102 protein-coding genes, 2 tRNA genes and 3 pseudogenes (1 of these 107 running past the window's edge) are annotated in these 112,757 nt (G+C 69.6%); 48 read left to right on the top strand and 59 right to left on the bottom strand.

Annotated features, from left to right (window positions below; genetic code table 11):
• The first annotated feature begins 184 nt into the window (after positions 1 to 184).
• The 4 genes and pseudogenes from J2851_RS26625 to J2851_RS26640 all read left to right on the top strand — a co-directional run.
• Positions 185 to 604 carry a hypothetical protein gene (locus J2851_RS26625; RefSeq protein ID WP_209770109.1) on the top strand — a complete coding sequence of 140 codons (420 nt, stop codon included), beginning with the start codon at positions 185 to 187 and terminating at the stop codon, positions 602 to 604.
• Between the two features lie 294 nt (positions 605 to 898).
• Positions 899 to 1,902, top strand: a pseudogene (locus tag J2851_RS26630) (IS481 family transposase).
• A 78-nt stretch (positions 1,903 to 1,980) separates the two neighbouring features.
• A pseudogene (locus tag J2851_RS26635) lies at positions 1,981 to 3,176 on the top strand (IS701 family transposase); the annotation flags it as partial.
• 73 nt (positions 3,177 to 3,249) lie between these two features.
• Positions 3,250 to 3,426 (top strand): annotated as a pseudogene (locus J2851_RS26640) (ATP-binding protein); the annotation flags it as partial.
• Positions 3,427 to 4,806: 1,380 nt separating this feature from the next.
• Here J2851_RS26640 and J2851_RS26645 read toward each other — a convergent pair.
• From J2851_RS26645 to J2851_RS26655, 3 genes are all read right to left on the bottom strand, one after another.
• The gene (locus J2851_RS26645; RefSeq protein ID WP_209770111.1) at positions 4,807 to 5,856 is read right to left on the bottom strand and encodes a site-specific integrase; all 1,050 of its coding nucleotides are present in this window, start codon (positions 5,854 to 5,856) and stop codon (positions 4,807 to 4,809) included.
• Between the two features lie 90 nt (positions 5,857 to 5,946).
• Positions 5,947 to 6,020: transfer RNA gene (locus tag J2851_RS26650), tRNA-Gly, on the bottom strand.
• A 36-nt stretch (positions 6,021 to 6,056) separates the two neighbouring features.
• On the bottom strand, positions 6,057 to 6,692 hold the full coding sequence (locus tag J2851_RS26655; protein ID WP_209770113.1) for a GNAT family N-acetyltransferase: 636 nt from the start codon (positions 6,690 to 6,692) through the stop codon (positions 6,057 to 6,059).
• Positions 6,693 to 7,083: 391 nt separating this feature from the next.
• Between J2851_RS26655 and apaG the strand changes: the two genes are divergently transcribed.
• Positions 7,084 to 7,476 carry a Co2+/Mg2+ efflux protein ApaG gene (gene apaG / locus J2851_RS26660; RefSeq protein WP_209770115.1) on the top strand — a complete coding sequence of 131 codons (393 nt, stop codon included), beginning with the start codon at positions 7,084 to 7,086 and terminating at the stop codon, positions 7,474 to 7,476.
• Between the two features lie 285 nt (positions 7,477 to 7,761).
• Positions 7,762 to 8,448: a GTP cyclohydrolase I FolE gene (folE, locus tag J2851_RS26665; protein WP_209770116.1), complete on the top strand. Its 687-nt coding sequence runs from the start codon at positions 7,762 to 7,764 to the stop codon at positions 8,446 to 8,448.
• 32 nt (positions 8,449 to 8,480) lie between these two features.
• Here the strand turns inward: folE and J2851_RS26670 are convergent, their stop codons facing one another.
• Positions 8,481 to 9,065, bottom strand: a complete 585-nt coding sequence (locus tag J2851_RS26670) for a helix-turn-helix domain-containing protein (RefSeq protein WP_209770118.1) — start codon at positions 9,063 to 9,065, stop codon at positions 8,481 to 8,483.
• A gap of 217 nt (positions 9,066 to 9,282) precedes the next feature.
• On the opposite strand from J2851_RS26670, the gene ybaK reads away from it, so the two are divergent.
• Positions 9,283 to 9,765: a Cys-tRNA(Pro) deacylase gene (gene ybaK, locus J2851_RS26675; protein WP_209770120.1), complete on the top strand. Its 483-nt coding sequence runs from the start codon at positions 9,283 to 9,285 to the stop codon at positions 9,763 to 9,765.
• A 161-nt stretch (positions 9,766 to 9,926) separates the two neighbouring features.
• Here the strand turns inward: ybaK and J2851_RS26680 are convergent, their stop codons facing one another.
• Positions 9,927 to 11,279, bottom strand: a complete 1,353-nt coding sequence (locus tag J2851_RS26680) for a (Fe-S)-binding protein (protein ID WP_209770122.1) — start codon at positions 11,277 to 11,279, stop codon at positions 9,927 to 9,929.
• Between the two features lie 207 nt (positions 11,280 to 11,486).
• On the opposite strand from J2851_RS26680, the gene J2851_RS26685 reads away from it, so the two are divergent.
• The 4 genes from J2851_RS26685 (at position 11,487) to J2851_RS26700 (ending at position 15,636) form a co-directional block, all read left to right on the top strand.
• On the top strand, positions 11,487 to 12,413 hold the full coding sequence (locus J2851_RS26685) for an ABC transporter ATP-binding protein (protein WP_209770124.1): 927 nt from the start codon (positions 11,487 to 11,489) through the stop codon (positions 12,411 to 12,413).
• Complete coding sequence (locus J2851_RS26690; protein ID WP_211114447.1) at positions 12,413 to 13,186, top strand: ABC transporter permease; 774 nt, start codon at positions 12,413 to 12,415, stop codon at positions 13,184 to 13,186. The genes J2851_RS26685 and J2851_RS26690 overlap by 1 nt, the downstream gene beginning before the upstream one ends.
• A gap of 235 nt (positions 13,187 to 13,421) precedes the next feature.
• Positions 13,422 to 14,639, top strand: coding sequence for an MFS transporter (locus J2851_RS26695; protein ID WP_209770126.1), 1,218 nt, complete (start codon positions 13,422 to 13,424; stop codon positions 14,637 to 14,639).
• Between the two features lie 4 nt (positions 14,640 to 14,643).
• Positions 14,644 to 15,636 carry a GlxA family transcriptional regulator gene (locus J2851_RS26700; protein ID WP_246500951.1) on the top strand — a complete coding sequence of 331 codons (993 nt, stop codon included), beginning with the start codon at positions 14,644 to 14,646 and terminating at the stop codon, positions 15,634 to 15,636.
• Between the two features lie 82 nt (positions 15,637 to 15,718).
• Here the strand turns inward: J2851_RS26700 and J2851_RS26705 are convergent, their stop codons facing one another.
• Positions 15,719 to 16,342: an RNA polymerase sigma factor sigma-70 region 4 domain-containing protein gene (locus J2851_RS26705; protein WP_209770127.1), complete on the bottom strand. Its 624-nt coding sequence runs from the start codon at positions 16,340 to 16,342 to the stop codon at positions 15,719 to 15,721.
• Positions 16,343 to 16,736: 394 nt separating this feature from the next.
• Here J2851_RS26705 and J2851_RS26710 point away from each other — a divergent pair, with 394 nt between their 5' ends.
• The 3 genes from J2851_RS26710 (at position 16,737) to J2851_RS26720 (ending at position 19,926) form a co-directional block, all read left to right on the top strand.
• Positions 16,737 to 18,389 carry an alpha-D-glucose phosphate-specific phosphoglucomutase gene (locus J2851_RS26710; protein ID WP_209770129.1) on the top strand — a complete coding sequence of 551 codons (1,653 nt, stop codon included), beginning with the start codon at positions 16,737 to 16,739 and terminating at the stop codon, positions 18,387 to 18,389.
• A gap of 209 nt (positions 18,390 to 18,598) precedes the next feature.
• Positions 18,599 to 18,982, top strand: coding sequence for a hypothetical protein (locus tag J2851_RS26715; protein WP_209770131.1), 384 nt, complete (start codon positions 18,599 to 18,601; stop codon positions 18,980 to 18,982).
• A gap of 8 nt (positions 18,983 to 18,990) precedes the next feature.
• The gene (locus tag J2851_RS26720) at positions 18,991 to 19,926 is read left to right on the top strand and encodes a DMT family transporter (RefSeq protein WP_209770133.1); all 936 of its coding nucleotides are present in this window, start codon (positions 18,991 to 18,993) and stop codon (positions 19,924 to 19,926) included.
• Positions 19,927 to 20,021: 95 nt separating this feature from the next.
• On the opposite strand, the gene J2851_RS26725 is transcribed toward J2851_RS26720, so the two are convergent.
• From J2851_RS26725 to J2851_RS26735, 3 genes are all read right to left on the bottom strand, one after another.
• A complete protein-coding gene (locus J2851_RS26725) occupies positions 20,022 to 21,305 on the bottom strand; it encodes a TRAP transporter large permease (protein WP_209770135.1) in 1,284 nt (427 codons plus the stop codon).
• On the bottom strand, positions 21,305 to 21,814 hold the full coding sequence (locus J2851_RS26730; RefSeq protein ID WP_209770137.1) for a TRAP transporter small permease: 510 nt from the start codon (positions 21,812 to 21,814) through the stop codon (positions 21,305 to 21,307). The genes J2851_RS26725 and J2851_RS26730 overlap by 1 nt, the downstream gene beginning before the upstream one ends.
• 158 nt (positions 21,815 to 21,972) lie before the next feature.
• The gene (locus J2851_RS26735) at positions 21,973 to 23,007 is read right to left on the bottom strand and encodes a DctP family TRAP transporter solute-binding subunit (RefSeq protein ID WP_209770139.1); all 1,035 of its coding nucleotides are present in this window, start codon (positions 23,005 to 23,007) and stop codon (positions 21,973 to 21,975) included.
• Between the two features lie 133 nt (positions 23,008 to 23,140).
• Between J2851_RS26735 and J2851_RS26740 the strand changes: the two genes are divergently transcribed.
• Entirely contained in the window at positions 23,141 to 23,770 is a 630-nt protein-coding gene (locus J2851_RS26740; RefSeq protein ID WP_246500952.1) for an OmpA family protein, read from the top strand.
• 57 nt (positions 23,771 to 23,827) lie between these two features.
• Here the strand turns inward: J2851_RS26740 and J2851_RS26745 are convergent, their stop codons facing one another.
• The 13 genes from J2851_RS26745 to ihfB form a co-directional block, all read right to left on the bottom strand.
• Positions 23,828 to 24,676 carry a pirin family protein gene (locus tag J2851_RS26745; RefSeq protein WP_209770141.1) on the bottom strand — a complete coding sequence of 283 codons (849 nt, stop codon included), beginning with the start codon at positions 24,674 to 24,676 and terminating at the stop codon, positions 23,828 to 23,830.
• Positions 24,677 to 24,783: 107 nt separating this feature from the next.
• Positions 24,784 to 26,481 (bottom strand): ABC transporter permease, encoded by a 1,698-nt coding sequence (locus J2851_RS26750; protein ID WP_246500953.1) that lies wholly within the window; start codon positions 26,479 to 26,481, stop codon positions 24,784 to 24,786.
• Between the two features lie 124 nt (positions 26,482 to 26,605).
• Entirely contained in the window at positions 26,606 to 27,259 is a 654-nt protein-coding gene (gene upp, locus J2851_RS26755) for a uracil phosphoribosyltransferase (RefSeq protein WP_209770142.1), read from the bottom strand.
• A 118-nt stretch (positions 27,260 to 27,377) separates the two neighbouring features.
• Positions 27,378 to 28,289 (bottom strand): diguanylate cyclase, encoded by a 912-nt coding sequence (locus tag J2851_RS26760; RefSeq protein WP_209770143.1) that lies wholly within the window; start codon positions 28,287 to 28,289, stop codon positions 27,378 to 27,380.
• A 172-nt stretch (positions 28,290 to 28,461) separates the two neighbouring features.
• Complete coding sequence (locus tag J2851_RS26765) at positions 28,462 to 29,106, bottom strand: phosphoribosylanthranilate isomerase (RefSeq protein WP_209770144.1); 645 nt, start codon at positions 29,104 to 29,106, stop codon at positions 28,462 to 28,464.
• Positions 29,103 to 29,837 (bottom strand): orotidine-5'-phosphate decarboxylase, encoded by a 735-nt coding sequence (pyrF, locus tag J2851_RS26770; RefSeq protein WP_209770145.1) that lies wholly within the window; start codon positions 29,835 to 29,837, stop codon positions 29,103 to 29,105. Before pyrF ends, J2851_RS26765 begins: the two co-directional genes overlap by 4 nt.
• 307 nt (positions 29,838 to 30,144) lie before the next feature.
• Positions 30,145 to 31,257: a YsnF/AvaK domain-containing protein gene (locus J2851_RS26775; protein ID WP_209770146.1), complete on the bottom strand. Its 1,113-nt coding sequence runs from the start codon at positions 31,255 to 31,257 to the stop codon at positions 30,145 to 30,147.
• Positions 31,258 to 31,261: 4 nt separating this feature from the next.
• Entirely contained in the window at positions 31,262 to 31,711 is a 450-nt protein-coding gene (locus J2851_RS26780) for a DUF2382 domain-containing protein (RefSeq protein WP_209770147.1), read from the bottom strand.
• Positions 31,712 to 31,728: 17 nt separating this feature from the next.
• Positions 31,729 to 31,872 carry a hypothetical protein gene (locus tag J2851_RS26785; RefSeq protein WP_209770149.1) on the bottom strand — a complete coding sequence of 48 codons (144 nt, stop codon included), beginning with the start codon at positions 31,870 to 31,872 and terminating at the stop codon, positions 31,729 to 31,731.
• A 79-nt stretch (positions 31,873 to 31,951) separates the two neighbouring features.
• Complete coding sequence (locus tag J2851_RS26790; protein ID WP_209770151.1) at positions 31,952 to 33,067, bottom strand: NAD(P)/FAD-dependent oxidoreductase; 1,116 nt, start codon at positions 33,065 to 33,067, stop codon at positions 31,952 to 31,954.
• A gap of 12 nt (positions 33,068 to 33,079) precedes the next feature.
• Positions 33,080 to 34,036, bottom strand: a complete 957-nt coding sequence (gene lhpI / locus J2851_RS26795; protein WP_209770152.1) for a bifunctional Delta(1)-pyrroline-2-carboxylate/Delta(1)-piperideine-2-carboxylate reductase — start codon at positions 34,034 to 34,036, stop codon at positions 33,080 to 33,082.
• Between the two features lie 67 nt (positions 34,037 to 34,103).
• Positions 34,104 to 34,484, bottom strand: coding sequence for a lipopolysaccharide assembly protein LapA domain-containing protein (locus J2851_RS26800; protein WP_209770153.1), 381 nt, complete (start codon positions 34,482 to 34,484; stop codon positions 34,104 to 34,106).
• 68 nt (positions 34,485 to 34,552) lie between these two features.
• Entirely contained in the window at positions 34,553 to 34,837 is a 285-nt protein-coding gene (gene ihfB, locus J2851_RS26805; protein ID WP_014239239.1) for an integration host factor subunit beta, read from the bottom strand.
• A gap of 261 nt (positions 34,838 to 35,098) precedes the next feature.
• On the opposite strand from ihfB, the gene J2851_RS26810 reads away from it, so the two are divergent.
• The gene (locus J2851_RS26810; protein WP_246500954.1) at positions 35,099 to 35,941 is read left to right on the top strand and encodes a DUF2189 domain-containing protein; all 843 of its coding nucleotides are present in this window, start codon (positions 35,099 to 35,101) and stop codon (positions 35,939 to 35,941) included.
• Between the two features lie 126 nt (positions 35,942 to 36,067).
• Here J2851_RS26810 and rpsA read toward each other — a convergent pair whose 3' ends face one another.
• From rpsA to aroA, 3 genes are all read right to left on the bottom strand, one after another.
• Entirely contained in the window at positions 36,068 to 37,777 is a 1,710-nt protein-coding gene (gene rpsA, locus J2851_RS26815) for a 30S ribosomal protein S1 (protein ID WP_209770154.1), read from the bottom strand.
• A gap of 154 nt (positions 37,778 to 37,931) precedes the next feature.
• Complete coding sequence (cmk, locus tag J2851_RS26820; RefSeq protein ID WP_209770300.1) at positions 37,932 to 38,588, bottom strand: (d)CMP kinase; 657 nt, start codon at positions 38,586 to 38,588, stop codon at positions 37,932 to 37,934.
• An 11-nt stretch (positions 38,589 to 38,599) separates the two neighbouring features.
• A complete protein-coding gene (gene aroA / locus J2851_RS26825) occupies positions 38,600 to 39,937 on the bottom strand; it encodes a 3-phosphoshikimate 1-carboxyvinyltransferase (RefSeq protein ID WP_209770155.1) in 1,338 nt (445 codons plus the stop codon).
• 242 nt (positions 39,938 to 40,179) lie between these two features.
• Between aroA and J2851_RS26830 the strand changes: the two genes are divergently transcribed.
• The 4 genes from J2851_RS26830 (at position 40,180) to J2851_RS26845 (ending at position 42,133) form a co-directional block, all read left to right on the top strand.
• Complete coding sequence (locus tag J2851_RS26830; protein ID WP_209770156.1) at positions 40,180 to 40,575, top strand: TIGR02300 family protein; 396 nt, start codon at positions 40,180 to 40,182, stop codon at positions 40,573 to 40,575.
• Positions 40,576 to 40,733: 158 nt separating this feature from the next.
• Positions 40,734 to 40,809: transfer RNA gene (locus tag J2851_RS26835), tRNA-Ala, on the top strand.
• A gap of 85 nt (positions 40,810 to 40,894) precedes the next feature.
• Positions 40,895 to 41,158 (top strand): hypothetical protein, encoded by a 264-nt coding sequence (locus J2851_RS26840; protein WP_209770157.1) that lies wholly within the window; start codon positions 40,895 to 40,897, stop codon positions 41,156 to 41,158.
• Between the two features lie 84 nt (positions 41,159 to 41,242).
• Positions 41,243 to 42,133, top strand: a complete 891-nt coding sequence (locus tag J2851_RS26845; RefSeq protein WP_209770158.1) for a pirin family protein — start codon at positions 41,243 to 41,245, stop codon at positions 42,131 to 42,133.
• 151 nt (positions 42,134 to 42,284) lie between these two features.
• Here J2851_RS26845 and J2851_RS26850 read toward each other — a convergent pair whose 3' ends face one another.
• The 5 genes from J2851_RS26850 to J2851_RS26870 form a co-directional block, all read right to left on the bottom strand.
• Positions 42,285 to 44,258 (bottom strand): molybdopterin biosynthesis protein, encoded by a 1,974-nt coding sequence (locus J2851_RS26850; RefSeq protein WP_307420519.1) that lies wholly within the window; start codon positions 44,256 to 44,258, stop codon positions 42,285 to 42,287.
• Positions 44,259 to 44,287: 29 nt separating this feature from the next.
• Positions 44,288 to 45,472, bottom strand: a complete 1,185-nt coding sequence (locus J2851_RS26855; RefSeq protein ID WP_209770160.1) for a molybdopterin-binding protein — start codon at positions 45,470 to 45,472, stop codon at positions 44,288 to 44,290.
• Positions 45,473 to 45,505: 33 nt separating this feature from the next.
• On the bottom strand, positions 45,506 to 46,426 hold the full coding sequence (locus J2851_RS26860) for a diguanylate cyclase (protein WP_209770162.1): 921 nt from the start codon (positions 46,424 to 46,426) through the stop codon (positions 45,506 to 45,508).
• 6 nt (positions 46,427 to 46,432) lie between these two features.
• Positions 46,433 to 50,179 carry a response regulator gene (locus J2851_RS26865; RefSeq protein ID WP_307420516.1) on the bottom strand — a complete coding sequence of 1,249 codons (3,747 nt, stop codon included), beginning with the start codon at positions 50,177 to 50,179 and terminating at the stop codon, positions 46,433 to 46,435.
• Between the two features lie 192 nt (positions 50,180 to 50,371).
• Positions 50,372 to 52,936 (bottom strand): hybrid sensor histidine kinase/response regulator, encoded by a 2,565-nt coding sequence (locus J2851_RS26870; RefSeq protein ID WP_209770165.1) that lies wholly within the window; start codon positions 52,934 to 52,936, stop codon positions 50,372 to 50,374.
• A 476-nt stretch (positions 52,937 to 53,412) separates the two neighbouring features.
• Here J2851_RS26870 and J2851_RS26875 point away from each other — a divergent pair, with 476 nt between their 5' ends.
• From J2851_RS26875 to J2851_RS26900, 6 genes are all read left to right on the top strand, one after another.
• The gene (locus tag J2851_RS26875) at positions 53,413 to 54,492 is read left to right on the top strand and encodes a glycosyltransferase family 2 protein (RefSeq protein ID WP_209770167.1); all 1,080 of its coding nucleotides are present in this window, start codon (positions 53,413 to 53,415) and stop codon (positions 54,490 to 54,492) included.
• A complete protein-coding gene (locus J2851_RS26880) occupies positions 54,489 to 54,932 on the top strand; it encodes a GtrA family protein (protein WP_209770169.1) in 444 nt (147 codons plus the stop codon). The genes J2851_RS26875 and J2851_RS26880 overlap by 4 nt, the downstream gene beginning before the upstream one ends.
• A 215-nt stretch (positions 54,933 to 55,147) precedes the next feature.
• Entirely contained in the window at positions 55,148 to 55,627 is a 480-nt protein-coding gene (locus tag J2851_RS26885) for an Hsp20 family protein (protein WP_209770171.1), read from the top strand.
• A 59-nt stretch (positions 55,628 to 55,686) separates the two neighbouring features.
• Positions 55,687 to 55,938 (top strand): DUF1150 family protein, encoded by a 252-nt coding sequence (locus J2851_RS26890; protein WP_209770173.1) that lies wholly within the window; start codon positions 55,687 to 55,689, stop codon positions 55,936 to 55,938.
• A gap of 232 nt (positions 55,939 to 56,170) precedes the next feature.
• Complete coding sequence (locus J2851_RS26895) at positions 56,171 to 57,241, top strand: hypothetical protein (protein WP_209770303.1); 1,071 nt, start codon at positions 56,171 to 56,173, stop codon at positions 57,239 to 57,241.
• Between the two features lie 11 nt (positions 57,242 to 57,252).
• Positions 57,253 to 57,708: a VOC family protein gene (locus J2851_RS26900; RefSeq protein ID WP_209770175.1), complete on the top strand. Its 456-nt coding sequence runs from the start codon at positions 57,253 to 57,255 to the stop codon at positions 57,706 to 57,708.
• On the opposite strand, the gene J2851_RS26905 is transcribed toward J2851_RS26900, so the two are convergent.
• Positions 57,698 to 58,168, bottom strand: coding sequence for a DUF2141 domain-containing protein (locus tag J2851_RS26905; protein ID WP_209770177.1), 471 nt, complete (start codon positions 58,166 to 58,168; stop codon positions 57,698 to 57,700). The genes J2851_RS26900 and J2851_RS26905 overlap by 11 nt on opposite strands.
• A 117-nt stretch (positions 58,169 to 58,285) precedes the next feature.
• Here J2851_RS26905 and J2851_RS26910 point away from each other — a divergent pair, with 117 nt between their 5' ends.
• Both J2851_RS26910 and J2851_RS26915 read left to right on the top strand, forming a co-directional pair.
• Positions 58,286 to 59,194: a LytTR family DNA-binding domain-containing protein gene (locus J2851_RS26910; RefSeq protein ID WP_246500956.1), complete on the top strand. Its 909-nt coding sequence runs from the start codon at positions 58,286 to 58,288 to the stop codon at positions 59,192 to 59,194.
• Positions 59,195 to 59,355: 161 nt separating this feature from the next.
• Positions 59,356 to 60,996, top strand: coding sequence for a diguanylate cyclase domain-containing protein (locus tag J2851_RS26915; protein WP_209770179.1), 1,641 nt, complete (start codon positions 59,356 to 59,358; stop codon positions 60,994 to 60,996).
• Between the two features lie 103 nt (positions 60,997 to 61,099).
• Here the strand turns inward: J2851_RS26915 and J2851_RS26920 are convergent, their stop codons facing one another.
• Positions 61,100 to 63,247, bottom strand: coding sequence for an NACHT domain-containing protein (locus J2851_RS26920; protein ID WP_209770181.1), 2,148 nt, complete (start codon positions 63,245 to 63,247; stop codon positions 61,100 to 61,102).
• A 667-nt stretch (positions 63,248 to 63,914) separates the two neighbouring features.
• Complete coding sequence (gene acnA, locus J2851_RS26925; RefSeq protein ID WP_209770183.1) at positions 63,915 to 66,605, bottom strand: aconitate hydratase AcnA; 2,691 nt, start codon at positions 66,603 to 66,605, stop codon at positions 63,915 to 63,917.
• Between the two features lie 242 nt (positions 66,606 to 66,847).
• Here acnA and J2851_RS26930 point away from each other — a divergent pair, with 242 nt between their 5' ends.
• Complete coding sequence (locus J2851_RS26930) at positions 66,848 to 68,179, top strand: ABC transporter substrate-binding protein (protein WP_209770185.1); 1,332 nt, start codon at positions 66,848 to 66,850, stop codon at positions 68,177 to 68,179.
• Between the two features lie 115 nt (positions 68,180 to 68,294).
• Here the strand turns inward: J2851_RS26930 and J2851_RS26935 are convergent, their stop codons facing one another.
• Positions 68,295 to 69,338, bottom strand: coding sequence for an SAM-dependent methyltransferase (locus J2851_RS26935; protein WP_246500957.1), 1,044 nt, complete (start codon positions 69,336 to 69,338; stop codon positions 68,295 to 68,297).
• A 376-nt stretch (positions 69,339 to 69,714) separates the two neighbouring features.
• On the opposite strand from J2851_RS26935, the gene J2851_RS26940 reads away from it, so the two are divergent.
• Entirely contained in the window at positions 69,715 to 70,296 is a 582-nt protein-coding gene (locus J2851_RS26940) for an NUDIX domain-containing protein (RefSeq protein ID WP_209770305.1), read from the top strand.
• Positions 70,297 to 70,306: 10 nt separating this feature from the next.
• Positions 70,307 to 70,954 (top strand): 3'-5' exonuclease, encoded by a 648-nt coding sequence (locus J2851_RS26945; RefSeq protein ID WP_246500958.1) that lies wholly within the window; start codon positions 70,307 to 70,309, stop codon positions 70,952 to 70,954.
• 200 nt (positions 70,955 to 71,154) lie between these two features.
• On the opposite strand, the gene mtnA is transcribed toward J2851_RS26945, so the two are convergent.
• The gene (gene mtnA / locus J2851_RS26950) at positions 71,155 to 72,258 is read right to left on the bottom strand and encodes an S-methyl-5-thioribose-1-phosphate isomerase (protein WP_209770189.1); all 1,104 of its coding nucleotides are present in this window, start codon (positions 72,256 to 72,258) and stop codon (positions 71,155 to 71,157) included.
• A 182-nt stretch (positions 72,259 to 72,440) separates the two neighbouring features.
• Here mtnA and J2851_RS26955 point away from each other — a divergent pair, with 182 nt between their 5' ends.
• The gene (locus J2851_RS26955; protein ID WP_209770190.1) at positions 72,441 to 74,096 is read left to right on the top strand and encodes a sensor histidine kinase; all 1,656 of its coding nucleotides are present in this window, start codon (positions 72,441 to 72,443) and stop codon (positions 74,094 to 74,096) included.
• A gap of 109 nt (positions 74,097 to 74,205) precedes the next feature.
• Here the strand turns inward: J2851_RS26955 and J2851_RS26960 are convergent, their stop codons facing one another.
• The 5 genes from J2851_RS26960 to J2851_RS26980 form a co-directional block, all read right to left on the bottom strand.
• Complete coding sequence (locus tag J2851_RS26960; protein WP_246500959.1) at positions 74,206 to 74,742, bottom strand: 3'-5' exonuclease family protein; 537 nt, start codon at positions 74,740 to 74,742, stop codon at positions 74,206 to 74,208.
• Positions 74,743 to 74,778: 36 nt separating this feature from the next.
• Positions 74,779 to 76,644, bottom strand: coding sequence for a putative nucleotidyltransferase substrate binding domain-containing protein (locus tag J2851_RS26965; protein WP_209770191.1), 1,866 nt, complete (start codon positions 76,642 to 76,644; stop codon positions 74,779 to 74,781).
• 115 nt (positions 76,645 to 76,759) lie between these two features.
• Positions 76,760 to 78,478, bottom strand: a complete 1,719-nt coding sequence (locus J2851_RS26970) for a cation acetate symporter (protein WP_209770192.1) — start codon at positions 78,476 to 78,478, stop codon at positions 76,760 to 76,762.
• A complete protein-coding gene (locus tag J2851_RS26975; protein ID WP_209770193.1) occupies positions 78,478 to 78,780 on the bottom strand; it encodes a DUF485 domain-containing protein in 303 nt (100 codons plus the stop codon). Before J2851_RS26975 ends, J2851_RS26970 begins: the two co-directional genes overlap by 1 nt.
• A 219-nt stretch (positions 78,781 to 78,999) precedes the next feature.
• Positions 79,000 to 79,527 carry a DUF1178 family protein gene (locus J2851_RS26980; RefSeq protein ID WP_209770194.1) on the bottom strand — a complete coding sequence of 176 codons (528 nt, stop codon included), beginning with the start codon at positions 79,525 to 79,527 and terminating at the stop codon, positions 79,000 to 79,002.
• A 126-nt stretch (positions 79,528 to 79,653) separates the two neighbouring features.
• Here J2851_RS26980 and J2851_RS26985 point away from each other — a divergent pair, with 126 nt between their 5' ends.
• On the top strand, positions 79,654 to 80,262 hold the full coding sequence (locus tag J2851_RS26985) for a class I SAM-dependent methyltransferase (protein WP_209770195.1): 609 nt from the start codon (positions 79,654 to 79,656) through the stop codon (positions 80,260 to 80,262).
• Between the two features lie 14 nt (positions 80,263 to 80,276).
• Here the strand turns inward: J2851_RS26985 and J2851_RS26990 are convergent, their stop codons facing one another.
• Together J2851_RS26990 and J2851_RS26995 are read right to left on the bottom strand one after the other, a co-directional pair.
• Positions 80,277 to 81,008, bottom strand: coding sequence for a hypothetical protein (locus tag J2851_RS26990; protein WP_209770196.1), 732 nt, complete (start codon positions 81,006 to 81,008; stop codon positions 80,277 to 80,279).
• A 6-nt stretch (positions 81,009 to 81,014) separates the two neighbouring features.
• A complete protein-coding gene (locus J2851_RS26995; RefSeq protein ID WP_209770197.1) occupies positions 81,015 to 82,103 on the bottom strand; it encodes a Do family serine endopeptidase in 1,089 nt (362 codons plus the stop codon).
• 189 nt (positions 82,104 to 82,292) lie between these two features.
• On the opposite strand from J2851_RS26995, the gene J2851_RS27000 reads away from it, so the two are divergent.
• The 4 genes from J2851_RS27000 (at position 82,293) to ybiA (ending at position 85,489) form a co-directional block, all read left to right on the top strand.
• Positions 82,293 to 82,496: a hypothetical protein gene (locus J2851_RS27000; RefSeq protein WP_209770198.1), complete on the top strand. Its 204-nt coding sequence runs from the start codon at positions 82,293 to 82,295 to the stop codon at positions 82,494 to 82,496.
• A gap of 239 nt (positions 82,497 to 82,735) precedes the next feature.
• Positions 82,736 to 83,704, top strand: a complete 969-nt coding sequence (locus J2851_RS27005) for a protein phosphatase CheZ (RefSeq protein WP_209770200.1) — start codon at positions 82,736 to 82,738, stop codon at positions 83,702 to 83,704.
• 7 nt (positions 83,705 to 83,711) lie between these two features.
• Positions 83,712 to 84,986, top strand: a complete 1,275-nt coding sequence (locus J2851_RS27010; protein WP_209770202.1) for a pentapeptide repeat-containing protein — start codon at positions 83,712 to 83,714, stop codon at positions 84,984 to 84,986.
• A 14-nt stretch (positions 84,987 to 85,000) separates the two neighbouring features.
• Positions 85,001 to 85,489, top strand: a complete 489-nt coding sequence (ybiA, locus tag J2851_RS27015; RefSeq protein WP_209770204.1) for a riboflavin biosynthesis intermediates N-glycosidase — start codon at positions 85,001 to 85,003, stop codon at positions 85,487 to 85,489.
• 91 nt (positions 85,490 to 85,580) lie between these two features.
• Here ybiA and J2851_RS27020 read toward each other — a convergent pair whose 3' ends face one another.
• The 6 genes from J2851_RS27020 to J2851_RS27045 form a co-directional block, all read right to left on the bottom strand.
• Complete coding sequence (locus J2851_RS27020; RefSeq protein WP_209770206.1) at positions 85,581 to 86,966, bottom strand: heme biosynthesis protein HemY; 1,386 nt, start codon at positions 86,964 to 86,966, stop codon at positions 85,581 to 85,583.
• Positions 86,963 to 88,681: a COG4223 family protein gene (locus tag J2851_RS27025; protein WP_209770208.1), complete on the bottom strand. Its 1,719-nt coding sequence runs from the start codon at positions 88,679 to 88,681 to the stop codon at positions 86,963 to 86,965. Before J2851_RS27025 ends, J2851_RS27020 begins: the two co-directional genes overlap by 4 nt.
• Positions 88,682 to 88,742: 61 nt before the next feature.
• Complete coding sequence (locus J2851_RS27030; protein WP_209770209.1) at positions 88,743 to 89,558, bottom strand: uroporphyrinogen-III synthase; 816 nt, start codon at positions 89,556 to 89,558, stop codon at positions 88,743 to 88,745.
• Positions 89,559 to 89,573: 15 nt separating this feature from the next.
• A complete protein-coding gene (gene hemC, locus J2851_RS27035; protein WP_209770211.1) occupies positions 89,574 to 90,500 on the bottom strand; it encodes a hydroxymethylbilane synthase in 927 nt (308 codons plus the stop codon).
• A gap of 150 nt (positions 90,501 to 90,650) precedes the next feature.
• Entirely contained in the window at positions 90,651 to 90,881 is a 231-nt protein-coding gene (locus J2851_RS27040; RefSeq protein ID WP_209770213.1) for a YMGG-like glycine zipper-containing protein, read from the bottom strand.
• Positions 90,882 to 91,094: 213 nt separating this feature from the next.
• The gene (locus tag J2851_RS27045) at positions 91,095 to 91,334 is read right to left on the bottom strand and encodes a hypothetical protein (RefSeq protein ID WP_209770215.1); all 240 of its coding nucleotides are present in this window, start codon (positions 91,332 to 91,334) and stop codon (positions 91,095 to 91,097) included.
• Between the two features lie 293 nt (positions 91,335 to 91,627).
• On the opposite strand from J2851_RS27045, the gene J2851_RS27050 reads away from it, so the two are divergent.
• Positions 91,628 to 92,011 (top strand): hypothetical protein, encoded by a 384-nt coding sequence (locus J2851_RS27050; RefSeq protein WP_209770217.1) that lies wholly within the window; start codon positions 91,628 to 91,630, stop codon positions 92,009 to 92,011.
• A 48-nt stretch (positions 92,012 to 92,059) separates the two neighbouring features.
• Here the strand turns inward: J2851_RS27050 and J2851_RS27055 are convergent, their stop codons facing one another.
• The 4 genes from J2851_RS27055 to J2851_RS27070 form a co-directional block, all read right to left on the bottom strand.
• Positions 92,060 to 92,860, bottom strand: a complete 801-nt coding sequence (locus J2851_RS27055) for an ABC transporter ATP-binding protein (protein WP_209770219.1) — start codon at positions 92,858 to 92,860, stop codon at positions 92,060 to 92,062.
• Between the two features lie 25 nt (positions 92,861 to 92,885).
• Positions 92,886 to 93,665, bottom strand: a complete 780-nt coding sequence (locus J2851_RS27060; RefSeq protein ID WP_209770220.1) for an ABC transporter permease — start codon at positions 93,663 to 93,665, stop codon at positions 92,886 to 92,888.
• A gap of 70 nt (positions 93,666 to 93,735) precedes the next feature.
• The gene (locus J2851_RS27065) at positions 93,736 to 94,686 is read right to left on the bottom strand and encodes an ABC transporter substrate-binding protein (protein ID WP_246500960.1); all 951 of its coding nucleotides are present in this window, start codon (positions 94,684 to 94,686) and stop codon (positions 93,736 to 93,738) included.
• A 275-nt stretch (positions 94,687 to 94,961) separates the two neighbouring features.
• A complete protein-coding gene (locus J2851_RS27070) occupies positions 94,962 to 97,922 on the bottom strand; it encodes a PAS domain-containing protein (protein WP_209770221.1) in 2,961 nt (986 codons plus the stop codon).
• A 249-nt stretch (positions 97,923 to 98,171) separates the two neighbouring features.
• Between J2851_RS27070 and J2851_RS27075 the strand changes: the two genes are divergently transcribed.
• The 4 genes from J2851_RS27075 (at position 98,172) to J2851_RS27090 (ending at position 103,338) form a co-directional block, all read left to right on the top strand.
• Positions 98,172 to 98,996: an aldo/keto reductase gene (locus J2851_RS27075; RefSeq protein WP_307420503.1), complete on the top strand. Its 825-nt coding sequence runs from the start codon at positions 98,172 to 98,174 to the stop codon at positions 98,994 to 98,996.
• Between the two features lie 90 nt (positions 98,997 to 99,086).
• On the top strand, positions 99,087 to 100,097 hold the full coding sequence (locus J2851_RS27080; RefSeq protein ID WP_209770222.1) for an amidoligase family protein: 1,011 nt from the start codon (positions 99,087 to 99,089) through the stop codon (positions 100,095 to 100,097).
• 6 nt (positions 100,098 to 100,103) lie between these two features.
• Complete coding sequence (locus tag J2851_RS27085) at positions 100,104 to 100,844, top strand: gamma-glutamyl-gamma-aminobutyrate hydrolase family protein (RefSeq protein ID WP_246500961.1); 741 nt, start codon at positions 100,104 to 100,106, stop codon at positions 100,842 to 100,844.
• 193 nt (positions 100,845 to 101,037) lie between these two features.
• Complete coding sequence (locus J2851_RS27090; protein ID WP_209770223.1) at positions 101,038 to 103,338, top strand: ATP-binding protein; 2,301 nt, start codon at positions 101,038 to 101,040, stop codon at positions 103,336 to 103,338.
• A 61-nt stretch (positions 103,339 to 103,399) separates the two neighbouring features.
• Here the strand turns inward: J2851_RS27090 and J2851_RS27095 are convergent, their stop codons facing one another.
• Both J2851_RS27095 and J2851_RS27100 read right to left on the bottom strand, forming a co-directional pair.
• On the bottom strand, positions 103,400 to 103,801 hold the full coding sequence (locus tag J2851_RS27095; RefSeq protein ID WP_209770224.1) for a hypothetical protein: 402 nt from the start codon (positions 103,799 to 103,801) through the stop codon (positions 103,400 to 103,402).
• 292 nt (positions 103,802 to 104,093) lie between these two features.
• Complete coding sequence (locus J2851_RS27100; protein ID WP_209770225.1) at positions 104,094 to 105,392, bottom strand: methyl-accepting chemotaxis protein; 1,299 nt, start codon at positions 105,390 to 105,392, stop codon at positions 104,094 to 104,096.
• A gap of 246 nt (positions 105,393 to 105,638) precedes the next feature.
• Here J2851_RS27100 and J2851_RS27105 point away from each other — a divergent pair, with 246 nt between their 5' ends.
• Entirely contained in the window at positions 105,639 to 107,477 is a 1,839-nt protein-coding gene (locus J2851_RS27105) for an ABC transporter ATP-binding protein (protein WP_209770226.1), read from the top strand.
• 48 nt (positions 107,478 to 107,525) lie between these two features.
• A complete protein-coding gene (locus J2851_RS27110) occupies positions 107,526 to 108,014 on the top strand; it encodes a pyrimidine dimer DNA glycosylase/endonuclease V (protein WP_209770228.1) in 489 nt (162 codons plus the stop codon).
• 122 nt (positions 108,015 to 108,136) lie between these two features.
• Here J2851_RS27110 and J2851_RS27115 read toward each other — a convergent pair whose 3' ends face one another.
• The 3 genes from J2851_RS27115 to J2851_RS27125 form a co-directional block, all read right to left on the bottom strand.
• Entirely contained in the window at positions 108,137 to 108,898 is a 762-nt protein-coding gene (locus J2851_RS27115; RefSeq protein ID WP_209770230.1) for an OmpA family protein, read from the bottom strand.
• Between the two features lie 11 nt (positions 108,899 to 108,909).
• A complete protein-coding gene (locus tag J2851_RS27120; RefSeq protein WP_209770231.1) occupies positions 108,910 to 109,371 on the bottom strand; it encodes a DUF4398 domain-containing protein in 462 nt (153 codons plus the stop codon).
• 122 nt (positions 109,372 to 109,493) lie between these two features.
• Entirely contained in the window at positions 109,494 to 110,114 is a 621-nt protein-coding gene (locus tag J2851_RS27125; RefSeq protein ID WP_209770233.1) for a DedA family protein, read from the bottom strand.
• Here J2851_RS27125 and J2851_RS27130 point away from each other — a divergent pair.
• Both J2851_RS27130 and J2851_RS27135 read left to right on the top strand, forming a co-directional pair.
• Positions 110,113 to 110,328, top strand: a complete 216-nt coding sequence (locus J2851_RS27130) for a DUF1003 domain-containing protein (protein ID WP_246500962.1) — start codon at positions 110,113 to 110,115, stop codon at positions 110,326 to 110,328. The two genes, J2851_RS27125 and J2851_RS27130, sit on opposite strands and share 2 nt — an antisense overlap.
• 65 nt (positions 110,329 to 110,393) lie before the next feature.
• Positions 110,394 to 111,059 carry an NnrU family protein gene (locus J2851_RS27135; protein WP_209770235.1) on the top strand — a complete coding sequence of 222 codons (666 nt, stop codon included), beginning with the start codon at positions 110,394 to 110,396 and terminating at the stop codon, positions 111,057 to 111,059.
• Here J2851_RS27135 and J2851_RS27140 read toward each other — a convergent pair.
• The gene (locus J2851_RS27140; protein ID WP_209770236.1) at positions 111,047 to 111,529 is read right to left on the bottom strand and encodes an ATP-binding protein; all 483 of its coding nucleotides are present in this window, start codon (positions 111,527 to 111,529) and stop codon (positions 111,047 to 111,049) included. The genes J2851_RS27135 and J2851_RS27140 overlap by 13 nt on opposite strands.
• Before the next feature lie 92 nt (positions 111,530 to 111,621).
• Here J2851_RS27140 and J2851_RS27145 point away from each other — a divergent pair, with 92 nt between their 5' ends.
• Together J2851_RS27145 and J2851_RS27150 are read left to right on the top strand one after the other, a co-directional pair.
• Positions 111,622 to 112,056 carry a CBS domain-containing protein gene (locus J2851_RS27145; protein ID WP_209770237.1) on the top strand — a complete coding sequence of 145 codons (435 nt, stop codon included), beginning with the start codon at positions 111,622 to 111,624 and terminating at the stop codon, positions 112,054 to 112,056.
• Between the two features lie 16 nt (positions 112,057 to 112,072).
• A complete protein-coding gene (locus tag J2851_RS27150; RefSeq protein ID WP_209770238.1) occupies positions 112,073 to 112,390 on the top strand; it encodes a DUF2934 domain-containing protein in 318 nt (105 codons plus the stop codon).
• A gap of 146 nt (positions 112,391 to 112,536) precedes the next feature.
• On the opposite strand, the gene J2851_RS27155 is transcribed toward J2851_RS27150, so the two are convergent.
• Positions 112,537 to 112,757 carry the final stretch of a cold-shock protein gene (locus tag J2851_RS27155; protein WP_209770239.1) on the bottom strand. 490 nt of this gene lie beyond the right edge of the window, so the window shows 221 of its 711 coding nt (coding positions 491–711); its start codon lies off the right edge, out of view — the gene reads right to left on this strand; it ends in the stop codon at positions 112,537 to 112,539.

Below are 112,757 nucleotides of genomic sequence, written 5' to 3' on the forward strand. Positions count from 1 at the left end.
CTCCGCTCCAACGATGACGCTGACGGTCTGGGCCATGCCGATAGAATCGCACATCAGCGGACCCTTGTGAATCCTATGTCTGTGTCAGTGCACTAACGCAGGCGGACGGCCCCAGCCGCTCAATGTCGCGGACTTCGTAGATGGTGCTGTCTGCTACGTCGGGCGCGACGATGACGGAGATAGCGTGCTGCGGCTGGTGATGACGGAACCGGCCTGCGATGGGCTAGAGGAGACCTTGCGCACAACGACCGAGGATTCAATCGCTGGCGATGCGCTGAAAGCTTTCCGCTACGTGAGGGATAGTGGAGAGCTACGACGACTGCTCACCGAAGGGTTGGATCTGACGAAGGCGGTCTCAAAGAAGGCTTGGACAAACATCCCAGCCGGCGCAAACACCGATGGCTTGCAGAACATCGCGCAAGTCGCTTGGAACTGCTCGGTGCCGGACGGCCCGTTTGACCGAAACAAATTGCGAGGTACCGGCCTGATGTTGCTTGTCCAGGACGTGCAGGGAGGGGGGCCGGGACTCGGCGATGTCCTCAGGGCTGGGCTCGTTGCCGTCGCCACCAACGCTGAAGGTCCGATCGACGATGTAGCCGAATAACTAATTGTTTAATGGCGGAACGTTGTTGGGACCCGGTCTGTTGGGCCATCCAAGAGCATGGCTGGTGGATCGAAAGCCGTCTGGGCCCTGCACCTCAGTAGGCAGCTTTTGGCGCAGTCCCGTCCGTCGTCGCCATGACGAGCCAAAACCGCCCGCCGCGCGACGGCCGGTCAACCCCACAGCCGCCTTCGGCGGTGGCCCGTCAGGGCCAGGGTTGACGGGCCGGCCGCGGCGGGCATCATCCCTCGTGGCGGCGACGCTGAGCCTGTTCGGCCCCAGCCGGGAGGAGCCGCCATGTACCAGATCCATCCCAACGCCCGCACCACCCCGGCGGTGCGCGCCGCCATCGCCGCCTCCACGGAGCCCTCGAGCGTGCTGGCCAAGCGCTACGGTGTCAGCACCGAAACCATCCGCAAATGGCGCAAGCGTGGTCCCGAGGACGTTCAGGATCACTCGTCGCGGCCCCAGCACCTGCGCTGGCGGGCCACCGAGGAAGAGCGCGCCATCGTCTGTGAGCTGCGCCGGAGCACCGGGTTCCCACTCGATGACCTCACGTTCACGCTGCGCCACTTCCTTCCTCACCTGAACCGCGACGCCATCTACCGGATCCTAAAGGCCGAAGGCCTGGGGCGCCTGCCGACACCCCGACCACCACGCCCAAGAAGGGCACCAAGACGTCCAAGGCATACGACCTCGGCTTCCTGCACATCGACATCAAGCACCTGCCCAAGCTGCACGTGATCGGCGCCGGCGCGCGCAAACGCTACCTCTATGTTGCCATCGACCGCGCCTCGCGGATGGTCCACCTGGCGGTCAAGGACGAGGAGACGGAAGCCGCCGCCACCGCCTTCCTGAACGAGGCGGTCACCGCCTTTCCCTTCACCATCTCCCACGTGCTGACCGACCGCGGCAGTTGCTTCACCGCCGACGGCTTCGAGGCCGCCTGCCGCGCCTTGGGCGTGCAGCACCGCAAGACCAAGCCCTACACGCCGCAGACCAATGGCATGGTCGAACGCTTCAACGGGCGCATCGGGCGCGAGGTGCTGGTCATGTGCATCGGCACGCACGACGCCCTGGAGCGCCTGCTTCACGGCTACCGGCTCGCCTACAACGCCCGCCGACAGCGCGTCCTCAAGGGCCACTCGCCCGACGAGGTCGCCTGCGAGCGCCTGAAGGCGAAACCCGAACTGATCAATTCCGCTTACCGACCTCCCAGTCCGTGCGACCTCACCAAAATCAAGGTGGCCGCTCAGCTCAGGGTATATGCCGCCAAGGACGTATCGCATCCGGACAACTAATACTACAGCCGGTCTCGCCCGGACGTGATGATCGCGGATGCGGTAGGTTGAGCTTGGATCCGGAAGGAGGGTCTGAGTATGACTGGGACTGCGGAAGCGGCGGCATGGTCCGACGCTCTGGAAGGGCTGATCGGTGGCCTGAGGTCCTTCTACAGCGTGGTCGGGCGTCAGCGGGCTTTGCGTTACGTCGAGGTCTGTTGGCGCCGCTGGAACGCAAGAACGGCTGGCAGTTGGCCGAGGCCGCCGGGGACTCCTCGCCGGCGGCGATGCAGGACTTCCTGGCCCGGACCCGCTGGGATGCCGACGCCGTACGCGACGATCTCCAGACCTATGTCATTGAACATCTGAGCGACGACGAGGCCGTGCTGGTTCTGGACGAGACCGGCTTCGTGAAGAGGGGCACGTGTTCGGTCGGCGTGCAGCGCCAGTACTCCGGCACCGCCGGGCGTATCGAGAACTGCCAAGTCGGCGTGTTCCTCGGCTATGCCGGCCGCCACGGCCACGCGCTGATCGAGCGTGCTCTCTACCTGCCGCAGGCGTGGGCCGGTGACGCGGAGCGCCGCCGCCTGGCCTGAGTCCCCGAGGAGGTAGCGTTCGCCACCAAACCGAAGCTGGGAGCGGCGATGCTGGAGCGCGCGCTGGAGGCCGGCGTGCCGTGCGCCTGGGTCGCCGCCGACAGCGTGTACGGCGCCGACAGCGCGTTGCGCCAAGCCCTGGTGCGCCGGCGGATTGGCTACGTGCTGGCGGTCACCAGCGGCCAGCGGCTGCGTCCGGGCACGGTGAGCGATTGGGTGGAGGAGGTGCCGGCCGACGGCTGGCATCGTCTCAGCGCCGGCAATGGTTCAAAGGGGCCGCGGCTGTATGACTGGGCGCATCTGCCGTTTCGCGGCGCCCCGGAGGGCTGGAACAAGGGATTGTTGATCCGGCGCCGCTTGGCGGATGGCGATCTGACCTTCTACTTCACCTTCGCTGCGAGCGGGACGCCGCTGAAGGAGCTGGTGCGGGTGGCCGGTACGCGCTGGACCATCGAGAGCGGCTTCGAGATGGCTAAAGGCGAGGTGGGGCTCGACCACTACGAGGTGCGCTCGTGGACCGGCTGGCACCGGCACATCACCTTGGCCATGCTGGCCTTGGCCTTCCTCACCGTCGTGCGCAAGGCAGCCATTGGGGGGAGAGGAACTGCTCGACTTGGCCGCCGACCTTCTGCCCCTGACCGTGCCCGAGATCCGCACCCTCCTGGTGGCTTTGGTCAGCCGACAACCCGTCCCAGCCACGGATGGTGCGGTGCGGTTACCCGGATCCATTGGACGTGAGCGGAATCGTCCGACGCAGTGTGTTGGCCGATGTAGCAAACTTTACTCCCGGACCTCGGTGCTCATCACCACGAACTTGAGCTTCTCCGAATGGCCGACCGTCTTCGGCGGCGATGCCAAGATGACGACCGCCTTGCTCGACCGGCTGACGCATCACTGCGACATCCTCGAAACCGGCAACGAAAGCTGGCGGTTCAAGAACCGCTCCTGAGCAGCCCATCTCATCACCCGCACGTTGCCCAGGGGAGCCCACAGGCCTCTCCCACGCGCGCCGCTGCGTCAGCGATGAGGGCACTTCGCGACGCGCGCGGGACCCTCCCGTGGACACCCTGGACAACGGGTTCTGCAACGTTAGGTGTGGCTGGGTATTGGACGCCGATGCTGGCTGGTTATTGGAAGCCGATTGACAGGCAAAGCCGATCATCTCGCGCAGCACATCGGCATCCGTTCCCTTCTCAAGCATCGCGCGAAGCGCCATCATCGCGTCGGTCATCATGGTCACCCTTCGTGTGGGTTGAGGTGTGGTGACCAGACTCTATCGAAGAACCACGATGACCGCCCCGCTGTGGACAACCGGCCCGCCTACGCCAGCTTCTGGGGCGCTTCGGCAGGCCGGTTCCCCACAGCTCCTACATCACCCCCTGGGGCACGACCCGTACGGGCTGCGGCATGTGCGAGCGGAACGCCGTGGCCGCCGATGGAGTGAGGCGGTGTTGACGGTCCGTTCGGCCCTGCGTCCGGGAGAGTCTGCCCAGCCGGACGCGGCCGGGCGCCGGGGCGCCCGAGGACAGGCGGATGGGACTGGGAGCGCGGCCCCGCTCGGGACCGCGCCCGCCTCAGCTTAGCACCTCGCCTTTGGCTGTCCGGGGCGCCTCGCCTTCGATTTTCCGGGCGCCTCGCTCGTCCCGCCGACCGTCAGGCCATTCTGCCGGAGGCGACGGGCGACGGCTTCCGCCTTCGATGGCGCCCCGCGACGGCGCTTCCGGGGCGGGGCGCCGTCGGAGCCGAGGGTCTTCAGCTTGGCCATCCACGCGTCGAGATCATGCACGTCATAGCGCACGATGGAACTGCAGGGCCAATGGCTGAAGGGCGGCCCTTTCTCTTTGCCACGCGCATGGGACAGCGTGGAACAGGAGACGCCGAGGTGTTCGGCGGCGGCGCTCGTGGTGAGATACCTTGGGGATGAGGACGGCATCGTGAAACCTCCGCAGGGCAATGCCGCCCGCGGAGGCTACGGCGCGGACAGCAACCCTGCGGACCGTCGGGGCCGTCGCTATTTCCCCCCGCATGCATCCGGCATGGTCCCTCCCCGGGAGCTGCCGGCATGCAGGGACGGAGGGCCTGCGCCCCTCGAGTCTCGACAGCCACGACGCGGCTTGGCCCTGGTGCCTGCGGACAGAATGATCACCGGAACCATCCGGATCACGCCCGTCATTCCGCGTGCTGGCAGCGGCGGACCGTTCACAAACGCGTGCACCGCACGCGTTTGTGAACGGTATCGTCATGACCGTAGCTGGTGGCGAGGATGGCCTAGGCGTGTGGCCATGGTCAATCCGCGCACTTGGGAACGGAGCGGTGCGTTGGTAACGCCTTACCCCAATCGCGCGGCGAGCCGCCTCGTCCTCAGGTGGGTGTAGCGCCGCAGCATCTCCGGACGCAGGTGGCCGGTGATGGCCATGATCTCGTTGTCGCGCAGGTCGGTGGTTTCGAAAAGACGCGAAATGCCCTCGTGGCGCAGGTCATGCCAGCGCAGGTCGGGGAACTCCCGCTCCGTCGCGACGTCCCGGAAGGCGTGCAGGATGCCGCGCGGCGTCACGATGGGGAAGACCTTGCGACCATGGAGGTCCGTACCGTCCTCGGGACGCAGGCTGCGGAAGGCGGCGACGGCGCGGGTCGACAACGGGACGGTCCGAGCGCGGTCGTTCTTCGTTTTCGGCAGATAGACGTGGGGTTCGGGACCGTCGGCATGGACGCGGTCCCAGGTGAGATCGGCGAGTTCGGCCTGCCGCGTGCACGTCGCGATCGCCAGCACGATGGCGGCCTTCAGCCAAGGCCGCGACGATCGCTCGCTGGCGGCGAGGAGTCGCGCTTCCTCGCCGTCGCGGAGACGGCGGTCGCGACCGCGCGGTGCCGGCGGCCGGATCTTGGGGATGACCGGGTTGGCGACCGCCACGCAATGCGCGAGGGACCAGATCTGGTAAACTTGGCTCAGGACATTGAGGCGGTGGATGACGGTTTGCGGCGAGCACACGGCTTTCGGGCCGACGGTCCCACCGTCCTCGGCACTGTCCTCGTCGAGCAGGCCGCGGCGCCACTCGACAAGATCCCAGGGCCTTACAGAGACCAGCGACCAACGGGCGAAGTCCGTTTCCAGCCAGTATTGGATCTTGGACAGTTTGTTTTTGGCGTCGGCGCGGCCGCGGTCGATGCCGTGCTCGCGAAACCACTCGAGGGCGTCGCCAAGGGTGGTGCGGCGCGCCAAGCGCTGGTCCTGGTAGTCGTCACCGACGATCCGGCCCTCCGTCACGAGGGCCCACTCCTGGGCCTCGCGCCGGCTCTCGAATGTGCGCGACTCGGTGATGCCGCCGCGACGGATTTTGACTCGGAACTGGAAGGGGCCGCGCTGCTCGATGGTCGCCATGGGACACCGTCCAGGGACACGCCGCAGGGGCCAGCGTCCCAATTCGTCCCAAAAATTTCAAGCGCGAAGACGGGGAGATGTGGCGGACCTTGGAGCGGGTGAAGGGAATCGAACCCTCGTCGTAAGCTTGGGAAGCTTCTGCTCTACCATTGAGCTACACCCGCGCCGCCACCTGTTTATAGGCGACGCTCACGCCGCTTTCAAGCGGTCCGAGCACGCCACAGGCGGGATTCTGAAATATCACGGCTGGCCGAGAGGGCCATGGCTAGCGGAGCGACGCCGGTAGGGATGACGCTGGGCATGCCGACCTCCGCCTTGCCGACCATGCCGGACGCACCGGCCAGGGCGCCGGGAACCAGTTCGAGGCCGAGGAACCGGTCGAGGTCGACCGGGCCCGGGAGGGCCATGCCGAGCGTCAGGTCCCGTGTGAAGCCGAACCGGGCGTAATAGGGCGCGTCGCCGACCAGGATCACCGCGCGGTGGCCGAGTGCCGCCGCCTTGTTCAGGCTCATCCGGATCAGCTTGCTGCCGAGGCCGCCGCCCTGAAGCCGCTCCGACACCGCAATCGGGCCGAGCAGCAGCGCCGGCACCCCAATTCCGGCGACTGGGCCGGCGACTGGGCCGCCGATGGTCACCGGCCAGTAGCGGATCGTGCCTTCCAGGATCTCGTTGCCGAACTCGTCGTGTTCGATAGCGACGAGGCTCAGCTCCGGAACGGGGTCCACCCCGTCGCGCAGCTTGTAGGCGGTCTTCTTGAAGCGGTCCGGACCGAAGGACCGGTCGAGCAGGGCTTCGATCGCGGCGGCGTGCCGCGGCTCTTCGAGGGAGATGATCATCGGCTGCGATTTCCCGGCGATAAGGCTAAGTCGGAGGCGGATCGCGCCGCCGCGCCGGGAGACCGCCGGTTCAGGTCCGGCCGTTGCCCGATGCGTCCGCGCGCGACCCAAGGACGATCGCGCCCGCGCACAGCGCGGACAGGCGTCGTCGTCGGATGCTGATGTCGTGCGGACGAGACATGAGCCAGGCTCATTGGCCGTTGCAGGGAAGCCCGCATATATCACTGACGGACAGGGGGTTCAAGTGATCGAAAACGGCCCGGCGCGTCGTCGCCCCGCATGGCTTACCGGTGTGTCGCGCATGCATCGGCATGGCCGACGCCATCAGCCGCGCCATGCCCCTGGACAGCCGCTTTTCCGCACCCCTATTCTCTGCGACGGGAGTGCCGCCATGTACACGAAAGTCACCCGCGCGATCCGCGTCACGGTCCAACCGGTTTTCCTGGACGAGCAGTCGATGCCGGCCGAGAGCCGTTACGTCTGGGCCTACCACGTGCGCATCGAGAACGAAGGCCGCGAAACCGTCCAGCTTCGCACGCGCCATTGGCGCATCACCGACGCGCTGGGGCGCGTGCAGGAGGTGCGCGGCCCCGGCGTGGTCGGCGAACAGCCGGTGCTGGAGCCCGGCGGTTCCTTCGAATACACCAGCGGCACGCCGCTTCCCACGCCATCCGGCATCATGGTCGGCAGCTACCAGATGGAAACCAAGGGTGGCGAAACCTTCGACGTGGCCGTACCAGCCTTTTCCCTGGACAGCCCGCACCAGCCCCGGCAGCTGAACTGACCGGGCGCATCCGCAACTTTTTGCCGCAGCGGAGCGGCTGGTCCTTGAATGCGGGCCGCCCGCGACCACCTGCGGGAAAATTCGGATTCGCCCGGGTGATCCGATCCGGCTAGGCTTGCGTAGCAATTCCCGACCTTGCGGCTCAGTCATACAGTCGTAGGGCGACACCGACGCACCGCGACAAGGGCATCAAGGCAAGGGCATCAAGGCAAGGGCATCAAGGCAAGGGCACCCGGCATCACGCGACTTGCCACCACGCGACTTTGGCATCGAAAGGTTCATACCGTGACGGCTTCCAAGACCCCGCACGCCGACAACGTCGTCCGCGGCCCCGGCCACACCCCCTCCACAAAGGCCGCGCCGTCGCCGACCGGCGCCGTGGACACCGCGCGCCCGTCCCGCGCCGAGGCGGAGGAGGCTGTCCGCACGCTGATCCGCTGGGCCGGCGACGACCCGGCGCGCGAGGGGCTGCTCGGCACGCCGGACCGGGTCGTGCGCTCCTACGAGGAGTTCTTCGCGGGCTACGCGGTCGATCCGGTGGACATCCTGAAGCGCACCTTCGAGGAGACCGACGGCTACGACGAGATGGTCGTGCTGCGCGACATCCGGCTGGAGTCCTACTGCGAGCACCACATGGTGCCGATCATCGGCAAGGCCCACGTCGCCTACCTGCCGCGCCACCGCGTGGTCGGCATCTCCAAGCTCGCCCGTCTGGTCGAGGCCTACGCCAAGCGCCTGCAGATCCAGGAGAAGATGACGGCGCAGATCGCCAACACCATCGACGAGATCCTGCAGCCCCAAGGGGTGGCCGTGGTCATCGAGGCGCAGCACCAGTGCATGACCACGCGCGGCGTGCACAAGACCGGCGTCACCATGGTGACCAGCCGCATGCTGGGCGCCTTCCGCTCCGACCCGTCCACCCGGCGGGAGTTCCTTCAGATGATCGGCAACCCGTCCTCGCGCGGCGAGTGAGGGCGTTTGCAGCGGCCCGTTAATCCGAGGATTCACTCCGCCCGGATGCCGTGCTGGCGCAGCAGGCTGTAGAGCGTCGGCCGGCTGATCCCCAGCAGCCGGGCGGTGGCCGACAGGTTGCCGCCGGACCGGGCCAGGGCGTCGATCAGCGCGCGGCGCTCCGTCTCGTCGCGCAGGACACGCAGGGTCGGCGGCGCGTCGCCGGTGTTCAGCCGCCGCCCTTCCAGTTCCAGGTCGGCGCGCTGGAAGGCGCGCTGCACCACGGTGGCGAACTCGTGCGCGTCGATGGGCTTGCAGCAGACCTCGTGCGCCCCGCGCGCCACCGCGCGCACCGCCAGCGTGCGCTCGTCCCGCGGGGTCAGCGCGATCACCTTGATGGACGGCGCCTCCCCCAGGATCAGCGACAACGCGTCCAGCCCGTCGCGCGGCGCGGCGTCGGTCTCGCCGGATGGAAGCGCCACGGAAAGCGCGACCACGGCCGGCTTGTGGGCGCGCACCGCGTCCAGCGCCTCCCCCACCCCGCCCGCGCTGACCACCCGGCACACCGGCAGGGCATTCTGCACCATCCCTTCCAGGGCCGGGTCTTCGTCGACGATCAGCAGGGTGCGGGGAACCATGATGCTCCGGTTGCGGGGGTGACGGTCGGCAGGCGGAATTCGGTTGGCCGCCAGAATCGCGGCAGGCGCTCCGTCTGTCCAAGGAGCGTTGGCATGACGACCGGCGCAATTTGGGCAAAATTGCGGCGCCGAAGGGGGTGCACCACCCCCTCCTCCCGACCGTGTCCCTCTGTTAAGGTCACGGCTTCTTTGGAATAGAGCGAAGACGAGGCGCGCCATGGCGGCGAAGGTCACACCGGCGGTGAACGCCGCCAAGGCGGCGGGGATCGCCCACCGCCTGCTGGAATACGACTATGACCCCTCGGCCGACGCCATCGGCCTGCACGCGGCGGCGGCGCTGGGGCTGGACCCGGCCATCGTCTACAAGACGCTGATCGTACAGTTGGAACCAAAAGCTCTGGCCTGTGTGGTCATCCCCGTCGCGGCCAAGCTGGATCTGAAGGCGCTGGCCGCCGCGGCCGGGGCGAAGAAGGCCGACCTCGCCGACCCGACCCTGGCGGAGCGCACCACCGGCTATCTGGTCGGCGGCATCAGCCCGCTCGGCCAGCGCAAGGCGCTGCCCACCTTCATCGACGCCAGCGCCGAGTCGCTGCCGGAAATGGTCGTCAACGGCGGCCGCCGCGGCTTGCAGATCGTGCTGGCCCCGGCCGACCTGGCGCGCGCGACCAAGGCCACGGTGAAGCGCATCGTGGTGGGGTGATGGTCCTTCTTGGTGTTCCTTCTCCCCTCTGGGGAGAAGGTTGGGATGAGGGGGCGGCCGCAGGCCGGAAACGCCGCCTCATTGCAGGGCTTGGACGCCCTACGGGCGCCCCCTCACCCTAACCCTCTCCCCAGAGGGGCGAGGGGATTTGCATTTGCTGCTTACCCCACGTCCAATGCCTCGCGCAGCAGCACCGCGACGTGCGTCGGCGTCCGGCCGCTGCCGTCCTGGATCTGGTGGCGGCAGGAGAAGCCGTCGGCGATGATCGGGGCGTCCGGGGCGGCGGCGCGGATCGTCGGCAGCAGGGACAGCTCGGCCATCGCCTTCGACGCCTCGTAATGCTCCGCCTCCAGGCCGAAGCTGCCGGCCATGCCGCAGCAGGTGGCGTCGATCAGGTCGAACTCGAAACCGGGGATCCAGGACAGGACCTTGCGCACCGACTTCATGGCGCCGATGGCCTTCTGGTGGCAGTGGCCGTGCAGCAGCGCCTTCGGGCGGTTCAGCGGCTTCAGCGGCAGGGTCATGCCGCGCGCCGCCTCGCGGACCAGGAACTCCTCGAACAGGTAGGCCTGCTTGCCGACCTGCCCGACCTCCGCCCCCAGCCCCAGCGAATAGAACTCGTCGCGCAGGGCCATCAGACAGGAGGGCTCCAGCCCCACGATGGGCGTGCCGGCGGCGATGGCGGGACGCAGCGCCGCCATCATGCGCCGCGCCTCGCGCCGGGCGCGCTCCACCTGGCCGGTGGACAGGTAGGTGCGGCCGCAGCAGAGCGGCCGGCCAGGCTCGTCGTCGTCCGCGGCGGGGCGCAGGATCCGCACGGCGTAGCCGGCGGCGGTCAGCACGGCGGTGGCGGCCTCGGCGACCGCCGGCTCGAAATGATGGCTGAAGGTGTCCACGAAGAGCAGGACCTCGCCGCGCGGGGCATCCGCGGGCGCGGTCTTCGACTCGGTGAACGGAGTCGCGGCGGGCGGCGGAATCGGCCGGTCCGCGGCGATGCCCAGCAGCCGTTCCGCGATGCGGGCCAGCAGGCGGGAGCGGTTGCGCAGCCGCACGATCCCGCGCACGGCGCGGCGGTGGTGGCCGACCCAGGCCGGCAGGTTGCCGAACAGCCGGGCGCGCCGCGGCACGCCCAGCGCGTCGTTGCGCTGGGCCAGGAACTCCGTCTTGATCAGCGTCATGTCCACGGCGCTCGGGCATTCCTTCTTGCAGCCCTTGCAGGACACGCAGAGGTCCATCACCGCCGCCAACTCCGCCCCGGCGAAGGGATTCTCCCCCAGCTCGCCGTTCAGCGCGGCCTTGAAGGCGGCCACCCGCGCCTCCGTCGAATGGGCGGCGTCGCCGGTGATGCGGAAGCTGGGGCACATCACGCCCTTGCCGGTGCTGCGCTGGCACTGGCGGTTGTGCATGCAGACGGCCACGGCCTTGGCGTAGTTGCCGCCGCTGATCGGAACGCCGGAAAAGGCGTCCCCCATGCCGTAGGTGTCGTAGGCGGACCAGTCCAGATGCGTCTTCATGGCGACCTCCCCTCGCCCATATGCAAGGCACAAGCCAGCGGATTCGCCCGGGAATCCCGGGATTCCGCGTCGCAAAACCGACAAGGCAGGGACGTTCGGATCAGACGGATGTTCGGATTCCGCCGAAGCCCGCCGGCCGCTATGGTGGCGGCCGCGCACAAAGACGGGGTGCCCCGGCCAACGGGGGACCAAGAGCCGAGAGGGCACATGCAGCCGATCATCCAGGTCCGGGGGCTGGAGAAAACCTACGCCTCGGGATTCCAGGCCCTGAAGGGCATCGACCTCGACATCCGCCGCGGGGAGATCTTCGCCCTGCTCGGACCCAACGGGGCGGGCAAGACGACGCTGATCAGCATCGTCTGCGGCATCGTGCGGGCCAGCGCCGGCACGGTGACGGTGGACGGCCACGACATCGTGACGGACTGGCGCGCCGCGCGCTCCCTGATCGGGCTGGTCCCGCAGGAGCTGACGACCGAGGCGTTCGAGAGCGTCTGGGCCACCGTCAGCTTCAGCCGCGGCCTGTTCGGCAAGCCGCCGAACCCGGCCCTGATCGAACGGATCCTGCGCGACCTGTCGCTGTGGGAGAAGAAGGACAGCAAGGTCATGGCGCTGTCCGGCGGCATGAAGCGCCGCGTCATGATCGCCAAGGCGCTGTCGCACGAGCCGCGCATCCTGTTCCTGGACGAGCCGACCGCCGGCGTGGACGTGGAGCTGCGCCGCGGCATGTGGGAGATGATCGGCCGCCTGCGCGAGAGCGGCGTGACCATCATCCTGACCACCCACTACATCGAGGAGGCGGAGGAGATGGCCGACACGGTCGGCGTCATCTCCGGCGGCCGCATCATCCTGGTGGAGAAGAAGGCCGCGCTGATGGAGCAGCTGGGCCAGCGCCAGCTGACGCTTCAGCTGCAAAGCCCCCTGCCCGCCATCCCGGCGGAGCTGTCCAACTATCCCCTGACCCTGTCGGCGGATGGGCGGGAGCTGGTCTACCGCTTCGACAGCCAGCACGAGCACACGGGCATCGCGACTCTGCTGCGCCGGCTCGGCGACCACGGAATCGATTTCACGAACCTGCGCACCGAGGAAAGCTCCCTGGAGGAGATCTTCGTCAGCCTGGTCAGGGAGCGGGTGTGATGACCGCCGCCATCAACCTTCACGCCATCAAGGCGATCTACCTGTTCGAGCTGGCCCGCACCTGGCGCACCCTGTTCCAGAGCATCGCGGGGCCGGTGATCTCCACCTCGCTCTACTTCATCGTCTTCGGGGCGGCGATCGGGTCGCGCTTCACGGCGGTGGAGGGGGTGAGCTACGGCGCCTTCCTGGTGCCGGGGCTGGTGATGATGTCGGTCCTGACGGAAAGCGTGTCGAACGCCTCCTTCGGCATCTACATGCCGCGCTATTCCGGCACGATCTACGAGGTGTTGTCGGCGCCCATCTCCGCCTTCGAGACGGTGGTCGGCTATGTCGGCGCGGCGGCGACCAAGTCGATCATTCTCGGCACGCTGATCCTGCTGACGGCGCGGCTGTTCGTGGACTTCTCCATCGCGCACCCCTTCTGGATGGTCGCCTTCCTGGTGCTGACCTCCGTCACCTTCAGCCTGCTGGGCTTCATCCTCGGCATCTGGGCGGACGGCTGGGAGAAGCTGCAGATCGTGCCGCTGCTGATCGTGACGCCGTTGGCCTTCCTCGGCGGCAGCTTCTATTCGATCAGCATGCTGCCGCCCTTCTGGCAGAAGGTGACGCTGTTCAACCCGGTCGTCTATCTGGTCAGCGGCTTCCGCTGGAGCTTCTACGGCACCGCCGACGTCCCCGTGGCGCTGAGCCTCGCCATGACCGCGCTGTTCCTGGTGATCTGCCTGGGCGTGGTCTGGTGGATTTTCCGCACGGGGTACAAGCTGAAGAATTGAAGCCCCTGCGTTGGGCCCCCACCCTAACCCTCCCCCACTTCGCGGGGGAGGGGATAACTCCTCCCCCCGTCGAAGATGGGGGGAGGTCGGGAGGGGGGCCCGGCGCAACCACTCCCCACCCCACACCACACACATCCCCCTGGCAGGAATTGACGGTCCCTTGTCATTGCCGCCAATCCCTGCCTGACCGACGATCTCCACACCGCTTCCCACCCGGTCGCATGGAGGTCTTCGCATGCTCCCCACCCTCTCCCCAGGGCGTCGCGACGCCTGGGTGCTTGCCCTGTGCCAGGGGCTGTACACCGCCGCCATCTCCATCGACCTGACGCTGACCGGGCTGACCGGCTACCAGTTGGCGCCGGACAAGGCGCTGGCCACCCTACCCTTTGCGCTGATCACGGTAGCGGGGGCGGTCGTCACGCTGTCGGCCGCCTTCCTGTTGCAGCGGCTGGGGCGGCGGCTGGGATTCGCGCTCGGCGCGCTGGCGGGGGCGTGCGGCGGGGCCGTGTCGGTCTGGGCGGTGATGCACGCGAACTTCTGGGTCTTCTGCCTGGGCACCGCCGCGGTCGGGGTGTTCCAGGCCTTCGCCGGTTATTACCGGCTGGCCGCCGCCGACGCGGTCGGGGCGGCAGAGAAGGGCCGCGCCGTGTCGCGCGTGCTGGCCGGCGGGGTCGTCGCGGCGGTGCTCGGCCCCCTGCTGGCGGCCTGGAGCAAGGATCTGTTCCCGCAGGCGCTGTTCGCCGGCGCCTACCTGATGGTCTGCCTGCTCGGCCTGCTGTCGCTGGCGCTGCTGCTCGGCCTTTACCGCGATCACCAGACCGCCGCGGCGGCCGGCCCGCAGGCGATTGAGCCGCCGCGGTCCTTCGCGGAGGTCGCCCGGCAGCCGATCTTCGCGGCCTCCGTTGCCAACAACGTGATCGGGTCGGCGGTGATGATGCTGGTGATGACGGCCGCCCCGCTCGCCGCGGTCGGGCACCACCACAGCATCGACGACGGCGCCGGCATCATCCAGTGGCACATGGTCGGCATGTACGCGCCGTCGCTGATCGCCGGCACGCTGATCCAGCGCGTCGGGCTGGGGCCGATGCTGTTCGCCGGGATGGCGCTGAACGCGGCGTGCGTCGCCGTGGCGATGGCCTCCACCGATTTGGTCGCCTTCTACCTCGCGCTGTTCTGCCTGGGGGTGGGGTGGAACTTCATGTTCGTCGGCGGCACGACCCTGCTCGCCCAGTCCTACCGCCCGTCGGAGCGCGCCAAGGTCCAGGGCCTCGCCGAGCTGCTCCGCTATGGGATCACCGCCGCCGCGTCGCTCGTGGCGGGGCCGCTGCTGGAGCGCTATGGTTGGGCGGGGCTGAACGCGGCGGTCCTGCCGCTGCTGGCGCTGGCCGCCGCGATGACCCTGTGGTGGGTGGCGGCGCAGCGGCGGGAAGCCGCCGTCCTGGAGCAAGCGTAGGGGCATGATGTCAAAACCAAAGCTGGTCGCCATGCTGGCCTATGACGGGGTGAACCTGATCGACGTCAGCGGGCCGTTGCAGACCTTCCAGACCGCCGGGCGCCTGGCGCGGGAGGCCGGGCTGCCCCCGCCTTACCAACTCCGCACCGTCTCCGTCGCGGGCGGCGCGGTGACGACCGGCCCCGGCCTGCCCATCCTGACGGAGCCGCTGGAGTCGCTGGACGACCGGCCGGTCGACACGCTGCTGGTGCCCGGCGGCAGCCGCGACGGCCAGCCCCTGCACGAGCCGGCGCTGGTGGCCTGGCTGCGCCGGCGCGGGCCGGAGGTGCGGCGCCCCTGCTCCGTCTGCACCGGCGCCTTCCTGCTGGCCGACGCCGGGCTGCTGGACGGGCGGCGGGCGACGACCCACTGGGACTGGGCCGAGCGGCTGAGCGCCCGCCACCCCGCCGTGGAGGTCGATCCCGACCCGATCTTCATCAAGGACGGCCCGGTCTGGACCTCGGCCGGCGTCACCGCCGGCATCGACCTCGCCCTGGCGCTGGTGGAGGCCGACCTGGGCCACGCGCTGGCCATCGCCACGGCCCGGCAGCTGGTGATGTTCATGAAGCGGCCGGGCGGCCAGTCGCAGTTCAGCGTACCGCTGTCGGCCCAGTGCCGGACCGATGGCGCCTTCCGCGACCTGCACGCCTGGATCGCCGCGCACCTGCACGAGGATCTGCGCATCGAGCGGCTGGCGGAGCAGGCGGGCATGTCGCCGCGCACCTTCGCCCGCCTCTACGTCGCCAAGGTCGGGCGGACGCCGGCCAAGACCGTGCAGGCCATGCGGCTGGAGGCGGCCTGCAACGCGCTGGAGCGCACCAACGCGCCGCTGAAGCGCATCGCCGCCGACGCCGGCTTCGGCGACGAGCAGACGCTGCGCCGCGTCTTCCAGAAGCAGTACGGGGTCAACCCGACCGATTACCGCGCGCGGTTCTCGCTGCACGCGGAGTTGGCCTGAGGCTTTTGAACCACAGAGACACGGAGACACAGAGAAAAAATCCTCCGTGTCTCCGTGTCTCTGTGGTGAATCGTCTCGCCGTTCAGATCCCGTCGAACAGAAGCTGCCCCGACTTGTCCTTGGGCGCTGGCTTTTCCTTGGCCGCCTTCGGTTTCCCCGACTTCTTCGAGGGCTTCGGCGCTTCCGCTTCCGGTTCCACGGCAGCAGCGACCGGTTCGGGCGCCACCGGCTCGGGCGCAGGCGCGACTGGCTCCGGCGGCGCAACCACAGCCTCGGGCTCCGGCGCCGCAGCTTCCGGCACCACGGCCTCGGGCTCCGCCTTCGGCTTGGCGGCCTTCTTCTTCCGCGGCGGGCGGGGGGCGAAGCCGACACCCTCCTTGGCGCGCTCCTTCGCCTTGTCGCGGGCGACGGCCTCCGGCGCGTTCGGGTCGCCGTCCAGCCACTTGCCGCGCTTGATAACCTCGTTCACGCGGCCCTGGTTCACGCCCAGCTGGAAGGCGATCTCCTGCTGCGTCATGTCCGTGGTGTGGTGCAGGTGCAGGATCTCGGCCGCCAGTTCCGGCGTCATCTTCCGCCCGGTCAGCCGCCGCGCCGGCCGGATCGTCCGGTTGGCGCGGTCGCGGTCCCGGAGCTTGTCCAGGATCTCCAGCGCCTCGGTGTTGTTCGCGGCCTTCAGGGCCTCCTCGAATTCCTTCAAGGTCGTCACGCGATCCTCCGCTCCCCCATCACGACAGAGCCGCCCGCCCGACAATATGAGACCCGCAAGCGCCGATTGAAAGGATGCTGAGACGCCGCCGGGCGACTCTTCCGGCGGATTCGCGCGACGCCCGCTTTCGATCATTCCGAATTTGTTCGAATGCGAAGATACTCCCCCGTCGCTGGACACCCCCCTCGCCTGGGCCGACTTTACCCGCGGCTTCTAAGGTGCCGCCGCTTTCCAAAGCGATTCCGCCATCCGCGGCGTGACGGCGCGGATGGATGAGGCCGGCGGAGGCTTTGCGCTGTTGATCGGAACGGCAAAGCCTTGCATCGTGCCGCCTGTGGCGCCCTGCCGCCGTGCCGCGGCGCACAGCCCCCAGGCGACACAGATTGCGCCATGCATGATCACGAAAGGACCAACCGTGGTTTCCGTCACTCGTCCGACCACCCCCTTCGACGGCCAGAAGCCCGGCACCTCGGGGTTGCGCAAGGCCGTGAAGACCTTCGAACAGCCGCGCTATCTTGAGAATTTCGTCCAATCCATCTTCGACTGCGTGGACGGGCTGGCCGGCGCCACGCTGGTCGTCGGCGGCGACGGGCGGTATCACAACCGCACCGCCGTCCAGACCATCCTGCGCATGGCCGCCGCCAACGGGGTCGGGCGCGTCGTCGTCGGCCGCGGCGGCATCCTGTCCACGCCGGCCGCCTCCTGCGTCATCCGCAAGCGCGGCGCCATCGGCGGCGTCATCCTGTCGGCCAGCCACAACCCCGGCGGCCCGGACGGCGACTTCGGCGTGAAGTTCAACGCCGCCAACGGCGGACCGGCCCCGGAATCGCTGACCGACGCCTTCTTCGCCCGCTCCAAGGTCATCGACGCCTACAAGACGGTGGAGACGGCGGACCTCGACCTCGACCGGCTGGGCGAGACGGATCTGGACGGCATGGCGGTGGAGGTGATCGACCCGGTCGCCGACTATGCGGAGCTGATGGAGTCGCTGTTCGACATGGCGGCGATCCGCGCGCTGTTCGGGTCGGGCTTCCGCATGGTGTTCGACGCCATGCACGCGGTTACCGGCCCCTACGCCATCGAGATCCTGGAACTCCGCCTCGGCGCCCCGGCCGGCACCGTGATCAACGGCACCCCACTGGAGGACTTCGGCGGCCACCACCCCGACCCGAACCTCGCCCACGCGGAGGAGCTGGTGGCGCGCCTGTTCGGCGCCGACGCCCCGGACTTCGGCGCCGCGTCGGACGGCGACGGCGACCGCAACATGATCCTCGGCCGCAACGTCTTCGTGTCGCCCAGCGACAGCCTCGCCGTGCTGGCCGCCAACGCCCACCACGTCCCGGCCTTCAAGGACGGGCTGAAGGGCGTGGCCCGCTCCATGCCGACCAGCCGGGCGACCGACCGCGTCGCCGAGAAGCTGGGCATCCCCTGCTACGAGACGCCGACGGGCTGGAAGTTCTTCGGCACGCTGCTGGACGCCGGCCGCATCAACCTGTGCGGCGAGGAGAGCTTCGGCACCGGGTCCGACCACGTCCGCGAGAAGGATGGCCTGTGGGCCGTGCTGATGTGGCTGAACATCCTGGCCGCCCGCCGCCTGTCGGTCGCCGAGTTGATGGCCGAGCATTGGGGCACCTATGGCCGCACCTACTACGGCCGCCACGACTACGAGGCCATTCCGCAGGAGTCCGCCGACGCCCTGATCGCGGAGCTGCGCGGCAAGCTGCCCACGCTGGCCGGCACCGAAGCGGGCGGCCGCAAGGTCGCGGAGGCGGACGAGTTCTCCTACACCGACCCGGTGGACGGCAGCCGGTCGGACCGGCAGGGCCTGCGCGTGTCCTTCGAGGACGGGGCCCGCATCGTCTACCGCCTGTCCGGCACCGGCACGTCGGGCGCCACGCTGCGCGTCTATTTCGAGCGGTACGAGCCGGTCGGCGGCGCGCACGGCTTGGACGCGGCGGACGCGTTGAAGGAGCTGGCGGCCCTGGCGGCGGACCTCGCCGGCATCGAGCGCCACACCGGCCGCACCAAGCCGGACGTCGCCACGTAAGGAGCGGACGATCGCGGCCTGCCTAAGACTCCTGTTCGGGACCTGGGCGGGCCGCTCGTCAACCGCTTTATCGCACAGGTGGAGCAAACTCCCGGCTTGCTTTGCGGGAGGTGCGTTTTCAATAATCCGGCCTTCCCCGACCGGGCGCCGACAGGCCGCCGCGGCGGGTGTCGCATTGCCAGAACCATGTCTGAACGAGGACCCATTCCATGCGCGCCTTTGACGGCCAGCATTCCGACAACGTCGCCATCAAGCGCACGCGGGAGCAGAAGCAGCTCCAGCTCCAGCAGCTGAAGGAGCAGCTCGCCACCTTGAAGTCGCACGCCGCCCCGGCAATCCGCGAGGCGTTGGTCAAGCGCATCGCCGAGCTGGACGCGGAGCTTCGCCAGCCCCCCAAGCCGCCCCGCGAAGGTCGCGGTGAGGGCCGGGGCGAGGGCCGTGACGGAGGCCCGCGCGGTCCCCGTGGCGAGGGCCGCGGCGATGGGCCGCGCCGCGATGGCATCCGCGCCGAAGGACCGCGTGGCGAAGGTCGCGGCGATGCCCGCGGCGAGGGTGCCCGGTCGCCCTTCGCGTCGCCGCGCCGCCGCGGGTGAGTGCGTCCATGGGCGAGTCCGCCCCCTCCGGCGTCCCGGGGGGCGCCCCCTCACCGGGGCGCCGCCTGGTCGACCAGGCGTGGTTCCTGATGATGCTGCCGCCCCTGTTCTGGGCGAGCAACGCCGTCCTGGGCCGCGCGGTGGCGGGCGAGGTGCCGCCGATCGGCCTCGCCTTCTGGCGCTGGGCGCTGGGGGCGCTGCTGGTGCTGCCCTTCGCCTGGCGGCACCTGCGCCAGGACGCGCGCACGCTGGCGACCCACTGGAAGATTGTCGCCCTGCTGTCCCTGACGGGCATCACGGTGTTCAACACCTTCCTCTACATCGGGCTGAACAGCACCACGGCGCTCAACTCCGTGATGATCCAGTCCTCGATGCCCGTGCTGATCGTGCTGATGAGCTTCGCGCTGTTCGGCGACCGGGTGTCGCCGCGGCAAGGCCTGGGCGTGGCGGTGTCGCTGGCCGGCGCCTGCACCCTGATCGCGCGCGGCGACCCGGCGGTGCTGCTCGGGCTGCAGCTGAACGCGGGCGACCTATGGGTCTTCGCCGCGGTGCTGGGCTACGGCACCTACACCGCCCTGCTGCGCCGGCGGCCGGCGGTCCACCCGCTCAGCTTCGTCGCCGTGACCTTCGGAGTCGGCATGGCGATGCTGCTGCCCTTCTACCTGTGGGAGTCGCTGGCGGTGCGGCCGATGCCGCTCACCCCCACGGCGCTGGGGGCGGTCGCCTATGTGGCGCTGTTCCCGTCGATCCTGGCCTACCTGTGCTTCAACCGCTCGGTCGCGCTGGTCGGCGCCAACACGGCGGGGCTGGCCATCCACCTGATCCCGGTGTTCGGCAGCCTGCTCGCCATCCTGTTCCTCGGCGAGCAGCCGCACCTCTACCACGCCGTGGGCATCGCGCTGATCGCCGCCGGCATCCTGCTCGCCACCCGCAAGCGGGGGTAAGCCTTGCCGTCGGGTTCCGCCTTCGGCTGCACCCGACCTACGATTGAGCCGTAGGTCGGGTGGAGCGCAGCGCAACCCGACACCCAAGCCCTTCCTTACAAATACCCCAACCGCCGCGGCAGCCAGAGCGACAGCTCCGGCACGAAGGTCACCAGCACCAGGGCGGCGACCATCGCGGCCACCATCCACAGCACCCAGCGCACCGTCGCCTCCATGGTGATGCCGGCCACGCGGGTGGTCACCATCAGGTTGACCGCCATGGGCGGGGTGAACTGACCGATCGCCAGGTTCATGGTCAGCATCACGCCGAACCACACCGGATCCCAGTGGAAGGCGGTCATGATCGGGGTCAGAAGCGGCAGCAGGATCAGGAAGATCGACACCGCGTCCAGCAGCATGCCCAGGATCAGCAGGGCGATGTTCAGCAGGACCAGGACGAGGATCTCGTTGCCGGTGGCGTCGATCGCCGCCGCGGCCACCCGGTCGAAGGCGCCCAGCGTGGCGCCGGCCCAGGCGAAGACGCTGGACAGCGCGATGATCAGCAGAACCACCGCCGACATCTCCGCCGCTTCGGCCATCACCTCGTACAGGCCGCGCCAGGTCAGGGTGCGATAGACGAAGACGCCGACCGCGAGGCCGTAGAAGACGGCCACCACCGCCGCCTCGGTCGGGGTGAAGGCGCCGGTGCGCAGGCCGCCCAGGATGATGACCGGGGCGAGCAGGCCCCACACGGCCTCCCTCAGGCTTTTCCAGAAGGGCGGGCGCGGGCCGGTGTCCAGCAGGCCAAAGCCATGCTTGCGCGACAGCCACACCGTCGGCACGACCAGCGACAGGCCGGCCAGCATGCCGGGGATCAGCCCCGCCGCGAACAGCGCCGGCACCGACGCCTGCGGCACCAGCACGCTGTAGATGATGAAGGCGACCGACGGCGGGATCAGGATGGCCGTCGCCGCCGCCGACGCGATGACGCTGGCCGAGAAGGCCTTGGGGTAGCCGGCCTTGTGCATGGACGGGATCATCACCGTGGCGACCGCCGCCGCGTCGGCTGGGCCGGAGCCGGAGATGCCGCCCATCACCATGCAGACCAGGATCGCCACCACCGCCAGCCCGCCGTTCTTCGCCCCCACCAGGGACGACGCGAAGGTGACGAGCTGCTTCGCCACGCCCGCCCGCTCGAAGATCAGGCCGGCCAGGATGAAGACCGGGATGGCGAGCAGCGGGTACTTGGCGATGCCGGCATAGACGTTGGTCGGCACCGACAGGATGCCGAGCTGCGCGTCGAGGATGGCGAGCGTCCCGGCCAGCCCCAGCGCCACGGCCAGCGGCGCGCCGATCAGCATCAGCAGCAGGAAGCCCGCGAACAGAAGGGTCATCGCCATCACGGCGTCCCCTTGGCGACGCGGATGATGCGCCCGACCACGCGCAGCCCCACCACCACGGACAGCAGCGGCATCCACGCGGTGTAGAGCCATTGCGGGTTGCCGAGGCCCGGCGAGGTCTCCTCGAACCGCCACTGGTCGTAGGTCAGCCGCCCGCCGTACCAGACGAGGAAGCCGAACATCACCAGCGCCGCGGTCCAGGCGATGACCTCGGTCACCCGGCGCACCGGCGGCGACAGCCGGTCGGCCAGAAAGGTGATGCGGATGTGCCGGTCCGCCGCGGCGGCCACCGAGGAGCCCAGCAGCGTCATCACCACCAGGAGGAAGATCGAATACTCCTCCGTGAAGGCGAGCGACACGTCGGTCAGGTAGCGGGCGACGACGTTGGCGAAGGTGATGACGCACAGCGCGGCCATGGACAGGGCGGCCAGCGCCCGTTCCAAGGTCACCGGCACCTTGGTCTCCGGCGGCGCCGTTTCCAGCCCGGCTTCCAGGAGGTCGTTGCTCATTGTGATGGTCTCAGGATTGAAGGCGTAGTGCCCCCACCCTCCCGCTTCGCGGGTCCCTCCCTCCCCCGCTGCGCAGGGGAGGGCCAGGTAGCTTTAGGCCCCTCCACCGCAAAGCGGGGGAGGGGTTGGGGAGGGGGAAGGGGGCAGCGGTCGGCGGCTTACTTCCGCGCGGCGATCGACGTCTCGGCCGACTTCACGAGGTCGGGGCCGATCTGCTTGGCCCACTTCTCGTAGACGGCCTTGGTCGCGGCCTGGAACGCCTTCTGCTGGTCGGGCGTCAGCTGCACGACCTCCACGCCCTGGGCGGCGATGTCCTTCAGCAGGCTGTCGTCCTGCGCGGTGATGCCCTTGCGGGAGATGGCGATCTCCTCGGCCGCGGCCTGGACGGCGGCGGCGCGCACGGCTTCCTGGTCCTCCTTCGACCAGCTGGCCCAGACCTCCTTGTTGACCACGAAGATCAGCGGATCGGCGACGTAGCCCCACAGGGTCAGGTGCTTCTGGCCGAGCGTCGGCAGCTTCGCGGCGACGAAGACGGCCAGCGGGTTCTCCTGCCCGTCCACGGCGCCGGTGGACAGCGCCGGCTGCGCGTCGGCCCAGCTCATCTGCGTCGGGTTGGCGCCCAGAGCGGTGAAGGTGTCGAGGTAGAGCGGCGAGCCGACGACGCGGATCTTCAGGCCCTTCAGGTCCTCCGGCTTGCTGATCGCGCGCTTGGAGTTGGAGATCTCGCGGAAGCCGTTCTCGCCCCAGGCCAGCGGCACCACGTCCTTGGTGGCCAGCAGGTCGAACAGCTGCTTGCCGACCGGCCCCTGGGTCAGCGCGTCCATGGCCTTGTGGTCGGGCATCAGGAAGGGCAGCGAGAAGAGGTTCAGCTCCTTCACCTGCGGCGACCAGTTGATGGTCGACCCCACGGCCATGTCGATCACGCCCTGGCGCAGGGCGGTGAATTCCTTGGTCTGGTCGCCGTTCACCAGCGACGAGCCCGGGTACATCTTCACATTGATGCGCCCGTTGGTCTTCTCCTTGACCAGCTCCGCCCAGCGGTCGCCGCCGATGCCCCAGGGGAACGGCTTGCCCAGCACGGTGGACAGCTTGTATTCCGCCTTGTAGTCGGCCGCCACCCCTGAACCAAAGGTTGCCGGCAGCACCATCGCGGCCAGCGCCAGGCCGGCGAGCAGAGCCCTCAGAGACTTCATCTTGTTTCCTCCCGAATGCCCGAAACGAAAGATCGGGAGCGGGATCGTACAGAGACACGCACGAGTGTTCCACGTTGAATTTGACGCCCGTCGCGCGCGCGCCGACAATGCGCCTATGCGAACAGGCAATATCTTGGGCACCGCCCTGCTGCTGGCGGCGATGGCCATCTCCGTCCCGATGGCGGTACCGATGGCCCAGACGGCGATGGTTCAAACGGTGCCGCTCGGCCCCAACCCCAGCGAATGCGAAATCCAGGCGGCGCTGCTCGGCGCCGCCGGTTCCGGCTGCCCGCCGGTGGCGATGAAGCGCCCGCCACCCGAACCGGCGGCGCCGGCGCCTCCGGTGCAAGCCCCGGAAGCGGTCGCCCTTCCCGCGGTGCCCGGCCCGGTCGCGTTGCCGGCGGCCCTGCCGGCGGTGGGGCTGAAGGCGGCCTTCCGGATCAACTTCGATTTCAACTCCGCCCGCATCCGGCCGGAGTCGCGCGCCGTGCTGGACCGCGTGGCCGCCGTGATGGCGGAACCGGCCGCCGCCGCCGCGCGCTTCCGCATCGTCGGCCACACCGACGCGGTCGGAACCGACAAGGCCAACCTGACGCTGTCGCAGCGGCGGGCCGCCGCGGTGGTGGACTATCTGGCGGAGATCCGCGGCATCCACCGCGACCGGCTGGAATCCGGCGGCATGGGCTCCCGCGAGCCGCTGATCCCCGCCAACCCCAAGGCGGCGGAAAACCGCCGGGTGGAGATCGTGAATTTGGGCGGGTGAGCGGGGGCGACGACCCGCGGCGCAGCCCGGTGCTCGCCCCCCTGACAGAGTCTCCTTTTAGAACCGGCCTTCCTCGAAGTCGCGGTAGGCCTGCACGACCTCGTCGCGGGTGTTCATGACGAAGGGGCCGCCCCAGGCCACCGGCTCGCCGATGGGGCGGCCGGTCAGCAGCAGGAAACGCGCGCCGGCCGGGCCGGCGGTGACCTCCACCCGGTCGCCCTCGCCCAGGGTCACCACGCGCGGGCCGCCCAGGCGCAGGGAGTGGCCGGGAACGGTGATGGAGCCCTCGAACACGATCAGCGCCGCCGTGTGGCCGGCCGGGGCCGATTCGGCGAAGGTCGCCCCTTCCGGCAGGCGGACGTCGAAGTAGCGGGCCTCGGTCGGGCCGGCCTGGATGGGGCCCACGGTGCCCTGCTCCGTCGTGCCGGCGATCACCGTGACGGTCGCGCCATCGGCGCGCGTCTCCACCGGGATGCGGTCGGCGGCGAACTCCTGGTAGCGCGGCTCGCTCATCTTCAGGCTGGCCGGCAGGTTGATCCACAGCTGGAAGCCCTTCATCAGGCCTTCCGTCTGCTCCGGCATCTCGGAATGGATGACGCCGCGGCCGGCGGTCATCCACTGCACGCCGCCGGTCTCGATCACGCCCTCGTGGCCGTGGTTGTCCCAGTGCCGCATGCGGCCGGCCAGCATGTAGGTGACCGTCTCGAAGCCGCGGTGCGGGTGGTCCGGGAAGCCGGCCAGATAGTCCTGCGGCTCGTCGGAGCCGAAATAATCCAGCATCAGGAACGGGTCGAGCATGCGCAGCTGCGGCGTGCCGACCATCCGCGTCATGCGCACGCCGGCCCCGTCGGATGCCTCCATGCCGGCGACGGCGGACAGGACGGGACGAATGGTTGCGGCGCTCATGGATGCCTCCTCAGGCGTTCGTTTGCCTGCAAAGAGGTAATCGTCCCGGCGTCCTGAATAAAGTTACGAGAACGCGCAACACTGTTGCGCCGGACGCAACGACCCCGTCATTCGGCTTGTCCGGGGCGGGAGCGGCCGATGGACAGGCTCAGCAGAATCACCGGCAGGATGCCCACGGCGACGATGGCCAGCGCGCCGGTCGCGGCCTCGGTCAGCCGCTCGTCGGACGCCAGCGTGTAGACGCGCACCGCCAGCGTGTCGAAGTTGAAGGGCCGCACGATCATGGTCGCCGGCAGCTCCTTCATCACGTCCACGAAGACCAGCAGGCCGGCGGTCAGCAGGCTGCCCCACATGATCGGCGCGTGCACCCGGACCAGCGTGCGCCCCGCCGTGTGGCCCAACACGCGGGAGGCGAAGTCCATGGTCGGGCGGATCTTGCCCAGGCTCGCCTCGATGGTGTTGAAGGACACCGCCAGGAAGCGGACCAGATAGGCGTAGAGCACCGCCACGATGGTCCCGCTGAGCAGCAGGCCCGACGAAACTCCGATGGTTTGGCGCAGGAAGGCGTCGACGGCGTTGTCCAATTGGGCGAAGGGGATCAGCACGCCGACCGCGATGACCGATCCGGGAATGGCGTAGCCCATGGCCGCGACGCGCACCGCCGCCTTCAGCACCGGCGTCGGGCGCAGCCGCTGCCCATAGGCGAGCACGAGCGCCAGCGCCACGGCCAGCACCGCCGCCAGGGCCGCCAGCGTGAAGCTGTTGCGCGCCAGCGCCAGGAACATCGGCCCGAACGCCTCGTCCCCCGCGGTCAGCGCCATGCGCACCAGCAGCCCGGCGGGCAGGAGAAAGCCAAGGAACAGCGGCAGCCCGCAGGCGGCCAGCGCCGCGGCGGCGCGCCAGCCCGTCAGTTCGTGCTTCGGCAGGCGGCGGTAGCGGGTCGTGGTGTGGTGGTAGCGCGCCTGTCGGCGCGACCAGCGCTCCATGACCAGCAGGACCAGCACGAACAGCATGAGGACGGAGGCGAGCTGCGCCGCCGCCACCGGCTGGCCCATGGCGAACCAGGTCCGGTAGATGCCGGTGACGAAGGTGTTGACCGCGAAATACTGCACGGTGCCGAAATCGGCCAGCACCTCCATCAGCACCAGCGCCAGCCCCGCCACGATGCCCGGCCGCGCCAGCGGCAGCGCCACGGTGAAGAAGCTGCGCCAGGGACCCCGGCCCAGCGTGCGGCTGACCTCCAGCACGCAGACCGACTGCTCCAGGAAGGCGGCGCGCGACAGCAGGTAGACGTAGGGATAGAGCACCAGCGCCATCATCGCCGCCGCCCCTTCCACCGTGCGGATGTCCGGGAACCAGTAGTCCCGGCGCGTCCAGCCGAAGGCCTCGCGCAGCGCCGTCTGCACCGGCCCGACGAACTGCAGCAGGTCGGTGTAGACGTAGGCCATCACGTAGGCCGGCACCGCCATGGGCAGCAGCAGCGCCCATTCCAGCATCCGGCTGCCGGGAAAGCGGCACATGGTGACCAGCCAGGCCGTGCCCACCCCGATCACCAGTGTGCCGATCCCCACCCCCAGCACCAGCCGCAGGGTGTTCAGCAGATACTCCGCCAGCACCGTGTCCACGAGGTGCTGCCACACCCCGTCGGTCGGCACGAGGATGCGGCTGCCCACCGCCAGCACCGGCAGAGCGACCAGCGCCGCGATCAGCAGGGTCGCCAGCGTCCAGCCGCTGAAACGGACGCGGCGCCGGACGAAGGAGGATTCGGCGCGGGATTGCGGCTTGTCGAGGATGTCGGTGGTCAACGCGAGGCACGCCCATGGGAATGGAGGTGCCCCATCGTCTCACAGGCTGAGAATAACTCGCAATGACAAGGTGACGCAGTTCAGCCCCCCTCTCCCGCCGGGGGCGGGAGAGGGCTTGCCCGCCTCACTTCGTGCCGAACATGCGGTCGCCGGCGTCGCCCAGGCCGGGGACGATGTAGGCGTTTTCGTCCAGGTGGCTGTCCAGCGCGGCGGTGAAGACCTTCACGCGCGGGTGGGCGGCGGCGAAGACGCGCATGCCCTCCGGGGCGGCGACCAGGGCCATGAAGCGGATGTTCTCGTCGTCCACGCCGTGGCGGTTCAGCACGTCGCAGGCGTGCACGGCGGAATTGCCGGTCGCCAGCATCGGGTCGACGACGATGAACATGCGACCTTCGGCCGCCTCCGGCAGCTTCACCAGATACTCGTGCGGCATCTTGGTGTCGTGGTCGCGGTAGAGGCCGATGTGCCCCTCGCGCGCGGACGGCACCAGCTCGTGCAGGCCCTGGGCCATGCCGAGGCCGGCGCGCAGCACCGGCACGATCGCCAGCTTCTTGCCGGCGATCACCGGCGCGTCCATGGGCTGGAGCGGCGTGTCGATGCGCTCGGTCGTCAGCGGCAGGTCGCGGGTGATCTCATAGCCCATCAGCAGCGAGATCTCGCGCAGCAGCGTGCGGAAGCCGCCGGTCGACCGCTCCTTGGCCCGCATCAGCGTCAGCTTGTGCTGGATCAGCGGGTGGTCGAGGATGAAGAGGTTCGGAAATTCGGGAATGGTGCGCATTGGGTTCCGTGCCGCGGCCTGGATTGTCCACGATCCTAACCCGTCCGCCCCCGTCCGGCCAAGCCGCCCTTAAGCGGATCATCAATGCCTATCGGCGGAAGGCACCACCAGGGGCGCCTCAGCGGCGGCCCGGCGCTCCCGCGGACAGCGCCGCTTCGGGCTTGTCCACCCCGTGGCGGATGACGCGGTTGCGGCCGGAGTTCTTGGCCTGGTACAGCGCGCGGTCGGCGCAGACCACCAGCTCGTCCAGCGACAGCTCCTGCTCCGCCTCCACCAGCCCGAAGGAGGCGGTGACCGCGACGACTCGGCCGTCGGGCAGGGTCACCGGCGATTTCATCAGGTCGATGCGCAGCCGCTCGATGACCTGGTAGCCCTCCGCGAGGTTGCTCTCCTTCAGGCAGATCAGGAACTCCTCCCCGCCCATGCGGAAGGCCTCGTCGAAGCTGCGGATGCCGCGGCTGACGGCCGCCGCGGTGGCGGCCAGCACCCGGTCGCCGACGTCGTGCCCGTAGGTGTCGTTGATGCCCTTGAACTTGTCGATGTCGCAGATGGCGATGCAGAAGGCCTGGCCGGTGCGGCGGAAGCGGTTCTGCTCGCGCTCCAGCGCCTCCTGCATGCCGCGGCGGGTGCGCAGGCCGGTCAGGAGGTCCAGCCCGCTGGCCGCGGCGCCGAAGGCGCGCTCCACCCGGCGGACCTGGAGCACGAACTCCTCGAAGCGGCCCATCACCGCCTCGTATTCCGATTCGGTCGGGCGTTCCCCGTCGGCCGCCTTCAGCAGGACCAGCTTGGCGTGGCGGTGCATCTGCTCGTGCAGCGTGGCGAGCTTGCGCACCGCCGGCTGGTGGACGAGGTCGTCCTTGCTGGCCACCGCGCACCAGGCCGCGAAGGAGGCCGGGGCGGAGGCGCGCTGCCCCCCTTCCCCGTCGCGGAAGAAGGCCGCGCGGTGCCACTGCCCGATCCAGCGCAGGTGCTCGTCGAGCACGATGCCCAAACTCTCGGCCGGGGTGCGCGTGTCGGTCGAGTCGCTCATGGCGCCTACGGGTCTTCCCGGAACGTTGAACCAACCGCCGCCACAGCCCGCCGGATGCGAACGGCCGCTCTCTTTATCGCACACGCGGGGCGCGTTCATGCGATCAAGTTAAGGCCGGGCATTTGAGGCAAAGGGTCACACACCCACCGGAAAGCTACAGACCGGCGCCCTTCTACAGGCCGGCAACCGTGTCGAGGAAGGCGCGGACCAGCGCCGGGTCCTTGTGGCCCGGCCGGTCCTCAACGCCGGAGGAGACGTCGAGCGCCTCGGCCCCGGTCGTCGCCACCGCCTCCGCCACGTTGTCGGCCTTCAGCCCGCCCGACAGCATCCAGGGGCGCGGCCAGCGGCGCCCGGCCAGCAGCGTCCAGTCGAAGGCGATGCCGTTGCCGCCCGGCAGGGCCGTCACCTTGGCCGGCGGCTTGGCGTCGAACAGCAGCCGGTCGGCGACCTCCGCCACCTCCAGCGCGTGGGCCAGATCCTCCGGCCCGCCGACCTTGATCGCCTTCATCACGGGGATGCTGAAGGCGGCCTTCACCTCGGCGATGCGGCGCGGAGTCTCCTTGCCGTGCAGCTGGATCAGGTCGAAGGGGACCTGGCTGACCACATGCTCCAGGAAATCGTCGTCGGGATCGACGAACAGCCCGACCGTGCGCACGCCCGTCGGCACCAGCCGCGCCAGCTCCGCCGCCATGGCGGGGGAGACGTAGCGCGGGCTCGCCGGGTAGAAGACGAAGCCGACGTAGCGCGCCCCGCCCGACACGGCGGCGTGCAGCGACTGGGGCTCGCTGAGGCCGCAAATCTTCACGCTGACGGTCATGCGCCGGCTCCTTCCTCGATCTCCGCAACAATGCGGCGGGCGGCGGCGGCCGGGTCGGCGTCGCCGGTGATGGGGCGGCCGATGACCAGATGGTCGGCGCCGGCGGCCAGGGCCTCGGCCGGGGTCATGATGCGCTTCTGGTCGTTTGCGGCGGCCCAGGCGGGGCGGATGCCCGGCACCATCAGGATGAAGTCGGGCCCGCAGGCGGCGCGCACCAGCGCGACCTCCGCCGGGGAGCAGACGACGCCGTCCACGCCGGAGTCCTTGGCGAGCCTGGCGAGCCGCGTCACCTGCTCCGCCACCGGGGTGCGCTGGCCGACCGACTCCAGGTCGCCGGCGTCCAGGCTGGTCAGCACGGTGACGGCGAGGATCTTCGGACGCTCCGCCCCGGCGCTCGCCGCGGCCTCGGCCGCCGCGCGCATCATGGCGGGACCGCCGGCGCTGTGGATGGTCATGAAGGCGGGCTTCAGCGGCAGCGCCGCGCGAATGCCGCCGGCCACGGTGTTGGGAATGTCGTGGAGCTTCAGGTCGAGGAACAGCGGCGGCCCCTTGGAATCGCCATTGGCTTCACCGATCACCGCGCGGATGCCGGCGGGCCCATGCGCCACGAAGAACTCCAGCCCCAGCTTGATGCCACCGACGACTCCGCTGATCCGCCGGCCGAGGTCGCGGGCGGTGTCGAGGTCGGTCGTATCGACGGCGCAGAAAATGCGCGAGGCCGGCGTGGTCATGATGGGCGTCTCTCCAAACCCGGTCAGATGGTCGTTGCGGCGCAGCCTAACAAGGGCGGGCCGGGATAACCAGACTTCCGGGGATGGAGTGTCACAGCGGTGGGGGATTCACCACTAAGACACAAAGGACACAAAGAATTTCACAAAGGGGTCTCGGCGGCCCGCGCGCTGTCGGGATGCCGGACGTTCTTTGTGACGTTCTTTGTGTCCTTTGTGTCTTAGTGGTAAAATATCCCATCAAAACAGAGACTTACCCCTCACCCCAACCCCTCTCCCACAAGGGGAGAGGGGCTTTGAGGGTGCGGGTTTACACCTTGCGCGCCGGATCGCGGTCGAGGTCGCGGTCCAGGTCGGGATCGATCGGGCGGTCGCTCGACATGCGATCGCGGTCCAGCGGACGGTCGCCGCCGGAACGGTTGTCGTCGATCTCGACCTCGGTGCGGCGGACCGTGTCGGAGACGGTCTGGGCGCGCTCCTCGGCTTCCTTGCGGATCACGACTTCCTCGCGGACGCGCGTGGCCTTTTCGACCACCGCTTCCTCGTCGGTCTCCGTCACCTCGATGGTGCGCTCGCGGAAAGCCTCCGGCGGGACCTCGCCGACGGCGCGGTCGACCGGGCGGCGTTCCACGGTCACGGTCTCGTCGCGCAGGCGGACCTGCTCCTCGACCGGGGTTTCGATGACGTAGCTGCGCACGCGGACGGAGCCGCGTTCCACGGTGCGCTTGCCGACGTTGATCTGCTCCTCGACGACCGGGATGTGCTCTTCCTGGCCGGTGCCGACGGCGCGCCGCGCGCCCATCCCAGTGTCGAGGTCGGCGTCGCTGCGGGTGGTGTCGGTCTCGACGATGCGGTCGGTCGTGGACCGGTCGGTCGTCGTGCCGGTGGTGTTGACGTCGCGCAGCGAGGCCGCCGCGGCGCCGAGGCCGGTGCCGTAGCGCGTGCGCTCCTCGGTGGCCTGGGTCTCGTCATAGTCGTGAGTCGTCGCGTCGTAGCCGGTCCAGCCCGATTCGCGGTAGGTCTGGCCGCGCTGGCTGATGTCCACCGGCCCATGCTGCTCGACGATGTTCAGGGCCTCGTCGCAGCGCGTGTCATCGACGCGGCCGACCAGCAGCACGCCGCCGCGGCGCACGCCCTCGGCGAACACCTCCGCGTCGTCGCGGGTGACGCCCATGCGGGTCAGCATCGACACGCGTTTGTCGCGAGCGTTGAAGTTCGGGTCCTGGCCGAAGTCGGCGGCGTGGCGCCAGCTTTCCAGCCGGCCGTCCTCACCCGCCATCGCGGTGCTGCGGGTGCCGAGCGTGGCGCTGTCCGCGCCCATCATCGTGAAATCCTGGCGCAGATTGGCGGCCTGGAGATCGCCAAGCACGCGTTCGGCGCTGGACAGGTCATCATACAGCGCGACGATGGTCTTCCTGTTCATGAACCTACTCCTGTGGAGGCGTTTCGAGTGTTTCGGGATTTTTGGATTGGATATGTGCTGTTTCCGGCGCGGGCAGGCGCTCGACGCTGGCTTCTTCGGAGCGCAACGTTTCGGTGACGCGCTCGGTGCGCCGGGTCGTCCGCTTGCGGATGTGCAATTCTTCCCGAAGGACGAGGCGCTTGGTCACCACCAGCTCCTCCTCCACCACGGGGATGATCAGCACGTCGCCCTCATGGCGCGGTTCCGGAGCAACCTCGACCGGACGGCCGACCGGCACGCGGACGACCTCGACCGAGTCGCTGTCCAGTTCCTGTTCGACGGTTTCCTCGCGTTCGCGGACCTCCGTCGTGATGCGGACGCGGCCGCGTTCGACCGCGCGTTTCCCGACCGAAAGGACCTCGTCGTAGAGGGGAATCGTCTGCTCGTGCTCGGAAGGTGGCCGTTCCGTCGACATGGCCGCCGCCCTTGCGGTCAGAAGAGGAAATAAAGCGCCACGAGGATCAGCAGCACCACCAGTGCAATGATCCACCAATTCATATGGCCGGCCGTGCTGCCCGTCGTCGTTCGGGTGCCGTCCGTGTCGTAGACGCCCACTTTCCGAGGATCGTCGGCCATGGTGGGTTTACTCCCTGTTGAGATGAAGGCGTTTCGATCCTCCCAACAGGGGCGCGGCGACAGCGTTCCGTGCGACGGTTCAATAGCCCCCTGCCCAATGGGGGAGCGTTCGTCTACCCTCTTCGGGATTGTCGACGGCGGCGGCCAGCGCCTCGCCCAGCGCCGGCGCGAATTTGAAGCCGTGGCCGGAACAGGGGCTCATCAGCCAGGCGCGCTGTGACAATGACTCAATGACGAAGCGTTCGTCCGCCGTGACCGTGTAGAAGCAGGTCGCCGCGTTGGCGAGGCTGTAGCGGTGCCCGTCCGCCAGCACCCGGCGGGCGCGGTCGAGCACGTCGCGCGCCTCCTCCGGGTCGGGATCGCGGTCGGCGTCCGGGTCGCCGCTGCGCGAGAAGCGGTGGTCGCCCGCCTTCATCGTCGTGCCGGCCACGGGCGGGACGACGTAGACTCCGCTGTCCGAATCGGCGTCGATCAGCATCGGCGCGTTGGCCCAGACGCCGCGCAGGCCCTCCGGCGGCGTCAGGTAGGCGACGACCTGCCGCGATGGGACGAGGCGCCCCGCCGTCTCCGGCAGCAGCTTGGTCACCCAGGCCCCGGCCGCGACGACCAGGACGTCGGCCCCGATCACCCGGCGGTCGGCCAGGGTCACCGACGCGCGCTCCGCGTCGATGGCGGTCACCGGGTTGCGGGCGTGAACGGTAACGCCCAGCGCGTTCAGATGGTGGCTCAGCAGCTCCACGATGCGGCCGGCCAGCAGCACGCCGCCCGACGTCATGTGGAGCCCCTCCGCCACCGCCGAGGCGTCGACCAGCGGAAACTCCGCGGCGATCTGCGCACGCGTCAGGCGGCGGAAGGGGTGACCGAGCGCCTCCAGCACCGCCGCACTGTCCGCCAGCCAGCGCCGCCCGTCCTCCGCCGAGGCGGTGCAGAGCGTGCCGCTGGGCACCAGCAGCCGCTCGCCCAGATCGGTCCACAGCCGCTCCCAGGCCTGGAAGGCCGTGTCGGCCATGCGGGCGTAGCCGGTCTGGTTGCCGTAGGCGTGGCGGAACAGCCGGTGCTGGTCGACGGAGCTGCCGAAGGGGTTCGGCACCTGGCCCTGGTCGAAGACCGAGACCGTATGACCGCGGCGGGCCAGCGCCCAGGCGGTGCACAGCCCCATGATGCCGGCGCCGACGACGGTGATGCGAAGAGACATGAGGAGAAGACCTTAGCGAATCGTATCGTTGTGGAGCACCATCTCCACCGCCAGCTGGGCGGCGCAGAGGTCTTCCAGAGCGGTTCCGACCGATTTGAACAGCGTGATCTGGTCGTAGAAGCGGCGACCGGCGCGCTGGCCGCGCGTCAGGTCGTAGAGGTCGCCGGCGATGTCGTCCTCGGTCAGGAGGCCGCCCCGCAGCGGCTGGACGATGTCGCCCGCTTCCGCGCAGGCGCCGTCCCGCGTGTCCACGAAGACGCGGGAGCGGCGGATGCAGTCGTCGTCGGCCTCCCGCATCTCCGGCGTGACGCCGCCGACGAGGTCGAGGTGCGCGCCGGGCTGCAGCCAGTCGCCCTTTATCAGCGGTTCCGTCGCCGGCGTGGCGCAGGAGATGACGTGGGCGCCGCGCACGGCCCCCTCCAGGTCGTCGGTGGCCTCGATGCGGAACTTCGGGCGGTGGAAGCGGCTGGCGATCTTCTTCGCCTTGTCGAGGCTGCGGCCCCAGACCAGCACGTGCTTGATCGGCAGCATGGTGGTGTGGGCCTCGATCAGCTCCGGCGCCAGCGCGCCGGTGCCGACCACCAGAAGCCGCGACGAATCGGGTTGCGCGAGGTAGGAGGCGGCGAGCGCGGAGGCCGCCGCGGTGCGCCGGCGGGTCAGGGCGTTGCCGTCCAGGATCGCCTGCGGGATGCCGGTCTTGCCGTCCATCAGCAGGTAGGCGCTCTGCACCGCCGGCAGGTCCTTGGCGCCATTGTCGGGGAAGACGGTGACGATCTTGACGCCGATCGCCTGGTTGACCTGCCAAGCGGGCGTCAGCAGCAGCGTGGCGTCGGTTTGGCCGTAGGTCTCGATCCGGTGCTGATGCCGCGGCGGCGTCTCGACACCGGCCCGGAAGGTCTGCCGCATGCGCTCGATCAGCATGCGGAAGTGAAGCACGGACTTCAGTTCGGCACCGGTGACGCTGCGCATCGGATCGGCCCCCGCAATGGGTTAGAGCCGTCCCTCCCCCGTCAGGGAGAGGGGGACGTCGGAACGGTCAATGCACCGTGGGCGCCGTCACGGCCTGGCTGGTCGGGGCGGGCAGGCCGGCGCCGGAGACCGGGCGGTTCTGCTCGGCCAGACGCTTCTCCGCCGCGGCGGCGCGGGCCTGGGTTTCCTTCAGCTCGCGCTCCAGATAGGACACGCGGTCGCTGGAGCGGCGGGCGCGGCGGCGGTGCCGGCGCTGGGCGTTCCAGGCGACGATCCCGCCGGCCAGGAAGCCGACGGCCAGCGCCACCAGCGTGGCGAGGTAGACCGGCGCGTCCAGCGTGAAGGGCAGCGGCCACAGGGACAGCGTCACGACGCCACGGTTGGAGATGGCGAACAGCACCGCGGCGACCGCGATGGGAACGGTGATGATCAGGGCGATGAAGCGCACGGGTTCGATCCTCGTGTCGGAAGTCGGGGGACGGTGCCGGGGGTGAGCGGAGTCGCGCGTCCCGGGTGTCACTCGTCGGTGTTTAGGCGTTCGCGCAGCTGCTTGCCAGTCTTGAAGAAGGGAATCGCCTTCTCGCCGACCTCCACGGCCTCACCGGTGCGCGGGTTCCGGCCGGTGCGCGCGTCGCGGCGCTTGACGGAAAAGGCCCCGAACCCGCGCAGTTCCACACGGTCGCCGCGGGCGAGCGCCTCGGAGATTTCGTCGAAGATGGTGCCGACGATTTTTTCGATGTCGCGCTGGTAGAGGTGCGGATTTCGTTCCGCGAGCCGTTGGATCAGCTCTGATTTGGTCATGGCGGTCCGTTTCCCCCGGGGTTCGAACGCGTTGAATCGCGCCTGCTGGCCGTGGGCAAGCGTGCCACCGGGTCCCCGGACCGTCAAGCTAAGCCTTTCTGCCGGAACCTTTTTCCCGGCAAGGCTCGGGCTGGTGCACCCGTGTGCGATTTAGGGCCGGATTGATGATAATCCGCCTTACGGATCGCTTCGTCGATCCCCATGTCCATGGATCAAGAAACCGTGGCCCGCGTCCGGGTTTCGAGACTTGGAGGTTCGGATATGGATCACGCGCATCGCCCCTCGCCCGTTCAGCCTTCCCCCCTGTCCACCGTTCCCGCCACTGCTCCCGCGGACCCGCTCGCCGGGTTGCCCTACGCAGACCGGGTGCGGACGGTTACACCCACCCAGGTTCTCGGCTGGCTGAGGGCCGGCTGGGCCGACCTGCGGACCGCCGGCTGGGTCAGCCTCGCCTACGGCGCCCTGTTCGTGGCGGCCGGCTTTGCCCTGACCGGCGGGCTGGCGATGGCCGGGATGCCTTATCTGATCGCGCCGATGATCGGCGGTTTCCTGCTGATCGCGCCGCTGCTGGCGCTCGGCCTCTACCGGATTTCCAAGGACGTGGAGGACGGCCACCGGCCGGGACTGTGGCGCGCCCTGACGGCGTGGCGGGCGAACCCCTACCACATCCTGACGGCCGGGCTGATCCTGATGCTGTACGTGATGATCTGGGCGCGGGCCAACGTGGTGGCCTTCGCGCTATTCTTCCCGCACGAGGCCATCGCGCTCGACCATTTCGTGGCGCAGATGTTCAGCCTGGACGGGCTGGTCTTCACGGCCTTCGTCACCGCGTTGGGCTTCGCCTTCGCCGCCTTCGCCTTCATCACCAACGTGACCGCGCTGCCGATGATGCTCGACCGCCCGGTGGACGTCTTCGCCGCCGCCTTCGCGTCGGCCATGGCGGTGCTGCGCAACCCGCGGGTCATGGCGCTGTGGGCCGGCCTGATCGTGGCGGTGACCGGCATCGGCCTGCTGACCGCGTTCCTGGGATTGATCGTCGCCCTGCCCCTGATCGGCCACGCGAGCTGGCACGCCTACCGGGACCTGATCAAGAACGACGCCTGAGCTTCTCCAACCACGAAAAAAGCCGCCGCGGTTGCCCGCGGCGGCTTTTTCTTACCGTAGGTGCAGGAGATCGTGCCCCCTCCCCGACCCTCCCCCGCTTACGCCAGGGAGGGGGAGAAGAGTGCCTTACTCCTCGCCGGTCTGCTGCTTGCGCTTCAGAGCCGCACCCAGGATGTCGCCCAGCGAGGCGCCCGAGTCGCTTGACCCGTACTCCGCCATCGCCTGCTTCTCCTCCTCCATCTCGCGGGCCTTGATGGACAGCGAGATGCGGCGGGAGCCGCGGTCGATCTGGGTGACCTTCGCGTCGACCTTCTCGCCAACGGCGAAGCGGTCGGGGCGCTGCTCCGAACGGTCGCGGGACAGGTCCGACTTGCGGATGAAGCCGGTGTAGCCCTCGCCGACCGACACCTCGATGCCACCCTCGGTGACCTGGGTGACGGTGCAGGTGACGACGTCGTTCTTCTTCAGGCCGGCCGTGGCAGCCTCGAACGGATCGTTCGCGAGCTGCTTGATGCCGAGAGAGATGCGCTCCTTCTCGACGTCGACGTCCAGGACCTTGACCTTGACGCGGTCGCCCTTCTTGTACTCGGCGATGGCCTCCTCACCCGACTTGTTCCAGTCGAGGTCGGACATGTGGACCATGCCGTCGATGTCGCCCGGCAGACCGACGAACAGACCGAACTCGGTGATGTTCTTGACCTCGCCTTCCAGCTCCGTGCCCGGGCCGAACTTGTCGAGGAAGGTCTCCCACGGGTTGTCCAGGCACTGCTTCAGGCCGAGGCTGATGCGGCGCTTCTGCGGATCGACGTCCAGGACCATGACCTCGACTTCCTGCGAAGTCGACACGATCTTGCCCGGATGGACGTTCTTCTTCGTCCAGGACATCTCCGAGACGTGCACCAGGCCCTCGATCCCCGGCTCCAGCTCCACGAAGGCGCCGTAGTCGGTGATGTTGGTGACGCGGCCCTTGAACTTGGCGCCCACCGGGTACTTGGCTTCCACGCCCTCCCACGGATCGGCCTCAAGCTGCTTCATGCCGAGGCTGATGCGCTGGGTCTCCGGGTTGAAGCGGATGACCTGGACCGTGACGGTCTGGCCGATCTGCAGGGCCTCGGACGGGTGGTTGATGCGGCGCCACGCGATGTCGGTGACGTGCAGCAGGCCGTCGACGCCACCCAGATCCACAAACGCGCCGTAGTCGGTGATGTTCTTGACCACACCCTGCAGAACCTGGCCTTCCTTGAGGTTGGCCACCAGCTCCGAACGGGCCTCGGCGCGCGACTCTTCGAGCACGGCGCGACGCGACACGACGATGTTGCCGCGCGAGCGGTCCATCTTCAGGATCTGGAACGGCTGCGGGGTGCCCAGCAGCGGGGAGATGTCGCGGACCGGACGGATGTCCACCTGCGAGCCCGGCAGGAACGCCACGGCGCCCGACAGGTCAACGGTGAAGCCGCCCTTGACGCGGCCGAAGATGACGCCGGTGACGCGGGTCTGGTCCTGGAAGGACTTCTCCAGCAGCGCCCAGGCCTCTTCACGCTTGGCCTTCTCACGCGACAGAACGGCTTCGCCGTTCTTGTCTTCCATACGCTCCAGGTACACCTCGACGGTGTCGCCCGCCTTCAGCTCGGGCGGCTGGCCGGCAACGGCGAATTCCTTCAGCGCGACGCGGCCTTCCGACTTCAGGCCGACATCGATGGTAACCATGTCGTTCTCGACGGAGACGACGCGCCCCTTGACGACCGAGCCCTCCAGGGACTCCGCCGTACCGAGCGACTCCTCGAGAAGCGCCGCGAAGCTTTCCTTCTCGCCGGTCCGGGCCATAGCTTGTGCCATTGAAACTCCTAAGGTTGGCCGAAAGCGTTCCCGCCCCGGCCCGGCCCCGCGGCAAAACGGGGTGGGCCCTGATGGGACCGCCGCGCCGGGCACCACGCCCGGCGACTTGGTTGACATGTTTTCCGTGGAGGACCGAGAGCCCGGACCGTGCCGCTCACGCCCTGGGGCCGAGACCGGTCTTGGATCCGATGTGGTCGATCGCCGCGTCGAACGCCTGATCGGCGCTCAGGGCGGAGGTATCAAGCACAAATGCGTCGGCAGCCGGCCGGAGCGGTGCTACCGTCCTCTGGCTGTCGCGCGCGTCACGAGCCTTCATGTCCTCCAGGACGTCGGAGGGTATAGCCGGAATCCCACGTTCCCGCAACTCTTTGAGTCGCCGCTCGGCCCGGACCTCCACCGAAGCGGTAACGAACAGCTTGGCGTCGGCGCTGGGGCATACGACGGTCCCGATATCCCGCCCGTCGAGCACGGAGCCCGGCGCGCCGCCCGGCGGCCGTTCGGCGAAGCGGCGCTGGAAGTCCAGCAGGGCCGCCCGCACCTCCGGCACCGCCGCGACCTTGGAGGCGGCCTGCGCCGCCTCGTCGGTGCGGAGATCGGGGTCGGCCAGGATGCCGTCCTCCGGATGCAGGTCGCGCGCGGCGCGCGCGGCGGCGGCAGCGTCCGCCGGGTCACCGCCGGCCCGCAGCACGCTGATCCCGACCGCGCGGTAGAGCGCGCCGGTGTCCAGATGCGCGAAGCCGAAGGCCTTCGCCACGCGCTTGGCCAGCGTGCCCTTGCCCGATGCGGCGGGGCCGTCGATGGCGATCACCAGACCCATCACGATCAGATCCCTTTAATGTTCGCGCCCAACCCGTTCATCAAACCGACGAAATCTGGGAAGCTCGTGTCGATGAAGGCGCCGTCGTCCACGTGAATTGGGTCGGCCGACGCCATTCCCAACACCAGGAAGCTCATGGCGATGCGGTGGTCCATGGCGGTGGCGACGGTGGCGCCGCCCTGCGGCGGCTTGCCGGTGCCATGCACGGTCAGGCTGTCGTCGGCCCCGACCTCCACCTTCACGCCGCACTTGGTCAGGCCATCCGCGACCATGGCGAGGCGGTCGCTCTCCTTCACGCGCAGTTCCTTCAGGCCGAGCATGACGGTGGTCCCTTCCGCACAGGCGGCGGCGGCGGCCAGCACCGGGTATTCGTCGATCATGCTGGGCGCGCGGTCGGCCGGCACCACGATGCCCTTCAACGAACTGTGCTTCACGCGCAGATCGGCAACCGGCTCGCCCGCCTGGTCGCGGCGGTTCTCGAAGGCGATGTCCGCGCCCATCTCCACCAGAGTGTCGTAGAGGCCGGTGCGGCGCGGGTTCATGCCCACACCCGGCAGGAAGACCTCCGAGCCCGGGCGCAGCAGAGCGGCCACCGCCGGGAAGGCGGCGGAGCTGGGGTCGGCGGGCACGAAGATCTCGCGCCCTGTCAGCTCCGGCTGGCCGACGACGGAGACGGCGAGCGCGCCGTCCTCCAGCCGCTCGGTCGTCACGGTCGCGCCGAAATGACGCAGCATCAGTTCGGTGTGGTCGCGGGTCGGCTCCGCCTCGATCACCGTGGTGGTGCCGGCGGTGTTCAGGCCGCAGAGGATGATCGCCGACTTCACCTGGGCGGACGCCACCGGCAACCGATAGGTGATCGGAACGGTCTGGTCGCTGCCCACGACGGTCAGCGGCAGCCGCCCGCCGGACCGGCCGACGAAGCGCGCGCCCATCTGCTCCAGCGGGTTCGTCACGCGGGCCATGGGGCGCTTGTTCAGCGAGGCGTCGCCGGTGAAAACGCAGGTGATGGGGTGCGAGGCGACCAGGCCGATCAGCAGGCGCGCGGCCGTGCCGCTGTTGCCCATGTCGAGCACCTGCGCCGGCTCCGCCAGCCCGCCCAGCCCCACGCCGCGCACGCGCCAGACGCCGTCGGCCCCGCGCTCGGCCTGTGCGCCCAGCAGGCGCATGGCCGCGGCGGTGTGCAGAACGTCCTCGCCCTCCAGCAGGCCGTGGATGACGGTTTCGCCCACCGCGACGGCCCCCAGCATCAGCGACCGGTGCGAGATCGACTTGTCGCCCGGCACCCGGACGGTGCCGGCCAGCGCGCCGGTGGAGGACGAGCGCAGCGGCTTCGCCTGCATCATGGGAGGGCTCCCCGAAACGGAATGGACGATCCAAATGGATTCGGCCGGAATGGATTCGGCCGGAGTACCTATCACAGAGGTGACAGCGATGCGAGGGGGCGCACCCCGAAAACACACCCCGGCGCCTAAGCGAAAGCGGACCCCTCGAACTTTTTTTTGACAAGCGCCCGCGGGCGTGGCAAAGGGCGCGGCTTGATATTCCCGTAGTGGACATTCTCTAGGAACGTGACGGAGGACGAGGCGTGGCCAAACCCGAATGGGGCGTCAAGCGCATCTGCCCGAGCTGTGGCGCGCGCTATTACGATCTGCGCAAGGACCCGCCGGTGTGCCCGAGCTGCGGGGCGCAGTTCGATCCCGAGGCGTTGCTGAAGTCCCGCAAGGCGCGCCCGGCGCCGGTCGACGACGTCAAGAAGGCCCCGGTGGTCGCCGAGGACGACGAGGTCGAGACGGAGACCGAGGACGAGGAGGCCGCCGATCTCGACGAGGTCGAGGACGACGTCTCCGTCGAGGACATCGAGGAAAGCGAGGATGCCGCCGAGGACGAGGACGACGTCCTGATCGAGGACACCTCCGAGCTGGGCGAAGACGACATGGACGAGGTCGTCGACGTCGAGGGCGAGGACGAGGAAGAGCGCTAAATCGCGCGCTTTTGGCGGGGCGGAAAAAGTTAGGACGGGGTCGAATTTTTCGCTTGCATCGGCCCCCCGTCCTGACCAATATCCCGCTCCACCAACGCCGGCCGCAAGGCCGGCTGACGGTAAAAGCGCCGGCCGCAAGGCCAGCGTCCCAGAGTTTCGGGGCCATAGCTCAGCTGGGAGAGCGCTACAATGGCATTGTAGAGGTCAGGAGTTCGATCCTCCTTGGCTCCACCAAATCCGAAGGGCCTGCGCTGCACAGCGCGGGCCCTTCGTCGTTTCAGGTGACCGAGCCTCAATCTTCTCAACGAGGGACGCCCCGATGGACGACCTTTCCGCCGACACCACGCTCGCCGCGCTGAACGCCTGGGACCCTCTGGCGATGGGCCGGCTGGCGCAGATTCACCCCGTCTTCAACCCCGGCGTCGGCGTGCCGGACAGCGCCAGCCTGGGCGACCTCGCCAAGGCCACCGGGCTGCCTGTGGACCTGCTGCTGGCCACGGCGCGCGGCGCCATCCACGTCACCGCCCCGGCCGGCGGCTGCGGCTGCGGCGGCGGGTGCGGCACGTCCCCCACCCACCACTGACGCTCGCCCCCTCCCCTTCGCCACCCCGCGCCACCACTTTCCTGACGGCGGGGACCAAACAGACACGGCAAGGGGGAGGGTGACATGAGTGGACCGGCAACGCCGGAAGGCTGGCTGGAGACCGTGGTCGTTCCGCGGACCAGCGACATCGGCGGATTCGAGGTGCGGCGCGCCCTGCCCTCCGTCCGCAAGCGAATGGTCGGGCCCTTCGTCTTCCTCGACCAGATGGGGCCGGCCGTGCTGAAGGCCGGGCACGGCATCGACGTGCGTCCACACCCGCACATCGGGCTGGCCACCGTCACCTACCTGTTCGACGGCGAGATCCTGCACCGCGACAGCCTGGGCACCGTCCTGCCGATCCGGCCGGGCGAGGTGAACTGGATGACCGCCGGGCGCGGCATCGCCCATTCCGAACGTTCCGCCGCCGACGAGCGCGGGCGCGACCGCCTGCTGTCCGGTATCCAGTCCTGGGTCGCCCTGCCGCACACCCATGAGGAGACGGACCCCGGCTTCGTCCACCTCAGCGCCGACGAGCTGCCGGTGGTCGAGGGCGAAGGCAAGCGCCTGCGCGTCGTCGCCGGCGAGGCGTACGGCGTACGCGCGCCCACGCCGCTGCTCTGGGACACGCTGTACGTCGATGCGGTGCTGAAGGCGGGCGCCCGCCTGCCCGTCGATTGCGTGACCGAGGAGCGCGCGCTCTACATCGCGGACGGGACCGTAACGATCTTCGGCGACCGGTTCGAGGCCGGCCGCCTGCTGGTGCTCCGCCCCGGCGAGCCCGCGACCGTGGAGGCGGAGACCGACGCCCGGCTGATCCTGCTGGGCGGTGCTGTGATGGACGGACCGCGCCACATCTGGTGGAACTTCGTCTCCAGCTCCCAAGACCGCATCGAGCAGGCCAAGGCCGACTGGAAGGCCGGCAAGTTCGACACGGTGCCGGGCGAGACGGAGTTCATTCCGCTGCCGGAAAAATAGTCTTCGGGGACGCGTGGTCGCGTTGGGCCCCCACCCTAACCCTCCCCCATCTTCGACGGGGGAGGGGACTGCCGCCGCGCGTCCCTGAAAGCCCTCCCCCGCGAAGTGGGGGAGGGTTGGGTGGGGGCCCAACGCGACCACCCCCACACAATCACCCCACCATAAACCCCAAGCCGTGCAGCCGATCCCTCACCCCCTCGTCCTCCAGTGCAGCCAGAAAGCGCTGCACCGCCGGCCGGTCGCGGCGGTCCTTGGGGATGATAAAGTCGTAGTGTTCCTCCTGCAACGGCAGGAAGCCCAGGCCATAGAGCGTCGCCACGCTTTCGATCGCCACGCCCCAGTCGGCGCGGCCCTGGGCGACGGCCACGGCGACGGCGTTGTGCGACTTCGCCTGCGACCAGTAGCCTGTGGGGCGGGCGTCACCCAGCAGCCGGTCGGTCAGGATGCGCGTGCCGCTGCCGGCGTTGCGGTTGACCAGGATGCAGTCCGGGTCGCGGGCTGCGGCCAGCCCCGCTGCTTCCGCCGTTTTGCCTTCGAAACGACCATCGCCCTTGCGGAAGACGATGCCCTGGAGACGGCGGTAGCCGGAAACCAGGTCGAGCGCAGGTGTCAGGAAAGGCCAGTTGTACTCCCCGGTCTTCGGGTCCATCAGGTGGATGGCGGCCACGTCGCATTCCCCGCGCCGGGCGGCGGCGAGGCCGCCCATGGAGCCGACGTTCAACGCCTTCACCCCCAGCCCTTCCCCAATGAGCCGGCCGAGGAGAACGTCCAGCCCGACGCAATGGCTGCCGATCACGATCAGGTCGGCGGGGGCGGTGTCGCGGCCGATGCGCTGCACCGACACGGGCGTTCCGGCCTCCAGCGCTTCTGCCTGCGCGTCGATGGCGATGAAGCCGTCGGCGGCGCTGAAGGCGGTGACGGCGCCGGAGCCCTTGGACAGCGGGTAGGCGGCCAGCCCCCGCGCGCCCTGCACCAGGGACACCATCACATATTCGGTTCGGCCCCGTTCCGATCCCAACCGCATGGGCATCGTTGCGGACACGGCCTCCTTCGCGGCGGGCGGCAGCCCGGCCAGCGCGCGGAGCACCGGCGCCACGAACTCGTGGAAGGTGAACATGGCGGAGGTCGGGAAGCCCGGCAGGATGACCACCGGCTTTCCCTTCGTTACGGCCAGGCACAGAGGCTTGCCGGGCTTCAGCGCCACGCCGTGCGCGACGACGCCGGGGTCGGTCAGGCGGCTGACGACGCGGTAGGACAGGTCGCCCGCCCCCTTGGACGTGCCGCCGGACAGCAACAGCGCGTCGCAGGCCAAGCCCTGCTCGAACAGGAGGGACAGCGTCTCCTCCTCGTCCCGGGCGATACCCAGCCGGACGGGCTCGCAGCCCAGTTCCTCCACCGCGGCGGCCAGGATGGCGCCGTTCGAATCGTAGACGGCGCCGGGGCGGATCGGCTCGCCCGGGGCGACGATCTCGTCGCCGGTGGACAGGATCGCCACGCGCGGGCGGCGCACCACCGGCACCTCCGCCCGGCCGATGGCCGCCAGCACGCCGATCTCGCGGGAGGTCAGCACCTGGCCGCGGTGGTACACCGTTTCGCCGCGCCCGATGTCGGACCCGGCCGCGGCAACGAAGCCGCCGGGCACCACGGGCCGGCACACCTCCACCAGCAGGGCGCCGTCCTCGTCGCGGGCGTCGGTGTGCTCCACCATCACCACGGCGTCGGCGCCGCGGGGGAGCATGCCGCCGGTGGCGATCACCGTAGCGGTGCCGGGCTCCACGGCCAGCGCCGGCACGCGGCCGGCGGACAGCACCTCCTCGTTCAGGCGCAGCACGACCGGCGTGTCCTCGCCCGCCCCTTGCGTGTCGGCGGCGCGCACGGCGAAGCCGTCGACGGAGGAGCGGTCGAAGCCCGGCACGTCCACCGCGGCCACGACGTCCTCCGCCAGCACGCGGCCGAGCGCGGCGCCGAGCGGCACCACCTCCGCCGCCTTCGGCGTCAGGTCGAGATGGCGGCGGAAGCGCGCCTCCGCCTCGTCGCGGCCGACGACCTCCAGAAACTGCTCCTGCCGGGCCGCCTGGGCGACGAATCGCCGGATGTCCCCCCGCCGAATGTCGTCGTTGGACACGCGCCTGCTCCCTAAGATGTCCTCGTCAATCACGCCCTTGTACCGTCAAAACACTGCACGGTCACGGACGACCCGGCGGGAAAGCCCTCGCTTTCCGCGGGAATCAGCACGAAGCCGTCGGCGCGCACCGCGCCGGCAAGGCCGGGCAGCGCCGGGGAGGCCACCGGCTCCACCGCGCCGTCGGCGGTGAAGCGGACGCGGTAGAGGTCGACGCAGCCGATCTCCGACACCAGCTTGCGGGTGGTCGGGGCCTCTATCCTGCGGTGGGGCAGCGCCGGGTCGTGGCCGGCCGAACGGCGCACGGCGCGGCCGGCCAGCAGCTCGTAGGCGGCGAATCCGGCCATCGGCTCGCCGGGCAGCAGCAGCGCCGGCATGCCGGCGGCGAGCCCGATCCCCGCCGAATCGCCGGGCCGCATGGCCACGCCATGGGCGACCAGCGTTCCGGCGTCGGCCAGCGCCAGGGGCGCCACGTCGTCCTCACCCACGCCGCTGCGCCCGGCCAGGAGGAGAAGGTCGGCGCCGGGGGCGGCCAAGGCGGCGGCCAGCGCGCCCCGGTCGGCGGGCAGCGGCCCCACCAACTCCGCAACGCCGCCGTCGCGCGCGACCAGCGCGGCGAGCATCGCGCCCAGCGCTTCCGGGCCCGAGCGCGGCCCGCCGACGAGCAGGATGCGCACCCGCGGGCGCGCCGCCACGGGCACCTCCCCCACCCCCAGCGCAGCGAGCAGGCCGAGGTCCTGCGGGCGCAGGACCCGCCCGGCCTCCAGCAGGACGGCACCGGCGCGCAGGCCGTCGCCGCGCCGCTCCACCCCCTCGCCGGGGGCGACGGAGCCCAGCGCCTCTTTGAGGCCGGCGTCCATCTGCACGGCTTCCACCGGCAGCACGGCGTCGGTGCCGGCCGGCAGAGGGTCGCCGGCCGAAACGGCCACCGCGTTCAGCAGCGGAACGGGGTTGTAGGAGCCGGCGCCCAGCGTGTCGGCCGAGGCCACGGCCACCCCGTCGCGCGCGGCCCGGTCGGCGGGCGGCCAGTCACCGGGCGCCACCAACGCGGCGGTCAGGACGCGCCCGGCCGCCTCCGCGAGCGGGACCGACTCAGGCGCCGGCGGGGCCGACCGCGCGTCGATCCAGCGCTGCACGTCACCCAGGGCGGCGCGCGACGGGAATCCGCGCCCACGGACGTCGACCGGTGGCGGGAAGGGACCGCGTTCGTTCGTCATGCCCGGCACTCCCCGCCCTTACGCCGGCCATCCTTACGCCGGCACATCGACGCCGCCGCTGCACACGCGGTTGCGGCCCGACCGCTTGGCCTCGTAGAGCAGCCGGTCGGCGAGCTGGGCCAGGCTGTCCGGCGACGAGTCCGTCTGGGGCAGCGCGCTGGCGACGCCGAGGCTGACGGTGACGTGGTCGGCCACCGGCGAGAGGGCGTGCGGCAGGCGCTGGCCGGCCACCGTCTCGCGCAGACGTTCGGCGACGGCGGCCGCGCCCTCCGCGTCGGTTTCCGGCAGCAGGCAGACGAACTCCTCCCCGCCGTAGCGGGCAACCAGATCGCCCGGCCGTTTCACCTGCTCGTCCAGCAGGCCGGCCACCGCGCGCAAGCATTCGTCGCCGGCCTGGTGGCCGTAATGGTCGTTGTAGGCCTTGAAGTGATCGACATCGAGCATGATCAGGGACAGCGGCAGGTGCGAGCGGGCGCAGCGCCGCCATTCGCGCAGCAGCGCTTCGTCGAAGCGGCGGCGGTTGGCGATGCCAGTCAGCCCGTCGATGAAGGACAGGGCGCGCAGCAGGTCGGCCTGCCGCTTCAGCAGCAGGTGGTTGCGCACGCGGGCCTTCACAATGGGCGGGCTGATCGGCTTGGTGATGAAGTCGATGGCCCCGGCCTCCAGCCCCTGGGTTTCGTCCTCCACCTCGCTCTTGGCGGAGATGAAGATGACCGGGATGTCGCGGGTGGTCGGGTCCGCCTTGATGCGCGCACACACCTCGTAGCCGTCCATCCCCGGCATCATGATGTCCAGCAGCACCAGATCCGGCAGGCGGGTCTGAACGAGATCGAGGGCCTTCGCCCCGTCCGTGGCGAAATAGATGTCGTAGTCGCCCTTCAGGATGCGGCTGAGCACATGGACGTTGGACGGGATGTCGTCGACAACCAGGATTTTGGGGCGCGTTTCGATCATGCCGCCTCAAGGTCCCGTCAATTGCAGGCCGAGATCGCCCGCGATGCGCCGCAGGATGCCCTGCGCCTTGGCGAAGTCCAGGCTGTCCACCGCGGCCGACAGGGCCTTCAGGGTGGGCGGGTCGACGCTGCCCGCCAGCGCCGGAGCCAGCGCCGCGAACTCCTCCGCCGCCGCGAAGTTGCTGTCGCGCAGCAGATGGCCGAAATGGTCGAGCATCGGTTCCAGCGCCACGCGGTCGAACGCCCCTTCGGCCCCCTCCGCCGCGCCGGAGGCCGCACCGGCCGGCGCACCCTCGTCCGGCCGGGCCAGCCGGGCGGCGGACTCCAGCACCGCGGCCATCTCCGCGCGCAGGACCGGCACTTGGCATTCCGCCGCCGGCGCGTCGCCGTGGTAGGCGGCGATCTGCACCGCGTCGGCGGCGCCGGACAGGCGCCGGGCGCCGATGTTGCCGGCAACGCTCTTCAGCTCGTGCCCCAGGGACTTGGCGCGCGGCAGGTCGCCGGCCGCCAGCGCGTCGGCGATGGCGTCGGGGGTCTTGCCGTAGGTCCGGGCGAAATCGCCGACGAAGCGGCGGAACAGGACCACGTCGTTGTCCAGCCGTTGCAGCGCGTCGTCCACGTCGATGCCCGGCAGGTCCGGCAGGTGGGGCGCGGCGCGGCGGGACCGCGGCTGGGTCGAGGGCTTGGCCACGGCCACCCGTCCGGGCGCGGCGGCCGGGCGCGGCCCCGGCACCGGAGACGGCACCGGTGACGGCCGCCCGATCCAGCGGTCGAGCACGGCGAAAAGCTCGTCCACGTCGATCGGCTTGGCGATGTGGTCGTCCATGCCGCCGTCCAGGCAGCGCTGCTTGTCGGTCGGCAGGGCGCTGGCGGTCATGGCGATGATGGGAAGGCCGTGCCCGGCGGCACCGGCGCGCAGCAGGCGCGTCGCCTCGAAGCCGTCCATCTCCGGCATCTGCACGTCCATCAGCACAAGGTCGAAGGGCGGGTCGGCCTCCTCCACGCGGGCGACGGCCTCGCGGCCGTTGCCGGCCACGGAGACGCGGGCGCCGGCGCGCTCCAGGATCTCGCGCGCCACCTCCTGGCTGATGCTGTTGTCCTCGACCAGCAGAAGGCGGCGCCCGGCCAGGGGGCGTCCGGTCCGGGCCCGCGGGGCGGGACCGGCGGGCGGTGCGTCGGCCAAATCAGCAACGCCCCCACCGGCGGCACCGTAGGCGTCGGTGACCGCGTCCAGCAGGGCGGAGGCGGTCACCGGCTTCACCAGCGCGCCGCCGAGTCCCAGCGTGTCCGACAGGGACCCGATCCGTTCGCGCCCGAAGGCGGACACGACGATGATCACCGGCGCCTTGACAAGCCCGTCCGCGCGGATGCGGCGCGTGGTTTCGATGCCGTCCAGGCCCGGCATCTTCCAGTCCATCAGCACGATGTCGTAGGGACGGCCGGCGGCGGTCGCCCGCTCCAGTTCGGCGATGGCCTCCTCGCCGGAGGTGCAGATCTCCGCCCGCCAGCCGAAGCTGGACACCAGCTCGCCCAGCACGGCGCGGGCGGTCGGGTTGTCGTCGACCACCAGCACCGACAGGCCGCGCGGCACCGGGCGGGCGCGGACCGGGCGTTCCGCCGGCAGGGAATCGCGCCCGAAGACGGCGGTGAAGTGGAAGTCGCTGCCCCGCCCCGGTTCGCTCTCCACGTCCATGGCGCCGCCCATCAGCGCGACCAGCCGCGTGCAGATGGCCAGCCCCAGGCCGGTGCCGCCGTAGCGCCGGGTGGTCGAGCTGTCGGCCTGGCTGAAGGCCTGGAACAGCCGCTCCCGCTGGGAGGCGTCGATGCCGATGCCGGTGTCGCGGATGGAGAAGGCCAGCACCGCCCGCCCGTCCGTCACCTCCACCGCGCGGACGGACACCACGACCTCGCCCGCCTCGGTGAACTTGATGGCGTTCCCGGCGAGGTTGATGAGCACCTGCTGGAGCCGCAGCGGGTCGCCGACGAGGTCCAGCGGCACCTCCGGCGCCACCGAGAACAGCACCTCGATGTCCTTGTCCTGGGCGGCGGCGCCGACGATCACGGCCAAATTCTGCAGCAGCTCGTCCAGGCGGAACTCGACCCGTTCCAGCTCCAGCTTTCCGGCCTCCACCTTGGAGAAGTCCAGGATGTCGTTCAGGATGCCGAGCAGCGACTGCGCCGAGACGCGGATCTTGTGCGCGTAGTCGCGCTGGCGGGCCGACAGCTCGGTCTGTTGCAGCAGGTGGACGAGCCCGAGGATCGCGTTCATCGGCGTGCGGATCTCGTGGCTCATGTTGGCCAGGAACTCGCTCTTGGCCCGGCTGGCCGCCTCGGCCACCGTCTTGGCCTGGAGCAGGGCCTCCTCCGCGCGCTTGCGCTCGGCGATCTCGTGGAAGACGACGACGGCGCCCTCCACCCGGTTGCCCTCCAGCATGGGGGAGGCGGCGAACTCCACCGGGAAATTGCTGCCGTCCTTGCGCCAGTAGATGTCCTCCATCCCGCGGCGCGATTCGCCTGTGCGCAGCACCTCGAACACGGGGCAGTCGATGGTCGGGGCCGGGGTGCCGTCGGCGCGCGTGTGGTGGATCAGCAGGTGCAGGCTGCGGCCCAGCATCTCCTCGTTCGTGTAGCCGGTCAACGCGCAGGCGGCCGGGTTGGCGAAGGTGATCCGCTCGTCGCGGTCGACTCCGCAGATGCCCTCCGACGCCGATTGCAGGATCAGGTTCAGCCGCCGGTTTGCCCCGGCGAAGGCGCGGTTGGCCTGCTCCAGGCTGCGCGCGGTGACGTCGAGGTCGGCGTTGGCCTCGGCCAGGCGCCGCCGCCCGACCTCCTCCCGCGCCAGGCTGCGCGCGGCCGCCAGGGCGAGCCCGGCGCTGGAGACGAGCGCCAGCAACACCAGCATCCCGCTGCGCACCGCGCGTTCCCGCCACTCCGCCAGCACCTCGTCCTTGGACGCGCCGACCAGGACCAGCAGCGGCAGGGACGGCACGCGCTGGTAGGAGACGACGCGCTCCACCCCGTCCAGGCCCGAGGCCGCGTCGAAGGTGCCGGACGGGGACTGCCGAATGCGGCCGACCAGCTCCGGGTTGTCGACCCGCCGGCCCGGCTCCACCTCCGGAAAGCGCACGAGCAGCGTGCCGTCCTCGCGGAACAGGGCGACCGCCCCCAGATGGCCGAGGTCAAGGCTTTCGAAGAAGGAGCGGAAATAGTCCATGTCCACGGCGACGTGGCTGACGCCCTGGAACTGGTCGGGCGTCCCGACGCGCCGGCTGACCGTGAAGGTGGCCTTGCCGGTCAGCTGGCCCTGGATCAGTTCCCCGATGTTGAAGTCGGCCCCGTCGCGGTGCGCCCGGAAATAGGACCGCCCGGCGCTGCTCTGCGGCGGTGCCGGGAACTGGCGGGTGCTGAGCAGCGCCGCCCCGTCCGCGTCGTGGATCCAGATGGAGGCGATTTCCGGCATGTCGTCGGCCATCGTCCGCATTTCCTGCCACAGGGCGCGGTCACGGCCGATGCCTTCCATTCCCCGCTGGCGCACGCGGTCGAGCACGCGCTGGAGGACGAGGTCGCTGGTGGCGACCGTCCGCCGCACATGCTCCTGCATCAGGCGGGCGGCGCTCTCGGTCTTCTCGCGGGCGTGGCGGATCGCCTCGTCGCGGTCGGCCAGGGTGACCGCCGCCCAGAACCCGATGGCGAACAGGGCGATCAGCCCGACGGTGGCCAGCAGCAACGGGCGCAGCCGCGAAGGCGGGGCCACGCAAGGCTCCGCCGCTGCCGGGATTGCATCATCCATTGCCGAAGTCCGTCAGATCCGCACCGCTGTTCGTCAGCTTCCGCACGCCAAAGGCGATGAAGACGCCGCCGGCGGAGAGTATGGAGGCCCCACCCCCGCAACCGCAAGTGACTTCGTCGCTTTGCAACGCCCTTCTTCGGTTTCCCTCGGCTCCCATCAGCCTCCGACCGCTTGCGGAGACGGCGGGGCAAGCGCAGGACGGAGCGCCGCCACGCCCGCGGCCGCGGAACCGGCGACTCGAACCGCCAGCGCCTCGGCCTCGTCCCGGCGGCCGGCGCGAATCGCGGTGTGCAGTTGCCGCGACAGCGCCGACAGCTCCGCCAGCCCGACGTTGGCGGCCAGCGAGATGAGCGCGTGCGCCTCGAAGGCGGCGCCGTCCGGATCGTCGGCCGGGCGCTCCAGCCGGGCGAGCCGCTCCGGCAGCTCCGCCAGGAAGCAGTCGACGAGGCGCGCCAGGGAGTCCTCCCCGATGTCGCGGCCCATGCGGCGGAGGTGGTCCAGGTCGAGGACCGCCGCCACCGGCGTTGGAGGGGGCGGACCTGGGTCGGCCGCGATCGGGACGGGGCACGCCGTCAGGCGACGGTCGTTGAGCCGCTGGTCGATGGCGTCCAGCAGGGCGGCGCGGTCGATGGGCTTGGCGACGTGCCCGTCCATGCCGGCGGCGACGCAGCGCGCGACCTCCGCCGGCAGGGCGCTGGCGCTCATCGCCAGGATGGGAACGCTTCCCTGCGGCGGGGGCAGCGCGCGGATCGCCGCGGTCGCGGCCAGCCCGTCCATCACGGGCATCTGCACGTCCATCAGGATGAGGTCGTAGCCGCCGCGCGATGCGGCCTCCACCGCCTCCCGCCCGTCGGCCGCCGTGTCCACCCGGTGGCCGACCGCGGCCAGCATGGAAACCGCCAGCTCGCGGTTCATCGGCAGATCCTCGGCCAGCAGGATCCGCGCCGGCCGGCGCGGCGCCCGCAGCTCCGGCGCGCAGGGGTTGGCGCGGTCGGCCGGCGGCGCCGCTTCCGGAAGGGTCAGGGTGAACCAGAAGGTGGAGCCGATGCCGGGACGGCTCCGCACCCCGACCTCCCCGCCCATCACCTCGACCAGCCGGCGGCTGATGGCGAGGCCGAGGCCGGTTCCCCCGCGCGAGCGGTCGATCTGGCTGAAGCGCTGGAACAGCTCGCCCTGCCGGTCCTCGGCGATGCCGATCCCGGTGTCCACGACGCTGACGGTCAGGCGCGCGCCGTCGGGGGTGTCCGCCGTCTTCACCACGCTGAGCGCGACGCTGCCATGCTCGGTGAACTTCACCGCGTTGCCCAGCAGGTTGAGGATCACCTGGCGCAGCCGGTCCGGATCGCCGCGCAGCCAGCCCGGCACGTCCGGCGCCACGGACACGTGCAGGGCCAGCCCCTTGCGCCCGGCGTCCGGGCGCAGCACCGCCTCGCAGCTGGCGACCAGGTCGCGCAGCGCGAAGTCGACGGCGTGCAGGTCGAGCCGCCCGGCCTCGATGCGGGAGAAGTCCAGCACGTCGTCGATCACCGTCAGCAGGAAGCGGCCGGCGTCGCGCACGTGGGTCGCCTGCCGGCGCTGCAGTGGCGACAGTTCGCCGTCGAGCAGGAGCTGCGTGAAGCCCAGGATGCCGTTCAGCGGGGTGCGCATCTCATGGCTCATGGCCGCCAGGAACTCCGCCTTGGCGCGGCTGGCCTGCTCCGCCTCGACCCGCGCCAGGATCAGCGCCTGCTCGTTGCGCTTGCTGTCCGTCACGTCGAGGATGATGCCGTCCCACACCACCTCTCCCGACTCGCGCCCCGACTCGCGGCGGTAGACGCGGCTGGTGGCGCGCAGCCAGCGCTCGCTTCCGTCGTCGGCGCGGACCACGCGGAACTCGTGGGTCCAGGGCTCCAGGGTCGTTGCGGACTGCATCACCGACGCCATCAGGCCCGGATAGTCGTCCGGGTGGACGCTGGCCTTCAGCACCGCGGCCGTGATCGGGTGGGCCTCCGGCACGCCGAAGACCTGGAAGACGCCGGGGCTGGCGTAGGGGTAGACGAGCCGCCCGTCGGTGGTCAGCACCCGCTGGTATACGCCGCCCGGCACGTTCGCGGCCGTGGCGGCGAAGCGCCGCTGGCTCTCCACCAGCGCCTGGGCGAGGTCCTGGCGCTGCCGCTCCTTGCGCAGCATGGTGCCGAGGATCAGCGTGCCGAGCAGGTTTCCAAGCAGCAGGGGCACCAGCACCGTCCGCAAGGCCTGCCGGCCGAGGTCATCCGGCAGCAGGACGAAGCTGGCGGGGGACGCCACCGCCACCGCGACGGCGAGCGCCAGCAGATGGCCGCTGCTGAATTCGCCCCGGCGCCGCGCGATGGCGTGGAAGGCAATGCCGATCAGCGCCGCCCCGCCCAGCGACGCCACGCCGGCGACGGCGCCGGCCCCGCCCATCCACCAGCGGAAACCGCCGGCGGCCAGCGCCGCCACCACGCCCCCGGCGGGACCGGCGAAGGGACCGGCCAGCGCCACGATGACGTTGCGCCCGTCGACCAGCACCCCGGGGGCGACGCGGATCGGGTCGAGCATGCCGAGGATCGCCGCCCCGCCGAACAGCAGGCCGAGCAGGGCCTGCGCCAGCGGCGACGTCGGCGAGGCGGCGCGCGCGCGGACCTGCAGGAAGGCCATGACGACCACGGCGAACAGGCCGATGTTCTGCGCCAGGCCGAGCAGGAATTCGGTCGTCAGCATGTCCATCCCGGGTACGGCGGGGCCGCCGCTCCTTGATTTCCGGCACTCTGATGCCTGGCACTTTGCTGTCCGGCACCGGGCCGTTTGCATCGTGCGACGCATTTTCGCATTTGCGGACGGCGCCTTCCCGGATGCCCGGAGCCGCCGCCCCGGACGTCCGGGGCGACCCCGCCCCCGCCCCCACCACTGTTGCAAGCGCCGCGCCGCCCGGAAGAGCGGATGGAGCACCGGCGGGGTCCGACCGGTCGGGGTGCCCCGATCGCGCGCCGCATCGTCGGAAAGGCCGGGATACCCCGCACAGCGGGCAGGGCGCCCCCGCAACAGCGGGGGAGCGGCGTCCCATGACCGGGGTACTCCGGAATTCTGGCGTGGCAAAAGGGCCTGAAATCCCGTTGCGAAGACGGGATGCCGGCGGTACCGCGCCGGCGTCGTCCAACGATGCGCCCTCCTCCGCGGGGGCTCGACGGGAGAAGGACATGCAGCACGCCGTTGCCGGGGGTCCACGACTGTCCGTGGTGGTCCCCTGCTACAACGAAGCCGATGGAGTCGGCGAACTGCACCGCCGCGTCAGCGCGGCCTGCCGCGCCGAGGTGGGGTCGGACTATGAGCTGGTGCTGGTGGACGACGGGTCGCGGGACGACACCTGGGGCCGCATCGCCGCGCTGGTGCGCGACGATCCCGCGGTCACCGGGGTGCGCCTGTCGCGCAACCATGGGCACCAGCTGGCGCTGACCGCCGGCCTGCACGTGTGCCGGGGCGAGCGCATCCTGATCATCGACGCCGACCTCCAGGACCCGCCGGAGCTTCTGGGCACGATGATGGCGCGCATGGACGCCGGGGCCGACGTGGTCTACGGCACGCGCACGGCGCGCGACGGCGAGACCTGGTTCAAGAAGGGCACCGCGGCGCTGTTCTACCGGGTGCTCGACCGGCTGGTGGACATCGAGATCCCGAAAGACACCGGCGATTTCCGCCTGATGAGCCGCCGCGCCCTGGAAGTGCTGAACGCCATGCCGGAGCAGCACCGCTTCATCCGCGGCATGGTCAGCTGGATCGGCCTGAAGCAGGAACCCCTGCCCTACGACCGCCAGGCCCGCGTGACCGGCACGACCAAGTACCCGCTCAGCAAGATGATCCGTTTCGCGGTGGACGCGATCACCAGCTTCTCCATCAAGCCGCTGCGCGCCGCCTCCTACATCGGCTTCTTCTTCGCGGTCTGCGCGGTGCTGGCGCTGGGCTACGCCCTGTTCAGCTGGGCGCAGCACGAGACCGTGCCCGGCTGGACCAGCGTCATGGTCGTGACGCTCGTGCTGGGCAGCACGCAGCTGCTGATCCTGGGCGTGCTGGGCGAGTATCTCGGCCGGCTCTACATGGAGACCAAGCACCGGCCGCTCTACATCGTGGAGAGCGTCGCCCGCCATCCGGACCTCGTGGGCGCTGCCGTTCCTGGCGCCGCTGCGCCGCCGGTGCCGGCCGGAATCAATGCGGGAAACGACATCGGCACCGGGATGGCCGCGGCGGCCGGCGCCTTCTCGCGCATCGAAGCGCGCGGATGAGCGGCCCGGCGCGGCGCAGCCTCCGCGACCTCTGGGCGGCCGTGCCCTGGACGGCGGTCCGCTTCGCGCTGGTGGGCCTGCTGAACACCGGCGTCGACTTCGCGGTGTTCCTGGCGCTGATGGCGGTGCCCGGCACGCCGGTGCTGCTGGCCAACGCCTGCGGCTATGGCGTCGGCGTCCTGTCGAGCTTCCTGCTGAACCGGAGCTGGACCTTCCGCGTCCGGCGCGACGAGGCGCCGCTGGCGCGGCGCCTGCCGGTGTTCCTGGCCTTCAACCTGGTCGGCCTGGCGCTGTCGAGCCTCGTGGTCGGGCTGCTCGTCCCGGCCGTCCACCCGCTGGCCGCCAAGGTCGCCGCCACGGTGGCGACCTTCGCCTGGAACTACTGGTCGAGCCGGCGCTTCGTCTTCACCACGCCGGCGTCCACCACGCCCGCCGCCTGAAAAGGATGGGTCCGGAACATCCGGCCGGAACGCCCGGGGGGATTACCTCCGGGCGCGCGTCGTTGCGCATTGCGGCGACACGGCGTCTTGACCGCCGCGCCGCATACCCCAATCTATGATGAGGCGGCGCCGATCCCCTTCGGGCCGTCACGCCAGCCGGGCGCCGGAGACGGGCCCTTATGTGCAACTCGCTCGCCTCTCGAGGAGGATGCGCCGTGACCACACGCCTTTCGCTCTTCAACAGTCCGCTGCTCCTGGGATTCGACCAGTTCGAGCGCACGCTTGACCGCATCGCCAAGAATTCCGCGGAGGGATACCCGCCCTACAACATCGAGCAGATCGGGGACGAAGGGCTGCGCATCACCCTTGCCGTGGCCGGCTTCACCTCCGAAGACCTGTCCGTCCAGATCGAGGACAACCAGCTCGTCATCCGCGGCCGCCAGACCGACGACCGGTCGCGCATCTACCTGCACCGGGGCATTGCCGCGCGGCAGTTCCAGCGCAGCTTCGTCCTGGCGGAGGGGATCGAGGTGGTCGGCGCCTCGCTCGACAACGGGTTGCTCAACATCGACCTGAAGCGCCCGATGCCGGAACCGAAGGTCCGCACCATCAAGATCGAGCAGCCGAGCCAGTCGGCCAGCGGCACGGCGGGACCGCAGACCATCGACGTCGCGCCGGATCGCTCCGAGGGATAGCCCCGCTCCCACGGCTCACCGCATCCATTTCCGTCCGACTCGTCCGAAGGGACAGCATCATGAATTCGCCGAGCAGCACCAAGGCCGCCACCCTGCATGAGGCGGCCACCATCCTCCGTCACCTGTCGCCGCAGGACTTCGCGGCCTTCGGCGTCGACCACGTCGCCTATGTCCGTCCCGTGGAGGTGGAGGGCGCGCCCGCCTTCTCCGTCCACGCCGCCGACGGCACGCCGCTGACCGTCCTGCCGGAGCGCGACGTGGCCTTCGCCACCATCCGCCAGAACGACATGGAGCCCCTCAGCGTCCATTGACCTGCGTCCATTGACGCCGTGACGCCCACCGGGAAGGGCCGGTCCGCCGACGCGGGCCGGCCCTTTTTGCGTCCGGAGGCGTACGGCGTGACATCGGCACCATGGCCGACCGGCGGCCTTGCCTATCCGGCGAAAGAATTTATCTTGAGGGTGAAAAAGAGGTACCTTTTTCGGGCGGGCTGCTTCTGGGAGACGACAGTTGGATGACGGTCAGGGCGCGGCCGGACAGGGGATGGACGAGGATGCGGCGGAGGCCACCCCCAAGTCTCGCGGCGACGCGGCCAAGCGCAAGGCGTGGGAGGACGAGGCGCGTGATTCCCTGCACATCATGCCGCTGTCCACCATCCCGCTGGAAACGCCCGGCCTTCAGCACGCCCGCCTGATCAAGAACGTCCGCCTGCAGACCGTCGTGGAGATGTTCCACGACGTGCAGACCGGCAGCGGCCAGATCGCGCCGCGCAACGTCGCCGTCTATTTCGAATCCTACAAGGACGAGGTGGAACGCGACCTGGTCAAGATCGAGAAGATCGCCGCCGCGTCCAGCTTCGACGTCTACACCTCGCGCATCGAGCTGCGCCGGCTGAACATCGACGTCAACAACGTCCAGTCGCTGACCCTGTCCGACAAGAAGAAGAAGGAACTGACCAACTACATGCGCGTCTTCACGCGCCCGCTGGTCGAGCATGTCTACGGGTCGGTGGATATGCAGGTGCAGGACGTCACCGACATCATCGCCATGTTCGCCAACCCCAACCGGGAGGAGGCGCTGCGCAACCTGCGCATGATGGCCGACCGGCTGGACATCGAGCTTCACGAGATCCCGAAGTTCCTGGAGGAGTACGGCGACGTCTTCCTGTCGCTGGCCTATTTCAAGAAATGCCTGGACGACATCGTCCCGGAGATCCAGAAGTTCCTGTCCTGGATGGGCGAGATCCGCAACTCCATCGAGGTCAAGCGCGACGCCCGGCAGATGCGCATGCTGGACGAGATCTCCCGCGACCTGACGGACATCTCCACCTCCATCACCGGGCGGTTCGAAAGCTTCGACAACCGGTCCAAGGACTTCTGGCGCGATATCAACGCCGAAACCTTCCATTCCATCCGGGAGCTGATCGCCTCGCACCACGTCACCATCGGCGGCGTGCTCTGCGGGCTGGCGGTGAAGATGGACCTGTGGAAGGCGCGCTTCGCCCGCGGCGGCGGCGGCCCGAACCGGCGCATGGAGTTCGTGAAGTCGGAAATCCTGCCCGGCCTGTCCCACATCAAGACCCTGGAACAGTCCGCCCGCACCAGCGCCGTATGAGGACAGGACCCGTGCCGAGCTTCGACCATGTGAACATCAGCGTGCGCGACCTGGACCGCGCCATCCGCTTCTACGGCGAGACCTTCGGCCTGACGCTGATGCTGCGCCAGACGCTGTCCGGCGACTGGTTCGACGCCATCCGCGGCACTGAGGGGGCCGTGGCCGACTGCGCCATCCTGGTCGACGCGGAGCACGGCCTGCGCATCGAGATGCTGTGCTTCCCGCAGCCACAGCCCGGCCCGGGCGGGATGGACGATGCCGATATGGACAAGGTGGGCATCGGGCATTTCGCCATCACCGTGGACGACATCGACGCAGTGCGGGAGCGCGCCATCCGCGCCGGCGCCACGCCCGTGGGCGCCGTGGTGGAGGTCCCCCGCTCCATCCTGCCGAAGGGCAAGCGCATGTGCTACCTGCGCGACCCCGACGGCATCCTGCTGGAACTGGCCCAGCGGATCAGTCCGTGAGCGTGATGGTGGTGGCCGCAACGGCCGCCCCATCCACCGTCACGGCCAGCGCGTCGAAGGCGGGCGGACCGAAGAGTCCGGCTTTCGCGTCGCGGCTGAAGCCGTAGGGCTCCGTTGGAAGTCCCAGCATGGTCTTGCCGAACGTCGAGTCGCCGTTCAGGTCCTGGAAAGCCGCCAGACCGTAGCGTCCCGGCGCCAGCCCGGTGAACATGACCGCCACCTCCGGCCCCGACGGATCGACGATTTGCCCGGCGAAACGGCAGTCCGCCGCGTAGGCCCCGGCGCTTTCGTACAAGGCCACCCACAGCTTGCCCTGTTGGGGCTTGACGTTCCGGACGGTTGCGCGAAGCTCCCCCGCGTCGGCGCCCGCCGCCGCAAAGAACGACGCCAGGACCATCGCGGCCGGCGCCATCGGTCGCCGGGCCCTTCGAAACGGGAATGTCCAACTTGCGGTCTTCATGCTCGCCTTCGGAGTCGCGGTTCGGTTGGTGCGTCGCCTTCCAATGCCGGATGGTGACGGCCGCGCGCCACCGCCGCTTCGGGGCTGGCGGGGGCCACATTCGTGGAATGCAGGGCCATGCTGTTCACGATGCGTGAAGCGCCGGGGCCGGACGGACCGGACTCCCTCCAATCCGGCCGGCCTTCCCTCCCCTTCCGGTCCCGGATGCTGCGCCAGCGCCTGCCGGTGTTCCTGGCGACGGTGGCCGTGCTGACCGTCCTCGGTCCCTTCGGGACGTTCCGCGAACTGACGCTGGCGGAACGGCTGGCCTATTGGGGCGGGCTGATCGGCTTCGGCTCCCTCGCCTTCGAACTGCTGACCCACGCTGCCCTCCGCCTGCTGAAGGACCGGGCCAAGGCATGGCGGTCCATGCTGGCCGGCGTGGCCGCGGGGACCGTCCTCCTGGTGACCCTGGTCGTCGCCCTGCTGGAATGGTCGGTGCGTGGCCACGACTTCCTGCACCCGCTGGGTCTGGCGGAGTTGATGGTCTACGTCACCGTCGTCACCGCGCTCGCCTCCGCCGCCCCGCTGTGGCTGGAGCTGCACGGCCGGGGCCTGCTCGCGCCATCCGCCCCAGCAGCGGCCACCCCGCCGCCGCACACCCCGATGGCGCCCCAAGCGTCGCCCCAAATGTCGCCCCAAGCGTCGCCCCGGTCTGAGCCCGCCTTCTTCGCCCGGCTTCCGGCGAAGCTCGGCCGTGACCTGCTGGCGCTGGAGATGGAGGACCATTACGTGCGCGTCCACACGGCGGAGGGGAGCGACCTGATCCTGATGCGCCTGCGCGACGCGATCGCCGAACTGTCCGGGCTGGACGGCCGGCAGGTGCACCGCTCCTACTGGGTTGCGGCGGCGGCCGTCAGCGGCGTGGAGCGCAAGCCCGACGGCAAGCTGACGCTGGTGCTGCGCAACGAGCTGCGCGTCCCGGTCAGCCGCAGCTACGCCGCGAACGTGCGGGCGGCCGGCTGGGCGGAAAAGACCGGCGGCTGACGCCCGCCGGCAATCAAACGTTGAACAACCGGATTTCCGCCGGCACGCCCGTACCTGCTTGGCACGCCTATGTATCAAGCCGGAATTGACATTGTTTGTTGCCGCGTTGATGCTTGGGATTGAGACAACTTTGACGTTTTCTTGACCGTCGGGATTTGTGGATGGTGACTGGTATCGCCCAGAGACTGAGTCGCCATGGCTCCAGCATCGCGTTCCGAGTCGTGGCGGTCGGCATGGCGTTGGTCATCGTCGGCGCCTTCGTGCGGATTGTCTTCCTGTCCTCCTTCTTCAAGGACAAGGTCGAGGAACTGTCGGCCGCGCACCAGTTGTCCATCGCCACCTACGTCGCGCACGACATCGACGAGAAGTTCAAGGCGCGGCTGGACCTGCTGCAACGCTCCGTTGCCGCCCTGCCCCACGGCCTTCTGTCCGACCCGGCCGGCCTGACGGCGTGGCTGGCCGAACGACAGGACGCGTCGGCGCTGTTTTCCAAGGGCATGGCGGTGCTGCCGCTGGACGGCAAGGGGGTGATCGCGGAATACCCGCCGCTGCCCGGCCGCAGCGGCGTCGACAACTCCGCCAAGGACTGGTTCCTGGCCGCCCGCGACGGCCGGACGCCGGCCATCGGCCGCCCGGCGCGCAGCGTGCTGAGCGGGGAGCCGGTGATCATCATGGCCACTCCGGTGCCCGGACCCGACGGAGCCCCGGCCGCCGTGCTGGCGGGGGTCACCGCGCTGATGGCGCCGGGCTTCCTCAACCTCGTCCAGGAGAACCGGATCGGCCGCACCGGCGGGTTCCTGCTGGTGTCGCCGCGCGACAAGCTGTTCGTCGCCGCCAACAAACCCGACATGGTGCTGTCCAGCACGCCGCCGGCGGGCGTGAACCCGCTGCACGACCGGGCGATGGCGGGGTACCGGGGCACCGGCATCACCGTCAACGCCGCCGGGGAGGAGGAGCTGTCGGCCATCGCCTCGGTCCCCACGCCGGGGTGGTTCATCGTCGCCCGCCTGCCGACGACGGAGGCCTTCCGGTCGGTCGAGGACGTCCGGCACCTGGTCGCGGCGGTCAGCGCGGTCACGCTGGTCGTCATGACGGTGCTGGTGACCCTGATCATCCGCTTCATCCTCCGCCCCCTCAGCGAGGCGGCGCGGCGCATGCACCTGATGGCCGACGGCGCGATCCCGCTCGCCCCGCTGCCCATCCGGCGCCAGGACGAGGTCGGCGAGCTGGCGCTGGGCTTCAACTACCTGCTGGGCAAGCTGCGCGAGCAGGAGGCCGCCCTGCGGGAGAGCGAGGCGCGCATGGCGCACATCGCCCACCACGACGCCCTGACCGGCCTGCCCAACCGCGCGATGTTCCAGGAGCTGCTGCGCCAGGCGATCGCGCGGGCCGACCGCAACGGCCGCCCGTTCGCCCTGCTCTACATCGACCTGAACGGCTTCAAGCCGATCAACGACACGCTCGGCCACGGCGCCGGCGACGAGGTGCTGCGCCAGGTGGCGCGCCGCCTGACCGGCGTGCTGCGCAGCGCCGACACCGTCGCCCGCATCGGCGGCGACGAGTTCGCCATCCTGCTGATGGAGCAGGAGGACGCCCGCATCGCCAGCGAGCTGGTCGCCCGCAAATGCGGCGACGCCGTCTCCGCCCCCATGGAGGTGGAGGGGACCTGCGTGACGGTCGGCCTGTCGGTCGGCATCGCCCTCTACCCCGAAGACGGCCTGACCGCCCGCGACCTGCTGACCCACGCCGACCAAGCGATGTACGCGGTCAAGCGGTCGACGGGAGCGCTGGCGCGGGTGTGAGCGCGCGGGGCCACCCCCAAGCCCGCCTTCCTTTCTTCGCCTGCATTCCGGTAGAACTTGGCCGCGACCTGCTGGCCCTGGGGTGAAGGACTTATTTGACGAATTATAACTCCTTCTCTTGTCGCAAATCTCCAAGCCATCCTCGACGGGCCATAATTTTATAATAAGCTTTTACAGAATTTTTATCAAATATGCGGAGAAATGGCGTGCTATACACGTCAAACTCTGAAACAACACCAAGAATTTTTATAAATCTGAATGCCAGAATAGCTTCGTATGTCCTGCCACGACCAAGAATGCAACGGAACATTTTCCTCCTTTCTGCACCAATTATTGTGAAGATTAAAATTGAGTACGTAACAAGAGCGAATGAGATGCCGTACCATAACAAATATTCCTTTATACCTGAAGAAGCAATTAACGTTGCAAAAACATAATCATCAAAAGCTCCAATTAAGTATAAAGCGAACAATAAGGTCGCCGACCCCACAGCGAAAGAAAACAAAGCCGATACAATGCGACAAGTGAAGAACATTATATTGCAGGAACCTGGGCGCTTAATTTCTTTAATTACGTCTAAAATTCTCGAATCAGTAGCATCATTCTTATGGTAGATTGCATAGCTGAGCAGATCAGTTAAGAAGCTTCTTCTGATTGCGCCACCGCAATGCCACTGATGATCTTTTTTCAAAGCATCCACTTGCCTCATTAGTCGACCGCTGGGATGATGGCTGTCCAATTCTCCAGCAACACTAGGCATAATCAGTGCAGCCTCGGCCAGCAATTGGCGCCATTTATTCGCGTCAGCGCTGCTTGACACAGCCTGCTCAATCGCTACAGAAAGCATGGGCGATTGATCACAGTTTACAAGGATAGTTTCCCAGAATTCGTCAATAAAGCTTATGCCCAGAACCTCGGACAAGCGGAGTGCCGCAACGGCATCCTGACGGGCATATTCGGAAATTGCGAGTTTAATGGGCAAATTGCGCTCTTGAGATAATTCTTCTAAAAATTTATTAACATCAAAACTTAATGCAGTTGACTTGATAGCTTTTGCATTCTCATCCGCATCACGAAGCACAAGTACAAATAAAAACACATCACTTAAAGCCGCCTCATGCATCACCCCCCTGCCTCTATCCAGTGATTCATTGTAGAATTTCTTGACGTAGCCCTCCCACTCTGGGCATGTATAAGCTTTTGTTTCGAGAAACACCTTTAGCATAAGCCGGTCATCGTCGAATTGGTATACACTTTCTACAAGCTTCGGCCTACGATAAGGCGCTTCTAGTCCTCCTGAAAAGGGGATTACTTCGATCAGGCGGGCCCCAGCCGCTTGCGCGAGATTCACTAACCTTCGATATTCATCGAGTAAAACCTCCAAACCGTTGCTCCTATGACGAACACAATAGGACGCCGCAAGGAACTCACAAATGCTAAGATGCAAGAAGCGAAGCGTTTGTCCAATTCTTTCTTCTGCGATCAATCCTGTCTCTTTGGAAATCTCAGCAAAGCTATTTCTCGCTTCTATCGGATTCATATCTGAAATATCTTCTATGACCCTAATAGCGTGAGAGTAATTGAGCAAATTTTGAGGCTCCTTCTCATTCGAAAGATGCTCATAGGCCAATTGCCCTAAAATCTTTTCCCATTGCTCTTTTATTGAAGCACTGCCAGAACGACCGCCGACTTGCTTTATTCGTCTACGAATGAGGAACTCATTAACCACCCGATCGTAAAATTCTGTTCGCGATTCCGGAAAAAATCCTCCTTCGGATGCTTGATCCTCGGCCACATACATGGACAAGACAAGTGGATTGGCACACATTTCTCTGAGTGCGGGTTTTTCGGATAAGTCAGCATAAATACGGTTTACGTTTCCTACAGCATTCTGCCCAAAAGGCCAACTGGACAAAAATCTGTGAATATCAGACGGAGAAAATGGCTTAACCGATAACGCAACAGGATATTCTTCACTTAAATCACCGATGATGCTGGAATAGAATTGCATCCTCATAGAAATCACAACAACGTTCCCGCTTCCATAAGAACGCAACACTTCACTCAGCTTAATCAAAGATCTTTCTATTCTTGCATACTTTTCGCTTGCAACCTCATCGAGGCCATCGAAGAGAAACAGTACACCGTTCCCCATTATAAAATCGTCGAAGGCCTGCTCGATCTTGTAAAGATGGCTTTTTACAACAATAGACTTTATATTCTTTAGCAGAGCATCGCCGATGCCTTTCATCTTTTGTAGTCTTTCCAATATCCAAATCCTTTAATTCTATTCTAATTGGAAGTTTCGCATTTTTACTTCCGCTTGTAGCATTACGGCATGTATCTCGAAAAATCCTTTTAATGAATGTAGACTTGCCAGACCCGGGATCTCCTACGATCAGGATGCGCGTACCGACTCCGAGAACACTGTTATGATCAACAAGCTTCCTTAATCCTGCATTTTCGAGTAGCAATGGTACATAGCTCCTATCTGTTTCAAGCTTAACATTATTTCTTGAAGGAACAGGCAGATACCCGGTGGGGCCGGTAAGTTGGGCCCGAGCATATTTTTTTAGCGTGAGTTCTGCTGCAACACGTTGCCTAAACACTCTAACAAAATAATACATGACCCCTTCGATTATGAATTGAACAGCAGATTTTAATTCATTCTTGATCAACTTTATCGCCATAAGCACCATTGGAAACGCTACGAATCCAAACAAGCTGTACAAGTACTCAGGAGACATCTTTAAGAGGCTTAACATATTACATATTCCTGCATGACGCCTGTATCCAATGCGAGATACCATACATCAAAAGCATCGGAATCATGGAAAAAAATTATCTTTTTTTGAGGCAATTGGTAGAAGGGCCGCCTTTTTTTGAAAGCGGCCCTCTCCCATTCCTTTCAGCGCCTCCTACGCCGCCAAATTCCGCAGCACGTAGTTCAGCACGCCACCGTTCTTGTAGTATTCGACCTCATCGACCGTGTCGATGCGGAGCAGCAGCGGCACCTTTCGCGTCTCGCCGTTGGACCGGGTGATGGTCATGGTCACGTCCTTGCGCGGGCGCAGGTCCTGCTCGATGCCGTCGATGTCGAAGGTCTCCGTGCCGTCGAGCGCCAGGTCGTTGCGGGTCAGGCCGTCCTTGAACTGGAGCGGCAGGATGCCCATCCCGACCAGGTTGGAGCGGTGGATGCGCTCGAAGCTCTCGGCGATCACCGCGCGGATGCCCAGCAGCTTGGTGCCCTTGGCCGCCCAGTCGCGGCTGGAGCCGGTGCCGTACTCCTTCCCGGCGATCACCACCAGCGGCACGCCGTCATTGGCGTAGCGCATGGCGGCGGTGTAGATCGGCAGCCGCTCGCCGGAGGGGAAGTGCTTGGTCTCGCCGCCTTCCACGCCCGGCAGCATCTCGTTGCGGATGCGGATGTTGGCGAAGGTGCCGCGCATCATCACTTCGTGGTTGCCGCGCCGCGCGCCGTAGGAGTTGAAGTCCTGCGGGCGCACCTGGTGGCTCAGCAGATACTCGCCGGCCGGGGCCGTCTTCTTGATGGAGCCGGCGGGGGAGATGTGGTCGGTGGTGATGCTGTCGCCCAGCACGGCCAGCGCCCGCGCGCCCCGGACGTCCGACACCGGGGCCGGGGTCTTCGGCATGTCGGAGAAGAAGGGCGGCAGCTTCACGTAGGTGGAACCCGCCTGCCACTGGTAGGTCTGGCCCTCCGCCGTCTGGATGCCGCGCCACTGGGCCGGCCCCTCGAACACGTTGCCGTAGCGGCTGCGGAACATCTCGGCCGACAGGGAGGCGTTGATGGCGTCCTGCACCTCCTGGTTCGACGGCCAGATGTCCTTCAGGTAGACGGGCTGGCCGTCGCTGCCGGTGCCCAGCGGGTCCTTCGTCAGGTCGATCTTCATGTTGCCGGCCAGCGCGTAGGCGACGCAGAGCGGCGGGGAGGCCAGGTAGTTCGCCCGCGTGTGCGGGTTCACGCGGCCCTCGAAGTTGCGGTTGCCCGACAGGACGGCGGCGACCACGAGGTTGCCCTCCTCCACCGCCGCGGCGATCGGGTCGGGCAGCGGGCCGCTGTTGCCGATGCAGGTCGTGCAGCCGTATCCGACGATGTTGAAGCCCAGCTGGTCCAGGTAGGGCTGCAAGCCCGCCTTGGCCAGATAGTCGGTCACCACCTGGGAGCCCGGGGCGAGCGAGGTCTTCACCCACGGCTTGGTGGTCAGGCCCTTCTCCACCGCCTTGCGGGCCAGCAGGCCGGCGGCGACCAGGACCGCGGGATTGGAGGTGTTGGTGCAGGACGTGATGGCGGCGATCACCACCGCCCCCTGGTCCAGGCCGTAGTCGGCGCCCTTCACCGGGACGGAGCGGTTGGCGTCGTCCGCCTTGAAGGCGCCCACCAGATCACCGCCGAAGCTCTGGGAGGCCCCGGACAGCGGCACGCGGTCCTGCGGGCGCTTCGGACCGGCCAGCGACGGCTCCACCGTCGTCATGTCCAGCTCCAGCGTGTCGGTGAAGACCGGGTCCGGCGTGCTGGCGTCGCGCCACATGCCCTGGGCGCGGGCGTAGGCCTCCACCAGCGCCACGCGGTCGGCGTCGCGGCCGGTGAAGGTCAGGTACTTGATGGTCTCCGAATCGATCGGGAAGATGCCGCAGGTGGCGCCGTATTCCGGGGCCATGTTGCCGATGGTGGCGCGGTCGGCCAGCGTCAGGTGGTCGAGGCCCGGCCCGTAGAACTCCACGAACTTGCCGACCACGCCCTTCTTGCGCAGCATCTGCGTGACGGTCAGCACGAGGTCGGTGGCCGTCGTGCCCTCCTTCAGGCGGCCGGTCAGCTTGAAGCCGACGACCTCCGGGATCAGCATGGAGATGGGCTGGCCGAGCATGGCCGCCTCCGCCTCGATGCCGCCCACGCCCCAGCCCAGCACGCCCAGGCCATTCACCATGGTGGTGTGGCTGTCGGTGCCGACCAGCGTGTCGGGGTAGGCCACCAGCTTGCCGGCCGGGTCGGTGTCGGTCCACACGCCCTGGGCCAGATACTCGACGTTCACCTGGTGGCAGATGCCGGTGCCCGGCGGCACGACGCGGAAGTTGTTGAAGGCCTTCTGCCCCCAGCGCAGGAAGGCGTAGCGTTCCAGGTTGCGCTCGAACTCAAGCTCGACGTTCTTCTCGAAGGCGGCGGCGTCGCCGAAGTAGTCGACCATCACGGAGTGGTCGATGACCAGGTCCACCGGGACCAGCGGGTTGATCTTTTTCGGGTCGCCGCCCAGCGTCGCCATCGCCTCGCGCATCGCGGCGAGGTCGCAGACGGCGGGCACGCCGGTGAAGTCCTGCATCAGCACGCGCGCCGGGCGGTAGGCGATCTCGCGGTCCGACCGCTTGTCCTGGAGCCACTGGGCCACCGCCTTCACGTCGTCCACCGACACGGTGCGCCCGTCCTCGAAGCGCAGCAGGTTCTCCAGCAGCACCTTCATGGAATAGGGAAGGCGGGAAAGGTCGCCGAGGCCGGAGTCCTCCGCGGCCTTGATGCTGAAGTAATCGTAGCTCTTGCCGCCGACGGACAGGGAGCGACGGGTTTTCAACGTGTCCTGACCGGTGAACGTGGTCACGGTACCCCTCCTATGGCTCGTTGGGCCTTTGGTTCATTTTTGTGCGGCGGCCGGCGGGCGCATTTTTGGTTGGCGCCCGGCGGGCGCATGGGCCGCCGTAAGTCTCAACCGCCTGATTTAGTGCCTGTGCCGTAGCCCTTCAAAGGGCCGGAAACCGAAGAGGTAGGCGGACCGCTCTATTCGTACTAAAAGCCCCCGATCCATACTAAAATCGGCCGAGACAACGGGGCGGGAGGAACAGCATGGGGACGCGCGCGCGCTGGCTGACCGGCCTGCTGACGGCCCTGGCCGTCCTGGTGCCGCTCGCCGCCCCGTCAGCGGCGGACATCCCCCCGGACGCGCAGTTCTTCCCGCACCTCGTCTACCGGACTGGCCCCTACGCCCCCTACGGCATCCCCTTCGCCGACGGGGTGGCCGACTACATCGCGCTGGTCAACCAGCGCGACGGCGGTGTCGGCGGCGTGCCGATCGCGCTGGAGGAGTGCGACACTGGCTACAACACCGACCGGGGCGTGGACTGCTACGAGCGGCTGAAGGCCAAGGGGCCGACCGGGGCGGCGGCCGTGCTGTCCCTGTCCACCGGCATCACCAACGCCCTGATCGAGCGCAGCGCGACCGACCGCATTCCGGTCTTCGCCTCCGGCTACGGGCGGGCCGACCTGTCGGACGGGCGGGTTTTCGCCTACGCGGTCAACGCGCCGGCCAGCTATTGGACGGGCATCGACGCCGTCGTCAGCTACATCGCGACCCAGCTCGGCGGGACGGAGCAGCTGCGCGGACGGAAGATCGCCTACCTCTACCACGACAGCGCCTTCGGCAAGGAACCGCTGCCGATGCTGGAGGCCCTGCGCGCCCGCTTCGGGTTCGAGATGCGCAGCTACCCCGTCGCCCCGCCCGGGCTGGACCAGAAGGCGGTCTGGATGCAGATCGCCCGGCAATACCGGCCGGACTACGTCGTCCTGTGGGGCTGGGGCGTTCAGAACTCCACCGCCCTGCGCGAGGCGGCGGCGGCCGGCTTTCCCGCCGACCGCATGATCGGGGTCTGGTGGGCCGGGTCGGAGCAGGACGTGGTCCCGGTCGGCGCGGCCGCCGTCGGCTACAAGGCGATCGCCTTCCACGCGGCCGGGGCCGACCATGCGGTGATCCGCGCCATCAAGGCCCAGGTCCTCGCCCGCGGGCTCGGCGCCGGCGACCCGGCGCAGGTCGGTACGGTTCTGTACAACCGGGGCGTCTTCAACGCCGCCGTTCTGGTCGAGGCCATCCGCAGCGCGCAAGCCCAGCATGGGCACAAGCCCCTGACCGGCGCGCAGGTCGCCTGGGGCTTCGACCACCTGGATCTGACCGCGGAGCGTCTGGCCGCGCTCGGCCTGGACGGCTTCATGCCGCCGCTGCGCACGACCTGCGCCGACCACGAGGGCATGACGCCCCTGTGGGTGCAGCAATGGGACGGGCGGCGCTGGCGCGTCGTCTCCGACCGCATCGAACCGCGCCGCGCCCTGATCCGAAGCCTGGTCGAGGACTCCGCCCGCAAATTCGCCGCGGAGCGGAAGCTGGCGGTGCGGACCTGTTCGTAACGGCCTGAAGGATTCGTAGGTTGGGTGGAGCGCAGCGCAACCCAACACACGGCGTCATGCAAACGATGTTGGGTTTCGCTGGCGCTCCACCCAACCTACGGTTCCGGACGGATCCTCACGCCGGGCGCATGGCGACGTAGCGGCAGAAGCGCAGGCCGTTGCCCAGCACCCGCAGCCGCGCCCACCACAGGGCCAGTTCGCGGCCGAGCGCCTTCAGCAGCCGGGCGTCGGGGATCGCGGTCGTCAGCGCCTCGCCCAGGCGGCGGACGCGGTCGACCACCTGCCGGCGGTGCAGCTGCGTCAGGTCTTCGGTGATGCGGACGTCCAGGTTGCGCTGGATCAGCTCGTCCGCCATCCGCGCCGTGGACCAGGGGTAAACCTCCATGGGCTCCGCGTCGCGCCAGCCGTTCCAGTTGTCCCAGCTGCTGGGCGTGCCCTCGATCACATAGTCGAACAGCAGGACGCCGCCCCGGGGCTTCACGCAGTCGCACACGCGGTCGAGGAACAGCTCCTTGTCGCGCACCCGGTGCAGCAGCCGGTCGGCCATCACGAGGTCGAAGGACCCCGCCTGGTTGAAATGCTCCGGGTCGTAATGGCCGATGGGCGCCTTCTTCGACAATCCCAGCGCCTTCGATCGGTCCATCCCCAGCTTCGCCAGCAGCGGCGAGCTTTCCAGACCGGTGACCCAGGTGTCGTAGCTGTTGACGATCCCCCGCGCGGTCCCGCCGAGCCCGGCGGTCAGGTCCAGCACGCTCTTGGCCGGACTCAGCCCGAAGGGGCGGACGGCGTCGACCATCCACTGGGCGTCGCCCGGGCCGACGGCGTCCTCGCCCCAGAGCATCTGCGCCCCCTCGCTGCGGGCCACGGACCAGACCGGCTCGCCCTGCCGGTCGAGCTGCAACACCTCCAGCCGCTCCAGCTCCGGGTTCGCGGCCGCGTCCGGTCTTTCGGGCGAAGGCGCGCCCGCCGCGGCACCGGGCGGAGCGGCGCCGATGCTCTCGACCGGCCCCGGGACCGAGCGCCGGGCGAGGGCGGCGGCCTGGGACGCGCGGGCCAGGGCGGACAGGTCATAGCCTTCCCACCAGGCGGCGACCTTCGTCCGCCAGTCCGGATGGCGCCAATCCGTGTTGCGCCAGCGTTCCCGCTCCCGAAGGTCCAAGCCGGCCCTCCACGCCACCAGCATCGCATTTTAGCAAAATGCTGTTACAGACCCGCGCTATTCGCGATTACCTCTCAATATAGAGGTATTCTCCAACATTCCGCCTGTCAAGAAACCCATCCTCACATAAGTTGCAACAAAACATCACATCCCGATACTCAGCGATATGGCGCAAATTTTACGCAATCCATCTTGAATGGAGCCGGCCGGCCTCGCCTTTTGTTGATGCCGGAGGAGCCGTCGGGCGGCGAGACATTGCCGTGATCCGAGCGCCCCGATGTCGGCCCCGCGTTGCAGCATCGCCGGCCGCACCCTATAGTTCGTCTGGCCTCAACCCCGCCCCGCCCCACCCCGATGGAGTTTCGGCGTGCCGCACATGACCGGCAATCCCTGGACCGTCCTGAACACCAAGCCGATCTACGAGAATCCTTGGATGAAGGTCGTCGAGCACGATGTCCTGACCCCGAAGGGAAGCCCCGGCATCTATGGGGTGATGCACGCGCAGCACCTCGCGACCGGGATCGTTCCCATCGACGACCAAGGCTGCGTGACCCTGGTCGGCCAGTACCGTTTCCCGCTGAAGCAGTACAGCTGGGAAATCCCGGAGGGCGGCGGCAAGAAGGGCGTCGACCCGCTTTTATCGGCCCAGCGCGAACTGGTCGAGGAGACGGGGCAGACCGCGCGCCATTGGCTGCCGATCCTGACCCTGCACCTGTCGAACAGCATCACCGACGAGACCGCCTATTGCTTCCTGGCCTGGGGCCTGGAGCAGGGCGCGCCCTGCCCGGACGACACGGAGGTTCTGCAGCTGCGCCGCGTGCCTTTCGGCGAGGCCTACGCCATGGCCAAGAACGGCGGGATCACCGACGCGATCGCGGTGGCCAGCCTATTGCGGGTCCGCCTGCTCGCCCTGGACGGGGACCTGCCGGAGGATGTCACCCGGCTGATCCTGGGCTGACGGGGGACCGATGCGCTATCCCATGCATGCCGCCAAGCTCCAGGCTGTGGCCATCGACTTCGAGACCGCCAACGAGCAGCGCACAAGCGCCTGCTCCATCGGCGTCGCCTGGATCGAGGACGGCCGGGTCGTGGAGACGGAAGAGCATCTGATCCGCCCGCGGGAGATGCGCTTCAACCCCTTCAACACCGCCGTCCACGGGCTGCGCGCCGAGGACGTCGCCGACGCGCCGGAGTTCCCGGAGGTGTGGGCGCGCTTCGCCCGGCGGCTGGAGGGGCGGCTGGTGCTGGCGCACAACGCCTCCTTCGACCTCAGCGTCCTGCGCCACACCCTGACCGACTATGGGCTGGACTGGCCGGTCTGCTCCTACCTGTGCACGGTGACGCTGTCGCGGAAGGCCTGGCCGCATCTGGCCGCGCACAAGCTGAACTACCTCGCGGAGTTCCTGGGCATCGCGCTCGACCACCACCGCGCCGGCAGCGACGCCGAAGCCTGCGGCCGCATCGCGCTGGCCGCCACGCGGGCGCTGGGGTTGGAGCATCTGTGGGAGATCGCCGGGGCCACCGGCATCACGCTCGGCCAGCTGACCCCGGACGGCTACACCCCCTGCAAGGGCGGCAACCCGCCGCGGCGGCGGAGGCTGGTGCCGGTGGGGTGAGGGGTACCGGTGCCCCCTCCCTCCCGCGCTCGCGCGCGGGTCCCTCCCTCCCCCGCCGTTGGCGGTGGAGGGCAAGACGGCGGCAGTCCCCTCCACCTCGAAGCTCTCGCGCAAACCAAAGGTTTGCTCTGACGCGGCAGGCGGACCTTCGGTCCGCCGAGAGCGGGGGAGGGTTAGGGAGGGGGCAGCGGGCCGCTCCCTCACGCCACCGCGCGCCGTTCCGGGAACAGCCCCAGCAGCCCGTCGCGCGTCGCCGGGCACACGCCGCGCTCGGTCACCAGCCCCGTCACCAGCCGGGCCGGCGTCACGTCGAAGCCGTAGTTGGCGGCCGGGCTGCCGGCGGGGGTGACGCGGATCGTCTCGATGCGGCCGTCGGCGGTGATGCCCGTCAGCTCGGTCACCTCGCGGGGGTCGCGCTCCTCGATGGGGATTTCCTTCACGCCGTCGGCCATGCCCCAGTCGATGGTCGGCGACGGCAGCGCCACGTAGAAGGGCACACCGTTGTCGTGGGCGGCCAGCGCCTTCAGGTAGGTGCCGATCTTGTTGCAGACGTCGCCGGTCGCCGTGGTGCGGTCGGTGCCGACGATGCACAGGTCGACCATGCCGTGCTGCATCAGGTGGCCGCCGACGTTGTCGACGACGACGGTGTGCGGCACGCCGTGGTGGTTCAGCTCCCACGCGGTCAGGCTGGCGCCCTGGTTGCGCGGGCGCGTCTCGTCCACCCAGACGTGGAGCTTGATGCCCTCCTCGAAAGCGACGTAGATCGGGGCGAGCGCGGTGCCCCAGTCCACGGTGGCGAGCCAGCCGGCGTTGCAGTGGGTCAGCACGTTGACCGGCTCGCCGGGCTTTTTCCGAAGCGCGGCCTGACGGATCAGCGCGGCGCCGTGCTCCCCGATGGCGCGGTTGATGACGACGTCCTCGTCGGCGACTGCGGCCGCCTCGGCGTAGGCGGCGGCGGCGCGCTCCGCCGGAGGCAGGGCCGACAGGTGGCGGCGCATGCGCTCCAGCGCCCAGCGCAGGTTCACCGCCGTCGGGCGGGTCGCCAGCAGCACCGCGCAGGCCTGCTCCAGCGCCGCGTCGGACGGGTCGGCCCGCAAGGCCAGCGCGACGCCGTAGGCGGCGGTGGCGCCGATCAGCGGGGCGCCGCGCACCAGCATGGCGCGGATGGCGTGGGCCGCCTCCTCCAGGCTGGTCAGGCGCGCCAGGGCGAAGTCGTGCGGCGCCTTCGTCTGGTCGATGATCTCGACCGACCAGCCGTCCCCGGCCAGCCAGATGGTCCGGTAGGCAACGCCGTCGATCTTCATGGGCCCGTTCTCCTCACGCACGGCGCGCACCGCGCCACACCGTTTCAGTGCCGACAATAGGCGGCGGCGGTTGCCGGTTCAACGGCCCGGATCAACGGCCCGGATCAAGGGGCGTACCCATGGAACCTTGCCTCGACGGAGGGTGTTGGCTTCGCCGGACCGGTCCACCACATGGCGGCTTCATGCCCCTTCGCGCGCTTCGCTCCCACCCGTCCTTCCTCTACCGGCTGCCCGGCACGGCGCTGGTGCTGATCGTCTGCGCGGTCGCCATCGTGCTGACGCTCGGCCTGTCCGGCCTGTTCGCCTGGCGCGACCGCGAGGCGTCGATCCGCCACGCCCGCGACACCGCGGGGAACGTCAGCCTGCTGGTGGCGGAGCACGCCGCCCGGCTGGTGGAAACCAGCGACCTCGTCCTGAGACAGGCGGTCGCGCTGGCCGGGCCGCCCGGCGCCCCCCTGCCGGACGACCGCGCGGCCTTCGACCGGCTGACCGCGCTGGCGCGCAGCGCGCCCTACGTCGTGTCGATCTGGCTGGTCGACGGCGATGGCAAGGCGGTGCTGACCACGCGCCAGTTCCCGACGCCGGACCTGAACGCCGCCGACCGGGACTATGTCCAGACGCTGAGAAGCGAGGGCGGCCTGTTCATCGGCCCGGTGGAGAACAGCCGCTTCACCCAGGAGCCGCTGATCCTGCTGGCCCGCCCGCTGGAGGCCGCCGCGGGCCAGTTCCGCGGCGCCGCCGTGGTGTCGGTGTCGCCGCGCTACATCCGCGACATCTACAAGTCCTTCGGCCTGGACTACGCCCGCTCCATCACGCTGCGCAAGGCCGACGGGACCATCCTGCTGCGCGAAACCGCGGGAACGGATGATTCCGCCGATCCCCAGATGGCCGATCCATCCGGACGGGAGCCGCAGATCGCCGTGGAGCGGCGCGTGGACGGCACGACCCTGATGGCCGAGGTCGCCATTCCGCGAGCCAGCGTGATGCAGCGCTGGCACAGGCGGCTGTGGGCCTACGGCACCTACGGGCTGGCGGCGCTGCTGGCGGTGAGCGCGATCGGCGCGCTGGCCATCAAGCGCACCCGCCGCGAGCGCGAGGCCGAGGACGCGCTCCAGCACGCCTACGACACGCTGGAGGAGCGCGTGCACCAGCGCACCGCCGAGCTGGAGCGCACCAACGCCCAGCTGGAATCCGCGGTGACCGACAAGGAGGTGCTGCTGAAGGAGGTGCAGCACCGCGTGAAGAACAACCTCCAGGTCATCTGCAGCCTGCTGCGCCTGCAGGCGGCGCGCATCGACGACAATGCCCGCCGCGCCTTCGACGAAAGCCTGCGCCGCATCCAGTGCATGAGCCTGATGCAGGAGCTGCTCTACCGGTCCGACCAGCCGGCGCGCATCGACTTCGCCGATTACCTGCGGCAGCTCTGCGACGGGCTGGTGCGCTCCACCAACCCCACCGGAGCGCGGCTGACCGTGCAGGCGGAGCCCTGGACGGTGGACGTGGACCAGGCGACGCCGCTCGCCCTGATCGCCAGCGAGCTGGTGTCCAACGCGCTGCTGCACGCCTTCCCCACCGGCCATCCGGGCACGGTGGCCGTGGAGCTGCTGCCCGACGCGGAGGGCATGCGCCTGACCGTGCGCGACGACGGCACCGGCCTGCCGCCGGGTGTGCCGAGCGCGCAGCGGAAGAACGGCGGGCTGGGGCTCGTCCTGGTCCAGGCGCTGAGCCAGCAGGCCAGCGCCTCGCTGCACATCGACCGCGGCTCCGCCGACCGGCGCGGCACGACCTTCACCCTGACCATCCCCGCCGACGGCCTGCGCCGCTCCAAGGCGGCGTGACCCCCGCGCACCCGTTGCATCCTTAGGTTGGGTGGAGCGCAGCGCAACCCAACGCACGTCGCCACGCGAAGGCTGTTGGGTTGCGCTGCGCTCCACCCAACCTACGATCCTACGCTTCCAGTCGCAAACACACCATCGCGGCGGCGAGCGCGTGGGCGTAGGCGTCGTCGCCGGTCCGCGGCGGCAGGTCGAGGTCGCGCAGGATGCTGTCCAGCCGCAGGTCCACCGCGTTCTTGCCGGGAATCTTGGTCTTGCGCGCGTAGTAGAGGCTGGAGACCTCGACCGTCTCGTTGGGCAGGGGCATGCCGATCATCGGCTGCACCAGCCGGTCGAGCATCGCCACGGTGAAGTCCAGGTAGTAGCCGACCAGCGGCCGGTTGCCGATGAAGCGCAGCAGGCGCGCCAGCGCCGGTTCCGCCGGTTCGGTCGGCCAGAAGGACAAGGCGAGGTGCTGGCTTGCCAGGATGCGCGGCCCCCGGATGCGCACCGCGGCGACGCTGCGCAGGTCGGCCGTGGCCTTGTCGTAGGAGGTGGCCTCGCAATGGATCGCCACCCGCTCCCCCGTGTCCTCCTCGGACAACAGGAAGGCGTAGTCGGGGTCGGTCAATCCTTGGCCCGTCGCGCGGGCCGTGAAGTCGATCGGCATGCCCGGCACTCCGCAATGGGGTTCGATAGCTCAGGGTTAGTGATTCAGGTGGAAGTGGTAGGCGATGAATTCCTTGAACTTCTTCACCAGCCCCAGGCAATCCTTGAACTGGTCGCGGTCGAGCTTGCCGAGGTCTTCCATGCGGACGAGGTTGTCGGTCTGCGTGCCGGCCGCGGAGCTGTCCACCCGCGCCTTCAGCCGCAGCGTCGACAGGAAGGTGAAGGCCTCCGCCAGTTCCCCCGCGAAGCCGCGGTCGAGCACGCCCCGGTCGGCCAGCGCCCAGAGGCGCTCCACCGTGTTGGTCTCATCCATGTGCTTCTCCAACGCCAGGGCCCGGATGCCGTGCACGATGGGGAAGATGCCGGCCTTCTTGATGTCCAGCGCCTCGCTGCGCCGGCGTTCGAACAGGCCGCCGAACAGGCCCGAGGGCGTGTCGAAGGCCAACGCCGGGCGGGCGAAGGCGGTGAAGAACATCTGGTTGTCCTGCAGGCGCGAGAGCAGGTAGCCCTTCGCCTCCGCCAGCAGGGACGCGTCGCCGGCCACCGCCGCCGCGTCATAGAAGATGGCGAGGTTCATCGACGCCGTCTCGTCCGGCCGGTGGATCCAGTGGAAGACCGCGTCCTTGTAAGCGGCCAGCGGGCGCGTCCAGTCCGGGTTGGACACCATGATGTTGCCGGGGCAAGGCGGATAGCCGAACTCCACCAGCCGCGCGGTGAAGGCCGCGGTCACCTCGTTCAGCGTCGGGCAGTCGTAGCCGTCGCGCAGGATCAGCCCGTTGTCCTGGTCGGTCTTCAGCAGCTGTTCGCCGCGCCCTTCGCTGCCCATCACGATCAGGCAGGAATTCGCCAGCAGGTCCGGCGGGGCCAGCAGTTCGAACAGGCGGCGGAAGATCTTGCGGTTCAGCTCCGTCACCAGATCGGCGATGAAGGACACCTTCACCCCCGTCCCGTGCAGGGTGCGGATCAGCCCGACGATGTCCTGGCTGGCCTGGGCCAGGTCGTCCGGCGAGTTCGCGCGGTCCACCCGCAGCGCGATCACCTGGGAATGGTTGGACAGCAGGGCCAGCAGGTCGGCCTGCTCCAGCACGCCCGTCACCGCGCCGTGCTCCGTGATGACCAGCCGGCGGACCGAATGCTTGGCCATCAGGATCAGCGCGTTGAACAGCAGGTCGTCGCGGTCGAGCGTCAGCAGCTCGTAGCGCGCGACCGGGCCGACCGGGCTGTCCACCGGACGGCCGTCCAGCACCACGAGGTCGCGGAGATCCGTCCCCGTCAGGATGCCGATGCGTTCGTCCTTATTGGGGCCACCCGGAGCGCCGCCTTCCTGCCCATTCCCCTCCCGGACGAGCACGCTGCTCGCCTGGTTCCGCTTCATGGCCAGCGCGGCGTCGCGCAGGCTGGCCGTTGCGTCGACGAAGACCGGCGGGTGCAGGTAGGCCTGCCGGATGCGCGCCATGGTCAGCGCCGCCATCTCGCGGTTGGACCGCTCGCTGGCCAGCGCGCGGAGCTTGTCCCCGAAATCCCGGTAGATGCAGTCGGCAAAGGCCGGGTTGTCGCGCGCCAGTTCCACCAGCGCCTGCCGCGGGACCAGATGGCAGATGGTGTCCTCCGCCGCGACACAGGCGACCCCGCCCGCCGTATCATCCCCGAACAGCGCCTGCAGGCCGAAGCTGTCGTGGGGGCCGTGCACCGCCGCCACCTCGCCGCCCCGGCGTTCCTGGACCAACCCCCGCATCACGACGTAGAGACAGTCCGCCCGCTCGCCCGACTTCAGGATCACACTGTCCTTTGCGTAGAGGCCGAGGTCGAGGCTGGCCGCGAGGCTTGCCTGCTCGGCCGGGGTCAGACGATCGAAAGGAGGAACGGCGAAATCGAAAGCGCCGGGATCAAGAGAGTCGGACAAGACCCGCTCCGCTGAGCAAAGGACATATAAAAAGGCGCCCCAAGAGCGTGTCTTGGGGCGCCTGGAAGATTACACCAGCTCCGCCGCAGGCGGAAGGCGGGTGCGACCATTCGCTTTAGTGGGCCGACGCGCCTTCCGCGCCAAGGCCGGTCTGCGAACGGATGTACTGGGCCTGGAACGAGCGGCGCTCGTCCTGGGCGGTCTGGCTGTTGTCGGTGATCGAGAAGAACCAGATCGCGAGGAACGACAGCGGGATCGTGAAGGCGCCCGGGTTGTCGTACGGGAAGATCGCGGCCGGGTTGCCCAGCACCGACTTCCACACGGTCGGGCCAAGGACCAGCAGCGTGACCGAGGAGATCAGGCCGACCCAGCCGCCGATCACGGCGCCGCGGGTGGTCATCTTGCCCCAGAACATCGACATCAGCAGGATCGGGAAGTTCGCCGAGGCCGCGATGACGAAGGCGAGGCCGACCATGAAGGCCACGTTCTGGTTCTCGAAGGCGATGCCGAGGAAGATCGAGACGATGCCGATGATCACGGTGGTGATCTTCGACACGCGGATCTCGTCATGCTCCGACGCGCGGCCCTTGGCGATGACCGAGGCGTACAGGTCGTGCGACACGGCCGAGGCGCCGGCCAGCGTCAGGCCCGCGACCACCGCGAGGATGGTGGCGAAGGCCACGGCCGAGATGAAGCCGTAGAAGAGGTTGCCGCCCACCGCGTTCGCGGTGTGGATGGCCGCCATGTTGGAGCCGCCGATGATCATCGCCGGAGCCGGCTTGCCGCCCGCCGCCGCCAGCTTGGCCGCGTCGAGGAACGGATAGGCACCGGAGGCGTCCGGAGCCAGCAGGAGCACGATGGCGCCGAAGCCGATGATGAAGGTCAGGATGTAGAAGTAACCGATGAAGCCGGTCGCGTAGAACACCGACTTGCGGGCTTCCTTGGCGTCCGACACCGTGAAGAAGCGCATCAGGATGTGCGGCAGGCCGGCGGTGCCGAACATCAGCGCCATGCCCAGCGAGATGGCCGAGACCGGGTCGGTGATGAGGGCGCCCGGCGCCATGATGCTGATGCTCTTCGGGTGCAGTTCGGTGGCGCGGGCGAACAGCGCCTCCGGGCTGAAGCCGAACTTGGCCAGCACGGCGAAGGCCATGAAGGACGCGCCCGACAGCAGCAGCACGGCCTTGATGATCTGCACCCAGGTGGTGGCGAGCATGCCGCCGAAGGTCACGTAGGCGATCATCAGCACGCCGACCAGAACGACCGCGACGACATAGTCCAGGCCGAACAGAAGCTGGATCAGCTTGCCCGCACCCACCATCTGCGCGATCAGGTAGAAGGTCACCGTGGCCAGCGAGCCGCAGGCGGCCAGCGTGCGGATCGGGGTCTGCTGGAAGCGGTAGGAGGCCACGTCGGCGAAGGTGTACTTGCCGAGGTTGCGCAGGCGCTCCGCCACCAGGAACAGGATGATCGGCCAGCCGACCAGCCAGCCCACCGAGAAGATCAGGCCGTCGAAGCCCGACGTGTAGACGAGACCGGCGATGCCCAGGAACGACGCGGCCGACATGTAGTCGCCGGCGATGGCGAGTCCGTTCTGGAAGCCGGTGATGCCGCCGCCGGCGGCGTAGAAGTCCTTGGCCGACTTGGTGCGGCGCGCGGCCCAGTAGGTGATGCCGAGCGTGGCCACCACGAAGATCAGGAACATGACGATCGCTTCGTAGTTCGTCGACTGTTTCTGAACCTGACCTTCGACCGCCGCCGCGTACACGGACGCGGGGATGAGCGCACCGGCCGCGGCGGCCGCGGCGCCCACACGATTGACCAGCGAACGCATCACTTCGACTCCTCCATGATCTGCCGGTTCAGCTCGTCGAATTCACCGTTCGCCCGGTTGACGTAGATGCCGGTCAGGATGAACGCCGAAATGATGGTGAAGAGGCCGACGGGAATACCCCAGGTGGTCACGCCGCCTGCGATCGGGGTGCCGAGGAACCCCTTGCCGAACGCGACCAGCAGGATGAAGCCGAAGTAGATGACGAGCATGGCGACCGACAGCGTCCACGCGAACGCGCTGCGCTTCTGCACCAGCTCCTGGAATTTGGGATTCGCGAGAATCCTCTGAGCGTTTTCTTTCATAGTGCGTCCCCTCGCGAGTGCCGAGCGATTTTTGACGGGTCATATTAGACACTCTGAGCCTATGGTCTTTGTAATGCTCTGTCCCGTCAACATTTTTGATGTGGAACAACCGTGAAAAAGCGGCTTGACGAAGATCGGCACGGTTGTTCCGGGGCGGTCGTCGCGCAGTCCGCGCGATCGGCCCGCGAGGAGAACGTTGGATTACGTGTGACCAGGACCTCAGGAGTTCGTGCGGGGAAGCCAGGGGATGCGATGAAATGCCACACCCTCCTCGCGCAACTCTTCCACATCCTTGGCGGAAGCTTCGCCGTAGATTCCGCGCGGGTCGCTTTCACCATAATGGATGCGGCGCGCCTCCTCGGCGAAGCGGTCGCCGACGTAGTCGCAGTTCTCCTCCACCGTGCGGCGCATCTCGGTGAGCTGCCGCATCATCTCCGCGGCGAAACGCTGGCGCGCCTCGTCGGTCGGGGTCGGGGATGGGGAGGCCCCCTCCGCGGGGGCCGGCATCACCGCCTGGGCCGCCGGGCCCGGCGGCGCGGCCGGCGGCGCGGCCTCCGGCGGAGGGGCCGTGTCCCTGGCCCGTCCCTTGGCGATGTTGGGCGCCATCGGGGCCTTGGTGATGTGCGTGTCGCCGCAGACCGGGCAGGCGATGGAGCGCGAGGCGGCCTGCGCCTCGTAGGCGTCGCCGTTGCGGAACCAGGCCTCGAATCGGTGGTCGGCCGTGCATTTCAGAACGAAGAGGATCATGTCCCCGTCGGATGCTCCAAGGTGTTGAACCGGAAGTAGGCTGCCGCTAATTCAGCACGGCGCGCCGCCACCGTCAAACGCCGCCCGTTCGTTGTCCCGCCCGCCCGTCTTAAGGGAGCTTCGCCCGTGTCCGCTCCGCCTTCCGCCCCTGGGCCGCACGCCGCCCTCAACCCTCCCTCTCCCTGGGTCGCGCGCTTCGCGCCGCTGGTTCCGGCGGGGGGCGTGGTGCTCGACCTCGCCTGCGGGTCGGGCCGCCACCTGCGCCATTTCCTCGCCCGCAACCACCCGGTGGTCGGGACCGACCGCGACCTGCGCGGCGTCGCCGACCTGGCCGGGACGCCGGGCGTGGAGCTGGTGGAGGCCGACCTGGAGGCCGGGGAGCCGGTGCCGCTGCTGACGACAAGGCGTTACTCCGGCATCGTGGTCACCAACTACCTGCACCGCCCGCTGTTCCCCGCCCTGCTCGACGCGCTGGAGCCGGGCGGCGTGCTGATCTACGAGACCTTCGCCCTCGGCAACGCCCGCTTCGGCCGCCCGTCCTCCCCCTCCTTCCTGCTGCGCAGCGGGGAGCTTCTGGAGGTAGCAAAGGACCGCCTTCAGGTCGTCGCCTACGAGCATGGCGAGGTCGCCTCGCCCAAGGCGGCGGTGATGCAGCGGATCTGCGCCGTCAACGACCGGGCGCCCGGTGCCGGCCTGGACGGCGACCCGGAACCGCGGCCGCTGCCGGCGGCCTAGCGCCTTGCGGTCCCCTAATCCTCGTCGTCCAGCATGTCCAGGCTGAGCGGGCGGACCTCCAGACGCGGATCCGGTTGCGGCAGGGGCGGCGCGGCCGGCCGGGGCGGCAGGGGGCCGGTGGCGCGGCGAGGCGGGCGGATCGGCTTGTTCACGGCCCCGGTCGGCCCGATGCTCGGCTCGTCGCCGAAGTCGGGCAGCGGCGGGCAGCGGTCCATGACCGCGCGCATCAGCCCGGCGATGCGGTCCGCCTGCGTGCGCAGGGACTGCCCGCGCTCCCCGTCGTACAGCGGGTCGTCGAGGAACTTGCGCACCTCCATCAGCGCGCGCAGCTCCACCCCGACGATCTCGTGCGTGCCGATGGGCAGGGCCTTCACCCGCGCGAAGGTGCCGAAGAAGGCGACGCTTTCCTCCACGAACAGGATCACCATACGGGCGTGCAGGCGTTCCAGCGCGGTGGTCATCGGCCCGATCAGCTCCTCCATCTCCTGCGGGGCGGCGTCCAGCCGCTCCTGGGTGACGGCGGCCAGCGCGAAGAAGTCGCGCACCTTCTTGGTGAATTTCCGATAGCGGCCCATCCCGCCCACGGAAACGCGCTCGCGCGCCGTGGCCGCCAGCAGGCCGGCCTTCTTCAGCATGGCGTCGAGCTGCATCAGGAGCTTGGCGACCTCGCGCTGGCGCTGGGCCGCACCGACGACGGGCGCGGCCGGCGCCTGCGGCCGGCGGGGGGGCGGGGGACGTCCAATCATCCGCGGCTATTTCGCCGTGCGGACGGTCAGGGTGCGCTCGTTGCCGCCGCGCAGGACCGTCACCTGCGCCGGCGTGCCGACGCGCAGCAGGCCGAGCCGGTTGCGGAAGTCGGTCGCGCTGCGCACCGGGCGGCCCTCCACCGCCACCACGACGTCGCCGCTGCGGATGCCGGCCCGGTCGGCGGGCGAGTTGGGCTCCACCTTGGCGATCACCGCCCCGGCGTCGCCGGTCAGGCTCATGCTCTCGGCGATGTCGGGGGTCAGGTCCTGGATGGCGACGCCCAGGCGGCCGCGCCGCACCTCGCCGTATTCGACCAGTTGCTCCATCACCGACCGCACGATGCTGACGGGGACCGCGAAGCCGATGCCGACCGACCCGCCGGCCGGGCCGATGATCGCGGTGTTGATGCCGATCAGCTCCCCGTTGAAGTTCACCAGCGCGCCGCCGGAGTTGCCGGGGTTGATCGACGCGTCGGTCTGGATGAAATCCTCGTAGCCCTCGATCTTCAGCCCGCTGCGGCCGAGCGCCGAGATGATGCCCGACGTCACCGTCTGCCCCAGGCCGAAGGGGTTGCCGATGGCCACCACGAAGTCGCCGACCTTCAGCCGGTCCGAGTCGCCCCAGGGCAGGGCGGTCAGGTTTTCGGCGCCGATCTGCAACAGCGCGATGTCGGTGGCGGCGTCGCGCCCGACCAGCTTGGCGCGCAGGCGCCGGCGGTCCTTCAGCGTGACGGCGATCTCCTGCGCGTTCTCCACCACATGGGCGTTGGTGACGACGTAGCCGCGCCGCGCGTCCACGATCACGCCGGACCCGGCGCTGACCTGCGGCCTCGCCTCCTGCTCCGGAACGTTGAAGAAGCGGCGGAAGAACGGATCGCGCAGCAGGGGGTTTTCCGCCTGCGGGGCGCGCGACAGCACGGCGATGTTCACCACCGCCGGGGTCACCTGCTCCAGCATCGGGGCGATGGTCGTGGCGCCGCCGATGCCCGCGGGCAGCGCCGCCGACGCCGGGGCCGGCATTCCCCCGCCCATGCCTGCAAAACCCAGGAGCCCGGCCACGCACGCCGCCGCCGCGAACCGAACCGTCCTCTTCATCACGATGAACCCTCCCAGACCTTTTTTTCAGGAGATGTATGCCGGAGCGGCAGATTTGGGAGAAAACAGCCGGCCGCGCAAGACCTCGCGCAGCGCCGGATGCCACGCTGGATGTTGCGCCGATTGCCACGATTGTGCCGGGTTCCGGTTGCGGAGTATAGGTGAAGCTGGTGGAGGACCGAAACGCCGATGCTCCCGAAACACCGCACCCCGAACAGCCGGCCGGCGGTGCCGCTGGCCGCGATGCCCTTCGAAGCCATGCGCGTGGCGACCGCGGCCTGGCTCGTGTCCGGCGCACCGTTCTTCTGGGCGCCGCCCCTGTGGATTCTCGCCCTGATGGCGCCCCACCGGCCGAAGGGCGGCAGCGGGGGAAGCACCGCCTCTCCCCCCTGATCCCCCCTGATAGACCCTGCCACCCGTTCCCGGCGTCGCGAAAGGTGCGACATCGCGTAGCTGGGGAAGACGCATTAAGGCTTTCTTTAATACGGCAATGCGACGCAGGCGTGGGGCTGGTGCTGTGCGCCGGCTTTGCCGCGGGGCGCGGGCGGGAGTATCGTCAGCGTCACCGTTCGACCGGCGCATGGCCGGTCGGCACCACTTCAGGACCCGGGGCTCCGCCGACGGTGACGGATATGAGCGACGTTCCTCTGCTGGAACTGACCGAGCAGGACTATCTCCAGATGGAGGAGGCGCTGTCGCAGACGGCGCGCGGCCGCGCCTTCCTGCGCATGCGGGACCGCCGGTCGCGCGCGATCGTGACGGACGACCTCAACCGCGTCACCAACGCGTTGGAGCAGCAGGTCAACCGCCTGCGCGGCGTGGAGCCGGGCGCCGTCGCCCGCCTGCCGTCGGCGTCCGGCCTGTCCGGCGGGCTTGCCGACGGGCTGGCGCTCCAGCAGGAGCTGACGGCGATCACCCAGGTGGTGCGCGAGACGCGCAGCGACATCGCCGCACTCCGCCCCGCCGACACCGGCTCCAACCGCATCGAGGCGGCGACGGGCGAACTGGACGAGATCGTCGCGGCGACGGAGCGCGCGACCACCGACATCCTGAACGCCACGGAAAAGATCCAGGAGATCACCCAGGGCATCCCGCGCAGCGACCCGGACATCGCGGAGATGGTCGACGCCATCGAGGCCTGGTGCATCGAGATCATGACCGCCTGCTCATTCCAGGACATCACCGGCCAACGCACCACCAAGGTCGTCAACACGCTGCGCTACATCGAGCAGCGCGTGAACACGATGATCGAGATCTGGGGCGTGGAGCGGATGGCCGAGGCGCCGACGCCCGAGACGGTCAGCTCCCACCGCAAGCTGGGCGACACCCGTCCCGACGCGCACCTGCTGAACGGCCCGCAGCTGGGCGGGCCGGAGGTCAGCCAGGACGACATCGACGCTCTGTTCGACGGGCTCGCCAGCCAGATTCCGCAGGTGATGGAGCGGGCGGAGCCGGCGGCCCACCCCGCGCCACCCCCGGCGCCTCCCGCCCCGCCCGCCCCGTCCGTCACGAAGCCGGCCAGCCCTCCCGCACCGCCCCCCGATCCGACGGGCGGCGGCGCCGAGATCTCGCAGGCCGACATCGACGCGCTGTTCGCCTGAGGGGCCCATGGCAAACGACGGCACCCTCAAGTCCCGAATACGGCTGACGCAGGACCAGCTGGACCGCGTCTGCGAGCGCCATGTGCGCTTCACCGAGGGGCGCCCGAACGGAGCCCGCGCCAACCTGCCCTTCTTCGACCTGTCGGGCCTGGACCTGTCCGGGCGCAACCTGACCGGCGCGCACCTGTCCGGCGCCATCCTGCGCGACGCCAAGCTGCGCGGCACCATCCTGGACCACGCCGACCTCTACGGCGCCGACCTGCGCAACGCCGACATGACCGAGGCGCGCCTGTTCCGCACCGACATGCGCGGGGCCAACGTGCGCGGGGCCATGCTGGACGGCGCCGTGATGGTCGAGGTGGACCTGCGCGACGGCAGCATGGCGAACCGCAGCGCGTCGGGCGAGCTGAAGGTGGTCGGGTTCGAGCCGGGGCCGGCCGACATGGCCTCGGCCAAGCTGACCAACGCCGACATGGCGCGCGCCAAGCTGTCGGGCAGCTTCGCGCGGGCCGCCGACTTCACCAACTCCCGCCTGAACGGCGCGCGGCTGCAACGCACGGACCTGCGCGACTGCAACTTCTCCGGCGCCGACCTCCAGGGGGCGGACCTGAACGGCGCCGACCTACGCGGGGCAAAGCTGGACGGCGCCAAGGTGTCGGACGGCGACCTCGCCCTGTCCATCCGCACCGACGCGGAGGCGGCGGCCGCCGCCCTCGCGCCCAAGACGCCGCTTCACGAGGAGGCGGAGGACGAGGCGGAAACCCGGCCGGTCCCCAGCGCGGCGGAGATCGAGAAGCTGCTGCGCCAGCACCTGCTCTGGCTCGGCACCAGCGGGCAGCAGGGGCAGCAGCTCGACCTGTCGGGCATGAACCTGGACGGGGCCGACCTGTCGGGCAAGGTGTTGACGCTGGCCAAGGGGTCCGGCGCCCGGCTGCGCAACGCGCGGCTGAAGGGCACGCAACTCCAGGCGGCGCAGCTGGACGGGGCCGACCTGCGCTCCGCCGACATGCGCGGGGCGGACATGCGCGGCGCCAAGCTCGACCGCGCCATCCTGATCGATGGCTGCCTGGACAACGCCAACCTCGGCACCCTGGCGATCAGCGCGGGCGCCAAGATCATGCGCTCCTCGCTGGTGCGGGCACGGCTGGCCGGCGCCTCGCTGACCGAAACCAACCTGAAGGGCTGCGACCTGACCATGGCCGACCTGACCGGCTGCAGCCGGGCCGGCGCCATCTTCGACGAGGCGATCCTGGAAGGCACGCGCCTCGGCAAGACCGGCTGAGGAGACCGGGGCCAATGTCGAGTCCAGTGGCCGCGGGCTTCACCTTCTTCTGGGACGGCCCGCTGTCGCAGTGGCACCCCAGCCCCATGACCGTCGCCGGCCGGCGCTACCTCTGCGCCGAGCATTACATGATGCACGCCAAGGCGCTGCTGTTCGGCGACGCCGAGACCGCCGCCCTGATCCTGGACGAGCCCGAGCCGGTGCGGCAGAAGAGCCTGGGCCGCCGCGTCCGCGGCTTTGCGGAGCCGGTGTGGGAAGGCGCCCGCCACGCCATCGTGGTCACCGGCAGCCTCGCCAAATACAGCCAGAACCCGGATCTGCTCGCGATCCTGCTCGCCACCGGCAACACGCGGCTGGTGCAGGCCAGCCCCATCGACCGCGTCTGGGGCATCGGCCTTGCCGCCGACGACCCGCGCGCCGCCGATCCCGCGCAATGGCGCGGGCTGAACCTGCTGGGCGACATCCTGACGGAGGTGCGCGACGCCCTGCGGGCGGTGCGCTGAGAAGAGACGCCGCTCAGAAAAAAGCCCCTCCCCGCCGGGGCGGGAAGGGGCCATGGACCAACAGCGTGAAGGCAGTCCTACAAGGCGGTCGCTATGTCGCCGATTGCGGCACGGCGGGGCCGACCGGGCGTTCGGACGGCTGGTGCGTGATGGCGGTCGTGGTGGACTCCGGCGCCATCAGCGAGACCGTCATGGTCGGGGCCTTCCATTCCAGGCTGTCGAAGGCGCCGCAATGGCCGCACAGGCCCCCCCAGGTCGGGCTGACCGCGTTGCAGGCGGTGCAGGTCCAGGACGGATCGGCCGGGGCCGCGGCGGCCTGAGCCAGCCATGCGCGGGCCGCTTCCTCGTCCTGCCGCTCCTCCCGCTCCAGCTCGGCCAGAAGGCGGTAGAGCCGGCGGGACGGCTGGAGTTCCAGCGCCTTGTTCAGGTGCGTGCGCGCCTCGCCCCACAGCTGCACGGCCAGCGAGACCTGGGCCAGCGCGATGTGCGATTCGGCGTTGTTCGGCGCCGCGACGCGCAGTTTGTCCGTCAGCTTCACCCGGGTCAGCGGGTCGTAGTTGGCGAGCACGTCGCGGTAGGCGTCCGCCAGGTCCGGGTGCGGGTTGATCCGCCAGGCGCGCTCGACGGCCTTGGCCGCCGGACGGAGCTTGCCCGCGGCGGCGAGCAGCCGGGCGACGCGGGCCGCGGCCGGGACGAAGCCCGGCACGAGGTCGTGCGCCGCCTGGGCGTGCGACAGGGCGGCGTCGCTGCGGCCGCGGCGCTCCGCCTCGAAGCTGCGCTCGATCAGCAGGGTCGCGCGGTGGCGCCGCCCCAGGTCGGCGCTGATGGCGCCGGCCTGGACCGCCTGCTGCAGGGTGCCCTCGGCCGCGGCCCAGTCGCCGGAGCGGGCCTCCAGGTCGTAGAGCGTGCCGAGCAGCCAGGGCGTGTTGGGCTGGAGCGACTGCGCCCGGCGGGCGAGCTGCAACGCCTCCACCCGGTCGCCGGCCTTCAGCGACTGGGTCAGCAGGCCGCGCAGGCCGAGGAAGGCGGTCTCCGGCCGGTCGAGCATGGCGGTGAAGTATTCTTTCGCCGCGCGGTCGTCGCCCTGGAGCTGGGCGGCCTGGGCCGACAGCAGCATGGTCAGCGGCGGCTCGTTCAGCAGGCCGTCGGCCTTGCGGGCCATCTTGCGGGCGGTGGCCGCGTCGCCGGCGGCGACCGCCACCATGCCGCGGGTCAACGCCTTGTAGCCGCGCTCGCGACGGCGGGACCGGCTGTAGCGGCCCAGCGTGCGCGGCGCGCGGATGATGCCGCGCACCACCCGGTACAGGAAGACGGCAAAGGCCAGCACGGCGGCGGTGATCAGCACGGCGACGCCGAAGCTGGTCTCGACGACGTAGCCCTGCCAGTTGATGTTGACGGTGCCCGGCCGGTCGGCCAGCCAGACCGCGATCCCGACGACGATCGCGACCTTGATGAGGAACCAGAGCGCGCGGGTCATTGCGCGGCCCCCTTCTCGCCGGTGGCGCCAGCCGCCGAACCACCGGCCGACTGCGAGAGCAGGCCGATGGCGCGGGCGGTCAGCTGCTGGCCGGCCTGGTTGGCGGCCAGGCGCGCCTTGGCGTCGGCGATCCAGGGTGCCGCGGTGGTGGCGGCCGGGCCCTTCAGCGTCGACAGCTCCTCGATCGCCTTGGCCAGGTTGTTCTCCTGGAGCGACGCCTCGGCGCGGGCGACCACGGCGTCGGCGCTGTCGCCGACCACCCCGCCGCCCTGGCGGCGCACGGTGACCAGCGTGGCGATCTTGCCGGTGACCTGGTTGATCCAGTCGCCGCCCTCGCCCTGGTTGGCGGCGCGCACGATGTCGGAGGACAGGGCCTGGAAGCGGTCGGCCAGCTGCGGCTGCGTCGGCACGCCCTTGCCGGCGTAGGCCGACACCGCGTCGAGCGGCTGCGTGACCTGCGCGTCGCCGACGCCCAGCGCGCGGACGGCCTGGAGTTCCTGCTGGAACGGCTGGCCGGTGGCGAGCGCGGAGCGCAGCTGCCCGGCGGCGAGCACCAGCGCCTGCGCGGCGGTGGCGGCGTCGCGGCGGGTTTCCACCGCCTGGTTGACGGAGGCCACGGTCTGGTTGACGGAGGCGAGCTGCTGCTTCAGCCCGTCCACCTCCTGGCGGAGCTGCTCGGCGGCCTGGGTGTTGCTGCCCACGGCGGCGACGCGCTGCTCGATGCCGCCCAGCCGTTCGGCCAGCTGGTTCACGCGCGGGTCCGGCTGCGCTTCCGCGGTGCCGGCCTGCTGGACGCGCTGGTCGAGCTGGTCGATGCGGCCCGACAGCTGGCGCAGCGCGTTCTCCAGAACCTGCGGGTCGACACCGCCCGCCGCGGCGCCGTTGCCGGTCGCGGCCGGGCGCTGTTCCAGCTTGCCCACGCGGTCGGCGATCTGCTGGAGCTGGCCGCGCAGCGCCGGGTCGGGCTGCGCCACTGGAGCCGGGGCCGGGGCGGCGGCCTGCTGGGCGGCGCCGTCACGGCTGGGCCAGCCCGGGACGCGCGGGCCCCACCAGGGCTCCGACAGGGCGGCGGCGCCGACGATCAGGGCCAGCAGCGACACGGCGGTGGCGAAACCGGCGCCAGAGCGGCGCTCCTCCCGCGGGGCCTCGCGCGCCGGCTCGTAGGACGCGACCGGCGGCACCGGCTCGACGACGGGGCGTTCGAAAGCCGGCGGCTCGACGCGCGCGGTCTCCTCGGCCTTTGCGGTCTCGGGCGCGGCCTCGGGTGCCGGCGACTCGGCGTTCGGGCCGGCGATGATGACCGGCTCGGTCCCCGGAATGGTATCCGCGGGCGGAACCGCCGGCTCCACGCCATCGGAGGCGGCCACGGCGTCCGGCGGCAGCGGCGTCACGGAGTCGGCAGCGTCCGGTGCCGCGTCGGGCACGGCGCGGTCCTCGCTCGGGGTGGCGGCTTCGAGGTCGGCCTCGTCCAGAACGATCCGATGCTTGGCCGCGGCGGCGCGCAGGTCCGCGTGGCGGTTCAGCGGGATCGCGCCGCGCTTCTTCCATCCCTGGACCGTGGTCACGGGGATGTCCAGCTTGTGCGCCATCGGCCGGATGCCGCCGAAGCGTTCGATGATGCGCTCAACGGCGGGGCCGCCGGAAGCCGGCGAAGAGTCGGACGGCGTGGGACCGTTCGGATCGGCCTCGTGATTGGAGCCTGGGCGAGGGGTCATGGGGTGCCTTCTTGGTCGCTGTTGGTCTCGACGAACGCCACGGCCCCTTCGGCGGATGCGCTCAAGCCCGGCCCTTGCGGCCGGACGGATCCGGCAGCAGGCCGAGCAGAGAGTCCTGCTCCGGTCGCGGGGCCACCCGTACGCCTTGCCACGGTGTCACTCCCAAGTCACCGTTCAAGGCGCTGTCCAGAGGACTGCCCAATGGACTGTACGCGCGGGCCGCCTCCGCAACCGCGGGGCTGAGGCAGAGCGCGTCCACTGTACGACAGCAGTCGAGCAGCCCCGCCTCGGCGAGCAGCCTAACAAACGAACGGGCGGTACGGGGAGAGAAAAACAACACTCCGTCGAGTGCGCCCGTACGCAGCAGCCCGGCCGTATGGTCGGAGAGTCGCGTGCTCGGAACGGCGTCGTACAGCGTCTCGCGCCGCACAAGAAACCCGGCTTCCGTCAGCAGTCCTGACAGATCGCCGGCAACCTTGCTGCCTGCGACATGAAGTAGCGCCCCGGCGTCGGGCGCGCAGCGCGCCCGCACCAGCGCGGCCAGCGCGTACACGTCGCCGGACGCGCTTTCCACATGGTGGAAGCCGGCGGCGCGCGCCGCCGCCGCGGTCGCGTCGCCCACGGCATAGGCCGGCCGGTCACGCCGCCCTGTACGTCTGGCGTAGCTGCGTACGCCGTTCGCGCTCGTGAAAAGGAGGGCCTGTACGCCGTCCAGATCCAGGTCCGGCCCGTCGCGCTGGACGATGTCCAGCATGGGCTCGATCGAGACGTCGAAGCCGTCGGCGCGCAGGCGTGCGGCCAGCGGTTCGGCGTCCTCCGCCGGGCGGGTGACCAGCAGGTGCGGCCGCCGCGTAGCCCGCCAGATCGCCTCTGCCATGGGCCGGGCAGCCCCTTACGGCAGGAAGAAGCCGGGCGGCAGGACCGCCTTGATCTCCGCCCCGGCGTCGGCGCCGAGCGCCACGGCGTCGGCCGCGGCCCCCGCGCGCTCGGCCCGGAAGACCTGGCGGCCGTCGGGCGACAGCACCTTGGCCTTCAGGGTCAGCCGGTCGCCGTCCAGGGTGGACAGCGCCGCGATCGGCGTCCGGCAGGAGCCGTCGAGCGCGGCGAGCAAGGCGCGCTCCGCCCCGACGCGCGCGGCGGTCTGGGGGCAATTCAGCGGGGCGAGCAGCGCGCGGGTCGCGTCGTCGGCGCTGCGGATTTCGATGCCGATGGCGCCCTGGGCCACGGCGGGCAGCATCACCTCGGGCTCCAGCACGGCGGTGATGCGGTCGGTCAGGCCGAGCCGCCGCAGGCCGGCCAGCGCCAGGAGCGTGGCGTCCACCTCCCCCGCGTCGAGCTTGGCGAGCCGCGTCTGCACGTTGCCGCGGAAGGGCACGACCTTCAGGTCCGGGCGCCGCTCCAGGATCTGCGCCTGGCGGCGCAGGCCGGCGGTGCCGACCACCGACCCGGCGGGAAGGTCGTCGACGCTCTGGCCGCCGCGCGAGAAGAAGGCGTCGCGCGTGTCCTCGCGCGGCAGCAGGGTGGAAATCTCCAGCCCGTCCGGCAGCCAGGTCGGCACGTCCTTCATGGAATGGACCGCCAGGTCCGCGCGGCCGTCCAGCAGCGCGTCCTCCAGTTCCTTCGTGAACAGGCCCTTGCCGCCGGCCTCGGCCAGCGTGCGGTCGAGGATGCGGTCGCCCGTGGTCTTGAAGACGACGATCTCGATCGCGCCGGGGGCGGCCAGATGCGGGTGCGCCGCGATCAGACGGTCGCGGGTCTCGTGGGCCTGCGCCAGCGCCAGCGGGCTGCCGCGCGTGCCGATGCGGAGCGGTTGGGTCATGAGCGGAGTGTTCTAGGCCATCCGCAGCCGTTTGCAAGCGTTGGAGATGCGCGTGCTACTCTTTGGTGAGACGGCGGGGCCACGCCCCCGGTCCAAGGGCGGGGCATACAGGGGTGCGCGCCCTGTTCCGGGGGAGAATGGCGGATCGCTTTACCGCCGGTGGCGGCCGTTGTCCGAGGTCAGGGCGCCGACCGCGGCGCCGGCCGCGCCGCCGATCACGCCGCCCATGACGGCGCTGCCGCCGGTCAGCGCGCCAACGGCCGCACCGCCCGCCGCGCCGATGGCGCCGCCGGACAGCGTCCGCTGCTCCCGATGGTTGAGGTTCTCGCATCCCGCCAGCAGCAGGCCACCGACCAGAATCACAGCAAGCTTCTTCAACATGGTTCAACCCGTTTCATGGGCCCGCTTCTCAGGCCCGTTATTTACGCTCGCTTTTCAGCGCGGCCGCTTCCCGTTCAGCGGCCGCGCTCATGCTTACGGGTTGAACGCGTTTTTGCGTGTGACTATTCCAGGGTATCGAAAGGGGTAGCCGCTCCCCGGGGCTGCGACACGGGATTCGCAAAGGGAACGGCCGCCGAGGGCGCCTTCCGCGCGTCAGGGCTTGGCCTGCGGCTCCGCGCCGGGCTTCAGCTGCGGGTCCTCGCCCTTGGCGTGGCGCTTGCCCTCCTCCTCCGCGCGGCGCAATTCGTCGCCTTCCGGGCCGTCCACGGCCTCGCGGGCGCGCTTGGCGTCGCCTTCGACATCGTGGTTCTGGACGTGGTCCTGAACGCCCTTGCGGTATTGGGCGTCGGCCGTGCGGTTGCCTTCTCCTTCGTTGCGGGGTTCGGCGGCCATATCGTCTTCCTCCTCCAGTGGGAGCGCTGCGGGACAACCATGCGGTTGCGCTTTTTCAACGCTGCCGCCCGCCCTAAGTTTCGCCGGCCGGCACAGTGATCGGCTGGATCAGCTAAAATTTTAGAAAACGTTTTCTCGAATTCGATAAGAGAAACCGAATCCCGAAATGGTTTACATAAGTAAACGATAACTTACTGCTTTACTTCGGCGCTTGTTCGGCGGATGGTTGAGACACGTAACGACCGGTCCCCGTAGGGAAGGGCCGGCACCCGAACAGGTTCCAGGAATCGACCATGGCACTGACCGCCCGGCCGCAAGCCCTCACCCCCACCTCCCCCTGCCGTCCGAGCGACCGCCGCGAACGCCACCCTCTGCCGATGGTGGGCGGCCACGCCGACGCCGCGCTGTTCGGCCTGCTCCCCGGCCAACTCTCCGGGCGCGCGGACACCGCTCCCCACCCCGTCACCCAGGCGCGCCCGCAGCCCACGGCCGGCCATCCGCTGGCGCAGGCCGTCCACATGGCCGCGACGGGCGTGTGGGTGGTGAAGCGGAACGGACGCGTCGCGGAGATCAACGGCCGCACCCATTGGGAAAGCAAGTCCTCGCTGGGCGCCGATGCGGAGCGCGCGGGCATCGCCCTGTCGGACATCGTGATCCGCACAGGCGCCGTCGAGTGACTTGGGAAGGGGCGGCGCCTGTGGCTTGTGGCCGGCCGCCCCTTCCGCTTACGCCTCCATGCTCAGCGTCTTGATGGTCTCGACGCGGATCTCCTCGGTCAGCTGCTCCTTGTAGGCGGCGAACTCCGGCGTCGTCTTGACCTTGTAGGAACGCGGGTGCGGCAGCTCGATGGGCACGTCGCACTTGATGCGGCCGGGACGGGCCGACATCACCACGACGCGGCTGGCCATGAAGATGGCCTCGTCGATGTCGTGGGTGACGAACATCACCGTCTTGCGGTGCTGCTCCCAGATGCCCAGCAGCAGCTCCTGCATCACCTCGCGCGTCTGGTGGTCCAGCGCGCCGAAGGGTTCGTCCAGCAGCAGCATCTTCGGGTCGTTGGCCAGCGCGCGGGCCAGCGCCGTGCGCTGCTGCATGCCTCCCGAGAGTTGCGCCGGGTAGTGATTCTCGAACCCCTTCAGCCCGACCTGGGCGAGGAAGCGGTCGGCCACGGCCAGCTGCTCCGCCCGCGGCACGCCGCGCTCGCGCAGGCCGAAGCAGACGTTGTCGCGCACCGACAGCCAGGGGAACAGCGTGTAGGACTGGAACACCATGCCCCGGTCCGGGCCGGGGCCGTGGACCGGCTGCCCGTCCAGCCGCACCTCGCCGGCGCTGGGCGTCTCCAGCCCGGCGACGATGCGCAGCAGGGTGGACTTGCCGCAGCCCGACGGGCCCAGGATGGTGATGAAGTCGTTGTCGGCGACCTCCAGGCTGGTCGGCTCCAGCGCGCGCGTGGCGGCGGTGGCGCCGGACGAGCCGGGACGGCCGGGGAAGGTCTTCTCGACCCCGCGGATGGACAGCTTGCTCATGATCCGCCCCTTATCGTCCAACCCATCATCGTCCTTTGGCCCACGGGAAGAGGCGGGCGTTGAGCGTGCGGAAGGCCAGGTCGGTGACCAGCCCGATGACCCCGATCACGAAGATGCCGAAGATCATCTGCCCGGTGTCCAGGAACCGCTGCGCGTCGATGATCATGTGCCCGATCCCGCGCGAGGCGCCGACCAGTTCCGCCACGATCACGTAGGTCCAGGCCCAGCCGAGCACGAGGCGCAGCGCCTCGAAGATCTGCGGGGCCGAGGCCGGCAGCAGCACCCGCCGCACCACGCCGTCGCGCTTGGCGCCCAGCGTGTAGGCGGCCTCCACCAGGTCGGTGCGGGTGCCCGAGACGATCACCGTCACCATGATGACCAGCTGGAAGACCGATCCGATGAAGATCACCAGGATCTTCTGCATCTCCCCTACCCCGGCCCACAGGATCAGCAGCGGGATGAAGGCGGAGGCCGGCAGGTAGCGGGCGAAGGACACGAAGGCCTCGAAGAAGGCCTCCACCGGCTTGAAGGCCCCCATCAGGATGCCGAGCGGCACGGCGACCAGGGCGGCCAGGGCGAATCCGGCCAGGACGCGCCAGACCGTGACGCCGATGTCCTCGGCGAAGCCGAATTCGGTGAACAGCGCCCAGCCGGCCTTCAGCGAATCGCCGGGCGAGGCCAGGAACAGCGGCTTCACGAAGCCGCCGTAGGTCGCGATGCCCCAGCCGAGGAAGAACAGCACGAAGCAGGCGATCCCCAGCGTCGTGCGCAGCGCCGGGGCGACCGGCTTCAGCGGGGTGAACAAGGCGGTGCGCCTTCCTCCCCCGCCTTGCGGCGGGAGAGGGTCGGAAACGGTGTCGGCCACGCGGCAACCCTCACTTGACGAAGGAGGCGTCGACCATGCCGTCCAGGCTGGGCGGCGCCTTGCGGATCAGCTTCGCCTCCAGCATGACGTCCTGCACCTCCTTGATGAAGGTCGGCATGGTCTTCGCCAGGTATTCCTGGTTGCCGGCCTTGTCGTACCAGCGCACGAACTTCGCCGAGGCGGCGAACTGCTCCGGCGTCTGGTTCACGTCGCGGCCCATGATCTCGAAGGATTTCTTCTCGTCCTTCTTGATGGCGTCCAGCGCCTCGAACCAGCTGTCGACGAAGGCCTGCACGACCTTCGGGTTCTTCTTGATGTAGTCGGGCTGGAAGGCCAGCGTGTCGATGATGACGCCCGGCGTCTGGTCCGACGTGACGAGGATCTTGCCCTTGGCCTCGCGCACCTTGGACAGGTACGGCTCATACGTCACGGCGGCGTCGAACTGGCCGGCGACGAAGGCGTTGGCGGCGTCGGACGGCTGCAGGTTGACCGAGGTGACGTCGTTGATCGACTGGCCATTCTTCTTCAGGACATAGGCCAGCCAGAACTGCGGCACGCCGCCGTACTGCACGGCCACCTGCTTGCCCTTCAGGTCGGCAACGCTGTTGATGGCGTCGCGCACCGCGATGCCGTCGCCGCCGTGCGAGCTGTCGAGCACCAGCACCTGCGTCACGTCCACGCCGGAGGAGGCGTAGAGGATGTGCGTGTCCACCGTGGTGGTGATCGCCTGCACCTCGCCCGCCGCCATCGCCTGGTGGCGGTTGGAGGTCGGCATCTTCTTGATCTCCACCTCGATGCCGTTCTTCTTGAAGATGCCGGTTTCCTTGGCGAGCGTGATCGGCGCGAAGCCGGTCCAGCCGCTCATCGCCACCGTCACCTTGGTCTGGGCCGGGGCCGCCGCCGCCCACAGCCCGGCGAGCGCCGCGGCCAGGGTACCGACCATCCAGGACGTCGTCTTCATCGTGCCAACCTCTCCCGTTCTTGTGCCCGGGGCGGATCGCGCCGCCCCATGGCCCGGTTTTCTGTCGGCGATATAGTGCACGGGCGGGACGCGGGTGGGAAGACGGGACCGGATGAAAACGGTCAGCGACGTTGTCGTTTTTCCCCGCGCAGCGAATTCCACGCGGATTGCGCAGCGCGTAGGTTGGGTGGAGCGCCAGCGAAACCCAACACCCGTTTCCATGCGACGATGTTGGGTTGCGCTGGCGCTCCACCCAACCTACGGGGCCCGTGCCGTCAGGCCGCCCCCGCGCTCGCCATCAGCTTGCGCAGGTCGTTGGGGAAGACCGGCTTGTGCAGGATGCGGAAGCCCTTGCGGTGGGCCTCGTCCAGCCGTTCCGGGGCGGTGTCGCCGGTCAGGATGATGCCCGGCACGTCCGTCCCGACCAGACCCTGCACGGCGGCCAGCGCCTCCGGCCCGGTGCGGCCCTGCTGGAGCTGGTAGTCGGCCAGCACGACCTGCGGGCGGCGGCCGTCGGCGCGCAGCCGTTCCAGCGCCTGGTCGCCGGACCTTGCGGTCAGGACGCTGTAGCCCCAGCCCTCCAGCATCGCCTTGAGGCCGAGCAGGATGATCGCCTCGTCGTCGATCACCAGCACCATGCCCTTGTTCACGCAGTCGTTGGCGACCTGCCGCAGCTCCACCGCGGCGGCGCGGGTCTTCTCGGCGGCGACGCGGGGCAGCTCCACCGAGAAGACGGAGCCCCGCCCCTCCTTCGACCGCACGCCGACCCGGTGGCCGAGCAGCGTGCTGAGGCGCTTCACGATCGCCAGACCCAGCCCCAGCCCGCGGTCGCCGTTGGTGTTCAGCTGGGTGAACTCCTCGAAGATCTCGTCCAGCCGGTCGGCGGGGATGCCGATGCCGCTGTCCCAGACCTCCACGCGCAGGCCCCCCTTGCTGCGGCGGCAGCCGATCAGGATCCGCCCCTTGCGGGTGTAGCGGAGCGCGTTCTCGATCAGGTTGCGCAGGATGCGCTCCAGGTGCGCCGGGTCGGTGCGCACCCAGGCGCGGGTCGGCACGGCGCGCAGCACCAGGCCCTTTTGGGCGGCGCGCGGCGCGTATTCCGCGACCAGCCGGCCGAGCACCTGGCCCATCCGCACGTCGGTCTTGGTGACGGCGATCTTGCCCGACTCCAGCCGCGACATGTCCAGCAGACCGTCCAGCAGCCCCTTCAGCGTGTCCAGCGACTGGCGCATGTTGTCCAGCAGCGGCAGGCCGGGGTGACCCTGCAGCCGGTCGCCCAGCGCGGCGGCGAACAGGTAGAGCGACTGCACGGGCTGGCGCAGGTCGTGGCTGGCGACGGCCAGGAACTTGGACTTGCCGGCCGCGGCGGTCTCCGCCGCCTCCCGCGCGCGGCGCAGGTCGGCCTCCGCCTGCTTGCGGCCGGTCACGTCCACGGCGGCGCAGGTCACGCCGACGATGGAGCCGTCCGGGCCGCGCAGCGGATCGACGGTCAGGTCGTAGAAATGGTCGCAGCCGTCCTGGCGGATGCGCACCTCGTCGCGCACGCCCTCGCCGGTCATCAGGACGCGGCGCTTGATGGCGGTGACGGAATCGGCGTCGGCGTGGTCCTCGAACACCTCGTGGTCGGTCTTGCCCACCACCCGCTCCGCCGTGTAGCCCAGCGCCGGGTTGTGCATCCAGGTGTAGCGCAGGTCGCGGTCCTGGTTGAACACCGCGACGCCGGAGTTGCGCAGCGCCGTGCGGAAGCGCTCGTTGGTGACGCGCAACGCCTCCTCGGTGGACTTGCGCTCCGTGATGTCGGTGGCGGAGACGATCAGGTGCGTGACGCGGCCGGCCGCGTCCAGCATCGGGGTCAGCGCCACGTCCACGATGATCTGCCGGTCGCCGGCCAGCCGGATCGCCGCGTCGAAGCGGGACCGCTCGCCGTGCGCCGCACGGCCCACGGCCGCGCGCAGATGCTCGCGCCCCGCCGAATCGAACGACCACCAGGACGTCTCGTGGAAGGGGCGGCCCAGGATCTGGTCGGCCGGCAGGCCCGCCGCCTCGATGGCGGCGCGGTTGACCTGAAGCACCTCGCCTGTCGGGGCCAGCACGCCGATGAAGGCCGGCAGCGCGTCCAGCACCGCGCGCAGATGCTCTTCCGAGCTGCGCAGCGCGCGCTCCCGCGCTTCCAGCGTCCCGGCCATGGCGTCGAAGGCGGAGCCGAGCTGCCCGATTTCCGAGGTGCGGTCGGGCAGCGCGGCGCGGGCGGTCGAATCGCCTTCGCCCCAGGTCTGGGCGGCGCGGATCAGCACGGCCACCGGGCGGCGGATGAACAGCGTGCCGCCGATCCAGGCGGCGGCGATCGCCACCAGCAGCCCGGCCAGCGTCATCAGCAGGCCATGGCGGGTCGAGCGGTCGATGTTGCCGATGGCGGTGGTGTGGTCCAGCCCGACGCTGATGAACAGGTCGCGCACGCCGCGCCGCGCCGAGGAGTAGGCGAGCACCCGCGTCACGCCGTCCAGCCCCGGCATGGTGGCGACCCCGCCCCGCTCGTCGCCGACCAGCTCCAGATAGGCGGGCGGCACGCGCTCGCCACGCTGGGCGATGCCGTTGGGCAGCTTGACCAGGATGTTGCCGTTGCGGTCGGTGACCAGGAGGCTGGCATTCTCCGGCAGCGGCCGGGCCGCGAAGTTGGCGGACAGCCACGGCAGGTCGAGGCCGAGCGTCACGACGCCGGCGATCTCCCCCGCCTCGTTGCGGAAGGGAATGGCGAAGGGCAGCGTGCCGGGGGTGGGGGTCGGCTCCACGCCCTGGACCTTGTCCATAACGCCGGGCGTCCATTCGCCGATGACGAAATGCCCGTCCTCCAGGGCGCGGCGGATGTGCGGCAGGGACGTGGACAGGCGGGCCGGCGCGTCGGCGGCGCCGCTGCACAGGACGGTGCCGTCGCGCGCGACCACGGCGAGGCTGCGGTATTCGGGGGCAAGCCGGACGAGGCGGGACAGATGCTCCCGGCAGCGGCCGAAGTCGCTCGCGCGCAAGGCCGCCGATTCCGCGATCGAGGTCACCACCAGCCGCGCGCCGTCCACGATCCGCGCCTGTTCACCCTCGACGAGATGCAGAAGGCGCTCGGCCTGGGCGGCGACCTCCTCCTCACGTTCGGCGCGGAACTGGAACACGCCATAGGCCTGTATGCCGACGGCCGGCAACACGGCGAGCAGCACCAGCACGAAAAGGCGGGCCAGCAGGGTCATGGTTGTCTCGGGCTCCCCTTGGGGCGGAGCGACCGGCCTTCGATCCTCGGCCGTCACACCTCCGCCGACCATCGGGATACGACCATCATGGTTAAATCCCAGTTAATCGCCCTGGAAAATTCCTGGAAAAGACTGACATTGCCGTCGAAGCACCCGACAAATACGGGGTATCTCTTAGGTATTTTCAGGACAGTTGTTTCCCGTTTTACCTAAAATGCCGAATTTCTAGCTGTCCGAAAGAGGTAGAGCATGATGAAAACTCTCACACACCTTGGCACCCGCATGCCCGCCCTGGGCCTAGGCACATGGCAGCTGTCCGGGTCCGTCTGCGCCCGGGTGGTGCGGAGCGCGCTCGACCTCGGCTACCGCCACGTCGACACCGCGCAGGCCTACGGCAACGAGGCGGAGGTCGGGGCGGCGATCGTCGAGTCCGGCGTTCCCCGCGACCAGCTGTTCCTGACCACCAAGCTGTGGATGGACCGGCTGACCCGCGGCGAGGTCGAGCGGTCGACGGAGGAGAGCCTGCGGCGCCTGCGCAGCAACTATGTGGACCTTCTGCTGATCCACTGGCCGAACCCGCGCGTGCCGCTGGCCGAAACGCTGGGCGCCATGGCGGCGCTGAAGGAGTCCGGCAAGGTGCGCCGCATCGGCGTCAGCAATTTCCCCGTCGCCCTGCTGCGCCACGCGGTGGAGGAGGCCGGGGCGGAGATCTTCTGCAACCAGGTGGAATACCACCCGCTGCTGTCGCAGGCCCCGGTCCTGGATTACCTGCGCCCGCGCGGGATGCTTCTGGTCGCCTACAGCCCGCTGGGCCACGGCCAGGTTCTGGCCAACGCCGAGGTGCGGCGCATCGCCGCCAAGCACGGCGCGACCGCGGCCCAGGTGGCGCTCGCCTGGCTGCTCGGGCAGGACGGCGTGGCGGCCATTCCGAAGGCCGGCAGCATGGAGCATCTGCGCGACAACCAGGCGGCGCTGGACCTGGATCTGGACCCGGCGGACCGCGCCGCGCTGGACCGTCTGGCCGGCCACACCCGCACCGTGGCGCCGAGCTGGTCGCCGAACTGGGACACCTGAGACGCCGGTTTTCTTCGCGGCCCCTTTTCCCGGCCGCTCGCCGAAAGGTCCCTGGAACCGCCGCCGGGGCCGGTGTGTTGAACGGGCGCCATGAACACAGCCTTCCAGATGCCCCCGCTCCGCACCGCGTCCGACGGCTCCCCGCGCCAGGTGGGCGTGGAGGTGGAGTTCGCCGACCTCGACGCCCCCTCCGCCGCCGCCGTGGTGCGCGACCTGTACGGAGGCACGATGGCGATGGAGGACCCACACCGCTGCCGCGTGACCGGCACCCGGCTGGGCGACTTCACGGTGGAGCTGGACATGCGCTCCGCCCACCCGGAGAAGAAGGCGGACGGCGCCACCCAAACGGGCGACGGCACGGTCGGATCGGTGGTCGGCAAGGTGGCCGACACCGTGGTCGAGACGCTGCGCCCGCTCTGGGGCAACATCGGCAGCCTCGTCATGCCGTTCGAGATCGCCGCCCCGCCCGTCCCCTTCGACCGGCTGGCCGAGCTGGAGGCGCTGTTCACCACGCTGCGCGACCGCGGCGCGTCGGGGACGGAGGCCAGCCCGCTGTTCGCCTTCGGCCTGCACTTCAACCCGCAGGTGGCGCGCAACGACGGCGACTACGTGCTCGACCACCTGAAGGCCTTCCTGGTGCTGGCGCCCTGGCTGCGCAGCGAGATCCGCATCGACCCGACGCGCCGGCTGACCGGCTTCATCGCCGCCTTTCCGACCGACTACGCCGTGAAGGTGGTCGATCCCGACTATCGCCCGGACCTGAACGGGCTGATCGCCGACTACCTGGACTCCAACCCGACCCGCAACCGCGAGTTGGACCTGTTCCCGCTGTTCGCGCACCTGCGGCCCGACCTTCTGTTCGCCAAGGTTCAGGACCCGCACGTCCGCCCGCGCCCGACCTTCCACTACCGCCTGCCGAACGCGCGGCTGGGCGACCCCGAGTGGCGGCTGGCGCAGGACTGGAACCGCTGGGTGGCGGTGGAGGAGCTGGCGGCCGACCGCGACCGGCTCGACCGGCTGGGCGCCGACTACCGGTCCTTCGCCGCGCGCCGGGCGCTCGACGACTGGGCGGCCGAGGCCGGCCGGCGGATCGCCGGATAAGGGGGCTTGCGCATTCCCATGGCCGCCTTCCTTCCCACCGCATCCGGCCGGTCCGGGCGCCCGCTGATCGGGGTCACCGCCTCGGTGCACGGCAGCCGCATCGCCTGGTGGGCGAACCACCTTGCCCTGCGCCGCGCCGGGGCGCGGGCGGTGCGCATCACGGCGCGCAGCCCCTTCCCCATCGACCGGCTCGACGGGCTGGTGGTCGGCGGCGGCGACGACATCGACGCCACCCTCTACGGCGAGACCGCCCGCCCCCACATCCGCATCGACCCGGAGCGCGACCGGCTGGAGCTGAACGCCCTGGACTGCGCCGCCCGGCGGGACCTGCCGGTGCTGGGCATCTGCCGCGGCTCGCAGATGATCAACGTGCACCGCGGCGGCTCTCTGCACACGGACATCCACGAGATCTACCTGGAGGCGCCGCGGCTGCGCACCGTGCTGCCGCGCAAGCGCATCCGGATCGAGCCGGACAGCGGCCTCTACCGCATTCTGGGCATCGCCGAATGCCGGGTGAACGCCCTGCACCACCAGGCGGTGGACCGGCTGGGCGAGGGGCTGCGCGTCGTGGCGCGGGAGACGGCGGGGGTCGTGCAGGGCATCGAGGCGGCGGCGCACCCCTTCCTGATCGGCGTGCAGTGGCACCCCGAATATCTGGTCACCGACGACCGCCAGCAGGCCCTGTTCCGCACGCTGGTCGCCGCCGCCGCCGGCGAGTCCACGGTGATCGCGGCCGCCACGGCCTGAGCCGCCCCCCTGAGCGATCGCCCGATCCGAATCCGGTCCATTCCCGCCGCGACCGCCATTTGCAGGACGCGCATAAGCGATTATTCTCGGCACCGGTTCGTGGCGAGGCCGGGGGCGTTTGCGTGACAGGTTCCGCGTGACGGAGGGACGGTTCGAACCGCCGGCCGGGTCCACTGGACGCCGGGGCGGGCGCTTGCGCCTTCACACCATGACGATGCTGACCGCGCTGGCGACCGGCGCGCTGATGATCGGGCTTGTCCTGGCGGTCGGCGGGGCCTTCCAGCGCGTGCTCGACCTCGCGGGCGAGGCGGAGGACGCCATCGTGCCGCGCATCACCCGCCAGCAGGAATACGCGGTCTTCGCCGCCCGCATGGGCCAGTTGGCGGAGGCCGTGCTGCGCTCCCACGCGGCGCAGGACCGCGCCCGCGCGCTCGACGAGGCGCAGGCCCTGGCCAACCGCTTCGCGACGGCGACCGACCCGGTCCTGCAGAGCCGGCTGGACCAGGCGCTCCAGGCCCTGCGGCGGACCGCGGACCGGGCCAACGGCATCGACGCCAAGGCCGCCGCCGTGGCCCGGCTGCGCGCGCGGGGCAGCGAGGCCTACCGGCGCCTGCTGCACGCTGGCGCGCCGCTGTCGGTGCAGGAACCGGTCTTCCACGTGCTGGAGGTGATGGGCGACGCGGCGGTCACGCCCGACCCCGCGCGGGTGGACGAGTTGAACCAGCGCTTCCGCTCCCACGCGGTCGCGGTGCTGGAGGCGTTGCCGCGGCTGCGCCCGGACGACCGGGAGCCCCTGCTGTCCATCGTGCCGGAGCTGGAGGCGCTGGGCGGCGTGTTCGCGCTGCGGCGGGAGATGCTGTCCGACCAGGCCATGATGGGCCTGGACACGGAGATCGCGCACGGCGTCCTGAACGACCTGTCGGAAGGGCTGACCGCCGACGCCGCCACCGGCACCCAGCGCATGGCCGAGACGCTGACCGCCCAGGCCGAGAGCGGGCTGCTGATCGTCGTCATCGGGCTGGGCACGGCGTCGGCGGTGCAGCTTCTGCTCTACATGCTGCTGCGCATCCATGTAGTGCGGCCGATCCGGCGGGCGTCGGAGGCGCTGTCCACCGTGCAGCAGGAGCGCCGGGCGGTGCGGCTGAAGCCCGCCCTGTTCGCGGAGCTTCAGGCCATCGCCACCAGCGTGGAGCGCTTCGGCGAGGCGCTGGTGGAGACGCACGAATACGCGGCGGCGCTGAAGGCGGGGGAGGAGCGGATGCGCGCCATCCTGGCCGCCTCGCCCTTCCCCATCGTCATCGCGCGGGTGACCGACGGCTCCGTCCTGTATTTCAACCCGCAGGCGGAGACGCTGTTCGGCACCCACGGCGCGCGGCTGACGCTGACCCGCGACGCGCGCTTCTTCGTCCACCCGCCGGACGCCGACCGGCTCGCCCACATGGTGGCGGAGCGTGGTGCCGTGGGCGACCTGGAGGTGCGCATGCGCACCGCCGACGGCCGGCCTTTCTGGGCGATGATCTCCGCCGTGGAGATCCGCGACGAGGACGAGGCGGCCATCCTGGTCGCCGTCAACGACATCACCTTCCGCAAGCGGTCGGAGGAGGAGACGGAGGCCGCCAAGCAGCGCGCCGAGCGCGCGCTGCTTGAGCTGCGGGAAACCCAGCAAAACCTGATCCAGGCGGAGAAGATGGCCTCGCTGGGCGGGCTGGTCGCCGGCGTCGCGCACGAGGTGAACACGCCCGTGGGCATCGCGCTGACCGGCATCACGCATCTGGCCGACCAGACCCGCCGCATCGCCCGCGGCGCGGAGGAGAACACGCTGCGCCGCGCCGACTTCACCGGCTACCTCACCATGGCGACGGAGGCCTGCCGGCTGATCGAGGGGAACCTGAACCGCGCCGTCGAGCTGATCCAGAGCTTCAAGCAGACCGCCGTCGACCAGACCAGCGAGGAGCGGCGCACCGTCGACCTGCGGCGTTACCTGGACGACGTGCTGGCCAGCCTGCACCCGCGCCTGAAGCAGACGCGCCACCGCGTCGTCGTGGACTGCCCGGAGGGGCTGTCGGTGGACAGCTACCCCGGCGCGCTGTTCCAGGCCCTGACGAACCTGGTCATGAACGCGGTGACGCACGCCTATCCCGAAGACGGCTCCGGTACACCCAAGGCCGGCACCCTGGACATCGCCGTCACCCGGCCCAACGCCGCGGAGGTGGAGCTGCGCTTCTCCGACGACGGCTGCGGCATCCCCGCCGACCATCTCGGCCGCATCTTCGACCCCTTCTTCACCACCCGGCGCGGCAAGGGGGGCAGCGGGCTCGGCCTGCACATCGTCTACAACATCGTGAACACGCGCCTCAAAGGCTCCATCCGGGTGGAGAGCGAAGCCGGCCGCGGCACCAGCTTCGTCCTGCGCTTCCCCGTCACGGTCGCCGCCGAGTCGACACCGGCCGAGCCGGCGGCCGAGCGGGCGCCCGAACCGGCCGCCCTTCCCTGAAATGGGTCGAGCGCGCCGGATGCCCGGCGCGCTCCATCCAAAAGCTCTCTGCGGGTGCCGCTTACTGGCCGCCGCCGCTGCTGCCGCCCTGGTCGGGGCCGCAGTTGGGCGTGCCCGGCGGGCAGTGGGTCCCGGTCGCGGTCTGGTTGTCGCGCGGAACGGTGCTGCTGGTCGCGCTGCCGAGGCCGCTCGGCGCGGTGGTCTGGCCGGCCCAGCCCGACGATCCGGACATGCCCGCCGACCCCGAAGAGGTGCCGGAATAGGTGCCCGAGGACCCGGAGGTGCCCGGAGCAACAGTACCAGGCGCCATGGTGCCCGGGCCGGAGGTGGTCGATCCGGCGGACGGCGAGGTCGTGGTGCTGGGAACGGTCGGGCTCGTCGTCGTGCTGGTGCCCGTCTGGGCCAGGGCCGTGCCGGCCATCAGGGCGACCGCCGAAACGGCGCCGATCAACAGGGTACGCATCCTCATCGCTCCATCTGGTGGTGGCGCCGTTTTGTGGAGGCGCCTTTTCCACGGGGGGCCATGGACCTCAGCCGGTGTCGGCGGCCATGGGCGGAACGGCGGCGCGCGGCGCGGCCGTTCCCCGGCGGCGAACGGAACGGCCGAACCGTCCCGACGCGGGAGCCGAGCCCCCTTTCGCCAACCACAACAGGCGATGAGGAAATTGGTTGCGCCGGTTTTGCCGGAGGGCTGGTCAGAGCCGTAGGTTGGGTGGAGCGCCAGCGCAACCCAACACACGCACGGAAGGTAAAGGTCAGGCGGCGCGGGTCGCCAGCTTGCGCAGATCCCGGCCCAGCTCCGCCAGGCGGTCCAGCCCCCGGCCGAGCGCGTCCAGCTCCCGGCGCAGGCCGTCGGGGCCGCCCAGGCCCTGTGACGCACCGGACAGCGTGTGGGACAGCGCGCTGCCCAGCCGGTCAAGCTCCTCCAGCAGGGAGCGCTCCTGCCCGGTGAGGTCCCGCTGCCCGGCGCCGAGTTCCCGGAGCCGGTCGGCCAGGGTGGTGAGCAGCTGGTGTTCCGCCTCCACCTTCGCCTGGGCGTCCTGTCCGGCGAGCTGCTGGGCGATCGCCTGCTGCATGCGGTCGATGCCCTTCTGGATCACCTGGATCGCCTCGTTGGACTGGCGGGCGAGGTCGCGCACCTCGTTGGCGACGACGCGGAAGCCGTGGCCGTACTCGCCGGCGCGGGTCGCCTCGATGGCGGCGTTCAGCGCCAGCATGTTGGTCGCCGACATGATGCGGGTGATGGCGTTGACCGAGTCCTCCAGCGCGCGGGACTCCGCGACGATCTGCTCGAACCGGGTCAGGTCGTCGCCGGATTCGGCGCGGCGGCGGTCCAGATGGTCCTGGAGGCCGGCCAGCAGCGCCTGGTTTTCCGACGCGGCGCGGCGCGCGCCGTCGTCGCGGCCGGCCACCGCGCGCCCGCTGTCGCGGATGAGGCCCGTCAGCTCCGCCGCCGCCGCCTCGACCGCGGCGAGGCGGTCGCGCAGGGCCTGCGCCTCGCGCTCCGCCTGTTCCAGGGCGGCGCGGACGCGGGCGTTGGCCTGCTCCGCCATCGCAGGCACCTCCGCGATGGCCCGTTCGGCCTCCATGGGAAGCCCCTGCGGGCGTTGCGCGAAGGCAAGCCGCGCCGCGCAGAGGTCGGCGAAGCCGTCGAGCGGCCCGGTCGCCCCGGAGTCGCGCAGCAGGCGGCGCCAGGTTTCCGAGTCGCGGTGCAGCGTGGCGAACAGGCGGTTCGCCTCCTCGTTCGTCAGCGTCTCCCCATCGAAGGTCAGGTGCTCGTGCGGGATGAAGTTGAACAGCGACGTGACCATGGTCCGCCGCGTTTCCAGCACCCAGTACTGGACGACCATCACCGCGATGATCGTGACGATCATGCCCAGCGCCGCGGCCGGCCCCTCCGGCACGCCGAAGCGGTGCAGCATGGCGTTCCACAAGGGGTTCAGCGACACCACCACGACGAACACCGGCAGGCCGATGATGAGGAGAAGCAAAGCCTGCGCCTTCAGGAAACCTCTGCCGAGCATGGCACCGTCACCGCCCTGTTCCGTCGTCATGCCGTATCCCTGCGCAACCCGCCGGACGCGCCGGCCCGCCACTGCTCGCGCACTGTAAATCCACACCCGGAAAAAGGTAAAGAGAACATTGCATTTTGTTGAAGTCCCACACGATTCCGTTGCCGCCCGCCGAACCCGGAATTGACACAGTCGGCCGGATTTACGGTAAATTTCAGTTAACCATTACACCCCTAGCCTCGGCCGCCCATCCACGGACAGACCACACGGGCAAAGGGGCCGTCCCCCATGACCAAATCCGCCATCACCCCGGCCAACGCCGCCGCTTCCCCCGGAGCCTCCGGGACGCCGATGCGGAGCCTCGCCTCGGGACTGAAGCGGCTGTACGGCACCTTCTGGCGCAACACCGCCGGCTCGCGGGGGCTGCTGGGCACCTTCCTGACCCTGCTGCTGCTGGCGCAGGTCACGCGGCTGGCCATCCCCTACCTGTTCGGCGCGGCGGTGAACGCGCTGCAATCCTCGGCCACGCAGGATCTGGGCACTGCCGGCGAGTACATGGCGCTGATGATGGGGGCGGCCGTGCTCGGCTGGGCGATGCACGGGCCCGGCCGGGTGATGGAGCGCTTCGTGGCGCTGCGGGTGCGCGGGCGCTTCGCCGACGCGCTCTACGCCAAGCTGGTCACGCTGCCGCTGGCCTGGCACGACCGCAACCATTCCGGCGAGACGATCCAGCGCATGGCCAAGGCGACCAACGCGCTGTTCGGCTTCGCGCAGCACCAGTTCATCTATTTGCAGAACCTCGTCAACCTGCTGGGGCCCATCGCGGCGCTGGTCTTCATATCCGCCCTGACCGGCTTCGCGGCGCTGGCGGGCTACGGCGCGCTGGCCCTGCTGCTGGTCTGGTTCGACGGCACCATGGTCCGCCTGCTGACCGAGGAGAACCGGCGCGAGCGCCATTACTTCGCCGGCCTGTCGGACTGCGTCGGCAACGTCTCCACCGTGCTGACGCTGCGCCTCCAGGCGGCGACCCGCCGCGTGCTGGGCGAGCGGCTGGACCAGCTGTTCGAGCCGATCCGCCACCACATCGTGGTCAACGAGGCGAAGTGGTGCGCGGTGGACCTGCTGAACAACGCGCTGCGCTGCGGGCTGGTCGTGCTCTACGCCTGGCTGGCGTGGCGGCAGGGCGGGATGGTGCCGCTGGGCACCGCCGTCATGGTGCACCAGTACGCGCAGCAGATCGGCACGGTCGTCGGCTCCATGGCCACGCACTGGCAGGACCTCGTCCGCCATCAGGCCGACGTCGCCGGGGCCGAGGCGATCCTGACCGCCGAGCCGCGCGCCGGCGCCGCCGCCAGCCTGCCCGACGGCTGGCGGACCATCCGCGTCGAGAACCTCACCTTCCGCCACGCCGCCCGCCCCGGCGAGGCACGCCCGCGCCCGGCCCTGAACGGCGTGTCGCTGGACCTCGCGCGCGGCCGGCGCATCGCCCTGATCGGCGAGAGCGGATCTGGCAAGAGCACGCTGCTGCGCGTGCTGGCCGGCCTCTACGCCGCCGACGCCGTAGCCCTGTCGGTGGACGGCGCGGCGCGGCCGGACCTGCGCGACCTGTCCTCCGTCACCACGCTGATCCCGCAGGAGCCGCAGATCTTCGACAGCACCATCCGCCGGAACATCACCATGGGCGTCGACTACCCGCCGAGCGAGGTGGTGCGCGCCTGCCGGCTGGCGCAGCTGGGCCCGGTGCTGGAAACGCTGCCGGCCGGGCTCGACACGCCAATCAGCGAGGGCGGCGTGAACCTGTCCGGCGGCCAGCGCCAGCGCCTGGCGCTCGCCCGCGGCATCCTCGCCGCGCAAAGCTCCAGCCTCGTCATGCTGGACGAGCCGACCAGCAGCGTCGACCCGGCGACGGAACTGCGCGTCTACGACGGCCTGCTGGAGGAGTTCCGGGACGCCTGCGTCGTCTCCGCCATCCACCGCCTGCACCTGCTGCCGCGCTTCGACACGGTGGTGCTGATGGAGGCCGGCACGCTGGTGGACGTCGGCACGATGGACGAGCTGCTGGCCCGCGACCAGCGCTTCCAGGCGATGTGGCGCAACTACCACGGCGCGACCCAGGCGGCGGCATAACGGACGGCCCCTGTTCAGACGACCGCGCGCCGCCCATCTTCGTCCGCCATGAACATCTTCTTCCTCGACCCCGACCCGGCCGAAGCCGCCCGCCTGCATTGCGACAAGCATGTCAGCAAGATGCTGGTGGAAACCGCGCAGATGCTCAGCACCGCGCTACGGCTGAACGGGTTCGACCTCGGCTACAAGGCGGCCTACGTCAACCACCCCATGACCGTCTGGGTGCGCTCCGGTGCGGCGAACTACGCCTGGGCGCTGGATCTGGCCGACGGGCTGGCGGCGGAGTTCACGCACCGATTCGGCCGCCCGCACAAGACGGCGGGCGTCCTGGAGGAGCTGCGCCACGGCGGCGACTGGCGGGCGCGGCTGGGCGAGGGCCGGTTCACGCCGGTGCCGCTGTGCATGCCGGAGCCCTACAAGGTCGCGGGCGACCCGATCGCCTCCTACCGCAACTTCTACCGCGCGGAGAAAGCCCGGTTCGCCCGCTACACCAACCGCCCCGTCCCGGACTTCATGGCCGGGGCGGCGCTGCCGTAACATTTCGCCCCCTCCCTAACCCTCCCCCGCTTGCAGCGGTGGAGGGAACTGCTGCCGCTTACCCCAGTCCCCTCTCCCGCGAAGCGGGGGAGGGTTAGGGAGGGGGCCTCAGCCCGACACCTTTACGGCCGCGACTGAGCGACCGAGCCCGGGTCGGAGATCACCACCTCGACGCGGCGATTCTGCTGCCGGCCGGCGTCGGTGCTGTTGGAGGCGACCGGCTGCGCCTCGCCCATGCCCTGGGCGACGATGCGGCCGGGGTTGACGCCGCGCGCGGTCAGCGCGTCGCGGACGGCCATGGCGCGGGCCTCCGACAGGCGCAGGTTGGTCGAGGAGGAACCGGTGCTGTCCGTGTAGCCCTCGATCTGCAACGTGCGGTCCGGATACTGCTGGAGGAACTGGGCCAGCCGGTCGATCCGCGTCTGCGCCCCGGAGGTCAGGTTGGCGCTGCCGGTGGAGAACAGCACGTCACCCAGCGACATGACGATGCCGCGCTCCGTGCGCTGGGCCTGGAGGTCGCGCAGCTGCTGCTCCAGCTCCGCGTTGCGGGACTGGAGGCGGTAGGTGTCGGCGTTGGCGACGACGTTCTGCGCGCCCTTCAGCGCGGCCACGTCCTGGGCGATCTGGATCTGCCGGCTGGCGAGGTAGGCCTGGTGGTCCATCTCCGCGGCGTTGCCGTCGTTGCGCGCGGCCTCGGCCCGGCGCAGCGACTCCTCGGCCCGGCGCAGCTCCAGCGTCGCGTTGCTGGCGACCTGCGGGGTGGCGGCGGCGCTCTGGTAGGTCTGGCGCGCCTGCACCAGCGACGGGCTTTCCGCCGGGGTCGAGCAGGCGGCCAGCGCCACGGCCAGCGCGCCGAGCGATACGGCACCCAGAGACTTCTTCATCGCGGACGTCCTCATGGCGTGCCTCCCGGCGTGCGCGGCACGCTCCAATCGGAGGTTCCGCTGGTGGCCGGCGGCAGGGTCGGCGCGGCGGCGCGGGGCATGGTCCCGGTGTTGGTCGCCTGCGGGCCGGCCAGGCTGCGCACGGCGCCGGCCGCCTGCTGCGCGGTGGCGCGCTGGCTGCGGATGGTGGCGAGGTCGGCCTCGACCTGCGCCTCTTCGGCGAGGCGGCGGGCCTTGGTGCGGTCGTCGTTGCGCATGGCGTTGTCGGCCGCACCCAGCTTCTCGCGGGCGGACTGGTACTCCGCCGGGGCGTACTGGAGGGCGCCGGCCCGTTCGGCGGTCTGCACCGCCTGGGCGGAGGCGCCGAGCTGGGCGGTCGGTGGCGGAACGTCGGCGCAGGCGGCCAGCCCAGCCGCCGCCGCAAGGACGGCGGCGGCGCGCCATCCCAGGGTCGTGATTCGGGTCCGGTTCATCGTTCGAAGGCTTCCTGGTGGGCCGGAAAAGCCGGCCGTGGTGTGCATTCGCCGGTCCAACGGACCGCAACCCCGGAAAGTTCCGCGCCCCAACCGGGTAGCGGGTTACCCGCCCCCACCGGTCACCCGCCGCTGCGCGACAGGCGCGCCCCGCGGCGGTGCTTCACCAGCCGCACGACGTAGAGCAGCAGAAGCGTGGCGAACAGCAGCAGCGCCCCCGGCACCATGTAGTTGGCCAGCCACGGAAAGCCGGAGCGCACGAGGTAGCCGGTGGTCGCCAGCACCAGCACCCACAGGGTCGATCCGGTGGCGGCGTAGGCCAGGAAGACCGGGATGCGCAGCCCGCAGGCCCCGGCGGGGATGGAGATCAGCGTGCGCAGCCCCGGCAGCGGCTGGCACAGCATCACCGCGATGCCGCCGCGCCGCGCGAACCACTCCGTCGCCTGGTGCACCTGCTCCGGGCGCACGGTCAGCCAGTGGCCATAGCGGCGCAGGAATCCCTCGAACCGCTCCCGCCCCAGCAGGTGCGCGGGCAGGTACCAGATCAACTCCCCCGCCGCGGAGCCCAGCCCGCCGGCCAGCGCCACCAGCAGCAGGTTGAAGTCGCCGTTCACCGCCCCCATCCCGGCCAGCGGGATCACCGTCTCCGCCGGCACCGGCGGCAGCACGCGCGCCAGGACCAGCATCAGGAAGATGCCGGCATAGCCGAGATGCTGGACGATGTCGGTGATCCACTGCGTCATGGCCTTCCCTGAACCGCCGGGAAAGCCCTTCCGTTCCGGTCCGAAGGACCGGCTGCGGTCGGAGAACGACTACCGCGTCAACCTGAAGGCGGAGCTGGAGATCCGGCATCTGCACGAGAAGATGGACTACCTGATCCAGCGGCAGTGGCAGCGCCTGACCGAGATCCAGCAGCTCCAGCTGGAGATCATGCAGGAAAAGCGCCTGCGGAAGTGATCGGAGGCATCGTTGTTTGATCGCCGTCAAGAGCCCGAAGGCCGTTCGGGTGTTTGCTGGGGGCCATGACCGCTGACCTCTCCCTCGCCGCCCTTGTCCTGTTCGCCAGCCACGCCCTGCCCTCCTGGCCGGGGGTGCGGCCGGCGCTGATCGCCCGGATGGGGCGCGGCGGCTTCGTCGCCCTGCACTCGCTGGGCTCGACCCTGGCGCTGCTCCTGTTCATCTGGGCCTACCGCGAGGCGGCGGGCAGCGCGCTGCTGTTCACCCCCGCCGGCTGGGCGGCGCCGCTGGTCGTGGCGCTGATGCCGCTGGCCTTCCTGCTGATCGTCGCCCGCGTCACCAGCAAGGCCGGCCATCCGGAGGCGCCCAACACGCCCGCGGGGATCTTCCGCATCACGCGCTACCCGGGCAGCCTGGGGCTGCTGCTGTGGGCGCTGCTGCATGTCCAAGCGACCGGCGACGGCCGGCGCGTGGTCCTGTTCGGCACCATGGCCGCCATCGCGCTGTTCGCCATGGTCAAGAACGACTGGGTCCTGCGCCGCAGCGAGGCCGGCCGCGCCTACCGGACTGAGACCTCCGTCCTGCCCTTCGCCGCCATCCTGGCGGGCCGCCAGCGCCTCGCCCTTACAGAGATCGGCTGGGGGCGCCTGTTGGGAGGCCTCGCCGCCTATGCCGGCATGATCGCCGTCCATCCCCTGCTGTTCGGCATCGACCCGCTCTACTGGCTGTAGACCGTCTCGACCCGGTCGAACTCGTCCGGGGCCGGCGGCACCCAGTCGGCGCGCATCTTGGCGACCAGCCAGGGCGGCACCGCCGGGCCGCCGGCCGCCGCTCTATCCTCCAGGCGTTGCACCAGCACCGCGTCCGGCGCGTCGAACAGGACGCCGACGCGCTCCCACCCCTCCGGCACGCGGGACAGGACGCGGCGGCGCGCCTTGGCCGTGACGTTCGTCGCATCCGCCACCACGTCCAGCCCGTGGGTGAAGGCGTCGGTCAGGCGGCGCCGGTACTCCTTGTCGATCGCGCGGGAGAAGGCGCGCCACGCCGCGCGGTAGGAGACGCCCTCGGCCGCCGCGACCTCCGCCACCACGTCGTCGCGGCTGACGGCCACGGCCCGTCCGGCGCGCTCCGCCAGGAAGGCGTTGCGCCACGTCGTCTTGCCGCTGCCCGGCGGCCCCATCAGCACGTAGACGGTCGGCAAGAGTACCCCCGCTGGCGGCCGGGACTCCGCTTGGCGCCGGCTGTTGAGCCATGGAAACCGCCAAGCAACACCGCAAGGGAAGGCGCCATTCCATGAGCATTCGAGACATCATGACCCGCGACGTCCAGATCGTCGGGCCGAACGAGTCCATCCGCAAGGCCGCCCAGCTGATGGACCAGCTGAACGTCGGCGTCCTGCCGGTGTGCGACGGCGAAAAGCTGGTCGGCATGATCACCGACCGCGACATCACCGTGCGCGCCACCTCCGCCGGCATGGCGCCGGACCAGTGCAAGGTGTCCGAGGTGATGACCACGGAGCCGCGCTATTGCTACGAGGACGACCCGGTCAACGAGGTTTCCCGCCTGATGGGCGGCCAGCAGATCCGCCGCGTTCCCGTCGTCGATCGCGACAAGCGGCTGGTGGGAATCGTGTCGCTGGGCGATCTCGCCACCGACGCCAAGGACGAGCGCACCGTCGAATCGGCGCTGGAGCAGATTTCGACCCCGTCCGAACCGGACCGCACCTGAGAGCGAGGAGACGGCCATGGAGCACATCATCGGCAAGGACGACCCGCGCATCCGCACGCGGGCCTACGCCCTCTGGGAACAGGAAGGCCGCCCGGAGGGACGCCACATCGACCACTGGCAGCAAGCCACCCGCGAAATCGCCGAGGAGGACGCCGCACTGGGTCCCGACGCGGGCATCCAGGTCCCCGACAACGCCAGCGAACGCACGCTGCGCGAAGCCGCCGAGCATCTGCGCGGCGTCGACGCGCATTCCCACGGCCATTCCCAGGGGCGCGCGTCGGCGAACGATCCGGCGGAGGAGACGGCGACCGGCTGGGCGGGGACGCGGACGTAAGTCCGGCGATCGTGCCCCCTCCCTAACCCTCCCCCGCTGCGCGGGAGAGGGAACTGCCGCCGGCTCCGCAAATAGGCCCTCCCCTGCGCAGCGGGGGAGGGAGGGACCCGCGAAGCGGGAGGGAGGGGGCAATCCGTAGCGGGAGCTTACGCCTCCTCGACCGACACCGCCTCCGGGCCCTTGTCGCCCTGGCGGACGGTGATGCGGACGCGCTGGCCGTCGTTCAGGCCACGCAGACCGGAGCGCTCCAGCGCCTTCAGGTGGATGAAGACGTCCTGGCCGCCGTTGTCCTGGGCGATGAAGCCGAAGCCCTTGGTGGTGTTGAACCACTTCACGGTGCCGTCGACCTGGGACGTCGGACCGCCCG

It is taken from the genome of Azospirillum rugosum (assembly GCF_017876155.1).
Lineage (GTDB): Bacteria > Pseudomonadota > Alphaproteobacteria > Azospirillales > Azospirillaceae > Azospirillum > Azospirillum rugosum.

Bases quoted from the DNA above. Each gene is read 5' to 3' on its own strand.
- J2851_RS27020 (WP_209770206.1), bottom strand. From the start codon at position 86,966: ATGACCCGCGCGCTCTGGTTCCTCATCAAGGTCGCGATCGTCGTCGGG.
- J2851_RS26890 (WP_209770173.1), top strand. From the start codon at position 55,687: ATGAATTCGCCGAGCAGCACCAAGGCCGCCACCCTGCATGAGGCGGCC.
- J2851_RS27050 (WP_209770217.1), top strand. From the start codon at position 91,628: ATGGCACTGACCGCCCGGCCGCAAGCCCTCACCCCCACCTCCCCCTGC.
- J2851_RS26980 (WP_209770194.1), bottom strand. From the start codon at position 79,527: ATGATCCTCTTCGTTCTGAAATGCACGGCCGACCACCGATTCGAGGCC.
- J2851_RS27125 (WP_209770233.1), bottom strand. From the start codon at position 110,114: ATGACGCAGTGGATCACCGACATCGTCCAGCATCTCGGCTATGCCGGC.
- J2851_RS27075 (WP_307420503.1), top strand. From the start codon at position 98,172: ATGATGAAAACTCTCACACACCTTGGCACCCGCATGCCCGCCCTGGGC.
- J2851_RS27005 (WP_209770200.1), top strand. From the start codon at position 82,736: ATGAGCGACGTTCCTCTGCTGGAACTGACCGAGCAGGACTATCTCCAG.
- J2851_RS26975 (WP_209770193.1), bottom strand. From the start codon at position 78,780: ATGAAAGAAAACGCTCAGAGGATTCTCGCGAATCCCAAATTCCAGGAG.
- J2851_RS27045 (WP_209770215.1), bottom strand. From the start codon at position 91,334: ATGGCCGCCGAACCCCGCAACGAAGGAGAAGGCAACCGCACGGCCGAC.
- J2851_RS26840 (WP_209770157.1), top strand. From the start codon at position 40,895: ATGGACGACCTTTCCGCCGACACCACGCTCGCCGCGCTGAACGCCTGG.
- ihfB (WP_014239239.1), bottom strand. From the start codon at position 34,837: ATGACCAAATCAGAGCTGATCCAACGGCTCGCGGAACGAAATCCGCAC.
- J2851_RS27080 (WP_209770222.1), top strand. From the start codon at position 99,087: ATGAACACAGCCTTCCAGATGCCCCCGCTCCGCACCGCGTCCGACGGC.
- J2851_RS26930 (WP_209770185.1), top strand. From the start codon at position 66,848: ATGGGGACGCGCGCGCGCTGGCTGACCGGCCTGCTGACGGCCCTGGCC.
- J2851_RS27025 (WP_209770208.1), bottom strand. From the start codon at position 88,681: ATGACCCCTCGCCCAGGCTCCAATCACGAGGCCGATCCGAACGGTCCC.
- J2851_RS26730 (WP_209770137.1), bottom strand. From the start codon at position 21,814: ATGAGCAACGACCTCCTGGAAGCCGGGCTGGAAACGGCGCCGCCGGAG.
- J2851_RS27040 (WP_209770213.1), bottom strand. From the start codon at position 90,881: ATGTTGAAGAAGCTTGCTGTGATTCTGGTCGGTGGCCTGCTGCTGGCG.
- mtnA (WP_209770189.1), bottom strand. From the start codon at position 72,258: ATGAAGATCGACGGCGTTGCCTACCGGACCATCTGGCTGGCCGGGGAC.
- hemC (WP_209770211.1), bottom strand. From the start codon at position 90,500: ATGACCCAACCGCTCCGCATCGGCACGCGCGGCAGCCCGCTGGCGCTG.
- J2851_RS27000 (WP_209770198.1), top strand. From the start codon at position 82,293: ATGCTCCCGAAACACCGCACCCCGAACAGCCGGCCGGCGGTGCCGCTG.
- lhpI (WP_209770152.1), bottom strand. From the start codon at position 34,036: ATGCGCAGCGTCACCGGTGCCGAACTGAAGTCCGTGCTTCACTTCCGC.
- J2851_RS26775 (WP_209770146.1), bottom strand. From the start codon at position 31,257: ATGAACAGGAAGACCATCGTCGCGCTGTATGATGACCTGTCCAGCGCC.
- J2851_RS26990 (WP_209770196.1), bottom strand. From the start codon at position 81,008: ATGATTGGACGTCCCCCGCCCCCCCGCCGGCCGCAGGCGCCGGCCGCG.
- J2851_RS26945 (WP_246500958.1), top strand. From the start codon at position 70,307: ATGCGCTATCCCATGCATGCCGCCAAGCTCCAGGCTGTGGCCATCGAC.
- J2851_RS27095 (WP_209770224.1), bottom strand. From the start codon at position 103,801: ATGCGTACCCTGTTGATCGGCGCCGTTTCGGCGGTCGCCCTGATGGCC.
- J2851_RS26940 (WP_209770305.1), top strand. From the start codon at position 69,715: ATGACCGGCAATCCCTGGACCGTCCTGAACACCAAGCCGATCTACGAG.
- J2851_RS26715 (WP_209770131.1), top strand. From the start codon at position 18,599: ATGCGCGCCTTTGACGGCCAGCATTCCGACAACGTCGCCATCAAGCGC.
- J2851_RS27135 (WP_209770235.1), top strand. From the start codon at position 110,394: ATGACCGCTGACCTCTCCCTCGCCGCCCTTGTCCTGTTCGCCAGCCAC.
- J2851_RS26735 (WP_209770139.1), bottom strand. From the start codon at position 23,007: ATGAAGTCTCTGAGGGCTCTGCTCGCCGGCCTGGCGCTGGCCGCGATG.
- J2851_RS26915 (WP_209770179.1), top strand. From the start codon at position 59,356: ATGGTGACTGGTATCGCCCAGAGACTGAGTCGCCATGGCTCCAGCATC.
- J2851_RS26685 (WP_209770124.1), top strand. From the start codon at position 11,487: ATGCAGCCGATCATCCAGGTCCGGGGGCTGGAGAAAACCTACGCCTCG.
- J2851_RS26880 (WP_209770169.1), top strand. From the start codon at position 54,489: ATGAGCGGCCCGGCGCGGCGCAGCCTCCGCGACCTCTGGGCGGCCGTG.
- J2851_RS27030 (WP_209770209.1), bottom strand. From the start codon at position 89,558: ATGGCAGAGGCGATCTGGCGGGCTACGCGGCGGCCGCACCTGCTGGTC.
- aroA (WP_209770155.1), bottom strand. From the start codon at position 39,937: ATGATGCAGGCGAAGCCGCTGCGCTCGTCCTCCACCGGCGCGCTGGCC.
- J2851_RS26970 (WP_209770192.1), bottom strand. From the start codon at position 78,478: ATGCGTTCGCTGGTCAATCGTGTGGGCGCCGCGGCCGCCGCGGCCGGT.
- pyrF (WP_209770145.1), bottom strand. From the start codon at position 29,837: ATGACCACGCCGGCCTCGCGCATTTTCTGCGCCGTCGATACGACCGAC.
- J2851_RS27010 (WP_209770202.1), top strand. From the start codon at position 83,712: ATGGCAAACGACGGCACCCTCAAGTCCCGAATACGGCTGACGCAGGAC.
- apaG (WP_209770115.1), top strand. From the start codon at position 7,084: ATGTACACGAAAGTCACCCGCGCGATCCGCGTCACGGTCCAACCGGTT.
- J2851_RS26710 (WP_209770129.1), top strand. From the start codon at position 16,737: ATGATCACGAAAGGACCAACCGTGGTTTCCGTCACTCGTCCGACCACC.
- J2851_RS27055 (WP_209770219.1), bottom strand. From the start codon at position 92,860: ATGAGCAAGCTGTCCATCCGCGGGGTCGAGAAGACCTTCCCCGGCCGT.
- J2851_RS26745 (WP_209770141.1), bottom strand. From the start codon at position 24,676: ATGAGCGCCGCAACCATTCGTCCCGTCCTGTCCGCCGTCGCCGGCATG.
- J2851_RS26905 (WP_209770177.1), bottom strand. From the start codon at position 58,168: ATGAAGACCGCAAGTTGGACATTCCCGTTTCGAAGGGCCCGGCGACCG.
- J2851_RS26870 (WP_209770165.1), bottom strand. From the start codon at position 52,936: ATGCTGACGACCGAATTCCTGCTCGGCCTGGCGCAGAACATCGGCCTG.
- J2851_RS26680 (WP_209770122.1), bottom strand. From the start codon at position 11,279: ATGAAGACGCATCTGGACTGGTCCGCCTACGACACCTACGGCATGGGG.
- ybaK (WP_209770120.1), top strand. From the start codon at position 9,283: ATGGCGGCGAAGGTCACACCGGCGGTGAACGCCGCCAAGGCGGCGGGG.
- J2851_RS27100 (WP_209770225.1), bottom strand. From the start codon at position 105,392: ATGACGACGGAACAGGGCGGTGACGGTGCCATGCTCGGCAGAGGTTTC.
- J2851_RS27145 (WP_209770237.1), top strand. From the start codon at position 111,622: ATGAGCATTCGAGACATCATGACCCGCGACGTCCAGATCGTCGGGCCG.
- J2851_RS26960 (WP_246500959.1), bottom strand. From the start codon at position 74,742: ATGCCGATCGACTTCACGGCCCGCGCGACGGGCCAAGGATTGACCGAC.
- J2851_RS26920 (WP_209770181.1), bottom strand. From the start codon at position 63,247: ATGAAAGGCATCGGCGATGCTCTGCTAAAGAATATAAAGTCTATTGTT.
- J2851_RS26695 (WP_209770126.1), top strand. From the start codon at position 13,422: ATGCTCCCCACCCTCTCCCCAGGGCGTCGCGACGCCTGGGTGCTTGCC.
- J2851_RS26645 (WP_209770111.1), bottom strand. From the start codon at position 5,856: ATGGCGACCATCGAGCAGCGCGGCCCCTTCCAGTTCCGAGTCAAAATC.
- J2851_RS26855 (WP_209770160.1), bottom strand. From the start codon at position 45,472: ATGACGAACGAACGCGGTCCCTTCCCGCCACCGGTCGACGTCCGTGGG.
- J2851_RS26760 (WP_209770143.1), bottom strand. From the start codon at position 28,289: ATGAGCGACTCGACCGACACGCGCACCCCGGCCGAGAGTTTGGGCATC.
- J2851_RS27115 (WP_209770230.1), bottom strand. From the start codon at position 108,898: ATGAAGAAGTCTCTGGGTGCCGTATCGCTCGGCGCGCTGGCCGTGGCG.
- J2851_RS26655 (WP_209770113.1), bottom strand. From the start codon at position 6,692: ATGATCATCTCCCTCGAAGAGCCGCGGCACGCCGCCGCGATCGAAGCC.
- J2851_RS27110 (WP_209770228.1), top strand. From the start codon at position 107,526: ATGAACATCTTCTTCCTCGACCCCGACCCGGCCGAAGCCGCCCGCCTG.
- J2851_RS27070 (WP_209770221.1), bottom strand. From the start codon at position 97,922: ATGACCCTGCTGGCCCGCCTTTTCGTGCTGGTGCTGCTCGCCGTGTTG.
- J2851_RS26875 (WP_209770167.1), top strand. From the start codon at position 53,413: ATGCAGCACGCCGTTGCCGGGGGTCCACGACTGTCCGTGGTGGTCCCC.
- J2851_RS26955 (WP_209770190.1), top strand. From the start codon at position 72,441: ATGCCCCTTCGCGCGCTTCGCTCCCACCCGTCCTTCCTCTACCGGCTG.
- J2851_RS27120 (WP_209770231.1), bottom strand. From the start codon at position 109,371: ATGAACCGGACCCGAATCACGACCCTGGGATGGCGCGCCGCCGCCGTC.
- J2851_RS26690 (WP_211114447.1), top strand. From the start codon at position 12,413: ATGACCGCCGCCATCAACCTTCACGCCATCAAGGCGATCTACCTGTTC.
- J2851_RS26810 (WP_246500954.1), top strand. From the start codon at position 35,099: ATGGATCACGCGCATCGCCCCTCGCCCGTTCAGCCTTCCCCCCTGTCC.
- J2851_RS26995 (WP_209770197.1), bottom strand. From the start codon at position 82,103: ATGAAGAGGACGGTTCGGTTCGCGGCGGCGGCGTGCGTGGCCGGGCTC.
- J2851_RS27130 (WP_246500962.1), top strand. From the start codon at position 110,113: ATGGCCTTCCCTGAACCGCCGGGAAAGCCCTTCCGTTCCGGTCCGAAG.
- J2851_RS27150 (WP_209770238.1), top strand. From the start codon at position 112,073: ATGGAGCACATCATCGGCAAGGACGACCCGCGCATCCGCACGCGGGCC.
- J2851_RS26700 (WP_246500951.1), top strand. From the start codon at position 14,644: ATGATGTCAAAACCAAAGCTGGTCGCCATGCTGGCCTATGACGGGGTG.
- J2851_RS26785 (WP_209770149.1), bottom strand. From the start codon at position 31,872: ATGGCCGACGATCCTCGGAAAGTGGGCGTCTACGACACGGACGGCACC.
- J2851_RS26720 (WP_209770133.1), top strand. From the start codon at position 18,991: ATGGGCGAGTCCGCCCCCTCCGGCGTCCCGGGGGGCGCCCCCTCACCG.
- rpsA (WP_209770154.1), bottom strand. From the start codon at position 37,777: ATGGCACAAGCTATGGCCCGGACCGGCGAGAAGGAAAGCTTCGCGGCG.
- J2851_RS26725 (WP_209770135.1), bottom strand. From the start codon at position 21,305: ATGGCGATGACCCTTCTGTTCGCGGGCTTCCTGCTGCTGATGCTGATC.
- upp (WP_209770142.1), bottom strand. From the start codon at position 27,259: ATGCGCACCATTCCCGAATTTCCGAACCTCTTCATCCTCGACCACCCG.
- J2851_RS26895 (WP_209770303.1), top strand. From the start codon at position 56,171: ATGGACGAGGATGCGGCGGAGGCCACCCCCAAGTCTCGCGGCGACGCG.
- J2851_RS27065 (WP_246500960.1), bottom strand. From the start codon at position 94,686: ATGAAGACGACGTCCTGGATGGTCGGTACCCTGGCCGCGGCGCTCGCC.
- J2851_RS26790 (WP_209770151.1), bottom strand. From the start codon at position 33,067: ATGTCTCTTCGCATCACCGTCGTCGGCGCCGGCATCATGGGGCTGTGC.
- J2851_RS26780 (WP_209770147.1), bottom strand. From the start codon at position 31,711: ATGTCGACGGAACGGCCACCTTCCGAGCACGAGCAGACGATTCCCCTC.
- J2851_RS26765 (WP_209770144.1), bottom strand. From the start codon at position 29,106: ATGACCGTCAGCGTGAAGATTTGCGGCCTCAGCGAGCCCCAGTCGCTG.
- J2851_RS27105 (WP_209770226.1), top strand. From the start codon at position 105,639: ATGACCAAATCCGCCATCACCCCGGCCAACGCCGCCGCTTCCCCCGGA.
- J2851_RS26910 (WP_246500956.1), top strand. From the start codon at position 58,286: ATGCTGTTCACGATGCGTGAAGCGCCGGGGCCGGACGGACCGGACTCC.
- J2851_RS26670 (WP_209770118.1), bottom strand. From the start codon at position 9,065: ATGGTTCCCCGCACCCTGCTGATCGTCGACGAAGACCCGGCCCTGGAA.
- J2851_RS26860 (WP_209770162.1), bottom strand. From the start codon at position 46,426: ATGATCGAAACGCGCCCCAAAATCCTGGTTGTCGACGACATCCCGTCC.
- ybiA (WP_209770204.1), top strand. From the start codon at position 85,001: ATGTCGAGTCCAGTGGCCGCGGGCTTCACCTTCTTCTGGGACGGCCCG.
- J2851_RS26845 (WP_209770158.1), top strand. From the start codon at position 41,243: ATGAGTGGACCGGCAACGCCGGAAGGCTGGCTGGAGACCGTGGTCGTT.